Raw genomic sequence first — 113,854 nt, forward strand, 5'->3', positions numbered from 1 at the left:
GCCGCCGGTAGTAATAGGCGTCGGGGTCGTGGATGCCGCTGGTCATGACCCCCGGCGTCTGCGGCCCCGTGCCGGGGTACGGGTCGGCGGTGTCCCCGCGCCGCCACCCGCCGGCGCCCTGGCCCCGGCTGTCCATGGCGAAGACGGCGTACCCGAAGCTCGGCCACAGCAGCCAGTCGATCGGCAGCCCGCGCCCGCCGCCGTACCCCTGGTACTCCACCACGCACGGCACCGGCCCCGTGGTGTGGCGCGGCAGCAGCAGCCAGCCCTTGATGGGGTGGCCGGCGAACCCGGCGAACGTCACGTCGTACACCTCGGCCACGGTCAGGCCGGTGGGGACGGGGGTGAAGTCGGGGGCCAGGTCGTGGGCGCGGGCCTCGGCCAGCGTCCGCCGCCAGAAGGCGTCGAAGTCGGCGGGCTCGGCCCGCTCGGGCAGGTACGCGCGCAGCTGGGGCAGGGGCATGTCGACGAACACGAGCGCTCCTCGGACGGAAGCAGGGGACCAGATGCCCATCAACGGTACGCGGGGCAGCGTCGTTCAGGACGGTTCGGTCGGTCCGGAGGTGGAGCCCGCGGAGCTCCGGCTGAGCCAGCCGCGCAGCCGTTCGAGCAGACGGTCCACGTCCACCGGCTTGGGCACGTAGTCGGACGCGCCGGAGGCGATGGACTTCTCCCGATCGCCCCGCATGACCTTGGCGGTCAGCGCGATGATCGGCAGATCAGCGAACTGGGGCATCCGGCGGATAGCCGAGGTCGTCGCCCATCCATCCATCCCGGTCATCATGATGTCCATCAGGACGAGGGCGACATCCTCGTTTCTCTCGAGCTGCTCGATGCTCTCCCGCCCGTTCTCCGCGTAGACGACGGTCGAGCCGTGCCGCTCCAGCACGCTGGTCAACGCGAACACGTTTCGGATGTCGTCGTCCACGATCAGGATCTTGGCGCCGTTCAGCGGGTCATCACCTTGCCATCGGGTGGGCAGCTCGACGGGCGGCTCCGCCAAGCGGGGCAGCGGCAGCCCCAGTGGCGGCTCGGGCACGGCCGGCTCTGCGGCCGGCGGGGGGACGGGCTGCCTGCGTGTCGGGGCCGGGTCGGTCGCGGCCAGCGGGCCGGTATAGGAGGCGGGCAGGTAGAGCGTGAACGTGCTGCCCTTGCCCAGCTCGCTGTCCACGTGGATCTCGCCGCCGAGCAGCCTGGCGATGTCGCGGCAGATGGCCAGGCCCAGGCCCGTGCCGCCGTACTTCCTGCTCGTCGTGCCGTCGGCCTGCCTGAACGCCTCGAAGATGACCCCGAACTTGTCGGGCGGGATGCCGATGCCGGTGTCGATCACCTGGAACGCCAGCAGGTCGGTAGAGTCGTGCAGGCTGTCGTCGTCGAAACCGATCCCCGGCGGAGCCATCGACACCCGCAGCCGCACCTCACCGCGGGGGGTGAACTTCACCGCGTTGGACAGCAGGCCGCGCAGCACCTGCTGCAGCCGCTGCTCGTCGGCCCGCAGCTCCTGCGGCACCTCCGGCTCGACGTCCACGCCGAACGACAGCCCCTTGGCCTGCGCCGGCGATGCGAACAGGGCCTCCATCAGCTCCACCGTCTTCGGCAACGCCATCCGGTCCGGGTGAATTCTGAGCTGACCCGCCTCGAGGTCGGACAGGTCGAGCAGGTCGTTGATGAGCTGCAGCAGCGCCGAGCCGGAGCCGTGAATCGTTCGGGCGTACTCCACCTGCTGCGCGGACAGGTTGCCCTCGGCGTTCTCGGTCAGCAGCCTGGCCAGTATGAGCAGGCCGTTGAGCGGTGTGCGGAGCTCGTGCGACATCCTGGCGAGGAACTGCGACTTGAAGCGGATGGACACGGCGAGCTGCTCCGCGCGCTCCTCCAGCGTGCGGCGGGCCTGCTCGATCTGGAAGTTCTGGATCTCGATCGCGCGGTTCTGCTTGGCCAGCAGCGTCGCCTTGTCCTCCAGCTCGGTGTTGGCGCGACGCAGCTCGTCCTGCGCCCGCAGGGCTTCGATCTTGAGCTTGATGTCCTTCTCGCTACGTTCGACGAACGACACGATCGCGGGCGGGATGTCATCCGGGCGCTCGACCAGCCACTGCTGGGCCTCGGCCATCCGTACGTCGGAGAGCAGGTCGCCCTCCGCGGAACGCTCCTCCATCAGTATCAGCCAGCGCTGGAACTGCGCGTCGGCGTCGACCCAGTCCCGCAGACGTTTCCATTCCCTGATCAGGGCCTCGTGCGCGATCTCCGAGGTGTCCGGCCCTTCCGGTGCCAGCACCACCAGCCGGTTGGACGGGCCGGCGAGGGCTTCGGCGATCTTCCAGCCGTCGCCGAGATGCTCACGCCGCGCAACGACCCTGACCGCGCTCGCCGCGCCGCCTCTCGCGCGCACCATGGCCAGCAGGACCCGCCTGATGTTGCCCTCGTCGAACTCGGCGCAGAGCTTGCGATACACCTCCTCCGCATGCCGGTTCAGTGCTCCCGCGACTCCACCAAGCTCGTGGTAGTGGTCGAAGGTCAGCTGGCGTTTGGTCTGCATCGCCCACAGCTCGGTCAGCGTGAACTCGAGGAGCGGCAGTCCGCCTCTGCTCCTGCTGGCCTCCGTGGCGATGAGGTGGGCCAGCCCTGGTGAGTACGTCACCCCTTCGACGGTGGACGGCTCCACGATTACCCGGGTGAGTGCCGGTTCGTCCAACGGAGAGACGTTCAGTTGCCGGTCCTGCAGCCTCAGCCCCATTCCCGGTAGCTCAAGGATCGCGGGCAGGAAGTCGGCCCTCAACGTGCAGACCAGCCGTACGGCGGAGGGCGGGCCGCCGCCGACGGGAGGAAGCAACTGACGCAGAAAGTCCAGGCCCTCGCCGTTGTTCTGGTCGGCGGCGAAGAGCTCCTCCATCTGGTCGCAGATGACGGCCACCGGTCTGTTCACCATGAGGGCCATCTTCTCCGCGACGTTCGTCAGGCCGTACTGCCGCACCTGGTCGGAGCAGGCGTTCAGGTCGGCCAGAGAGAGTGCCCGGCCTGTCCGGACCAGGCTCAGCAGCGCGTGGGCCGCGGCGTCGAACGGTGAACGCCCCGGCCTGAACGACGTCACCCCCCAGCCCTCCGCGTGCAGCGCGGGTTCGAGGCCTGCGGCCACCAGGGAGGACTTGCCCACGCCTGAGGGCCCGACCACCAGGATCAGCGGGCTGGCCTGCACCATGGACCGGAGCCGGGCGATCTCGTCCTCCCTCCCGACGAAGATCCCGGCGCGTGCGTCCTCCGCGGTGAACGCACGTAACCCCCGGTACGGGCAGGGCGGCACGGAGCTGTTGGAGAGCGCCTCGGGCCAGGCGGCCGCCATGTGCGAGACGGGAACGGCGTAGGCGTCACCCGCTCTGCCGTCGCGGGAAGCGACGACGAGCATGCCGACGACCACGTCGCCCCACTCGTCCTCCATGATCACCGGGCTGCCGCTGTATCCCGGCTGCGCCCGCAGCGCCGACTCGCCCTTCACATCGAGCTGCAGCAGGCCGCCGGCGACCGCGCCGCGGAAGGTGCACGTCGTCCACCCTCCGTTGGCCCTGGAGGGGGAGCTGGGATAGCCGAACATGGTGATGTCGGCCTGCGGCGGTCCCTTACCGCTCGCCAGCCGCGCGGGACCGGCTCCCCGAGGCAAGGTGTCGCCCCCGACGAGCACTAGCCCGGCGACGTCCCGCCCGCGCGGCTCGGCCGTCGACGGCGGGCTCCACGACACGACCTTGCAGCTTCTCAGCGGTGCGCCATCGGCGTCACCGAGAAGAGGGAAGTCGATGTGGATCCGAGTATTCCGGGCCGGCCGGTCGGCCACGGTCTTGTCCCGCCCCATGGCCGCGTTGACGACGTGGGCGCAGGTCACGATCTCCCGTTCGCCCACGACGAAGCCGACGCCCACGGCCTCCTCGTCTCCGCCGCGGCGGATGCGGGCCACGAATCCACGCCGCGATACGCTCCCCATCGCTCAGGACCGCTTCCACACCGCGCGGACCACGAAGTTGACTTCGGTGGTGCCCTTGGCGACGACGACCGTGGACTCCGCGCTGATCTTCAGCCCGAATTCGATCTCGATCTCGCTGGGCGCGGATTCACGGACGGTGTCGACTATCCGGGACACGGCGGGCTTGAGGCTGCGTAAGGCAATGTCCAGGGACGTGCGTGCCCGCGCGACGACCCCGTCACCGGCGGCAAGGTCAAGATCGGGTCCCGCGAGATCGCCATCGACCTCGAAGACGACGACGTCGCCATCAGCGAGCTCGACGGGTACGGCCAACAGTCGATCCATGTCCGGCTCCCCAGAATGACCCGAGCGGCGAAGAGGCACGACAGGGTCCTGGTGCGATTGTCGGCATCGGCCGCGGTCCATGGCAAGGAGACCATCGAACCTCCTCCAGGCGACGACGGTCTCTGCGTCCGTCCTGAACCGGGAAAGCGGCGAGCGCCCGAGCCCTGCATCGTGCCAAACCCGCATCTCCACACCTCAGCGGCGGGCCAGTAAGAAGCCCGTGAAACTTACATGACTCCGAGTTGTCACTTACCCGTTTAAGTGATGTGATTCCGCACATCAGGCGGCGAGAGATCGGATGGCTCCCCATGCGACGTACCACGGCGGCATGCACCACGGTCCTGCTCGCGCTCGTGAGCGCGGCCTGCGCCACGAGCGGCCGGCCTCAGACCCAGCAGGCGGCGACCGACGCCCCCGCGACCCTGTCCTTCTGGTCCACGGGCGGCGACGACGAGACCGCGATCTTTCAGAAGGCGGCCGACCTCTACCACCAGCAGCACCCGAACGTGACGATCAAGGTGCAGACCCTGTCGTGGGACGACGCGTACGCCAAGCTCCTGGCGGCGGCCACCAGCCGCAGCGGCCCCGACGTCATCTCCGGCGGCATGACCTGGACCATCCAGTTCGGCGCCAGGGGCGCCATGGTGGACCTGCGCGAGCACGGCCTGGACTCGCTCAAGGCGCAGGCCCAGCCCGCGCAGTGGGAGTCGGCGGTCTCCCCCGACGGCTCGGTGTACGGGGTGCCGCTGGACATGTCCACCCTGGCCCTCTACTATCGCACGGACCTGCTGGAGCAGGCCGGGCTGGACGCGCCGCCGAAGACGTGGGAGGAGCTGACGGCGGCCATCGGCAAGCTGAAGGCCGCGGGGGTGGCCAAGCCGTACAGCCAGGACTGGGGCAACCTCGACTGGATCGGCTACTTCAACTACCTCTACCAGGCCGGCGGCACGTTCTACACGCCCGACTGCAAGCCCTCGCTGGACACCCCGCAGGCTGAACGGGCGCTGGCGTACTGGGTGGACCTCTACCGCGAGCACGGGGCGCCGACCGCCAGTGTGGAGGCCTCCGACGCGCTCGACACCGGCACAGCGCTGGTGGTGGGCGGCAACTGGATCGCCAAGGGCATGGACGTCAACAAGCCGAAGCTGAAGGGCAAGTGGGCGATGACCACGCTGCCTGCCGGGCCGGCGGGGCCGACGACGTTCATCGGCGGGCGCGCGATCGGCGTGACGTCCTTCAGCCGGCACGCCAAGACGGGCGCGGACTTCGTCAGGTTCATGTACAGCGACGAGGCCATCGCCGCGATCGTGGAGGAGGCCAGGAAACGCAACCTGCCCTACATCCCGCCGCGCCCCGACAAGGTGGTGGCCGCCTCGTCGTTCACGCCCGAGCAGGCCCAGGTGTTCGAGCAGGCGTTCAGCACCGGCAAGGCCGCGCCCGGCTGCCCCGGCTGGGACGAGAGCGCGCCCGACGTCTCCAAGCAGCTCCAGTCGGCCATCCTCGGCAAGGCGGACGTCAGGACGGCGCTGGCGGAGGCCGCCAAGGTCATGCGGGCCAACGCCGGATAGCGGGGGCCCACCATGGCGATCCCCCTGCGCGGCAGGCTGCGCCGCTACGGCACCTCGTACGCGATGCTGCTGCCCTTCCTCGCGCTGTTCGCGGCGTTCCTGATCTGGCCGCTGGCCAACTCGCTCTACCTGAGCTTCACCACGTTCGACGGGATCAACCCGGCCACCTTCACCGGCCTGGACAACTTCCGGCGGCTGACGGCCGACGACCGGTTCCTGCACGCGATCGGCAACACCAGCCTGTACGTGGTGGCCTCCGTCCTGCTGGGCACCCTGCTGTCCCTGGGGCTGGCGCTGGCCTTCGACGGCCCGGGCTGGTCGCACCGGATCATGCGCACGGTGTTCTTCCTGCCCTCGGTGACCTCCTCCATCGCGCTCATGCTGATGTGGAAGTGGGTCCTGTTCCCCAGCGACGTGGGCCTGGCCAACACGATCGTGAGCTGGTTCGGCGGCGGGGCGGTCGCCTGGCTGGCCACGCCGGGGCTGACCATCCCGATTCTCGTGCTGATGTCGGTGTGGGGCGGCATGGGTTACGGCATGATCCTGTACGTCGCCGGCCTCGGCTCCATCCCCCGGGAGTACTATGAGGCGGCCGAGATCGACGGCGCCTCGGCCTGGCGGCGCTTCCGGCACATCACGCTGCCGCTGCTGCGCCCGGTCACCACCTACGTCGTGGTGACCGGCCTGATCGGCGCGTTCCAGGTGTTCGAGGCGGTCTACATCGTCTTCCGCGGCACCAACAGCGTCGGCGGCGTGCTCGACTCCGGCCTGATGATCGTGCCCTACCTCTACGACCAGGGCTTCACCCACTTCAAGCTGGGCTACGCCTCGGCGATCGCCTGGGTGCTCTTCCTGATCATCTTCGTGCTCAGCCTCGTCAACCTGCGCCTGGGCCGCGCGATGAAGGAGCTGTGATGGCCGTCGCCCCGGTGGAGACGATCACCCGGGCGGCCCCGGGGCGCGGCGGGGGCACCCCCTCCGGCCGCCGGCGCTCCGGGACCGGCGGCCGGCTGCTGCGCCTGCCGTTCTACCTGCTGTCGCTGACCATGGTGGTGCCGTTCTACTGGCTGCTCATCACGGTCTTCAAGCCGCCGTCCGAGCTGGCCAGGACGCCGCCGTCGTTCGTGCCGCACTCGCCCACCGTGGCGAACTTCTACGACGCCCAGTGGTCGCCGGAGCGGATCAACCCGGGCCATCTGCAGGGCATCTTCCAGCGGTTCCAGGTGGACTTCGGGTTCTGGCGGTTCCTGGGTAACAGCCTGTTCATCACCGCCGTCACCACCGTCGGGTCGCTACTGATCTGCTCGCTGGCCGCGTACGTGCTCGCCAAGCACGACATCAAGGGCCGCAGGGCCATCTTCCTGATGGTCATCGCCTCGATGATGGTGCCCTGGCAGACCACGCTCATCCCCAACTACGTGATCATGCGGAACTTGGGCTGGCTCGACAGTTACGCCGCCTACATCATGCCGGCGCTGGCCAAGGCGTTCGTGCTGTTCTTCCTGGTGCAGTTCCTGCAGTCGCTGCCGGACGAGCTGATCCAGGCCGCCAGGGTGGACGGCGCCGGGGAGTGGCGGATCTGGTGGCAGATCGTGCTGCCGCTACTGAGACCGGCCCTCGCCGCAATGTCGATCTTCATCGTGCTGGCGGAGTGGAACAACTTCCTGTGGCCGCTCATCATCGTGCAGAGCGACGAGATGGCGAACCTGCCGGTGGCGCTGGCCCGGCTCAACTCCTACTACGCGGGCCCCGACCACCAGGGCGCGATCATGGCGGGTGGGCTGCTGGCCTCGGTGCCGACGATCGTCTTCTTCCTGCTCTTCCAGCGCTACTTCGTACGCGGCATCGCGCTCAGCGGGCTCAAGGGCTGAGAACGGCGCTGCCCGCCGCACCGGGAAGGTGCGGCGGGCAGCCAGGAGAAACAGCCGGTCAGCGCTCGAAGCGGCGGCCGGAGGAGTTGCGGCGGAAGCCGCCGTTGCCGCGCTCGTCGGAGCGGCCGGCACCGGAACGGTAGCCGTCACGCGCCGGACGCTCGCCGGCGCGGAAACCGTCACGCGCCGGACGGTCACCGGAACGGTAGCCGTCACGGGCCGGGCGGTCGTCGGGGCGGAAGCCACGGTCGCGGTCACCCGAGAACGGGCGGCCACGGTCGGAGTTGTAGCGCGGGCCCCGGTCGCCACCGCGGTCGTCCTGGCGGAACGGGCGGTCGTCGGAGCGGTAGCCACCGCGCCCCTGGCCGTCACGCCGGCGGTCGTCGCCGAACGTGCGCGGCTCCTGGGAACGCCCGAACGTGCGCGGCTCCTGCGTGCGGCCGAACGGCCGCTCGCCCTCGCCGTGCCTGCGCGGCCGGCGGTCGTCCCCGGCGGCACCGCCGCCGGCGAACGGACGCTCGCCGTCCTCGTGGCGGCGCGGACGCCGGTCCTCGCCGGAACCGCCGAACGGACGCTGGCCGTCCTCGTGGCGGCGCGGACGCCGGTCCTCGCCGGAACCGCCGAACGGGCGGTCGCCGTCGTCGTGGCGGCGCGGGCGGCGCTCGCCGTCGAAGTCACGGCGGCCACGGCGGCCGCGGCGCTCGGAGACGCCGCCCTCGCGGCGGGGCCGCAGCGGCTTGCGCACGTCCGGCTCCCACACGGGGATGGCCTCGCCGCTCGGCGTGCGGGCCCCGGTCACCTCGGCGACCCTGGGGTGGCCGGGCGTGGCCTTCAAGCGGAACGGGTGGATCCCGGCGCGGCGGGTCAGCGCGTCGGTCGAGCGGCGCTCGTTCGGCAGCACCAGCGTGACGACCGTGCCCTTCTCGCCGGCGCGGGCGGTGCGGCCGCCGCGGTGCAGGTAGCTCTTGTGGTCCTGCGGCGGGTCGACGTGCAGCACCAGGCTGATGTTGTCGACGTGGATGCCGCGGGCCGCGACGTCGGTGCAGACCAGCACGTTGACCGAGCCCTCGCGGAACTCCGACAGGATGCGGGTGCGCTGGTTCTGGCGCTTGCCGCCGTGCAGGCCGCCCGCCTTGACGCCGACCCGGGCCAGCTGCTTGCACAGCCGGTCCACGCCGTGCTGGGTGCGCACGAAGATGATGGTGCGGCCCTCACGGTTGGCGATCTCGGCGATCACGTCGAACTTGTCGTCGCGGGTCACCTGCATCACGTGGTGCTCCATGGTGTCGACCGGCGAGGTCGCGGGCGCCACGGAGTGCGTGATCGGGTCCTTGAGGAAGCGCTGCACCAGCTTGTCGACGTCGCCGTCGAGCGTGGCCGAGAACAGCAGCCGCTGGCCGTCGGCCGGCGTCTGCGCGAGCAGGTCGGTGACGACGGGGAAGAAGCCGAGGTCGCACATGTGGTCGGCCTCGTCGAGCACGCTCACCTCGACGTCGCCCAGCGAGCACTCGCCCTGCCGGATCAGGTCGCCCAGGCGGCCAGGGGTGGCGATGACGACGTCCACGCCACGGCGCAGCGCCTCGATCTGCTTGCCCATGGACATGCCGCCGACGACGACCTTCATGCGCAGGCCGAGGCCGCGCCCGAGGGGCTCGAGGGCGTCGTGCACCTGGAGGGCCAGCTCACGGGTGGGCACGAGGATCATGGCGCGCGGCCGGCCGGAGGCGGGCTTCACCCCGGCGATGCGGGCCATGGTCGGCAGGCCGAACGCGAGCGTCTTGCCGGAGCCGGTCTGGCCGCGGCCGAGCACGTCGTGGCCGGCGAGCACGTCGGGGATCGTCGCGCTCTGGATGGGGAACGGGCTGTCGAAGCCCAGCTTGGCCAGCCCGGTGACGAGCGGCTTCGGCAGGCCGAGCAGCTCGAACTCGGACGGGCCCGGCTCGGCGGCGGGGATGTTCTCCACGGCAGTGGAGGCGTCGCCGAGCGAGGGCATGACAGCGTCAAGCATGGTCACGAAAGTCGTGCCTTTCCGTCGAAGTGGCGCGTCACTTCTGCGAAAGGACGAGCCAGGGCGTACGGCCCCGGGGGCCGTACCAGATTCCAGGGCACCCGCCGCTATGAGGGCGGGGTGAAGATGAGGGGGGACACACCCGGGGCACCGGCCGCAGGCGATGCGAGACGCGTGATGAGACGTCAGGTGTTCCTGTAACTCAACGCCGGGGATGTTATCGGATATTCCCCGGCTATGGGTCCGGACTTTCCGAAACCCGCATTGCATGCTAAACCCCTGACGCTTGACCGTCAGGGGTGACAGCAGAAAGATCAGACGTTGAAGCCTAGCATACGGAGCTGCTCACGCCCCTCGTCGGTGATCTTGTCAGGGCCCCACGGCGGCAGCCAGACCCAGTTGATCTTCACATCGGAGACCATGCCGTCCAGCGCGGAGTGCGCCTGGTCCTCGATCACGTCGGTCAGCGGGCAGGCCGCGCTGGTCAGCGTCATGTCGATGGTGCACACGGGCTGCCCGCCGTCGGCGGGGTCCAGGTTCAGCCCGTAGACCAGGCCCAGGTCCACGACGTTGATGCCGAGCTCGGGGTCCACGACGTCCTTGAGCGCCTCCATGACCTCCTCGACGGTGGTGTCACCGTCGTAGCCGGTCGGCGTCTCGGTGGGCTTGCTCATTGCCCAGCACTCCTCACAACAGCGTCCTTGTAGGCCATCCACGAAAGCAACGCACATTTAACGCGCGCCGGGAACTTGGCCACGCCCGCGAACGCGACAGCGTCGCCGAGGACGTCCTCGTCGGCCTCCACCTGTCCCCTGCCCTGCATCAGCCGGGTGAACTCGTCGACCACCGAGAGCGTCTCGTCCACCGTGGAACCGGTGGCCAGCTCGTGCAGCACCGAGGCGGCGGCCTGGCTGATCGAGCAGCCCTGCCCCTCGTAGGACACGTCCAGGATCTTGCCGGCGTCGCCCACCTTGACCCTGAGCGTGATCTCGTCGCCGCACGTCGGGTTCACGTGGTGAACCTCGGCGTCGTACGGCTCACGCAGCCCCCGCCCCTGCGGGTGCTTGTAGTGCTCCAGGATCAGCTCCTGGTACATCGACTCGCCGATCATGGCTATGCGAACACCTTCTGAACGTGATGCAGGCCGCGAACCAGGGCATCGATCTCGCCCGTGGTGTTGTACAGGTAGAACGACGCCCGCGTGGTCGCGGGTATTCCGAACCGCAGGTGCAGCGGCCGGGCGCAGTGGTGCCCGACGCGTACGGCCACGCCGAACTGGTCGTCCAGGATCTGCCCCACGTCGTGCGGATGTATGCCCTCCAGCGTGAAGGACACGGTGCCGCCGCGCTGCTCCAGCGTCTCGGGGCCGATGACGCGCAGCGTGGGCACCTCGCGCAGGGCCTGCAGCGCGTACGCCGTCAGCTCCCGCTCGTGGGCCTCGATGGCGTCGAGCCCGACCTCGGTCAGGTAGTCGACCGCCGCGCCGAGCCCGATGGCCTCGACGATCGGCGGCGTGCCCGCCTCGAACTTGTGCGGGATCGGCGCGTACGTCGAGCGGTCCATCCAGACCGCCTCGATCATCTCGCCGCCGCCCAGGAACGGGGGCATGGCCTCCAGCAGCTCGGCCCGGCCCCACAGCACGCCGATGCCGGAGGGGCCGACCATCTTGTGGCCGGTGAAGGCCACGAAGTCGGCGCCCAGCTCCGTCACGTCCACCGGGTGGTGCGGCACGGACTGGGAGGCGTCGAGCGCGATGAGCGCCCCGACCTCGTGCGCCCGCGCGGCGATCGCGGCCACCGGGTTGACCGTGCCCAGCACGTTCGACTGGTGGGCGATCGAGACGATCTTCGTCCGCTCGGTGATGAGGGCGGGGTCGTAGTCGAGCCGCCCCTCGTCGGTGACGCCGAACCACTTCAGGCTCGCGCCGGTGCGCTGCGCGAGCAGCTGCCACGGCACGATGTTGGAGTGGTGCTCCATCTCGGAGATGACGATCTCGTCGCCGGGGCCGAGGGTGAAGCGGGGGTCGCTGTTGGCCGGGTTGCCGAAGCTGTAGGCCAGCAGGTTGAGCGCCTCGGAGGCGTTCTTGGTGAAGATCACCTCGTCGCGCGACGGCGCCCCGACGAAGCCCGCGATCTTGTCGCGGGCGCTCTCGTAGGCGTCGGTCGACTCGGCGCCGAGCACGTGCATGGCGCGCCCGACGTTGCTGTAGTGCAGCGCCAGGTGCTCCCGCATGGTCTCGATGACCTGGTTGGGCTTCTGTGAGGAGTTGCCCGAGTCGAGATAGACGAGCGGTCGCCCGTCGGGCAGCTCGCGGGAGAAGACCGGGAAGTCCTTCCTGATCTTCTCCACATCGAAGCTGGTGGAAGTCATGCAGATGCCTTCGTGTACTGCTCGTAGCCCTCGGCCTCGAGCTTCTCGGCCAGTTCGGGGCCGCCCTCCTCGACGATCCGGCCGGCGGCGAAGACGTGCACGTAGTCCGGCTTCACGTAACGCAGGATGCGGGTGTAGTGGGTGATCAGCAGCACGCCGGTCTCGCCGGTGGCGCGGAAGCGGTTGATGCCCTCGGAGACCACGCGCAGGGCGTCGACGTCGAGGCCGGAGTCGGTCTCGTCGAGCACCGCGATCTTCGGCTTCAGCAGCTCCATCTGGAGGATCTCGTGGCGCTTCTTCTCGCCGCCGGAGAAGCCCTCGTTCAGGTTGCGCTGGGCGAAGGCGGGGTCGATGGACAGCGCGTCCATGCCGGCCTTCAGGTCCTTGGCGAACTCGCGCAGCTTCGGCGCCTCACCGCGCACGGCGGTGACGGCCGAGCGCAGGAAGTTGGACACCGAGACGCCGGGCACCTCGACCGGGTACTGCATGGCCAGGAACAGGCCGGCGCGGGCGCGCTCGTCGACGGACAGCTCAAGCAGGTCCACGCCGTCGAGCAGCACCTGGCCGCCGGTGATCGTGTACTTCGGGTGGCCGGCGATGGCGTAGGCGAGCGTGGACTTGCCCGAGCCGTTGGGGCCCATGATGGCGTGGGTCTGCCCGGCCTTCACGGTCAGGTTGACGCCGCGCAGGATTTCCTTGTCCTCGACGGCGACCTGGAGGTCACGGATCTCAAGGGTGGACATGTGCTTAGGACTCCTTCGAGAGCGAGACGAGGACGTCATCGCCGTCGATCTTCACTGTGTAGACGTTCACGGGTTGGGTGGCGGGCGGCCCGGTGGGCTTGCCGGTGTGGATGTCGAAGCACGAGCCGTGCAGCCAGCACTCCAGGGTGCCGTCGTACACCTCGCCCTCGCTGAGCTTGACCTCGGCGTGGGAGCAGACGTCGTGCAGGGCGAAGACCTCCTCGCCCTTGCGGACCAGCGCCACCGGCGTCTCGCCCGAGCCGACCTCGACGCCGATGACACCCCCGTCGGGGATGTCCGCGACCTTGCACACCTTCTCGAACGAACTCATCGGCTCAGTTCAGCCTCCAGCGCGTTCATGACGCGCTCGCGGATCTCCTCGATCTGGATCTTCTCGACGAGCTGGCCGAGGAAGCCCCGCACGACCAGGCGGCGCGCCTCGTCGTAGGGGATGCCGCGGGCCTGGAGGTAGAAGATGTGCTCGTCGTCGAGGCGGCCGGAGGCGGAGGCGTGCCCCGCTCCCGCGACCTCGCCGGTGAGGATCTCCAGGTTGGGCACCGAGTCGGCGCGGGCGCCGTCGGTGAGGATGAGGTTGCGGTTGAGCTCGTAGGTGTCGGTGCCCTCGGCCTCGACCCTGATGATCACGTCGCCGATCCAGACGGCGTGCGCCTGCTCGCCCTGCAGCGCGCCGCGGTAGTCGACGTTGCTCTTGCAGTTGGGCTGCGAGTGGTCGACCAGCAGGCGGTGCTCCAGGTGCTGCCCGGCGTCCACGAAGTAGACGCCCGACATGTCGGCGTCGCCGCCCGGGGCGGTGTAGGTGACGCTGGGCGACAGGCGTACCAGGTCGCCGCCGAGCGTCACCACGAAGCTGCGGTAGGTGGCGTCCTTGGCCAGGCGCGCGTGGTGGTGGGAGACGTGGACCGCGTCGTCGGCCCAGTCCTGCAGGCTGACGACCTTGAGGTTGGCCCCGTCGCCGACGACGAACTCGATGTTGTCGGCGTAGACGGCGCTGCCCTTGTGGTCGAGCACGATCACGGCCTCGGCCATCGGCTCCACCTGGACCACGATGTGGCCGTAGGTGGCGCCGTCGCCCTCGCCCGTCAGCGTGAGCACGGTCGGCTTGGAGGTGACGGCCTCGCGCGGCACCGTGATCACGGTGGCCTTCTCGAAGCTGTTCCAGGCCTGGGCGCTCACCCGGTCGGTCGGCATGAACGACTTGCCCACGCGGGCGTCGTCGCGGCCGACCGTCTCGACGGTGACCTCGGGGGCGGCGTCGACGTCCACGCGGACGTGGCCGACCGGGTCGGCCTTGCCGTTGTGCAGGCCCTTGAGGCGGGACAGCGGCGTGAAGCGCCACGCCTCCTCCCGCCCGGTCGGGACCTCGAAGTCGCCCAGGTCGTAGGACGCCTTCTCGTGCAGGGTCGACAGGGGCTTCTCGTTCAGGCCCATCAGCCGACGGCTCCTTCCATCTGCAGCTCGATCAGCCGGTTGAGCTCGAGCGCGTACTCCATGGGCAGCTCACGCGCGATCGGCTCCACGAAGCCGCGCACGATCATCGCCATCGCCTCGTCCTCGTCGAGCCCGCGGCTCATGAGGTAGAACAGCTGGTCCTCGCTGACCTTGGAGACCGTGGCCTCGTGGCCCATCGAGACGTCGTCCTCGCGGACGTCGACGTACGGGTAGGTGTCGGAGCGGCTGATCTGGTCGACCAGCAGGGCGTCGCACTTGACGGTGCTGGCGCTGCCGTGGGCGCCCTCCTCGATCTGCACCAGACCGCGGTAGGAGGTGCGGCCGCCGCCGCGCGCCACCGACTTGGAGATGACGCTGGAGCTGGTGTTGGGCGCCAGGTGCACCATCTTGGAGCCGGCGTCCTGGTGCTGGCCCTCGCCGGCGAACGCGACGCTCAGCGTCTCGCCCTTGGCGTGCTCGCCCATCAGGTAGACGGCCGGGTACTTCATCGTGACCTTGGAGCCGATGTTGCCGTCGATCCACTCCATGGTGGCGCCCTCGTAGGCGACGGCGCGCTTGGTCACCAGGTTGTAGACGTTGTTCGACCAGTTCTGGATGGTCGTGTAACGGCAGCGGGCGTTCTTCTTCACGATGATCTCGACGACCGCGCTGTGCAGCGAGTCGGAGGAGTAGATCGGCGCGGTGCAGCCCTCGACGTAGTGCACGTAGCTGTTCTCGTCGACGATGATCAGGGTCCGCTCGAACTGGCCCATGTTCTCGGTGTTGATCCGGAAGTAGGCCTGCAGCGGGATCTCGACCTCGACGTTCGGCGGCACGTAGATGAAGGAGCCACCGGACCACACGGCGGTGTTGAGCGCGGCGAACTTGTTGTCGCCCACCGGGATCACCGAGCCGAAGTACTCCTTGAAGAGCTCCTCGTGCTCCTTCAGGCCCGTGTCGGTGTCGACGAAGATGACACCCTTCTCCTCGAGGTCCTCACGGATCTTGTGATAGACGACCTCGGACTCGTACTGGGCCGCGACACCGGCGATGAGGCGCTGCTTCTCCGCCTCGGGGATGCCGAGCTTGTCGTAGGTGTTCTTGATGTCGGCGGGCAGCTCGTCCCAGGAGGCGGCCTGCTTCTCCGTCGAGCGCACGAAGTACTTGATGTTGTCGAAGTCGATGCCGGTGAGGTCGGAGCCCCAGGTGGGCAGCGGCTTCTTGTCGAACAGGCGGAGGCCCTTCAGGCGAAGGTCGAGCATCCACTCCGGCTCGCTCTTGAGCGCGGAGATGTTGCGGACGACCTCCTCGGACAGGCCGCGCTTGGCCGCCGCGCCCGCGGCATCCGGGTCGGCCCAGCCGAACTTGTAATTCCCGAGGCCTTCCAGCTCCGGGCGGTCGGTGACAGTCACCTTCCGGTCTCCTTGCTCTTGTCTCTATGTGCGGAATCGGCCAAAGACTGCGGGGTCACGTGCGTCGTGCACACCCCGTCGCCGTGGGCGATCGTGGCCAGGCGCTGCACCGGAGTGCCGAGCAGCTGCGCGAACGCCTCCGTCTCGGCCTCACACAGCTGCGGGAACTCCGCCGCCGCGTGTGCCACCGGGCAGTGGTGCTGGCAGAGCTGGTCGCCGCCCGACTTGGCCTTGCTGGCCGAGGCGGCATACCCCTCTGCCGACAGCGCCTGCGCCAGCACCTGCACGCGCTGGTCCGCTGGCACCGTCGCCATGACGGGCTCCAGCCGCTTGAGCAGGCTGGCCACCTGCTCGCGGGCGAAGTCTGCCACGGCTTCTCGCCCCATACGCTCGGCCAGGAAACGCAGCGCGCTCCCGGCCAGGTCGTCGTAGGCGTGCTCGAAAGCACTGCGCCCCGCGTCGGTGATCGCGAACAGCTTGGCCGGCCGTCCGCGCCCGCGCTGACCGCGCGGACGCACCGTGCGAGGCTCGATCATCCCGTCGGCCAGCAGCGCGTCGAGGTGACGCCGGACGGCGGCGGGCGTGAGCCCGAGCCGCTCGCCGAGGGCCGCGGCCGCGACGGGACCATGCTCCAGAATCAGCCTGGCCACGCGGGCGCGGGTGCCGCGCTCACCACCGGGCTCCATCAAGGGCATGTTTTTCACAACATCAGTGTGCCGTAATTCCTTCCCGCTTCACAAACGGATCTGAGCAGGGGCGGGAATGGAATTTGTCACGCAGGGTAGCCTTACCTAACTTGCGCCCGGCGGCCCAGGATCGTGAACGTCAGGGCCGAGCAGATGAAGAGCCCGAGCATGACACAGGCCATGGGCACCGCGGAACCGGTTCCCGCAAGTCCGACCAGCGGGGCGGCGGCCGCGCCGAGCGCGAACTGCAGCACCCCGGTCAGCGCCGAGGCGCTGCCCGCCACCTGCGCGGGCTGCGAGCCCAGCGCCAGCGCGCCGGTGCCGGGCAGGACGAGGCCCTGCCCCAGCATGATGACGACCAGCCCGCCGACGATCCCCCACAGGCCCAGGTCGGCCAGCGCGGCGGTCATCAGCAGCGCCGCGCCCAGCAGGGCGACGCCGAGCCCGGCGCGCACGAGCAGCTCGGGCCGCACCCGGCCCGACAGCCGGCCGCCGAGCTGGGAGGTGGCGATCAGCGCGAAGGCGTTCATGCCGAAGATGAGCGAGTACTGCTGCGGCGTGGCGCCGTACACCTCCTGGAGCACGAACGGCGAGCCGGAGATGTAGCCGAACATGGCCGCGAACGACAGGCCGCCGGTCAGCGCGAAGCCCATGAACGTGCGGTCGCGCAGGAGGTGCCAGAAGGTGCCGACGGTGTGCCTGAGCCCGCCGCTCTCGCGCGCCTCGGCGGGCAGCGTCTCGCGCACGCCCGCCACCACGGCCAGCAGCAGCACGATCCCGGCGATGCTGAGCGCCACGAACACGCCGCGCCACGAGGTGAAGGCGAGCAGCTGCGCGCCGGCGATGGGGGCCAGGATCGGCGCCAGGCCGCTGACGAGCATCAGCGTGGCGAAGATGCGGGCGATGGCGGGGCCGTCGTACAGGTCGCGGACCACGGCTCGGACGATGACCAGCGCCGCGCCGCCCAGCATGCCCTGCAACAGGCGGAAGAAGATCAGCATCGGCACCGAGGGCGCGAACGCGCACAGCAGCGAGGCCACCATGAACCCGGCCACGCCGATCATCAGCGGCACCCGGCGCCCGCGCACGTCGCTCGTCGGGCCGGCGATCACCTGGCCGAGCGACACGCCGATGAGGCACGCGGTGAGCGTGAGCTGGACCTGCGCCTCCCCGCTGAGCATCTCGGAGGTGATGGCGGGCAGGGCGGGGAGGTACATGTCGATGGACAGCGGCCCGATCGCCGACAGGGCGCCGAGGATCAGCAGCAGCACGCCGCGGCGGCTCTTCCGGCTCTCATGGACGACTGCGGCGGGCGTGGCTACTTCTGCCACGGACATGCGTGTACCCCTCTCCCTCGTAGGCCGGCGGCCCACGAGGGCCGAGTGGTTGAACCCGGTTTCGGTCCTCCGAATTCCCAATCATCAGATATTTCCTGAAACTTCGTCCGATGGGCTACCGGACCCGGCGAATGCGGTCATGCTTACCTGCGGCCCGGACCGCGTGCGGGAGTCCCTAAACTCGTGGCCATGGATTCCCCAGCCGTCGAGATCGTCGACCTGGTCAAACGCTACGGCGGCAGCACCGCCGTCGACGGCCTCACCTTCCGCGCCGAGCGCGGCGCCGTCACCGCGGTCCTCGGTCCCAACGGCGCGGGCAAGACGTCCACGGTGGAGATCTGCGAGGGGTTCCGCAAGGCCGACGCGGGCACGGTCAAGGTTCTGGGCCTGGCGCCCGCGCTGCCGGAGCTGCGCGCGCGGGTGGGGGTCATGCTGCAGGCGGGCGGCGTGCCGCCGGCGATGCGCTGCGCGGAGTGGCTGCGGCTGGTCTCGCGCTTCTACGCGCACCCGCTCGACGCGGGCGCGCTGCTGGAGCGGCTGGGGCTGACGGATCACGTACGCACCCCGTACCGGCGGCTGTCGGGCGGGCAGCAGCAGCGGCTGTCACTGGCGGCGGCCGTCGTCGGGCGGCCCGAGCTGGTCTTCCTCGACGAGCCGACGGCCGGCCTCGACCCGCAGGCCAGGCACGCCTGCTGGGAGCTGGTGGGCGAGCTGCGCGCGGCCGGGGTGTCGGTGGTGCTGACCACCCACCACATGGACGAGGCCGAGCGGCTGGCCGACCACGTCGTGATCATCGACAGGGGGCGCGTGGTGGCCGAGGGCAGCCCCGCCTCCCTCACCGGGGCCGAGCGGCAGCTGCGGTTCAGGGCGCGGCCGGGGCTGGCGCTGGAGGAGCTGCTCAACGCGCTTCCCACGGGCAGCGCGGCCAAGGAGTCGCCGGCGGGCCACTACATCATCGAGGGCCTGGTGGGGCCCGAGCTGCTGGCCACGGTGACGGCCTGGTGCGCGGCCGAGGGCGTCACGGCCGACGACCTGCGCATCGAGCGCCGTACCCTCGAAGACGTCTTTCTGGAGCTGACCGGCAGGGAGCTGCGATGACCGCCCTCGACCCCGGCCCTGCCCGCGGAGGAGCCCGATGACCGCGCTCGACCTCAGCCCCGCTCCGGGCGCGGCGCCGTTCCCGCGCATGGTGCTGGCGCAGGCCGGCGCCGAGATCAGGGCCATGCTGCGCAACGGCGAGCAGCTCCTGCTCACGCTCGTCATCCCGGTGCTGCTGCTGACCGGGTTCTCGCTGGCGCCGCTGATCGACGTCGGCGCCGGGCGGCGGGTCGACTTCCTGACGCCGGGCGTGCTGGCGCTGGCCGTGATGTCCACGGCCTTCACCGGGCAGGCCATCGCCACCGGCTTCGAGCGCCGCTACGGCGTGCTCAAGCGGCTGGGCGCGACCCCGCTGTCCAGGAGCGGGCTCATGCTGGCCAAGACGGCGGCGGTCGCCGCCGTGGAGGTCATCCAGGCCGTGGTCATCGTGGCCGTGGGGCTGGCGCTGGGGTGGCGGCCGCAGGGCTCGTTCCTGAGCGCGGTGCTGCTGGTCGTGCTGGGCACCGCGGCCTTCAGCGGGCTGGGGCTGCTGATGGCGGGCACGCTGCGCGCCGAGGCGACGCTGGCGGCGGCCAACCTGGTGTACCTGGTGCTGCTGGGGGTGGGCGGGGTGATGTTCCCGCTGAGCAAGTTCCCCGAAGGGGTGCGGCCGGTGCTGGAGGCGCTGCCCATCTCCGCGCTGACCGGCGGCCTGCGCGCGGTGCTCACCGAGGGCGCGGCGCTCCCGCTGGTCCCGGTGGTCGTGCTCGTGGCCTGGGCGGTGCTGTCGCTGGGGCTGGTCTCGCGCACGTTCCGCTGGGAGTGAGCCTCCGCGGAGGTGTCAGCCGGGCTGGGGCGGTTCCGCGCGCAGCGCGCCGTAACGGTGCCGGGTGAGGGCCGCCACCGCCGTCAGGGGGATGGCCGCGCCGGCCGCGAGCCCGAACAGCAGCCCGTAGCGGCCGTCCTGCGCCAGCGGCCCCGCCGCCCAGGAGGAGACCGCGCTGCCCACGAACAGCGCGCAGGCGAAGAAGGCGATCGTGGTCCCCCTGGCCTCGGGCACCACCGAGGTGGCCCAGGTCTGCAGCGAGGAGTGCAGGAACGACCAGCCGCCGCCCAGCAGCAGCGCCGTGACGGCCACGGCGGGCACGCTGACCTGCACGGTCACGACCGCGAACCCGGCGCAGAGCTGCGCGCCGCCGACGAGCATCAGCACGGGCGCGGGCCAGCGCCCCGACAGGCGCTTGACGAGCTTGGCGAAGACCCACAGCCCCAGCCCGTACGCGGTGATCGACAACCCGGCCACGGCGGCGGCCAGCCCGGTGTGCTGCAGCGCCGGGGCCAGGAACGGCATGGCGCCCAGCATGATGGCCCCCTCGGTGAAGGCCAGCGCGAACACCAGCAGCGCCCAGCGCTGCCCCAGCACGGCCCTCAGGTGCCCCAGGACGCCGTGCCCGGCGTTCGGGTGCCGGGGCGGCTCGGGCAGCGTGCGCAGCGCCAGCGCGCAGGCCAGGGCGCAGGCGGCGGGCACGGTGAAGGCCACCCGCCAGTCCACCAGGCCCGCGACGACCCCGCCCAGCCCCGTGGCCAGCGCCGTGCCGAGCGCGGCGGCGGCCATGAGGTCGGTGAGCGCGCGCTGGCGCACCGCGGGCTGGACGGTGTCGCCCACGTACGTCAGCCCCGTGGGGATCACCGCGCCGAAACAGGCCCCTGTCACGACCCTGGCCACGACGAGCGCCCACAGCACGGGCATCAGCGCCGAGGCCGCGCCCGCCAGCGCCGCGCCGAACAGCGCCCATCGCATCACGCGCACGCGGCCGAACCGGTCGGACAGCAGGCCCCACAGCGGCTGGGTCAGCCCGTACGCCAGGTAGTAGCCGCTGGCGGCGGCGATCGAGGCCGACAGCGAGACGCCCAGGTCGGCGGCGATGAGCACGAGCATGGGGCTCACGGCGAAGCGGTCGAAGCTGCTGACGAACCCGGACACGGACAGGGCGAGCGGAGGTCGGGCGAGGCTCACGGGGAGTGCGGGGGCTTCCATACGTCCATGGTGGATTTGTCCGAATAAATGATCCAGTCGGCAGTAGTACCACCTTAGGGCGGGAATATCGGACGCGTTGAGTAGGCTCTGACGGTTGCTCACCCTGATCCGTCCAAGGAGTCCCGTGACCGCCTTCGCCCTCGACGACCCCATCGACCGGGGTCCCGGTCTGCCCCGGCCGGGCAATCTGCTCCGCAGTGCGGCCGACTCCATCCCGCCCTCGACGCTCGTGCTGCTGGGCATCCTCTCGGTGCAGCTCGGCGCCGGGTTCGCCAAGGAGTTGTTCGCGACGCTGCCGCCGAGCGCGGTGGTGTTCCTGCGCATCGCCGCCGGGGCGCTCATCATGGGCGCGGTCGCGCGGCCCAGGCTGCGCGGGATGAGCTGGCGGGACTGGGCGGTCGGGGCCGGCTTCGGCCTGACGCTCGCCGTGATGAACCTGACCTTCTACGAGGCGCTGGCGCGGCTGCCGATGGGGATCGCGGTGGCGATCGAGTTCCTCGGGCCCCTGGGGGTGGCGGTGGCCGCCTCCCGGCGGCGGATCGACCTGGTGTGGGTCGGGCTGGCCGCGATGGGCGTGGTGCTGCTGGCCCCGTGGGGCGAGTCGGCGACGGTGAGCTGGGCGGGCATCGGGTTCGCGATGGTGGCCGGGGCCTGCTGGGCGGCCTACATCCTGCTGTCGGCGGCGGCCGGGCAGCGCTTCCCCGGCACGACCGGGCTGTCCTTCGCGATGATCGTCTCCGCGGTGGTGATCCTGCCCATCGGCGTCACGACGGGCGGGGCGGACCTGCTGCAGCCTGAGCTGCTGCTCATCGGGCTCGGGGTGGGGCTGCTGTCGTCGGTGATCCCGTACTCGCTGGAGCTGCAGGCGCTGCGGCGGATGCCCAAGCACGTGTTCGGCATCCTGATGAGCCTGGAGCCCGCCGTGGCGGCGCTGATCGGGGTGCTGCTGCTGAGCGAGATCCTGCACGTCCAGCAGTGGGCGGCGATCGTGTGCATCGTGGCCGCCAGCCTGGGCTCCACCCGCACCAGGCGGGGCTGATCCGAGGGAGTGCTGAGATGAGGGCCGCCGCGCGCCCGTGGGATGGGGTCTCGGGCGCGCGGCGGGGGGCTCGGCTCGGTGGGCGGGGTGTGCCGAGCCCATGGAGGTCAGCGGAGTGCGGGTGTCCGCTTGACCAGGCATGTGCCGGAAATCGCCGGCCCGTCATGGGCCGGGGACGCGGGACCGCCGGCGCTCGCGCTGGGCGTCGCCCGGCTGGTCCGCATCGAGATTACCGCCATCGGGGAGTGCTCGATCCCCGAATGTCAGAACTTACGCCGAGTGCTCGGCCCAAATCCCGCGAACGTGACCGATGTGCTCCGTCATCAGGTGCCTGACGGCGTCGCTGTCGCCGTTCTTGAGCGCGTCCAGGAGCTGCAGGTGCTCCCTGGCGGAGTCGCCCAGCGTGCCCCGCTCGGAGAGCTGGGACAGGCCGTAGAGCCTGGCCCTGTTGCGCAGGTCGCGCACCACCGACACCAGGTGCGCGTTGCCGCACAGCGTCAGCAGCTCGACGTGGAAGCGCAGGTCGGCGTCCACGTACGCGAGCAGGTCGCCCCGCTCGCTGGCTGAGACGATCTCCTCGGCGACGGGCCGCAGCCGCTCGAACTCCGCGGCCCGCGAGCTGTCGGCCAGCCTGGCCACCGTGGGCACCTCGATCAGCTGGCGGATCTCGGTCAGCTCGTCGAGGTCGCGGTCGGACAGCTCGGTGACCCGGAAGCCCTTGTTCCGCACGGCCTCGACCAGGCCCTCCTTGGCCAGGTCGAGCATGGCCTCGCGCACGGGCGTGGCCGAGACGCCGAACTGGGCGGCCAGCACCGGAGCCGAGTAGACCACCCCCGGCCGCATCTCACCGGTGATCAGCGCGGCACGCAGCGCGTGCGCCACCTGCTCGCGCAGGCTCTGCCGCTCCCCCACCATCGGCAGGTCGAGCCGGTCCTCGGCAGCCATCGGCCCATCCCTTTCCTCGTCCACCCTCATGCCTGTGCCCTCGCGCCCGGGCCCTCGTCCGCGGCCTCGTAGGCGGCAGCCGCGACCACGAGGTCCTCCCACGCCATGCCCGTGCTCTTGAACACGCGCGGCCCCGGACCGGCGACCACCCTTCCGGCGGTCAGGTCGGCGAGGTTACCGGCGAGATGATGAGAGGTGATCGTACCCTGACGGATCGGCACGACGATGTCGCCCGCCTCCTCCAGAGCGGCCGCCCTGGCCTCGACGACCACGGTGGCGCGGGCGATCAGGTCGCCGTCGAGCTCACGGGCGCCGGGCTCGTGCGAGCCGACCGCGACGACGGTGACGCCGTCGCGGGCGAGCTTACCGGGGAACAGGGGGTGCCTGGCCGTGGTGCAGCACGCGATCAGATCCGCCCGCCCCACCGCCTCGGCGACCTCCGCCGCCACTGTCTCCGCGGCCTCCGTAGCCGGCGCGCCGGGCCGGGGACCGGGCGGCTCGGACGGTGGCGCGCCGCCGGCCAGGGCGCGGGCGCTCAGCCCGCATTCGCGGCACCAGGCCGCCAGCGCCTCGGCCCGGCGCCGGTCGCGCGCGACCACGGTGACGTCCTCCACCGGCCGCACCTCCCGCAGGGCGAGCACGTGCCCGTACGCCTGCGGCCCGCTCCCGAACACGACCAGCCGCCGCGCACCGGGCTCGGCGAGGTGCCGCACGGCCAGCGCGGACACGGCGGGCGTGCGCAGCGAGGTGAGCGCGATCCCGTCCAGCGCCGCCAGCGGGGCCAGGGTGTCGCCGTCGAACAGCAGGTACGTGCCCTGGATGCGGGGCAGCCCCCGCTCCGGGTTGGCCGGCGCGATGCTGACGGCCTTGACGCCCGCGTACCGCCGGGTGGCGGCGGGCATGAGCAGCAGCTGCCCGGCGGGCAGGTCCACGATCGGCCGGCGCGGGGTCGCCTCGGGGTCGAGCCCGGCCCGCAGCGCCTCCTCCAGCACGTCCACGGCCCTGCCCATGGGCACCAGCCGCTCCACGGCGGCGGCGTCGAGGTACGGCAGCCCGCTCATCGCAGCGTGAACCCGGTCGGGAACGGGTCGCCGGGGTCGAGCTCGAAGACGTGCCGCCCGGTCCGGTAGGCCATGCCGTCGACCTCCACGATCACGCCCTCGTCCACCGCCTCCCGCACCCGGGCGGCGAACACGCTGCCCACGACGCTCTCGTGCACCAGCTCGGCCGTCTTGCCGGCGTCGTGCAGCAGCGCCATCCTGGCGGCGGTGCCCGAGCCGCACGGCGAGCGGTCCACCTCGCCGTCGGCGAACACGGTGACGTTGCGCTGCCGCCTGACGCCGTCCAGCTCGGGCAGCTCGTCGTAGAAGATCACGCCGTACACGCCGGACAGCCGCTCCTCGGACGGGTGCCGGGCGGCGGGATGCCCGGCCAGCCCGGCCTTGATCCGGCGGGCGTGCTCGACGAACGCGGTCACGTGCCGGGGCTCGACCGTCAGGCCGAGGTCGGCGGCGCGTACCGACGCGTAGATGGCGCCGCCGTAGGAGACGTCGGCGCGCACGCCTTCGACGGGCACGTCACGGGCGATCACGTACGAGGGCACGTTGACGAAGGTGACGCCCTCGATCCGCCCCGCCGACAGCCGCACCCGGGCCGTGACGCGGCCCGACGGCACGTCCACGACCACGTCCGTCACCCCGTCGGGGGCGGCCTCGACCAGCCCCTCGCGCACCGCGTGCACGCCCAGCGCGATCGTGCCGTGGCCGCAGGCGGTGGAGAAGCCGTCCTTGTGCCAGAACAGCGCCCCGAACCGCGCCCCCGGGTCGTCCGGCGGCACCAGGAAACAGCCGTACATGTCGGCGTGCCCGCGCGGCTCGTTGCACAGCAGCCGCCGCACGTCGTCGAGCTCGGCCATCGCGGTGCTGCGGCGGTCGAGCACGGTGGAGCCGGGGATGTCGGGCACCCCGCCCGTCACGACCCTGAACGGCTCCCCCGCCGTGTGGTAGTCGACCGTCGTCAGCATCAGAGCTCGAACCCCGCGGGGAACGGGTCGCGCGGGTCGAGGAAGTACTGCGCGGTGCCGGTGATCCAGGCCCGCCCGGTGATGGACGGCAGCACCGCCGGCCGCCCGCCCACCGTGCTCTCCTCCAGCAGCCGCCCGATGAAGCGGGTGCCGATGAACGACTCGTTGGTGAAGTCCTGCCCGAGCGGCAGCTCGCCCCTGGCGTGCAGCTGGGCCATGCGGGCGCTGGTGCCGGTGCCGCAGGGCGAGCGGTCGAACCAGCCGGGGTGGATGGCCATGGCGTGCCGCGAGTGGTGGGCGTCGGAGCCGGGCGCGGCGAAGTAGACGTGGTGGCAGCCGCGGATGCGGGAGTCCTCGCGGTGCACGGGCTCGTCGGCGGCGTTGATGGCCTCCATGGTGGCCAGGCCGGCCGCGATGATCTCGTGCTTGGCCTTGCGGTCGAAGGGCAGGCCGTAGTGGTCGAGGTCGACGACGGCGTAGAAGTTGCCGCCGTACGCGAGGTCGTACGGGATCTCCCCGAACCCCGGGACGGTCACCGTCGCGTCGAGCCGGTCGCAGTAGGACGGCACGTTGCGCAGCGTCACCGACATGGCCATGCCGTCCTCGACGGCCACGTCCACCTCGACGAGCCCGGCGGGCACCTCCAGGCGCACGGTCGTGACCGGCTCGACCACCTCGACCATGCCGGTCTCGACCAGCACCGTGGCCACGCCGATCGTGCCGTGCCCGCACATCGGCAGCAGCCCCGACACCTCGATGAACAGCACCCCGTAGTCGGCGTCCGGTCTGGTCGGCGGCTGCAGGATGGCGCCGCTCATGGCCGAGTGGCCGCGCGGCTCCGTCATCAGCAGGGTGCGGATGTGGTCGAGGTTGTCGCGGAAGTACACGCGCCGCTCGGCCATGCTGGCGCCGGGGATGACGCCGATGCCGCCGGTGATCACCCGGGTGGGCATGCCCTCCGTGTGGGAGTCGACGGCGTGGAATACCCGCTTGGTCCTCATCGCAGCCCCTCTGCCAGTGCCTTCTCGGTCGCCGAACGCACGATAGCGGCCTGCTCGTCCGTCAGCGGCTGCCTGGGCTGCCTGCACGGGCCGCCGTGCCGGCCTGCCACGTCCATGGACAGCTTGATGGCCTGGACGAACTCCGTCTTGGAGTCCCAGCGCAGCAGCGGGTGCAGGGCCCGGTACAGCGGCAGCGCCGTCTCCAGGTCGCCCGCCACGGCCGCCCGGTACAGGGCGGTGCTGGAGGCGGGCAGCGCGTTCGGGTACCCGGCGATCCAGCCGACCGCCCCGGCCACCGCCAGCTCCAGCAGCACGTCGTCGGAGCCGATCAGCAGGTCCAGCCCGGGTGCCAGCTCGGCGATCTCGTACGCCCTGCGCACGTCGCCGCTGAACTCCTTGATCGCCACGATCAGCCCCTCCTCGTGCAGCCTGGCCAGCAGCGCGGGGGTCAGGTCCACCTTGGTGTCGTAGGGGTTGTTGTAGGCCACGATCGGCACCCCGGCCTTGGCGACCTCGCGGTAGTGCGCCACGACGGCCCGCTCGTCGGCCCGGTAGGCGTTGGGCGGCAGCAGCAGGACCGAGCCGCAGCCCGCCTCGCCCGCCTGCTCGGCCCAGCGGCGCGACTCCGCGGCGCCGTACGCGCCCGCTCCGGCCATCACGTTGCCGCCGCCGACGGCCGCGACGGCGGTCTCGATCACCTTGGCCCGCTCCTGCGGGGTGAGCGTCTGGTACTCGCCGAGCGAGCCGTTCGGCACGACGCCGTCACAGCCGTTCGCGACCAGCCAGCGGCAGTGCTCCGCGTAGCCGTCGTAGTCGACCGAAAGGTCTTCGCGCAGGGGCAGCGCGGTGGCGACCATGACGCCCTGCCAGGGCTTGCTGCGGTGTTCCATCGGGTGGTCCTCCATGAGGTCGGGGGGTTGCTCAGTGAGCGGGGTCGTCGTCGGGGTTGCCGTCGGGGCCGCCCTCGGGATTCGTCAGTGACGCCAGGGTGCCGAGGGTGACGGGCTGGGCGATCGGGCGGCGGGGAGGCTGGGGGCGCTCCCCTGCCAGGCAGGAGACGGCGTAGCCGCAGACGCGGCCCTGGCACCAGCCCATGCCGGGGCGGGCCAGCAGCTTGATCGCGCGCGCGTCCGTGGCGCCCAGTGCCTGCGCCTCACGTACGCGGGCCAGCGGCACCTCCTCGCACCGGCACACGAGCGTGTCGTCGCGCAGCCAGCTCTGCCAGCCGGGCTTGACGGGGTAGGCGCGCTGCAGCGCCTCCCCGAACGCCCGCCAGCGCTCCCGCCGGCGCGCGAACAACGGCGGCACGACCGCCGCCGCGCTCCCCTCGACCGGCACGCCTCCGGCCCGGCCATCGGCCTCCGGCTCCGCCTCGGCTCCTGTCGCCGAGCCCTGGCCGGTCCCTGTCGCGCCGCGCGCATCGGCCGTGGGCGCGGTGCGGGCGTCGGCGACGATGGCGCGGCCGGCGAGGCGGCCCTCCAGCTCGGCCAGCCGCCACCCGCCCACCCCGACGGGCTCACCGGCCGCCCACACCCCAGGCACGGACGTGCGGAGGGTGGCGTCCACGGCCAGCACCGGGCTCCCGTCCACGTCGTGCCGCGTCAGGCAGCCGAGCTGCGTCCCCAGCTCGATCTGCGGCACGAACCCATACCCCACGGCCACGCTGTCGCACTCGACGACCCGGGTGGCCGTTACGTTCCAGTCCTTGTCGAGGCGGCCGACGGTGACGGCCTCCACCTCGCGTTCCCCGTGCGCCGCGACCACCGCGTGCCGGGCCCGGTACGGCACCCGGTGCCGCGCCAGGGCCGCCGCGTACCCCGCCGCCTCCCCGGCCTTGCCCAGGGCCAGCACGGGGTGCCTGGCCAGCCCGAGCCCGCCGTTGGCCTCGTACACGCCGAGCACCCGCGCCCCCGCGCCCGCCAGACCGGCGGCGACGGGCAGCAGGAACGGCCCGGTGCCGGACACCACGATCCGCCGCCCCGCCACGACCCCGCCGCCCTTGAGCAGCGCCTGGGCTCCACCGGCGGTGAGCACGCCCGGCAGGTCCCAGCCGGGGAAGGGCAGCGGCCGGTCATGGGCACCGGTCGCGATCAGCAGCCGCCGCGCCCGCAGCACCACGGCCCGCTCGCCCTGCGCCGCGCGTCGCTCGCCCTGCGCCGTGACTTGATCGCCCTGCGCCGTGACTTGCTCGCCCTGCGCCGTGACTTGCTCGCCCGACGCCGTAACCCGCTCACCCAGCACCGTAACCCGCGCGTCCGGCGCCATGGCGTCCCTGGTCACGCAGTGCACCAGCAGGTCGCCGTCCGGCTCGCGGGACACCGCCCACACCTGATGCCGCAGCAACACCTCGCCCCGCGCGTCGAGCGCGCGCGCCTGCCGCAGAAACCGCTCAAGCCCCGGCGCGCGCCCGGGAACGGCAGGATGCCGGAAGTACTGGCCACCGAGCCGGAGCCCGGAGTCCACCAGCGCCACCCGCAACCCGCCCAGCGCCGCAGTGAGCGCGCCCGCCACGCCGGCGGGCCCGCCGCCGACCACCACGAGGTCGTACGTCATGCCGTCGTCACCTCGTCCCCCGGCTCGGCCTCCAGCAGGCACGCCCGTTCGGGCGGCCGGCCGTTCACCGAGATCAGGCAGTCGAAGCAGACCCCGATCCCGCAGAACAGCCCGCGCGGCCGCCCGCCGAAGCGGGTGGTGCGCCAGGACCGCACCCCGGCCGCGTGCAGGGCCGCGCCGATGGTCTGCCCCGGCACGACCGGCACGGAACGGCCGTCGACGGTGATGTGGAAGGTCATGCGGCCTCCTCGGGGGACGGCGTGGGGAACCGGTCGGGACGGAAGGGATGCAGGTCGAGGTCGGGCTGCTGCCCGGTGAGCACCTGGGCGAGCAGGTGCCCGGTCGCCGGGGCGAGCCCGATGCCAGCCCCTTCGTGACCGCACGCGTGGTACAGCCCTGGCACGCGCGGATCGGCCCCGATGACGGGCAGGTGATCGGGACAGTACGGCCGGAACCCGCAGTAGGACCGGATGGCCCGCACCTCGCGCAGCGCGGGGAAGAGCGCGACCGCCTGCCCGGCCAGCCGCGCCAGCACGGGCACCGACGTCGTCCTGTCGAAGCCCACGCGCTCCCTGCTGGCCCCGATGAGCACGGTCCCGGCGGGCGTGCCCTCCACCACGGCCGAGGTCTCCAGGCCGGCGGAGTCGCTGGCCACGTTCGTCACGTAGGCGGCGGTGTAGACCTTGTGCCTGATGAGCGGCTCGCCGAGCGGCTCGGTGACGAGGATGAAGCCGCGCCTGGGCAGCACCGGGAGGTGCGCGCCCGCCAGTGCGGCGACCTCGCCGCCCCAGGTGCCGGCCGCGTTGACGACCGCGTCGCCGAGCACGTCGCCGCCGGTGGTGCGCACGCCCGTCACCCGGTCCCCCGAGCGCAGGACGCCGGTCACGGTGACGCCGAGCCGCAGCCGCAGCGTGCCGTGGCCGAAGCTCTCGGCGCCGTGCCGGAGCAGATCGGCGGCGGCGAGCATGGGCTGCACCTGGGCGTCCTGGGGGTAGAAGACGCCGCCTGCCAGGCCGTCGGCCAGGTGCGGCTCGTAGTCGCGCAGCCGCGCGGCCGGCACCGTGGTGTGCTCGACGTCCTGCTTGCCCGCCAGCTCGGTGAGCTGCCGCTGGACCTCCTCGGTCTCGGCGACGACCAGCCCGCCCTTGGGCTCGAACTCGAACCCGCCGTGCTCCGCCAGCGAGCGCCACAGCCGGTTGGACAGCACGGCCAGCTCCAGCTCGGGCCCCGGCTCCTTGTCGGAGACCAGGACGTTGCCCTCGCCCGAGCCCGTCGTGCCGCCGGCCACCGGGCCGCGGTCGATCACGGTCACGTCGAGGCCCGCGCGCGCCGCGTAGTAGGCGCAGGCCGCCCCCACCACTCCCGCGCCGACGACGATCACGTCGGACATCTCCACCTCCCTTCAGTAATATGTCACATACCTTGTCACCTTGAGAAGCCCACGGGAAGCCTGTTCCCGGTGGCGGGACCGGCCAGTGTGGCCCCTACCATCGATGACGTGAAGCAATCCACGGACAACCCCCACCTTCTCGCGCGTTTCATCCGGTCGCTCTGGGCGCCGACCACGCGCTCGATGCGCGTATGGGCGATGGCGTCCGTGGTGGTCAACGCGGGCATCACGGTCACCGGCGCGGGCGTGCGCGTCACCGCCTCCGGGCTCGGCTGCCCGACCTGGCCCAGGTGCACGCCCGACAGCTTCATCCCGGTCGCGCACCCCGAGGTCTCGCCGCTGAACATGGCGGTCGAGTTCGGCAACCGGCTGCTCACCTTCCTGGTGCTGGCCGTGGGCATCGCCTGCTGGGTGGCCGCCATGCGGATGCGCCCGCGCCGCGCCTCGCTGATCCGCCTGGCCTGGCTGCAGCCGATCGGGATCATCGCGCAGGCGTTGTGGGGCGGGCTGGTGGTCAACACGATGCTCAACCCGTTCACCGTCGGCATGCACTACCTCATCTCCAGCGGCCTGATCGCCGCCTGCTGGCTGTTGTACGCGCGCGCGGGCGAGGGCGACGGGCCCGTGCGCGCCATCACCCACCGCGACGTGCGCAGGCTCGGCCACGCGCTGCTGGCGGCCGTGTTCGTGCTGCTGGTGGTCGGGGTCGTGGTCAGCGGTACGGGGCCGCACTCGGGCGATGAGATGGCCTCGCGCTTCGACCTCGACATCGAGACCGTGGCCAGGCTGCATGCCGACATCGCCTACGTGGTGGTCGGGCTCACCTTCGCGCTGCTGTTCGCGCTGCACGTGAGCAGGGCCCCGCGCGCCGCCCGGCGGGCCGCGCTGGCCCTGTTCGGCGTGGAGCTGCTGCAGGGCGTGATCGGCTACACGCAGTGGTTCCTGGCCGTGCCCGCCGTGCTGGTGCTGCTGCACGTGCTGGGCTCGACGCTGGTCTGGATCGCCGCGCTGCGGGTGAGCACCTCGCTGCGTTCCCGCGACCCCGAGCCCGGCGCCGTCAGCCACTCCTCCACCGAAGCAGCCGCCGTCGTCTGAGCGGATATGCCAGGGTATGTGGTGTTAGATTCACCACTCCCCCGGCCTGGAATGGGGTGTGCTTTGCGGGGAGAAGTCCACCTCTCGCGAAAGGCGCTGCGCCGCTCGTACCAGGGGCTGGTGCTCGTCAGCGTGCTCGCGCTGGCGCCCATGACGTGGGCCTGGCTCGGCAGCTCGGGGCACCGGGCGATGGCCGAGGACCCGGGCTGGGTGCGGCGGGTGCCGGAGACGCAGGCCGCGCTGGTGCTCGGCGCCGGGCTGTTCGCGGGGCACCCCTCACCGATGCTGGCCCGCAGGCTCGACATCGCGGCCGAGCTGTACCTGGCGGGCAAGGTGCGGGCGCTGCTGCTGTCGGGCGACAACAGCCGCAAGGAGTACGACGAGCCCACGGCCATGCGCGACTACCTGCGCGCCAAGGGAGTGCCCGACGCGGTGATGGTGCTGGACTACGCCGGGTTCGACACGTGGGACTCGTGCGTGCGGGCGCGCAAGGTGTTCGGCGCGAAGCGGGTGACGGTGGTGACCCAGGAGTTCCACATCCCCAGGGCCGTGACGCTGTGCAGGACGGCGGGGCTGGAGGCGTTCGGCGCCGGTGACGACTCGGCCAGGCGCTGGGCCTCGACCACGTACGCCTACGCCGCCCGCGAGCTGTTCGCCACCGCCAAGGCCTTCGCCGACGCCATGATCCTGAAGTCGGACCCGGTCTACCCGGGCCCGCGCGAGGTCTCGCTCACCCGCATCCTGTCTCAGCCGGGCGCGCCGGGCGCGTAGCCGGGCGGCGGTGACCCCCTGGCCACCGACCTGGCGTGCAGCTCCGGCACCGGGAAGTCGGCGCGGGCGGTGCTCATGCACTCCAGCAGCGCCCGCTGCTCGTCGTGGAAGGTGTGCTCGTCGACCATGTGGCGGGCCGCCCGCTCGTGCAGCAGGCCCAGCTCGGTGGCGGCGAGCTGGTAGTCGCGCATCGCCCGCAGCCCCGGCTTGCCGCCGTGGGCGCGCGCCCACTGCCTGGCCTGCCTGCGCCGGGAGAAGGCCGAGAGCATGAAGATGTCGGCCTGGGTGACCAGCTTGGTCGGCTCGTACGCCGGCAGGTAGCGCTGGATGAGCGCCACGATGCGCCGCCGGTCCCTGAACACCACCCCGATCAGCACCACCAGCACCACCAGCAGCGTCAGGTAGGCCACCACCAGCCCGGGGAAGCCGCCGTAGGAGGCCAGCCCGTTCCACAGGCCGTGCAGGATCATCGCCGCCGTCCAGCCCGCCAGCACGTACGTGGTGCGCTCGGGCCCCTGGCGCTGGGCCGCGTACGCGACGGCGACCCCGATCATCGAGCTGAACAGCGGATGCGCCAGCGGCGACAGGATGCCGCGCAGCACCACGGTGACGGCCAGCCCCTTGACCCCCGAGGTGGACAGCGCGCCCAGGTAGTAGCTGACGTTCTCGCTCATGGCGAAGCCGAGGCCGACCATGCTGGCGTAGATGATGCCGTCGGTCGGCCCGTCGAGCTCGGCCCTGCGGAAGCGCAGCAGGCCCAGCAGCACCAGGCCCTTCATCGTCTCCTCCACCACCGGCGCGCCGAACGTGGCCGCGAGGTTGCGCGCGCTGGCCTCCGACAGCTTGGCGGTGTCGATGATGTAGTGCAGGTTGAGCGAGTTGATCACGCCGGCCACGAGCACCGCGATGCCCGCGCCCCAGGCGAAGGCGAAGATCAGGTTGCTGCGCGGCTCCGGCTCCATCCGGTCCAGCGCCAGCACGGCCGCCAGCAGCAGCGGCACCGGCGCGAGCGCCAGCGCGAGCGCGATGAAGAACTGCACCGGCGCGCCGTTGAACACGTCGAAGGAGAAGGAGACCAGGGCGCAGATGCCGGTGAGGACCAGCCCGATGATCAACGCGAACGACGGGCGGTCCTTCAACACCCAGCGTGGATCACGGGTCGCCATACGGTGACTTTAACGGATCAGAGTGCCGGGGTCCGTGCGGGTCCACGCACTGCCGGTCCAGGCCGGGGCTGCCGTGATCGACCTGGCGCGTGGTGCGGCCGATCGTGTACCGCTCGTGCGGCAGGTCGGCGAGCCGGGTGCGCAGCCGGTGGCAGCCGGCGCCGCGCGCCACGATCACGTGCGCCGACAAGGGTCGGGTAGCCACTCGTCACCGTCCGGACATGGAGGTCGTGCGCCTCACGCTCGGCGGCCGGGAAAGCCGGGCGCGACAACGGCGGGGCCTGTCTCTCAGGCCAGCAGCGGGTCGATCGCCACCGCGAGGAACAGCAGCGCCAGGTAGGCGTTCGACCAGTGGAAGAAGCGCATCGGCCGCAGGTCCACCCCGCTCTTGCCGGCGTTGAGCCTGGCCAGCAGGCGGTGCGCCTCCACCAGGCACATCACGCCGAGCAGGGCGGCCACGATCGGGTAGAACAGCGTCGTGCCCGCCACCGGCCACAGCGCCAGCGAGCACAGCACGGTGGCCCAGGTGTAGGCGATGGACTCCAGGATGACCCGCCGCTCGGTGGCCACCACGGGCAGCATCGGCACCTTGGCCGCCGCGTAGTCCTCCTTGTAGCGCATGGCCAGCGTCCAGGTGTGCGGCGGCGTCCAGAAGAACACCACGCCGAACAGCACCAGCGGCGCCCAGTCGAGCCGCTCGGTGATGCCCGCCCAGCCGATCATCACCGGCATGCAGCCCGCGATGCCGCCCCACACGATGTTCTGGGCCGTGCGCCGCTTGAGCACCAGCGAGTACACCAGTACGTAGAACAGGATCGCGCCGAGCGACAACATCGAGGCCAGCCAGTTGGTGGTCACCCACAGGCCGACCGTGGAGACGACGCCCAGCACGAGGCCGAAGACCAGCGCGGCGCGCGGCGAGACCTGGTGCCTGGCCAGCGGCCTGCGCCGGGTGCGGCGCATCTTCTGGTCGATGTCGCGGTCGATGTAGCAGTTGAGCGCGTTGGCGCTGCCTGCCGACAGGGTGCCGAACACCATGACCCAGATCGACTCCCACAGCGGCGGCAGGCCGCCCGCTGCGAGGAACATCACCGGCAGTGTCGTGATCAGCAGCAGCTCGATGACCCGCGGCTTGGTGAGCGCGATGTAGGCCTTTACGATCATGCCGATCGAGCGCGGCGCCTTCACCTCGGGTGAGGGGGCCGTCGCCTGCCTGTTGGTCAGCACCGTCAAGGCGCTTCCAGCCTGTCGGAAGTCAACGCGTAACCTCTGATAAGAGCGGATCCATGGGCGGGCGCCGGTGGCGCCCCTGCGAACAAACAAACTGTAGTCGCAGGGGCGGCCGGTCCGGCCAATGGGGGGCTTGCGCCGTACATGGACACGCGAGAGTGGAATGGGAATCGATCGCCAGCTCCACCCGGTTAGGGTTCCGTGTAGGCGCGGGCAGCGCAACCTGCGGCGAGCCGCCGCAGGCGGGACAGCCGACCGGTACGACCAATGACAACTAGATTCCGGAGATCGAGCACTTGAGCACCGAACTCGTGCCAGCCCTTGAATGGACCGACCTGGACAAGCAGGCGGTCGATGTCGTTCGAGCCCTGGCGATGGACGCAGTGGAGAAGGCGGGCTCGGGTCACCCCGGCACCGCCATGAGCCTGGCCCCCGCCGCATACCTGCTCTTCCAGCGTGTGATGCGCCACGACCCGACCGATCCGAACTGGCTCGGGCGCGACCGTTTCGTGCTGTCGTGCGGGCACAGCAGCCTGACGCTCTACATCCAGCTCTACCTTTCCGGCTACGGCCTGACGCTCGACGACCTCAGGCGCCTGCGGCAGTGGGACAGCCTGACGCCGGGTCACCCCGAGCACGGCCACACGGCCGGTGTCGAGACCACGACGGGCCCGCTGGGCCAGGGCATCGCCAACGCCGTCGGCATGGCCATGGCGGCCCGCCGCGAGCGCGGCCTGTTCGACCCCGAGTCCGCCGACGGCGCCTCGCCGTTCGACCACAACATCTGGTGCTTCGTCAGCGACGGCGACATCGAGGAGGGCATCAGCCACGAGGCCAGCTCCATCGCCGGCCACCAGAAGCTGGGCAACCTCGTCGTCGTCTACGACGACAACCACATCTCCATCGAGGACGACACGCAGATCGCCCTGTCGGAGGACGTGGTCAAGCGCTACGAGGCCTACGGCTGGCACACCCAGAGCGTCGACTGGACCGAGTCCGGCGAGTACGTCGAGGACGTCCAGGCCCTCTACGACGCCCTGATGGCGGCCAAGGCGGAGACCGGCCGGCCGTCGTTCATCCGGCTGCGCACGATCATCGGCTACCCCGCGCCCAACAAGCAGAACACCGGCAAGATCCACGGCTCCGCCCTGGGCGAGGCCGAGGTGGCCGCCACCAAGCAGGTGCTGGGCATGGACCCGGCCAAGACCTTCGACGTGCCGGCCGCGGTGCTGGAGCACGCCCGCGCCGTCGCCCAGCGTGGCCGCGCCGACCACGCCGAGTGGGAGAAGTCGTACGCCGAGTGGCGCCTGGCCAACGCCGAGCGCGCCGCCGAGCTCGACCGCATCTCCCGCCGCGAGCTGCCGGCCGGCTGGGCCAGCGCGCTGCCGTCGTTCGAGCAGGGCGCCTCGATCGCCACGCGCAAGGCGTCCGGCGAGGTGCTCAACGCGCTCGCGCCGGTGCTGCCCGAGCTGTGGGGCGGCTCGGCCGACCTGGCCGAGTCCAACCTCACCACGATGAAGGGCGAGCCGTCCTTCATCCCCGAGGAGTTCCAGACCAAGGACTTCCCCGGCAACCGCTACGGCCGCACGCTGCACTTCGGCATCCGCGAGCACGCCATGGGCGCGATCCTCAACGGCATCGCGCTGCACGGCGGCACCCGCCCGTACGGCGGCACGTTCCTGGTCTTCTCCGACTACATGCGGCCCGCGGTGCGGCTGGCCGCGCTGATGAAGCTGCCGGTCACGTACGTGTGGACGCACGACTCCATCGGCCTCGGCGAGGACGGCCCCACCCACCAGCCGATCGAGCACCTGTGGGCGCTGCGCGCGATCCCCGGCCTCGACGTGGTGCGCCCGGCCGACGCCAACGAGACGGCCTACGCCTGGAAGACCGTCCTGGAGCACACCGACCGTCCCGCCGCCCTGGCGCTGACCCGGCAGAACCTGCCGGTCGTCGAGGGCACCAGCGCCGAGGGCGTGGCCCGCGGCGGCTACGTGCTGCGCGAGGCGTCCGACGGCCAGCCGAAGGTCATCCTCATCGCGACGGGCAGCGAGGTCGAGATCGCGCTGAACGGGCGCGAGCTGCTGGAGGCGCAGGGCATCCCCACGCGGGTGGTCTCCATGCCGTGTGTCGAGTGGTTCAACGGGCAGGACTCCGCATACAGGCAGACGGTTCTGCCCTCGTCGATCCGGGCGCGGGTGGCGGTCGAGGCGGGCATCGCGCTCGGCTGGCACGAGTACGTCGGTGAGTGCGGTGAGGTCGTGAGCCTCGAACACTTCGGTGCTTCTGCCCCGTACAAGACTTTGTACGAGCAGTTCGGGCTGACGGCCGACCGCGTGGCGGCGGCGGCCAAGGCGAGCCTGGCCAAGCTGGGTCAGGACAAGGGCGAGACGACGGGAAACTGAAGAAGAGATGAGCGAGATCCTCAAGAAGCTGTCCGGCCAGGGCGTTGCCATCTGGCTCGACGACATCAGCCGTGAGCGCCTGCGCAGCGGCAACCTGGAGCAGCTGATCCGCGAGAAGAACGTGGTCGGGGTCACCTCCAACCCGACGATCTTCGCCAACGCGCTCAGCAAGGGCGACGCCTACGACGCCCAGCTGCACGACCTGGCCGTACGCGGCGTCGAGGTGGGCGAGGCCGTACGCGCCCTGACCGCCTACGACATCCGCTGGGCCGCCGACGTGCTGCGCCCCGTCTACGACGCCAGCGGCGGCGTGGACGGCCGCGTGTCGCTGGAGGTGGACCCGCGGCTGGCCCGCGAGAGCGAGAAGACGATCGCCGAGGCGCGTGCGCTGTGGTGGCTGGTCGACAGGCCCAACCTGATGATCAAGATCCCGGCGACGGTCGAGGGCCTGCCCGCGATCACGCAGGCGCTGTCGGAGGGCATCAGCGTCAACGTCACGCTGATCTTCTCCCTCGAGCGCTACCGCGCGGTCATGGACGCCTGGCTCGCCGGCCTGGAGGCCGCGCAGGCCAAGGGCCTGAACCTGGCCTCGATCGAGTCGGTGGCCTCGTTCTTCGTCAGCCGCGTCGACACCGAGATCGACAAGCGCCTGGAGCAGCTCGGCAAGCCGGAGCTGAAGGGCAAGGCGGGCATCGCCAACGCGCGCCTGGCGTACGCGGCGTTCGAGGAGGTCATGAACTCCGAGCGGTGGCAGCGCCTGCGCGCGGCCGGCGCCCGCCCGCAGCGCCCGCTGTGGGCCTCGACCGGCGTGAAGAACCCCGAGTACTCCGACACCATGTACGTCGACCAGCTCGTCGCCCCCGGCACCGTGAACACGATGCCGGAGAAGACGCTCGACGCCACGGCCGACCACGCCAACGTCACCGGCGACACCGTCCGCCCGTTCTACGAGCAGGCCTGGAACACCATGGCCGCGCTCAAGGACGCCGGCGTCGACTACGACGACGTGGTGAAGGTCCTGGAGGACGAGGGCGTGGAGAAGTTCGAGGCGTCCTGGAACGAGCTGCTCGAGAGCGTCACCAAGAACCTGGTTCCGTGATGGAGGTGTCCTACCGCGAGGAGGGGGTGGCCTCGGCCGCCTCCTCCGTCGCGGGGCGCCTCGTCGCCGACGGCGTGCCCGCGCGGCTCGCCGGCGGCGACCCCACGTTGTGGGGTGAGGACGCCGAGGCGGAGGCGGCGGTCAGGCTCGGCTGGCTGACCCTGCCCCGCTCCTCCCGCGAGCTGCTGCCCGCCCTGGGCGAGCTCGCGGCGAGGGCCCGTGCCGAGGGCCTGACGAACGTGGTCCTGGCCGGGATGGGCGGCTCGTCGCTGGCGGCGGAGGTCATCTGCGCCACCCACGACGTGCCGCTCACCGTGCTCGACACGACCGACCCCGGGCAGGTCCGCCGCGCGCTGGCCGAGGACCTGACGGCCACGGTCGTGGTGGTGGCCGGCAAGAGCGGGTCCACCGTGGAGACCGACTGCCATCTGCGGATCTACGAGCGGCTCTTCGCCGACGCGGGCCTCGACCCCGCGCGCCGCATCGTGGTCGTCACCGACCCCGGCTCGCCGCTGGAGCAGCGCGCCGCCGACGGCGGCTACCAGCTCGTCCTCGGGCCGCCGGACGTGGGCGGGCGCTACTCGGCGCTGTCGGCGTTCGGGCTGGTGCCCGCCGCGCTGGCGGGGGCCGACGTGGCGCGGCTGCTCGACGAGGCCGACGAGGTGCTGCCGCTGCTGTCGCGCGACACCGGCAACCCCGGGCTCGACCTGGGGGCGGCGCTCGGCGGCGCGGCGCTCGCCGGGCGCGACAAGATGCTGCTGGAGGACCAGCTCTCGCCCATCTTCGGGCTGCCCGACTGGATCGAGCAGCTCGTCGCCGAATCCACCGGCAAGCAGGGCAGGGGCATCCTGCCGGTCGTCGGCGCCGACCCCAACAGGTCGGGTGACGAGCTGGTCGTGGCGATCGAGTCCGACGTCGGCGACGTGCGCGTGGACGGGCCGCTCGGCGCGCAGTTCCTGGTCTGGGAGTACGCCACCGCCGTCGCCGGGCTGCTGCTGGAGATCGATCCGTTCGACCAGCCGAACGTGGCCGAGTCGAAGGAGAACACCGCCGCCCTGCTGGCCCTGCCCGACCTGCCGACCGGCGCGCCCGCGTTCGTCGACGGACCTGTCGAGGTGTACGGCGCGGCGGCGACGGCCAAGGACCTGCCGGGGCTGTTCGGCGAGCTGCTGCACGCCGTCCCCGGCGACGGCTACCTGGCGATCATGGCTTATCTGGACCGGCTGGCCGCCTTCGACGCGCCGATGCCCGACGGGGCCGACTTCGAGCAGATGACCGACGCGTGGATGATGGCCGATCCGCTGACGTTGCGGACGCTGCTCGCGCTGCGCACCGACCGGCCGGTGACCTTCGGCTGGGGGCCGCGGTTCCTGCACTCCACCGGGCAGTATCACAAGGGCGGGCCGCAGAACGGCGTGTTCCTGCAGATCACGGGGGCGGTGACCGAGGACGTCACCGTGCCCGGCAGGCCGTACACCCTGGGCAGGCTGCAACTGGCCCAGGCACTGGGGGACCTCGGGGCGCTGGAGACCCGCGGACGCCCGGCCGTACGCCTGCATTTGACCGACCGCGCGGCGGGTGTCGCGCGTTTGCTCGAGGCCGCACAGGAGGCTTGAGATGACAGACCCGGCAGCACCCGCGGAGGAGGCCGTCACCGTGGCGGCGGCCGTCGCGGGCACCGCCACCACCGAGGCTGTGGCAGCCGCCAACCCGCTGCGCGACCCGCGTGACAAGCGGTTGCCCCGGGTGGCGGGACCGTGCGTGATGGTGTTGTTCGGCGTGACGGGTGACCTGGCCAAGCGCAAGCTGCTACCGGCGATTTACGACCTGGGCAACCGGGGGCTGCTGCCGCCCGGCTTCTCGCTGGTCGGCTTCGCCCGGCGCGATTGGAAAGACCAGGATTTCGCCCAGTTGACGCACGACGCCGTCAAGGCGCATGCCCGGACACCCTTCCGTGAGGAGGTCTGGAAGCAGATCCGCGAGGGCATCCATTTCGTTCCCGGCGAGTTCTCGGACGACGGGGCGTTCGACGCGCTGGCCATGGCGTTGGCAGAGATCGACGAGACCCGCGGCACGGGCGGAAACTACGCTTTCTACCTGTCGGTGCCGCCGAAGTTCTTCCCCGTGGTGGTGGAGCAGCTCAAGCGCACCGGGCTGTCCGACGCGCCCGACGGCTCGTGGCGGCGGGTGGTGATCGAGAAGCCGTTCGGGCACGACCTGCAGTCGGCCCACGAGCTGAACGAGATCACCACCTCGGCCTTCCCGGAGAGCTCGATCTTCCGGATCGACCACTACCTGGGCAAGGAGACCGTCCAGAACATCATGGCGCTGAGGTTCGCCAACAACCTCTACGAGCCGATCTGGAACCGCAGCTTCGTCGACCACGTACAGATCACGATGGCCGAGGACATCGGCATCGGCGGCCGGGCCGGCTACTACGACGGCATCGGCGCCGCCCGCGACGTGATCCAGAACCACCTGCTCCAGCTCCTCGCGCTCGTCGCGATGGAGGACCCGACCTCCTTCGAGGCCAACTCGCTGCGGCGGGAGAAGGAGAAGGTGCTCAAGGCCGTGCGGCTGCCCGCGAACCTGGGCCTGAACACCGCGCGCGGCCAGTACTCCGCGGGCTGGCAGGGCGGCGAGAAGGTCGTCGGCTACCTCCAGGAGGAGGGCATCTCGCAGGAGTCCACCACCGAGACCTACGCCGCCATCAAGCTGGAGATCGCCAACCGGCGCTGGGCCGGCGTGCCGTTCTACCTGCGCACCGGCAAGCGCCTGGGCCGCCGCGTCACCGAGGTGGCCGTGGTGTTCCAGCGGGCGCCGCACCTGCCGTTCAGCAAGGACGACACCGAGATCCTCGGCCAGAACGCGCTGGTCGTCCGGGTCCAGCCGGACGAGGGCATCACCGTGCGGTTCGGCTCGAAGGTGCCGGGGACGGCGATGGAGGTGCGTGACGTCTCCATGGACTTCGCCTACGGCGAGTCGTTCCTGGAGTCGTCGCCGGAGGCGTACGAGCGGCTGCTGCTCGACGTGATGATCGGCGATCCGCCGCTCTTCCCGCACCAGCGGGAGGTGGAGCTGTCGTGGAACATCCTCGACCCGATCGAGGAGTTCTGGGCCACGCAGGGGCAGCCGGAGCCGTACGAGTCCGGTTCGTGGGGGCCCGAGTCGGCCGACGCGATGATGGCCCGCGACGGCCGCGTGTGGAGGAGGCTCTAGATGACCACGTTCATGCTCACGGACACCACAGCCGGCAAGATCGCCGCCCAGCTCACCCACCTGCGTCACCAGATGGGCGCGCCCGCCATCGGCATGGTGCTCACGCTCGTCGTGGTCAGCGAGGAGCGCCACCAGTACGACGCGCTGCGCGCCGCCACCGAGGCGGCCCGCGAGCACCCTTCGCGCATCATCATCGTGATCAAGCGTGAGCCGGAGGAGGCCATCAGGCTCGACGCCGAGCTGCGCATCGGCGAGAACACGCCCGGCGAGGTCGTCGTCCTGCGCCTGTACGGCGAGCTGACCGAGCACGCCGACTCCGTGGTCAGCCCGCTGCTGCTGCCCGACACGCCGGTGGTGGCGTGGTGGCCGGGCGCGGCCCCCGACGCGCCCGCCAAGGACGCGATCGGCGCCCTGGCCCAGCGGCGCATCACCGACGCCAAGGGCTTCGACGACGGCGGCGTCAAGTCGCTGGTCACCCGGGCCAAGGGGTACGCGCGCGGCGACACCGACCTGGCCTGGGCCCGGCTGACCCCGTGGCGCAGCCTGCTGGCCGCCGCGTTCGACCAGCCGGTGGGCAAGGTGCGCAAGGGCACCGTGGAGGCCTCGGCCGGCCATCCGAGCGCGCCGCTGCTGGCCGCCTGGCTGTCGGAGCGGCTCGGCGCCCCGATCAGGGTCGTCGACTCCCCCGGCCCCGGCCTGACCGCCGTACGCCTGCAGCTCGGCGACGGCGAACTCGCCGTCGTCAGGACCGACGCCCGCCTGGCCACGCTCTCCCGCCCGGGCCAGCCCGACAGGAACGTGGCCCTGGCCAGGCGGCAGACCTCCGAGCTGATGGCGGAGGAGCTGCGCAGGCTCGACACCGACGAGATCTACGAGGCCGCGGTCAAGCGGTTCGCGAGGACGTACAAGGGATGACGGCAGTACAAGGGGAGACGACCATGAGCGTTCCCGGCATCGTCGTTCACCGCGACGCCGACGTCCTGGCCAAGGCCGTCGCCGCGCGGATCATCACCCGGCTGGTCGACGTGCAGTCGGCCAAGGGCTCGGCGTCGCTCGTCCTGACGGGCGGCACCGTCGGCATCGCCACGCTGGCGGCCATCGCCGCCACCCCGGCCAGGGACGCCGTCGACTGGCGGCGCCTGGACATCTGGTGGGGCGACGAACGCTTCGTGCCCTCGGGTGACAAGGAACGCAACGAGACCGGCGCCCGCGACGCCCTGCTCGACCACGTGGACGTGGACCCCGCCCGGGTGCACGTCATGCGCGGCCCCGACTCGGGCATGACGGCCGAGGAGTCGGCCGACGCGTACGCCGCCGAGCTGCGCGCCGCCGCCCGCCCCGAGGACCACGGGCCGGTGCCCAGCTTCGACGTGATGCTGCTCGGCATGGGCCCCGACTCCCACGTCGCCTCCCTGTTCCCCGGCATGCCCGCCCTCTACGACACCCGCCCGGTGGTGGCGGTCCACGGCTCCCCCAAGCCGCCGCCCACCCGCATCTCCCTGACCCTGCCCACCATCCAGGCCTCCCGCGAGGTGTGGGTCGTGGCGGCCGGCGAGGAGAAGTCGGGCGCGGTGCGGCTCGCGCTGTCGTCGTCCGGGCACGTGCAGGTGCCTGCCGCGGGGGCGCGGGGGCGGGGGCGGACGTTGTTCCTGCTGGATCGGGCGGCGGCCAGTAAGATTCCGCCGGGGTTGGGGCGGATGGCTTCGCCGTGAGTGGTTAGGGCGGTGCAGGGGCGCCGAGGGTGCAGGTGAAGAGCTCGGCGTAGCGGCGTTGGGCGATCTGCATGAGTTGGGTCAGGTCGTGGTTCTGGTCGCGGGTGGGGTTCCGCTTGACGGTGATGCCGATGAGCGAGTTGTTCGAGCCGCAGCGGAACCACGCCTCCACCGTCCGGTACGGGTACGTGCGGATGTCGATGTCGCTGATCAGCCCCGTGCCGAGCTCCTCGGGAAGGGCGGCCGGATTGTGCTTCTTTCCGAACGCCATGTAGCGCTCGATGGCCCCGCGTGTGGCCGACACGTCATAGCTGGTGATCAGGAGGCTCTGAGCGGTGTTCGAGATGACGCAGGCATAACTGTCAGGGTGTCGCTTGTCGTCACCTGCCTGGTATGGCCCGGCGTAGCCGGTCAGCTCGGTCACAGCGGCCTGCGGGACGAAGTAGCAGAGGTAAGGCGGACGATCGGCGACCGGTCCGCGCACCGGCGCCGGAGCCGCCTTCGAAGCTTGTGGCGGTTCGGCCTGCGTGCATCCAGTGATGAGCGCGAAGACGCCTGCGGCGCTCAGCCAGGCCGCTCGGAGCTTATCCATCGCTGCTCGTTCCGGCCCTGACGTTTTTCTGGAAGGTAGTCGCTCCGGTGTCGGCGGACTGTCGCGCCTCCCCGAAGTCGGCCGGCACCGTGCTGTTGTCGGCCAGCCAGCGTGAGAAGCCGTCATACTCGTCTCTGCTCATCAGAATCGGATCCTTCACCCTCGGCGGGTCGCCGATCACGAAACGTTCGTTGAGATCGTCTCGCCGGTAGGCACCGTGAGCGACGGCGGATGAGGCGAGCATCTGTTTCACCAGCTCTTGGGCGGCTATGTCATCCGAAGCGGCGTCGCTGTAAGCCTCCTTGGTCTTGCCTCCCGCGTGCCCGCTCTGCTTGACCAGCCAGTCCCCGGCCTTGACATAGCCGTCTCTGATGAAGCTCTCGTAGATTCCATCCGCCGCATTGATTCCCAACTTGCCGACCTGCTGCGCAAAGGGGACGGGAACGAGACCGACCCCCTCCTTGACCAGCTTCCGCAACGCCTCGTCCGCCGCATCCGCCTCCCTGCCCCACCCGACCAGAGCCGTCCGCCGAGCCTCCGAGAGATGCCCGAGCGCCGCGGAGTCAAGCGCGATCGCATTGTCCGTGAAGTCCTTGTCACGCGTCGCCAGCCCAAGGTCGATCCCACCTCGCAGATGAGCGAGCTGCGCGTGCAGCAGAGCCTGATACGCCTGATCGTCGATCGCCACGTCGAGCAGGACCCGATCGAGGTCGGTCGGGTTGAACCGTGCGGTGGCCCGTCCGTCGACCTCGCCCGTGAGCTGATCGTCGGGCAGCCGCGGATGCCGCTGGAAATGCGCGAACACCATGTCCTCGGTGTGCTCGGCGAGGATGCGCGCCATGTTGTCGCGGGCGCCGGAGAGCCGATCCAGCTCGGACGCGTCCTTGATCCCGATGTTCCCCGCGTCGTCGATCGACAGGTGCGACCCGACGACGTCCGAGTAGATCTGCGTCGCCATGACGGCCAGCCGCTTGGAGTCGGCGTCCGACCCCTTCATCGCCGCCTCCATGGCCTCCCCCAGCGATTCGCCGCGATCGCCCATCTCCCACTGCGGGCGCCGGTCCCTCAACAGGTACGTCAGCAGGTCCCTGGAACCGATGAGCGCCTGGGCGCGCTCCCTCGACGAACCTGCGACGGTCAGCAGCGCGGCGACCGGATCGACGACCCCGATGTCGCCGGACCCGGAGAACGGCCGGGTGTCCAGGGGAGCCGGCAGGTCGTACGCGTCCAGGTCGCGCGCCAGCGGCCACTCGCCGTGCTGCTTGAGGAAGTCGCGGTCCCACCGGATCAGGTCGTGGCCGATCGTGGTCATGAACGATGTGCTGAAGGCCTCCGCCGGCGCCGCCGCGAGGATCTGGCCGAGCGCCCCGTACCCGTGGATCGTCAGCTGCCCGCGCATGCCCGGGACCGGGATCTCCGCCCGGCCCTGCCTCTTCAGCTCCTCCTGGAAGCGCCGGGTGACGTGCGCGTCCTTGCTCGGGTCCGTCGCTGTGGCGAGGGCCTTGCCGAGCATGGACAGCACCTCGCGGTTGCGCCGCCGGAGCGCCTGCGCCGAACCGTCGCCGGCGTCGAGTGCCATGCGTACCTGCGCGCCCATGGCGGCGGGCAACATGACCAGCCCCCACGCTCCCAGCTGCTCGATCAAGGCCGTGGCGAACCGCGGGTCGGACATCCGCCCGTGGTAGGCGAGCAGACGCTCCGTCGCGTCCGCGTCCCCGCGGGCGGCGGCCTGCATCAGCGAGGCCGCCAGGCCCGCCTCCGCGCGTACGCCGGCCGGGATCAGTCGTGACTCGTCGATCCGCGTCAGGCCGGGACGCACGACTGCGCCGGGCAGCCGGTTGCCGAACACGTCCACGTCGATCTTCTCGGCCTCGTACGCCAGATCACGCCGCCGGTAGAGGTCGGGTGCCTGATCGGTGAGCCATTGCCCGACCCGGCCGATCGCGGCCACGCCTGGATGGGCGAGTTCGACCTCGTTGAGAATCGCCCCGATTCGTGCCGCACAATCCGTCAGGCCTTTTCCTGCGTTTTGTACACCATGCCCGAGTTGATGGATTTCGCTGGGGTCAAGGGACGAAAAGGACATCAGTCGCCCGGCCTTATCACGGTCGTCCGCGCGATCGCCTCATGAAGATGGTCGATGATTCCGCGCAGGCCCCGCCACAGCTCCGCGCGCTGATGTGCGAGATCACCGGCGAACGTGTCGGCGGCCGATCCCGTCCAGGTGTGCCCGCTCGAGAGCTGCAGCAACGGCCGGTCCAGGCAGTGCCAGTGCTGATCCGACAATTCCTGAGCGCGGCGCAACGCCTCCGTCAACTCGGCACGAGTAGCCACGAAGAACCTCCCAGCCGAGCCGTACGGAAAAACGCGTCCGCCGCGGGCGGATTTTCGTTCCGGTTCACTTTGCCACGGCGTCGATCCGGCGTCACGCCGCTCCGTGAAAACCGGGAGAACGGAGTGCCACCTCCCTACGCGGACGGCATTCCATTTCCCTGTATTCCCGGCTTCCCGGCCGCGACGAGCGCGTCGATCTCCGCCAGCAGCTCCCGCTTCCGCCCCTCCCCCAAGTACGAGGCCCGCACCCCGTTCCGCGCGAACTCGGCCAGCTCCTCCTCCCCGAACCCGAACACCCGATGCGCCACCCGATACTCCTCCGCCAGCGTGGTGGCGAACATGGGCGGGTCGTCGCTGTTCAGAGTCACGTACAGCCCCTCCTCCAGCATCCGGGGCAGCGGATGGTCCTCGATCCTGCCCACCTGGCCGGTGCACACGTTGGAGGTGGGGCAGACGTCCAGGGGGAGCTGGGTGTCGCGGAGGTGGGCCACCAGGCGGGGGTCGGGCAGGCAGTTGATGCCGTGGCCGATGCGTTCGGCGCCGTAGCCGTCGATGACCTCCCAGATCGTCTCGGGGCCGGTCATCTCGCCGCCGTGCGGGACGCTGTGGAGGCCGGCGGCGCGGGCGGCGGAGAAGGCGGCGCGGTAGGCGTCGCGGTACTTGACGCGTTCCTGTTCTATGCCGCCGATGCCGAAACCTACCAGGGCGGCGGGAGGTTCCTGGAGGGCGTGGTCCAGGGTGATCCTGGCCGCCTCCTCGCCGTACTCGCCCGGGATGTCGAAGATGTAGGCCAGCTCGACGCCGTGGTCGGTCAGTGCGCGGCGGGCGGCGTGGTCGAGGGCCTCGGTGACCTCACGCATGGGCATGCCGACCAGGTGGTGGGCGTACGGGGTGACCTGCAGCTCCACGTAGCGGGCGCCCTGGGGGGCGAGGTCGCGGGCCAGGCCGAGGACGAGGGTGGCGACGTCCGCCGGCTCGCGGACGAGGGCGTTGACGGCCCGGTAGACGCGGGCGAAGTGCGGGAAGTCGACGAAGCGGTAGAAGGCGCGCAGTTCCTCCTCCGTGGTGGGCACCTGGCTGCCCGGGTGGCGGCGTGACAGCTCCAGCACGGTCGTGACCGAGGCGGAGCCGATGAGGTGGACGTGCAGCTCGACCTTGGGGAGGGCGTCGATGAAGGCGTCGATGGTGGTCATGCCGACGACCTTAGGGGTGACATTTCGCGAAAAAATAGGGTTTGTGATGGAATCTCACGCGAGATTGTCAGGTTCCGAGGCTGGGCTAGGCTGGGCCGGTGACCAACGCCGAAGCGTACGACCGCGGCTTCGCCCACCTCAGCTCGCACACCGTCGGCCCGCTGCTGGCCGTGGCACGCCGCAGCCGCGGCCGGCGCCTGCTCGACGTGGGCTGCGGCACCGGCGTGGTGACGGCGGCGGCGCTCGCGCTGGGAGCCGAGGTCACGGCCGTCGACCAGGATCCGGTCATGCTGGAGCTGCTCGCCCGGCGGCATCCGTACGCGACCATCCGCCGGGCGGCACTGCCCGAGCTGCCGTTCGAGGACGAGCGGTTCGACTGCGTGGCGGGAAACTTCGTGATCAACCACGTGGCCGACGCCGGCGCGGCGCTGCGCGAGCTGCACCGCGTGTTGCGGCCGGGCGGGAGTGTCGCGCTGAGCTGGTGGAAGTCCGACGAGATGACGGCCACGAGCGTGTTCAGCGAGGCCATCGCCGCCGCCGGGGTGCCCTACGAGCCGCCGGTCAGGCCCTTCGGCGCGCACGACACGCCGCCGCTGTTCCTCGCGCTGCTGGAGGGGGCGGGGTTCAGGGAGGGGGCCGTGGAGGCCGTCCGGTGGCGCCACCAGGTGGATCTGGGGGCGTGGTGGACGGATGTGGTGGGGGCGGGCGGGCCGAGGTTCGGGATGGTGGGCCGCCAGCCGCCGGAGGTGGCGGAGCGGATCAGGGCCGAGTATCTGCGGCTCGCGGCCCCGTACGCCGAGGAGGGGTTCCCCGTCTGCGCCTACCTGGCGCAGGCCGTCAAGTGATCCGGCTCAGGCCCTGAAGTGACCCGGCTCAGGCCGACCCGGCGCACGCCCGTGAGAGTGACCCGGCTCAGGCCGACCAGGCGGTGATCAGCGGCATGAGCACGCCGTCCACCGACTCCGTCACGAACGCCTCGTCGAACACCGGCCCCGTGAAGATCATCCGGTGCCACACCAGCGCCTCCGCCACCCCGGACAACCGCCCGGCGTCCACCGGCGCGCCCAGCTCGCCCCGCGCCACGGCCCGCTCGATCAGCGCCTCCACGTCGCTGGCGTCACGCACCGGCAGGTGCGCGCGCAGCGTGCGGGCAAGCTCCTGGTCCGACACCAGCGTCGAGGACAGCCCGATGACCAGCGCGTGCTTGCGCTCCACCGCCTCGCACAGGCCACCGAAGATCGAGGCCACGTCGCCCCGCAGCGACCCGGTGTCCTGGCCGCGCGGCACGCCGGTGTCGAGGCGGCGGCAGATCACGTCCACGACCAGCTCGGGCTTGCCCGCCCAGCGCCGGTAGATGGTGGCCTTGCTGGCCCTGGCCCGCTTGGCGATCTGGTCGACGGTCATGCGGTCGTAACCGACCTCGGACAGCAGCTCCACGGTGGCGTCGAGAATGGCCCTGTCGCGGTCAGGGCTGAGTGGAGCCACGTGCACGTCCTTCAGCGAACTCCTCGAATCGTACGCCGGTCAGCTCTGCGGACACCTCCCACAGCCGCGCAGCGAGCTCCTCGGAGCGGGCCGCCTGGGAGGGGCTCAGCCGCTTGGCCCTGGGCCCGAAGTACTCGCCTCCGCGCACGTCGGGCGAGGTCGCCGCGTACAGGGAGGGCACGGCGCCGGCGGCGGCGGGCTTCAGCAGCAACCGGACGAGCGGCTGGAGCGGCCCCACCTTCACGATGTTCGTGGCGGTGGTGCCGGGGTGGGTGGCGACGCTCTTCACATCCACGCCCGCGCGGTCGGCCCGCCGCTGCAGCTCCAGCGCGAACAGCAGGTTGGCGAGCTTGGAGCGCGCGTAGGCGGACATGCGCCCGTAGCCGCGCTCCAGGCCGAGGTCGTCGAAGTCGAGCCTGCCGGCGGCGTGCGCGTCGCTGGTCACGGTCACCACCCGCGCGCCGGGCCGGGCGAGCAGGAGCGGCAGGAGCAGCCCGGTGAGCGCGAAGTGCCCCAGGTGATTGGTGCCGAACTGCATCTCGAAGCCGTCCTTGGTCTCCCGCCTGGGGATCAGGCCGACGCCGGCGTTGTTCACCAGCAGGTCCAGCCTGGTCACGCCGGCGGCGAACCGCCGCACCGAGGCGAGGTCGGCCAGGTCGAGCAGGCCGAGCTCGACCTGCCCGCCGGGCACTTCACTCAGGATCCGCCGGACCGCCTCAGCGCCCCTGCCGGGGTCGCGGGCGGCCACGACGACGTGGGCGCCGTGGCGAGCCAGCTCCAGCGCGGTGGGCAGGCCGATGCCGCTGCTCGCGCCCGTCACGACGGCGCTGGTGCTGGTCAGGTCGGGCATGGAGGCGGGGGTCCAGGTCGTCATCGCCACTCCCGGCGTACGAAACCGTTTCGTACACCGTAACATCACCGCAGCGCCGGCCGGAGGTCCTCCTCCCCCTCCACCAGGCCGTGCTCGGTCAGCTCCCAGAAGTGGCGCCGGTCGGGCCGGGCGAGCTGCCACAACGCCTTGTACGCCGCCACGCTCATCAGCGCCCAGTACAGCGGGACGGTGAGCATCGCCCGCACGGCCGGGAAGAGCCCGCGTTCCAGGCACCCGGCCATCATGCAGTAGATCATCAGCGAGTTGCCGATCACCATGGCCGCGGCGCCGCAGTAGAGCGAGAGCGGGGGGAAGAGCGCCTGCACGTACCGGGTGCCGGTGCACAGGTAGAGCAGCGTCAGCCCCCAGAAGAACGGGTTGACCAGCGTGGTGAGCGTGGACAGGCCCATCGTCAGGTGGAAGGCGAGCGTCTGCTTCGTGCCCAGTTGCCGCCACAGCAGCACCGGGTGCCTGGTGTGCACGAGCCAGGTCTGCAGGTACCCCTTGATCCAGCGGCTGCGCTGGCGGATCCAGTTGCCCAGGCGGCTGTTGGCCTCCTCCTCGGTGACCGAGACCATCATGCGCACGTCCCAGCCCCGGCGGGCGATGCGGATGCCCAGGTCGGCGTCCTCGGTCACGTTGTACGGATCCCAGCCGCCCAGGGCGAGCAGCGCGTCGGTGCGGAAGTGGTTGGAGGTGCCGCCCAGCGGGATCGGCAGCCGGTGGCGGTCGAGCCCGCGCAGCATGAGGCTGAAGTGGGTGGCGTACTCGGCGGCGAAGCACCGGGTCAGCCAGTTCGTCCAGGGGTTCCAGTACTGCAGCTCGGCCTGCACGCAGACGACCCTGCCGGGCAGCGCGCGGAAGGCGAGCACGGCCTTGCGGAGCTGGTCGGGGGCGGGCCGGTCCTCGGCGTCGTAGACGACCACGAACTCGCCGCGCGCCCGGGCCAGCCCGATGTTGCACGCCTTCGGCTTGGTACGCGGCGCGGACGGCGGCACCAGCACCACCTCGAACGGCGCGCTCAGCTCGGGCAGCGCCGCGCGGGTCTCGTCGTCGTCCGCCTCGATCAGCAGCAGGATCTGCAGCGACTCGGCCGGGTAGTCGAGGCTCGCCAGGCGCTCCAGCAGGGACGGCAGCACCGCCGCCTCACGGTACAGCGGCACCAGCACGGTGTAGGCCGGCAGCGTCTCGGCCGACAGCCGGTGCAGGTCCGCCTCGTCCAGGTCGATGACCGGCGCCTCCCACGCCCCCAGCACGACGACCGTCTTGAAGCCGAGCACGACGAGGTAGACCGCGGTGGCCAGGGCGACGGCGGCCTGGCACCACCACAGCGGCGACGGCCCCCACCCGAACGCCAGGTGCGCGGCCAGCGCGACGGCGATCACCGCCGGGACCGCGACGGCGCAGACCGCCTGGCCCCGGCTGAGCAGGTGCCGGGCGCTCAGGTCCGCGTCGAGGACGCCGATGCCCGCCTGTCCCGCGCGCTCGCGATGTGGCGTGCTCATCACACTCGCCTCCGGTAGATGTGCTGGGCGGCGTCGCGGTAGACCAGCGTGTAGTCATCTGTCAGCGAGGCGCGCTCGCGCAGCGCCTGCCAGGTCCTGTCCTCTTTCCCCGGTGCGGTACGCGCGTAGATCCACTGGATTCCGCGACCGGCCGGGTCCTCCAGCGCCGGGCGCCAGAGGCGGAAGCTGCCCTCGTAGACGATCCGCCCCAGCGGGATGCGCGACTCGAAGGCGACGATCTCGTTGCCGTGGTTCTCCATGAGCACGAGCCCGCCGTCGTAGTGGCGCCGCCACCAGTCCCACGCCCGCGCTGCCACGCGCCCCTCGTGGCCCGCGTCCCAGTGCATCGGCTCGGCCAGCGTCGCGGTGCCGGGCACCGCCAGGACCGTGCCCATCATCGCGCAGGCGCCCACGGCCGGCACCCAGCGGCGCCGCGGCGGGATCAGCGACACCAGGTAGGCGGCGAAGAGCGCGGCGGCCAGCGCCATCACCAGGGCGAAGCGCACGTTGTACAGGCCGCCGCCGTGCACCTCGGGCACGTGCAGCGGGCGCTGCCCCAGGTACAGGGCCAGGACGAAGAACGGCAGGAAGACCAGCAGCGTGTACGGGGCGACCGCCTCCACCCCGAGCCGTCGCCGCCAGGCGTACACCAGCGTGCCCGCCGCGCCCGCGAGCGGCGTGAGCAGGCCGAGCGCGTGCGTCATGGCGTAGAGGTAGGTGCTCAGGGCGACGGCGGGCGCGCCGATGTTCGGATCGCCGGACGCGACCCACAGCGCCGGCTTGGCGTACTCGCCGGAGTGCCAGTACAGCCAGTCGTCGAAGATCAGCCAGGCCCAGGCCACCCAACCGGCGATCCCGGCGAACGCCACCACCCCGAAGAAGATCAGGTGCGCCTCCAGCCGGGCGAGCCCGCGCCAGCGCCGGAAGGAGACGAACCCCACCACCACCGTCATCGCCACCGCCAGCACCCAGCCCTCGTAGCGGGTCAGCGTGGCCAGCAGCGTCGCCGCCGAGGCCAGCGAGAGCTGCGTGTAGCGGCCGGTGCGGCACCACTGCGCCAGGTGGTGCACCGCCGCGGCGATGCAGGCGAACAGCAGCAGCTCCGTCATCGGGGTGCTCTGCAGGTAGAGCAGGTTGGGGTTGAGGGCGAGCAGCCCGGCCGCCGTCAGCCCGGCCGCCCTGCGGCGCACCGCGTCGGTGCCCGCCATCCCGGCGGCGATCAGGTACGCGTACCGCACGGTCACCACGTACGAGACCATCGAGATCAGCGACCCCGCCAGCCCCGAGTAGAACAGCCCGTCGTGCCAGACGGCGGGCAGGGCCAGCAGGTGCGGCAGCGGCGGCCAGACGCCGCCGAGCTGGGCCAGCCCGGGGGTCGGGCTGTCGATCACCCGGCGGGCGATGAGCAGGTGCGAGCCGCTGTCCTTGTAGGCCAGCACGGTGCCCAGGTCCAGGTGGTACAGGCAGGCGATGATCGACAGCGCCACGCTCACCAGCGTGACCACGGCGAGCACCGGGTCGCGCGGCATGCGCCAGGCGGGGCGGCGGCGCCCGCGGTCGAAGCGCAGGCCCGCCCTGGCTCGCGAGACCGCCCTCGGCACCGGGGCGCGGCCCTGCGGTGACAGGGGCAGCTCGACGATCCTGACGTCCCCCCGCCCGGCCGCCGCCAGGGGCGTGGCCAGCGCGGCCCCGCCGTGCTCGCGCTCCTCCAGCAGCCACCTGTCGAGCAGCCGGTAGGAGCAGGCGCCGCCGCGCGCGCGGCCCCGTGGCAGCAGGCGTTCCCAGGCGGCCCAGCTCAGCACGGTGGCGCGGCGGGAGCGCGAGCGGGTCCGTCCCGGCGTGCCGACCACCGCGTCGGCCCGCTCCTCGCGTTGCACGCGCAGCAGCACGGGCAGGTCGGCGGCGTCGATCCGGTCGCCGGGCCCGACGAGCACGAGCCGCCGCATGTCGGTGCGTTCCAGCGCGGCCAGGACCCCGGCGCGCTCGGCCTCGGGCGAGTCAGGCTCGCCGTCGTGCGGCACGGTGAGGACGCGGTCGGGATAGCGCGAGGCCAGCGCGTCCAGGGCGCCGGGCGCGCCGCCCGGCCGGCCGACGATGACGATCCGGTGCTCCAGGCCCGCTTCGGCGAGCGTCGCGAGCAGCGCCTCCACCTCGTGTTCGAGGTCGTCGGGACGGGGGCGCGCAGGGAAGACGACGGCGACCGAGTCGTTCTTCCCCACCGGGTTCAGCCCTGGCGGATGCTCCTGGGACGGCATGCGGTGCTCACCGCCCCGGCGCCGCGCAGGCGGCCGATGGCGTACGGAAATATCCGAAATCAGCGCATCCGCTGGCCCACCCGCCGCCTCGCAGAACGCGCACATCCGTACAAGTCATGTTTCTCCAACGATGCGATCCGACAAGGCCACGGGTCGCCAGAATTCACGGGGTCAGGAGATTTGCCCGTACCGTCCAACCCGACACCGATTATCACTGTTGCCGCAGCTCAGAGCCTTGATCCCACTCCCAAAAGCCTGGCAAAGAGTCATATCGACCACACACGATGGGAAATATCCGATATTTCGAAGAAGTCACCGCGACCGCGACACACCCTGCCGATAAGCCGAGGAATTCTCGCGACCGCCGTTAGCATGACTTCGCGATATTCGCGAGGTTCACGTCGCCGGGCGTCAACCGGCTATTCATGACAAAAAAGGACCCATCATGAGGTTGTGCACCACTGCTCGCGCCGCCGCGAGCTGCGCCGTCACGGCGATCGCCCTCACCACGCTCTCCGCACCGCCCGCGGCGGCGGACACGCGCCCCTGGTACGGCGGCGACGTCGTGGAGATCCAGACCCACGCCGACAAGTGCTTCGACGTCGCGGGCATCAGCGCCGAGGACCGGACCCCGATCATCCAGTACGGCTGCGACGACGAGACCCACCAGCGCTTCCGGCTGCGCCGGCTGCCCGACGGCTCGGTGGCCATCCAGACCTTCGCCGGCAAGTGCCTCGACGTCGAGCACGGCAGCTCCGCCGACGGCGCGCGGCTCGTCCAGTTCCGCTGCCACGCCGAGCCCAACCAGCGCTTCCGGTTCACGCCGACCAGCCGCGGCCGGTTCATCATCCGCACCGCCGCCGGCAAGTGCCTGGACGTGCGCGACGGCAGCCTCGGCGACCAGGCCCCCATCGTCGCCTACAGCTGCCACGGCAACGTGAACCAGAGCTTCTACCTCGTTCCCGTCCGGCCGTGGTCCGGCATGTGAGCAACGCGCCGGCCCGCCGGCGGCTGCAGGCGCGGCACGGTGCGCCTGCAGCCGCGCCGGTCAGCGTGGACATCGTCATCCCCGTGCTCAACGAGGAGCGCGCGCTGCCGGGGTGCGTCCGGACGCTGGCCGCCTACCTCGGCGGCTTCCCGCTGCCGTGGCGCATCACGATCGTCGACAACGGCAGCACCGACGGCACCTGGCGGGCCGCCGCCGCGCTGGCCGCCGAGCTGGAGCAGGTGCACGCCCGCCGGCTCGACATCCGCGGCCGGGGCGCGGCGCTGCGGGCGGCCTGGCAGGACAGCCCCGCCGACATCGTGGCCTACATGGACGTGGACCTGTCCACCGACCTCGACGCCCTGTTCCCGCTGGTGGCCTCGGTGGCCAGCGGCCACTCCGAGATCGCCATCGGCACCAGGCTGGCGCCCGGCGCGCGCACGCGCCGCTCGCTGCGCCGCGAGGTCGTATCGCGCGGCTACAACGCCCTGCTCCGGCATGGTTTCGGGGTCAGGTTCAGCGACGCGCAGTGCGGCTTCAAGGCGGCCAGGACGGACGTGGTCAGGCCGCTGCTGGGCAAGGTCGAGGACGACGCCTGGTTCTTCGACACCGAGCTGCTGCTGCTGGCCGAGCACAACGGGCTGCGCGTGCACGAGGTGCCCGTGGACTGGATCGAGGACACCGACTCGCGCGTGCGCGTCGTCAGGACGGCCATCGACGACCTGAAGGGGCTGGCCAGGGTCGCCTGGGCGATCTCCAGGGGGCGCGCGGGGGTGGAGGTGGCGCGGCCCGAGCCGGCGCCCTGGCATCCCGACGCGATGGTCGCCCGGCCGCGCGAGGCCACGTTCGTGTCCTTCGCCGTGGTCAGCGGGGTCTCCTGCGCCCTGTACGCGCTGGTCTACCTGAGCCTGCGCGAGATCTGGTCGCCCGCCGCGACGAACCTCGGCGCCGTCGCCCTGACCTTCCTGGTGAGCGGCGCGGTGCCGCGCCGGTGGACGGTCGCCCGGCTGCGGCGCGCCGCCGTGCGCGTGCGCTCCGCGGCGCGTTTCTCCATGGTGTACGCCCTCACCACGGCCGCCGCGCTGGCGGTGCCGGCAGCCGCCGGCCGGGCGGTGGAGGTGGGGGCGGTGCTGGCCGCGTACGGGCCGCTCGCGCTGTCCCGCTGGATCGCCGGGAGCAGGCGGACCCGGCAGCGCTCCTGGACGCCGCGCCGCCGCCGGCGCTCGGTGCGCCGCCACCTGATGGCACCACACCGCCGCTGCCCGCGCTCACCCGTCTAACGCGTCCAGCGCGTCCAGCGCGTCTTGCTGGCGGGCCCTTCAGGACTTGAGCCCGTCCAGGCGCTCCAGCCGCTGCCGGGCGTGGCGCTCCTCGCGCTGCGTCACCTCCAGCCGCTGCCGCGCCTCGTCCAGCTTCTTGCGGGCCTTGGCCAGCTTCTTCTCCAGCCGCGCCACCTTCTCCGCCCGCTCGTCGTGCTCTCCCCTGGCGGCGCCCAGCTCCTGCAGCCACTCCTGATGCGCCGCCTGCGCCTCCTGCCGTTCGCGGGCCTTGGCTGCCTCGGCCTCCTCACGGGCGCGCGCCTGCGCGGCCTCCTGCTCGGCGCTCTTCTTCCTGCGCGTGGCAGGCGCGCGCGTGATGGGCGCGGGCGCGAAGCCGCTGTACTGCAGCGGCTTGACCAGCCGCCCCTGGCGCACCTCGGCGGCCGCCCCCTCGTCCACCAGCGCCGCGTCCAGCGTCTGGTCCACCTCGGTGCCGGCCGCCGCCGACAGGTCGGTCTCCTGCCTGGCCAGCCGCCCCACCTTCGCGCTCACCTCGCCTCTGCGCTGGGTCAGCTCCGCCAGCGCGTCGGCGTCCTGCTCCTGCCAGGCCGCGCGCAGCCGCTCCCCGACGTCGAGGAGCTCGGCCAGCTCGGCGGGGTGCTCGCGGGCGAGCCGGTTCACCGCCCAGGCGGACACCGTCGGCTTGCGCAGCCGCGCGATCTCCCGCGAGAGGCGGGCGTCGCCCGCGTCCTTGGCCGCACGGGCCTCGGCCGTGCGTGCGGCGGTGAACTCGGACGGCGTCAGCGCGTAGAGCCGGTCCGCCACCTCGTCAAGATCCACACAGGACAAATACCCCACATGCGCGGTTTCCTAGCGCATAGTGGAGGCAGCACCAGCCGATCGGAGGCCTCCGGTGTTCGAACGCTTCACCGACCGCGCGCGCAGGGTCGTCGTCCTCGCCCAGGAGGAGGCGCGGATGATGAGTCACCACTACATCGGCACGGAGCACGTGTTACTCGGCCTCATCCACGAGGGTGAGGGGCTCGCCGCACTGGTGCTCGACAGTTGTGGCGTGGAGCTCGACCACGTACGCGCCTTCGTCGAGCGCGAGGTGGGCCGCGACGGGGCCGCGCCCGCCGGCACCCGGCAGTCCGCCGCCAAGGCGTCGGCGGGGCACATCCCGTTCACGCCGCGCGCCAAGAAGGTCCTGGAGCTGTCGCTGCGCGAGGCGCTGCAGCTGCGCCACAACTACATCGGCACCGAGCACATCCTGCTCGGGCTGCTCAGGGAGGGCGAGGGCCTGGCCGCCCAGGCGCTCGTGGACGCGGGCGCTGACCTGACCGACGTGCGCCAGCGCGTGCTCGACCGCGTGGGCCGCGGCTCCAAGGAACGCCCGAGCGAGATGTTCTTCGCCGGCGGCTCCATGCTGAGCGAGCGGCTCACCCAGATCCAGGAGAGCCTTGAGCGCATCGAGCGGCACCTGGGCATCGAGCGGCAGGACCCGCCCCGCAAGACCGGCCAGGGCCAGGGCCAGGGCCAGGGTGAGGGCGAGGGCGAGGACGAGGCCCTAGGCTGACACCATCGTGCCGACCGGCAGCCTGGCCTCGATCACGCCCGGGTCCTCGCTGTAGCCGAGCGTGGCGCCCAGCGCGAGCAGCAGCCGGCGCATGCGCGCGTTGTCACTCAGCATGGTGGCCCTGACCTCGGCGTACCCGAGGTCGCGGGCCGCCCGCACCAGCATCCTGGCCATTGCCGTGCCCAGACCGCGCCCCTGCCAGCGGTCCTCGACCAGGAAGGCCATCTCGGCGGTGCCGGGGTCGTTGGTGAACATCAGGTTGGCCATGCCGACGACCTGCCCGTCGTGCCCGGCGACCAGCGAGCATCCCCTGTTCCTGTCGCAGAGCTTGTCGAACGTGCGCGGCGGCAGCGCCGGCATCGAGGTGAAGTAGCGGAACCTGCGCGACTCAGGCGAGCACCTGTCGTGCAGGTCGCGCACGGCCTCGCGGTAGATCGAGGTGAGCGGGCGGACGGTGACCTCGGCCCCGTCGGCGAGCTTGACCGCCCGGTCCGCGGTGCCGCTCTGCTCGGCCGCGGGCTGGGCGAGCCGGGCGAAGGAGGCGGCCCTGGCCGCCTCGGTCAGCGTGAACGGCAGCTCTGCGCGGCGCAGCCGGACCGCCCTGCGCGGCGCGACCGGCACGACGAGCTGGGTGGGGTCGGGAAGATCACTCACGGCCTCACCATAGACCCAGCGCGCGTCGTCCGCGCGCAGCAGCTCGGCGAGCAGCTCGGGCAGCCGCCAGGGCATCGTGCGCAGCCTGGAGGCCAGCAGCAGCGCCCTGGTGGGCTCGTCGGTCAGCTCGTGGGCGGTGGCGGGCACCACCGTGACGTTGCGGCCCCCGGCTGCTTCGAGGGCCTCGCGCACGGTCTCGGGGTGGGCCGGGATGTCGGCGACGAACTCGTCGACGGTGCCGTCGGTGTCGGACTGTACGCTCAGGCCGAGGATGTTCCCGCCCCTGTGGGCCAGGGCCGCTGCCAGGGAGGCCAGCCGGCCGGGTCGCTCGTCCACCGTCGTGCGGATGCGCAAGAATCCCATGCACCGAGCATGCCCGACGGCTGTTACGCGGCCGCTAACGACGTGTTTCATTGCGTATTTCGTCGCAAGATGCGCCGACTTATCCGGATATAGGAGGATATGTCGCCATGAGCGTGCGTGTTCCTTTGTCGTCCGAGTACGTGAACGGCGACGTGTCCTTCTGGTACCGGTCCGCCGGACTGCCCGCCCCCGGCCCCAGGCTCGACGGCGACCTCCAGGCCGACGTGGCCATCGTCGGCGCCGGCTACACGGGCCTGTGGACCGCGTACTACCTCAAGCGCGCCCGCCCGTCCATGAACGTGGTGCTGCTGGAGCAGGAGTTCGCCGGGTTCGGCGCGTCGGGGCGCAACGGCGGCTGGCTGACCGGCGACCTGGCGGGCTCGCACGAGCGCTACGGCGCGGGCGCCAGGCGGCTGCAGCGCGAGATGTACGCCTCGATCGACGAGGTGATCCAGGTCTGCCGGACGGAGTCCATCGACTGCGACCTGGTCAAGGGCGGCGTGCTGAACGTGGCACGCACCCCGGCCCAGGCCGCCCGGCTGCGCCAGAGCGTGTCCTCCGCCCGCGCCTGGGGCATCGAGGAGGCCGATCTGCGCCTGGTGGACCCCGCGGACCACGTACGCGTCGCCGGAGCCCTGGAGGGCTTCTGGAGCCCCCACTGCGCGCGCATCCAGCCGGCGAAGCTGGCCCAGGGGCTGGCCAGGGCCGTACGCGAACTGGGCGTGCCCATCTACGAGCGCACCCCGGTGACCGAGATCTCCCCGCACCGCGCCGTCACCCCGTACGGCACGGTCTCGGCCGGCCACGTGATCCGGGCGACGGAGGGCTTCACGGCCCGCCTGCCGAGCCTGCGCCGCCAGTGGCTGCCGATGAACAGCTCCATGATCGTCACCGAGCCCCTCCCCGCGTCGTTCTGGGACGAGGTCGGCTGGCAGGGCGCCGAGCTGCTCGGCGACATGGCGCACTACTACATGTACGCCCAGCGCACCGCCGACGACCGCATCGCCTTCGGCGGGCGCGGCCGGCCCTACCTGTACGGCTCGCGCGTGGACGCCCGCGGCCACACCCACGAGTGGACGGTCGAGGCCCTGTGGCGGCTGCTGACCGAGTTCTTCCCCGCTGCGCGCTCCTCCTCGATCGCGCACGCCTGGTCCGGCGTGCTCGGCGTGCCGCGCGACTGGTGCTCCACCGTGCACGTGGACCGGGCCACGGGCCTCGGCTGGGCGGGCGGCTACACCGGACACGGCGTGACCACCACCAATCTGGCCGGCCGCACGCTACGTGACCTGATACTGGGCGAGGAGACGGAGCTGACGTCGCTGCCGTGGGTGGGCCGCCGGGTGCGCTCCTGGGAGCCGGAGCCGCTGCGGTGGCTGGGCGTGCACACGATGTACCGCCTGTACCGGGTGGCCGACCACCGGGAGCGGACGATGCCGCGCACCTCGGTGCTGGCCCGCTTCGCCGACCTGATCACCGGACACTAGAAAGGGACACCCCCCATGGACATCCTCTTCCGAGGCGGGCGCGTCTTCACCCCGCAGGGCGTGGCGGCGACGGCCGTGCTGGTGCGCGACGGCGTCATCGCCGCCGTCGGCCCGGAGCGGGAGCTGGCGCGGCAGCCGCACGAGACGGTGGATCTGGACGGCGCTCTGCTGACGCCCGGTTTCACCGACGCGCACCTGCATCCGGTTCAGGCCGGGCTCGAACGCGCCAAGTGCGATTTGTCAGAGATATTCGGACTTGACGCTTACCTGGAAAAGATCGCCGACTATGCCGCAAACAATCTTGATAAAGAGTGGATCGACGGCGGCGGCTGGGACATGTCAGCATTCCCGGGTGGCCTTCCGCATCGCGAACAGATCGACTTCCTCGACCGTCCCGTCTATCTGATCCAGCGCGACCACCACGCCGCCTGGGTCAACACCGCCGCTCTCGCCAGGGCCGGCATCACCCGCGACACCCCCGACCCGGCCGACGGCCGCATCGAGCGCGACGCCGCGGGCGAGCCCACCGGGGTCCTGCACGAGGGCGCCATGGACCTCGTCGGCCTGCTGACCCCCCGCCCGACCGCCCAGGACCTCCAGGACGCGCTGGCGGACGCGGAGCGGCACCTGTTCTCGCTGGGCATCACGGGCTGGCAGGACGCCATCGTGGGCTCCTACGCGGGCTCCGACGACCAGCTCCCCACCTACGTGGAGGCGGCCCGCTCCGGGCGGCTGCGGGCCCGCGTGGTGGGCGCGCTGTGGTGGGACCGCACGCGCGGCGCCGAGCAGGTCGAGGACCTGCTGGCCCGCCGGGCCTCCGCCGAGGGGCTCACCCGGTTCCGCGCCGGCTCGGTCAAGATCATGCAGGACGGCATCACGGAGAACTTCACGGCCGCGACGCTGGAGCCGTACTGCCTGTGCGGCGGCACCGGGCTGTCGTACGTGGACCCGGCCAAGCTCAAGGAGTACGTCGCCGAGCTGGACCGGCACGGCTTCCAGGTGCACTTCCACGCCATCGGCGAGCGCGCGGTGCGCGAGGCGCTCGACAGCTTCGAGGGCACGGACCCGGCCAACCGGCACCACATCGCCCACCTGCAGATCATCGAGCCGTCCGACGTGCCGCGCTTCGCCGCGCTCGGCGTCACGGCCAACCTGCAGCCGCTGTGGGCCACGCACCACGCCCAGATGGACGAGCTGACGCTGCCCTACCTCGGCGAGCCGCGCTCGTCATGGCAGTACCCGTTCGCCGACCTGCTGGCGCACGGCACCCGGTTCTGCGCGGGCAGCGACTGGCCCGTCTCGAACGCCGACCCGCTGCAGGGCATGCACGTGGCCGTCAACCGCACCGAGCCGGGCGGCTCGGTGCACGCCGGCTACCCGACCGCGCAGACGCCGTTCCTGCCCGGCCAGCGCATCGACCTGGCCACCGCGATGACCGCGTACACGGCGGGGTCGGCCTGGATCAACCGCTCACCCGCCGGCATCATCGAGCCGGGCCGCCCGGCCGACCTGGTGGTGCTCGACCGCGACCCGTTCGAGCTGCCGCCGGCCGAGATCTGGACCACGCGGGTGCGGATGACGTTCGTGGACGGCGAGCCCGTCTTCGAGCGGCGCTGAGCACCCGCCGGCGCACCGCGGGGACCTGGCGCGCGCACTGCGGGGACCGGGCGCGCGCACCGGGCGGGCCGGACACCACGAAGGGCCCCGGAAGTGACTTCCGGGGCCCTTCGTGATCGCCTGTACTACCAGGGGGACTTGTTGTTGCGCAGGCGCTCCAGTGCCTCCTCGAGGATCGCCTTGCCGTCCTTGTCGCTCCTGCGCTCCTTCACGTAAGCCAGGTGCGTCTTGTACGGCTCGTTCTTCGGCGGGGCAGGCGGCGCCGACTCGTCCTGTCCGGCAGGGAGGCCGCAACGGGGACAGTCCCACGTCTCGGGGACCGCCGCGTCACTGGCGAAACTGGGGCGCGTCTCGTGCATGTTGGCGCACCAGAACGAGACCCGCACTCTCGGAGCCGCCTCGCCGCGCTCGGCCTCCCCCATCGGGCCGGCGCCGACTCGGCTGCCACGGATCGCGTTGCCACTACCCACGGATGAACTCCTCGCTCGATCGCCCCGCGTACAGACACGGGGGGAGAATCACTGTCACGCGTTGACTTGTTGCTCAGGGCCTCATGAGCAGGCCGAGAGCGATGATGCAGACGAACCAGATCGTGCCCGTGATCACGGTCAGCCGGTCGAGGTTGCGCTCCACCACCGAGGAACCACCGAAGTTCGACGAGAAACCGCCGCCGAACATGTCAGACAGGCCACCACCCTTGCCCTTGTGGAGCAGGACGAGCAGGATCATGAGAAGGCTCGCCAGGATGAGGGCGATGGAGATTCCGATTTCCACGGTATGCCTGTTCCTTCAATGCTCTGTTACGCGTGACGATTCAGACTTGCCTCTTGAGGGTACGACCTGATGTCAAGTCGCACCCCCGGAACGGCTCAGTTAGCCGGGCATATCGGAGAATCGACAGATCTTCGCGAACTCATCGGCGTCGATGCTGGCGCCTCCCACGAGGGCGCCATCGACATCCGGCTGAGCCATGATCCCCTTGATATTGCCTGACTTGACCGAGCCACCGTAAAGGATACGGACCCCAGAGGCCACTTCGGCGTCGTAGAGCTCAGCGAGTCTCACCCGCAACGCTCCACACGCCTCCTGGGCGTCCTCCGGGGTGGCCACCTCGCCGGTGCCGATCGCCCACACCGGCTCGTAGGCCACCACTATCGATTTTGCCTGCTCGGCGCTGATTTTGCGCAGCGCGCCGTCGAGTTGGGCGAGACAGTGCGCGATGTGGCCCCCCGCTTGACGCACCGCGAGCTGCTCGCCCACGCACAGGATGGGCGCCAGCGAGTGCCGGTAGGCGGCCTGCACCTTGGCGTTGATCAGGTCCTCGTCCTCGCCGTGGTACTGCCGGCGCTCGGAGTGCCCGATCGTCACGTACGTGCAGCCCAGCTTGGCCAGCATGGCGCCCGACACCTCACCGGTGTAGGCGCCGGCGTCGTGCTGGGACAGGTCCTGGGCGCCGTAGACGATCCTGAGCTTGTCGCCGTCGACCAGGGTCTGGACGCTGCGCAGGTCGGTGAAGGGCGGCAGGACGGCGACCTCGACCTTGTCGAAGTCCTTGTCGTTGAGCGCGAAGGCCAGCTTCTGGACCAGCTTGATGGCCTCGAAGTGGTTGAGGTTCATCTTCCAGTTGCCGGCGATGAGCGGCTTGCGCTGGGTCAACTAGTCCTCCAGAGCCGCGAGTCCGGGAAGGGTCTTGCCCTCAAGGTATTCGAGACTGGCCCCGCCGCCGGTGGAGATGTGCGAGAACCCGTCCTCGGGCAGCCCGAGCTTGCGCACCGCCGCCGCCGAGTCGCCCCCGCCCACCACGGTGAAGGCCTCGGAGCCGATCAGCGCCTCGGCCACCGCCCTGGTGCCGCCGGAGAACGCGTCGAACTCGAACACGCCCATCGGCCCGTTCCAGAACACGGTGCGGGCGTCGGCCAGCTTGGCGGCGAACAGCTCGCGGGTCTTCGGCCCGATGTCCAGGCCCTCCCGGTCGGCCGGGATGGCGGTGGCCTCCACCACGTCGTGCTCGGCGTCGGCGGCGAAGGTGACCGCCGCCAGCACGTCCACGGGCAGCACGAGCTCCACCCCGCGCTGCCCGGCCTCCTCCAGGAAGCCGCGCACCTGGTCGAGCTGGTCCTCCTGGAGCAGGGACTTCCCGACCTCGTGGCCCTGCGCCTTGAGGAACGTGTACGCCATGCCGCCGCCGATCAGCAGCCGGTCGACCTTGGTCAGCAGGTTGGCGATGACGCCGAGCTTGTCGGAGACCTTGGCGCCGCCCAGCACGACCACGTAGGGCCGCTCGGTGTCCTCGGTCAGCTTCCGCAGCACCTCGACCTCGGCCACCACGAGCCCGCCCGCCGCGTGCGGCAGCAGCCCGGGCACGTCGTAGACGCTGGCGTGCTTGCGGTGCACCGCGCCGAAGCCGTCGCCGACGTACAGCTCGGCCAGCCCGGCCAGCTTCGCCGCGAACTCGCCCCGCACGGCGTCGTCCTTGGACTCCTCGCCCGGCTCGTAGCGGAGGTTCTCCAGCAGGGCCACCTGGCCGTCCTGGAGGGCCTCCACCGTGCTCCGGGCACTGTCGCCGACCACGTCGGTGGCGAAGGCCACGTCCTGGCCGAGCAGCTCGCCGAGGCGCGCCGCCACGGGCCGCAGCGAGTACTTCGGGTTGACCTGGCCCTTGGGCCTGCCCAGGTGGGCGCAGACGACGACCCGCGCGCCGCGCTCCACCAGGGTCTTGATGGTCGGCACCGACGCGCGGATGCGGCCGTCGTCGGTGATCGTCTCCCCGTCGAGGGGGACGTTGAGGTCGGCGCGCACGAGCACGCGCCGCCCCTTCACGTCGAGATCGTCGAGCGTGCGCATGCTCATGCTCCCGTTCAGCCGGACGCTCAGAGGCCGCGGCCCACGAGCTCGATCAGGTCGGCGAGCCGGTTGGAGTAGCCCCACTCGTTGTCGTACCAGCCGACGACCTTGACCTGGTTGCCGATCACCTTGGTGAGCCCGGCGTCGAAGATGCAGGACGCGGGGTCGGTCACGATGTCGGAGGAGACGATCTCGTCCTCGGTGTAGCTGAGGATGCCCTTGAGCGGGCCCTCGGCGGCGGCCTTGACCGCGGCGTTGACCTCCTCGACGGTGACGTCGCGGCTGACGTCGACGGTCAGGTCGGTGGCCGAGCCGGTGGGGATCGGCACACGCATGGCGAAGCCGTCGAGCTTGCCCTTCAGCTCGGGCAGCACCAGGCCGATGGCCTTGGCGGCGCCGGTGGAGGTGGGCACCACGTTGAGCGCGGCGGCGCGGGCGCGGCGCAGGTCCTTGTGCGGGCCGTCCTGGAGATTCTGGTCCTGCGTGTAGGCGTGGATGGTGGTCATCAGACCCTTCTCGATCGTGAAGGTGTCGTGGATGACCTTGGCCATCGGCGCCAGGCAGTTGGTGGTGCACGAGGCGTTGGAGATGATCGTGTGCTGGGCCGGGTCGTAGGCGCCGTCGTTGACGCCCATCACGATGGTGACGTCCTCGTTCTTGGCCGGCGCGGAGATGATGACCTTCTTCGCGCCGTTGTCGGCGTGCACCTTGGCCTTGGTCGCGTCGGTGAACAGGCCGGTGGACTCCACCACGATGTCCACGCCGAGGTCGCCCCAGGGCAGCTTGCCCGGGTCGCGCTCCGCGAAGGCCTTGATCGCCTTGCCGTCGACCGTGATCTCGTCGCTGGTGGCCTTCACCTCGTACGGCAGGCGGCCCAGGATGCTGTCGTACTTCAGCAGGTGCGCGAGCGTCGCGTTGTCGGTCAGGTCGTTGACCGCGACGATCTCGATGTCCTTGCCGCTGGCAGCGACGGCGCGCCAGAAGTTGCGACCGATGCGGCCGAAGCCGTTGACGCCTACGCGGATGCTCACGGGAACCGATCTCCTCGAACAGATGGCGGGCTGAAACCTCAACCACGAACCTTATCGGACCCAAATTGGTTTAGACCACTGCAGGTCCCACGGTGTGAATCACCGTTCTGGCGGCACGTTTTGCGAGGTTCGAGTAAAGTGCCCGACTCGTCGGAGTAAATTCGTGCATTCTCTGGGGGCTGAGATGTCACATAAGCGGTCCGGCCTACTCTCGGGGCTGATCGTGGGGCTGCTCGCCGCGCTCCTGTGCGCGGCGGGCCTGGGGGCGGCCATCCTGTTCCAGCAGCGCCTGCCCAGCGCCGTCATGTCGTTCGGCGGCGGGCTGCCCGTCTCGCTGGCGCTGTCGCTGCTGATCGCCGTCGTGGTGGCGCTCGCGATCGGCGCCGTCCGCCCGCGCAGCCTCACCCTGCTCCCCGTCGCCGCCCTGTACGCGGGCGGCGCCGTGGCGGCCGGCCAGGTGACGGGCAAGGCCGTCATGGACGGCGCCGCCCTGCGCACCCCCGGCCGCCCCTCCGTCGAGGTGGGGGACGTCACGCTGGAGAACTTCAACGCGGGCCTGGGGGACGCCCTGTCGTTGTACCGGGGCGCGCTGACGGAGACCTGGGCGGCCTGGCTGTGCATCGCCGTGGCGGCCCTGGCGGCCCTCGCCCTGGTCACCCTGCGCGTCGTCCGCGTCCGCCGCGCCCAGCGCGCCGAGGCGGCCACGCGGGCGGAGGCGGAGGCGGAGCAGGAGCCGGAGTACCGGGCTCCCTTCGAGCCCGCCCAGCAACCCGCCCCCAAGCCCTCAGCCGACCTCTTCACCCCCCGCGACCCGGCCAGGGACTGACCGCCCAGGCGGGCCGCCGACCCGATTCACCACGCCCACGGTCCACCGTGCGCGCGTCACGGCGCCCCGCCGCCTCCACCGGAGGAGCGTCCCCCTGGACAGGGCCCGGCCACGTGCGGCGGGTGGGCCCTCGTGGGCTTGCCGTAACGTCACATCATGGGGAGAGCATGTCGACGGTGAGATTCGCCTCGGTGTTGGGGATGCCCAGATCGGACGCCCGCTTGTCGGCCATCGCCAGCAGCCGCCGGATGCGCCCCGCGATGGCATCCTTGGTCAGCGGCGGGTCGGCGATCTGCCCCAGCTCCTCCAGCGACGCCTGCTTGTGCTCCACCCGCAGCCGCCCCGCCACCACGAGGTGGTCCGGCGCCTCGTCGCCGAGGATCTCCAGCGCCCGCTGCACCCGCGCGCCCGCCGCCACCGCCGCCCGCGCCGAGCGCCGCAGGTTGGCGTCGTCGAAGTTGGCCAGCCGGTTCGCGGTGGCGCGCACCTCGCGGCGCATCCGCCGCTCCTCCCAGGCCAGCACGCTGTCGTGTGCGCCGAGCCGGGTGAGCAGCGCGCTGATCGCGTCGCCGTCGCGCACCACGACCCGGTCCACGCCGCGCACCTCGCGCGCCTTGGCGTGGATCTTCAGCCGCCGCGCCGACCCCACCAGCGCCAGCGCCGCCTCGGGCCCTGGGCAGGTCACCTCCAGCGACATGGAGCGCCCCGGCTCCGTCAGCGAGCCGTGCGCCAGGAAGGCGCCGCGCCAGGCCGCCTCCGCGTCGCAGGAGGCTCCCGCCACCACCTGCCGGGGCAGGCCGCGCACCGGGCGGCCGTGGTTGTCGATCAGACCCGTCTGCCGGGCCAGCGCCTCACCGTCGCGGTAGACGCGCACCACGTAGCGCGAGCCCTTGCGCAGCCCGGCGGGCGCCAGCACGAGCACCTCCGCCTTGTGGCCGAACACCTCTCCGATGTCCTTGATCAGCCGCCGTGCGGTGGCGTTGGTGTCGAGCTCGGCCTCGATCACGATCCGCCCGCCCACCAGGTGCAGACCGCTCGCGAACCGCAACAACGTCGAGACCTCCGCCTTCCGGCAGCACGGCTTGAGCACCGGCAGACGGCTCAGCTCGTCTTTCACCACACCTGTCATCGCCATGCGTTAGTCCTCTCCCCCATTCAGACCGGCTCCTTCGAGTCTCTCGCACCTTCGCGCCACGCCGACCAGGATCAACGCTTCGAGAGGAAAATCTCGTCCAGGACGGAGGCAAGACGTCGTGGGTCATGCCTCGGCGAGCCGTCCGCGGCGGCGACGTCGGCCATGACGAGCCGGGCGCCGAGCGCGGCGGCGGCCTTCTCCAGCGCGTCGGGATCGTCCACGATCCCGGTGTCGGCGAGCACGACGTCGATCGACAGCTCGGGGGCGTGCTGCCGGAGCACCTCCAGATGCTGCTGGGGGGAGAAGTCGTCGGTCTCGCCCGCCTGCGGGGCGAGGTTGAGCGTGACGAGCCGCCTGGCCTTGGTCGCATGCAGCGCCCTGGCCAGCTCGGGCACCTTCAGGTGCGGCAGCACGCTGGTGAACCACGACCCGGGCCCGAACACGACCCAGTCGGCCTCCACCACCGCCGCGACCGCCTCCGGCCGCGCCGGCGGGTCCTCCGGCACCAGCGAGATGGCCTGCACCCGCCCGGGGGTCAGGGCGCACGCCACCTGCCCGCGTACGGTGGAGATGACGCCGTCGAGCTCCACCTCCGCCACGATGTCGAGCGGCACCGAGGCCATCGGCAGCACGCGGCCGTGCGCGCCCAGCAGCCGCCCGACCCAGTCGAGCCCGGCCACGGGGTCGCCGAGCAGCTCCCACAGCGCGACGATGAGCAGGTTGCCGACGGCGTGCCCGTGCAGCTCGCCCTCGCTGCGGAAGCGGTGCTGGACGACCTCGCTCCAGGTGCTGCCCCACTCGTCGTCGCCGCACAGCGCGGCCAGCGCCATGCGCAGGTCACCCGGCGGCAGGACGCCCAGCTCGCGCCGCAGGCGCCCGCTGGACCCGCCGTCGTCGGCGACGGTGACCACGGCGGTCAACCGGTCGGTGACCATCCGTAATGCCGAAAGGGACGCGTACAGCCCGTGCCCGCCACCCAGCGCCACCACGGATGGCCCGAACCCCGAATACCGCGGCTGCCCGTCACGCGCCTCCCCGGCCTCCGGCACCCCGGCCACTCCTGCCCGCGCCTCCGGCACGCCGGTCTTCCCGCCACGCGCCCGTACGGCTTCGGGCGCGTCACCTTGCTCACCGTGTCGGGCGGGACGCGGCGCAGCTTCCGGACGGCCCTCTACCGGATCCGGCAGAGCAGCTTCGACGCCTTCATCGGTCACTCCCGCCCCACATCCCGGTGGCTCACCTGGACCTCCATCCCGCGGTCACGCAGCCGGGCGGCCACCTGCTCGGCCATGGCCACGCTGCGGTGCTTGCCACCCGTGCAGCCGACCGCCAGCGTCGCGTAGCTCTTGCCCTCGCGCGTGTATCCGGCCGCGACCACCTCCAGGACCTCCTCGTACGCGTCGAGGAACTCCTTGGCACCCGGCTGCCCGAGCACGTAGTCGCTGACCGCGGGGTCGAGCCCGTTCATCGGCCGCAGCTCGGGCACCCAGTGCGGGTTGGGCAGGAACCGGCAGTCGACCACGAGGTCGGCGTCGACCGGCAGGCCGTACTTGAACCCGAAGGACACGACGTTGAGCCGCAGCCCCGGCCGGTCCTCGCCGCCGAAGTAGGCGACGATCTTGTTGCGCAGGTCGTGCACGTTGTGCGTGGAGGTGTCGATCACCAGGTCGGCGTTGGCCCGCACCTCGCGCAGGATCCCCCGCTCGCGGGCGATGCCGTCGACCAGCCGCCCCTCGCCCTGCAGGGGGTGCGGCCTGCGCACGTTCTCGAACCTGCGCACCAGCTCCTCGTCGCTGGCCTCCAGGAACACGACGCGCACGCGCACGCCGCGCCCTTCCAGCTCCTCGATGGCCGCGTTGAGGTCGGTGGTGAAGGCCAGGCTGCGCACGTCGACCACGGCCGCGACCTTGTCGGCGGCCAGCTTGACCTTGCCGGCCTCCTCCGCCATGGCGAACAGCAGCCCGGGCGGCAGGTTGTCGATGACGAACCAGCCCAGGTCTTCTAGGGCCTTGGCCGCGGTGCTGCGCCCCGCCCCGGACATGCCGGTGACGATGACGAACGCGGGCTCGGTGCTCATCGCCCCACCTCGTGGGCGCGGACGACACCCTGGCATCCTGGCGAGATCAAGGTGACTCTCCCTTCAGCGTCGACACGATGACCTCGGCGATGGACGGGCCGATGCCGGGAACCTCGCAGATTTCGGCGGCAGTGGCCTCGCGTAGCTTCTTCACGGAGCCGAAGTGCTTGAGCAGCGCCTGCCTGCGCGCCGGCCCGAGGCCGGGCACGCCGTCGAGCGCGCTCTCCTTCACCGTCTTGGACCTCTTGGAACGATGGTAGGTGATGGCGAACCTGTGTGCTTCGTCGCGGACCCGTTGCAACAGGTAGAGACCCTCACTTGAACGAGGCATGATCACCGGCTGGTCGTCGCCGGGCAGCCACACCTCCTCCAGCCGCTTGGCCAGCCCGCACACCGACACCTCGTCGATGCCGAGCTCGTCGAGCGCTCGCTGCGCCGCCGCCGCCTGCGGGCCCGCGCCGTCGACCACGACCAGGTTGGGCGGGTAGGCGAACTTGCGCGGCCGGCCCGTCTCGGGGTCGATCGGCCCGTGCCCGTCGTCGTCGTCGGCGGCCAGCTCTCCCGTGGCGGAGCGCTCCTCCAGGTAGCGGCGGAACCGGCGCATGATCACCTCGTGGATCGAGGCGACGTCGCCCTCCTTGGTCTTGACGGCGAAGCGCCGGTACTCGCTCTTGCGCGCCAGGCCGTCCTCGAAGACCACCATGGACGCCACCACATTCTCGCCCTGGAGGTGGGAGACGTCGTAGCACTCGATGCGCAGCGGCGCCTGGTCGAGGTCGAGCGCGTCGGCGATCTCCTGCAGCGCCTTGCTGCGGGTGGTCAGGTCGCTGGCGCGGCGGATCTTGTGCTGGGCGAGCGACTCCTTGGCGTTGCGCTCGACGGTCTCCATCAGCGAGCGCTTGTCGCCGCGCTGCGGCACCCGCACCTCGACCCGGGCGCGGCGCTGCTCGGTCAGCAGCTCGGCGACCGCCTCGCTGTCGGGCGGCAGCGCGGGCACCAGCACCTCGCGGGGCATGGCGTCGGGGCTGGCCTCGGCGTACATCTGCAGCAGGAACTGCTCGACCAGCTCGCCGGGCGAGCTCTCCTCGACCTTGTCGACCACCCAGCCGCGCTGCCCGCGGATGCGGCCGCCGCGCACGTAGAAGACCTGGACGGCGGCTTCGAGCGGGTCCTCGGCCAGCGCGATCACGTCGGCGTCGGTGCCCTCGCCGAGCACCACGGCCTGCTTCTCCAGCGCGCGCTGCAGCGCCTGGATGTCGTCGCGCAGCCGCGCCGCCCGTTCGTACTCCTGCTCGGCGGCGGCCTCGCGCATCTCCTTCTCCAGCCGCTTGATGAAGCGGCCGGTGTTGCCCGCCATGAAGTCGCAGAAGTCCTCGGCCAGCGCGCGGTGCTCGTCGGGCGTGACCCGGCCGACGCACGGCGCCGAGCACTTGTCGATGTAGCCGAGCAGGCACGGCCGGCCGATCTGCCCGGCTCGCTTGAACACCCCGCTGCTGCACGTGCGCACGGGGAAGACCCGCAGCAGCAGGTCGACGGTCTCGCGGATGGCCCAGGCGTGGGAGTACGGGCCGAAGTAGCGGGTGCCCTTGCGCTTGGCGCCGCGCATCACCTGCACCCGCGGGAAGTCGTCGCCCATGGTGACCGCGAGGTAGGGGTAGGACTTGTCGTCGCGGTACTTGACGTTGAAGCGGGGGTCGAACTCCTTGATCCAGGAGTATTCGAGCTGCAGCGCCTCGACCTCGGTGCCGACCACCGTCCAGTCGACGTCGGCGGCCGTGGTGAGCATGGTCTGGGTGCGCGGGTGCAGGGCGGAGAAGTCGGCGAAGTAGGAGTTGAGCCGCTGGCGCAGGCTCTTGGCCTTGCCGACGTAGATCACCCGGCCGTGCGCGTCCCTGAACCGATAGACCCCGGGGGACTCGGGGATGGAGCCCGGCTTGGGCCGGAAACTCAAGGTGCTACCCGTCGATCTCGCCACGCATGTCAGCCTAGTAGCCCTTACCGACAAGGTTGCCCGCCGTACGCCTCGCGCAGGTACGGCGGGCGCGACCCCGGTTAGGCCAGCATGATCTCGTCGTTCTCGACCTTGATCTGCTGAGCGGCCAGCGGCTTCTCCGCCGGCCCCGCCGTGACGGAGCCGTCGGTGATGGCGAACTTGCTGTTGTGACACGGGCACACGATCGCGTCGCCCTCGACGCTGCCGACCGGGCAGCCCTTGTGCGTGCAGAGCGCGCTGAACGCCTTGAACTCCCCGGCCGTGGGCTGCGTCACCACGACCTTCTGCTCCTTGAAGATCGTGCCGCCGCCGACGGGGATGTCGGCGGTCTTGGCCAGCGCGCCACCTGCCTGCGGTGCGCTGGACGCTGACGTGCTCGCGCCGGGCTGCGGCGCGCTCGATTCCGTAGCGGTTCCCGCCGTCGTCGCGGTGTCCGTACCGCCGCTGCACGCGGTGATCGCAAGCGCCAGGCCACCCGCTCCGACGCTTGCGAACACCGCCCTGCGGCTCTGAAGGTCATCTGCCATGCAGCTCACCCAAGCGAACCAAGGTGAGAAATTCATGAGACCTTTCTCAGGCGAGTCTGATCTTCTCGCCGTCGACCTCGATCTGCTTCTCCTCGAGGGGTTCGGTCGCGGGCCCGTTCGCCACGGAGCCGTCCGTGATGCTGAACGCGCTGCCGTGGCAGGGGCAGTTGATGGTGTCGGCGACCTCGTCGACCGTGCAGCCCTGGTGCGTGCAGACCGCGCTGAACGCCTTGTACTCCCCCGCCGTCGGCTGCGTCACCACGATCTTCTGGTTCTTGAAGACCTTCCCGCCGCCCTCGGGGATGTCACTGGTGTTCGCCAGCGCCTTCGGCTTGGCCTCGCTCTTCTTCTTCGGCGCCTCGGACGACGGCTCATCGGCGGCAGGTGGCTCGACGTCGGCTTCTGTCGTCGGCGAGCCGTAGCTGGCACAGGCCGTCAGAACCGCAGCCAGCCCAGCGCTGCCTGCGCCGAGCATCACCGTCCGGCGCGTCGTTTCCGTCATGGTGCGTCCTCCCAGATTGGCTTTCACTTCAGGTACGGCCAGCGCCCTGGCGCCGGTTCAGCGTGCCCGAGGCCAATCCCGGTGACTACGCACATTTACCCGTTCACGCGACCACGATCCCGTCGCCTTCGACCTTCACCACGAAGGACGCCAGCGGCGCGGTCGCGGGACCCTTGAGTGCCTTGCCACTGTCGGTGGCGAACTCGCTGCCGTGGCAGGCGCACCTGATCACGTTGTCCCTGGGCGTGGAGACCTGGCAGCCCTTGTGCGTGCACGCCGAGCTGAACGCCTTGAAGACGCCCTGCGTGGGCTGCGTCACCACGACCCGCAGGTCCTCGATCAGCTTGCCGCCGCCCACCGGCACGTCGGCGGTCTTCGCCAGGACCCTGCCCTTGAGGTTCGGCTTGGCCTCGGCGCCCCCGGATCCGCACGCGCTCAGCGCCAGCCCGCATGCGGCGACGCCGGTCGCGCCCAGCATCTCCCGACGTCCCAGCCCGGTTTCCGACATGGCTCCGCCCCCGATCGTGTGCTTCCTGTGTGCCCGCACCCCGTGTCGCCTTTGCCCCCCGGAGATGCGGCCGTTACCAGGGTATTGACGCACCCCCTTGGTCCGGTCAGCGGGTGGTGGGCCCGTGGCCGGCGTGCGGCCGCGCACTGCGGCCACGACTGCCCCGGCCGAACGCCCGCCCACCCGTACGCGACGGGCAGGCGGGCGGACACCCGCTCAGTGCGCGAGGATCTTGCGCAGGAAGCGCCCCGTGTGGCTCTCGTCCACCAGCGCGACCTCCTCCGGTGTCCCGCTGGCCACCAAGGTGCCACCCCGGGACCCGCCCTCGGGCCCCATGTCGATGATCCAGTCGGCGGTCTTGATCACATCGAGGTTGTGCTCGATGACGATCACCGTGTTCCCGCCGTCCACCAGCCGCCCGAGCACCCCGAGCAGCCGCCGGATGTCCTCGAAGTGCAGCCCGGTGGTGGGCTCGTCGAGGACGTAGATGGTCCGCCCGGTCTGCCGCCGCTGCAGCTCGGAGGCGAGCTTGACCCGCTGCGCCTCACCGCCGGACAGCGTGGTGGCCGGCTGCCCCAGCCGCACGTACCCCAGGCCGACGTCGTTGAGTGTCTGCAGGTGCCGCTTGATCGCGGGGATCGCGTCGAAGAAGCCCAGGGCCTCCTCGATCGGCATGTCGAGCACCTCTGCGATGGTCTTGCCCTTGTAGTGGACCTCCAGCGTCTCCCGGTTGTAGCGGGCGCCGTGGCAGACCTCGCAGGGGACGTAGACGTCCGGCAGGAAGTTCATCTCGATCTTGATGGTGCCGTCGCCCGCGCACGCCTCGCAGCGCCCGCCCTTGACGTTGAAGCTGAAGCGCCCGGGCTGGTAGCCGCGCACCTTCGCCTCCGTCGTGGCGGCGAACAGCTTGCGCACGTGGTCGAAGACCCCGGTGTAGGTGGCCGGGTTGGAGCGCGGCGTGCGCCCGATCGGCGACTGGTCCACGTGCACGACCTTGTCGACCTGGTCCATGCCGTTGATCCGCGAGTGCCGCCCCGGCACGGTGCGGGCGCCGTTGAGCTCCTTGGCCAGCGCGTTGTAGAGGATGTCGTTGACCAGCGTCGACTTCCCGGACCCCGACACCCCGGTGACGGCCGTGAACACGCCCAGCGGGAACTCGATGTCCACGCCCTGGAGGTTGTGCTCGCGCGCGCCCTTCACCGTGATCTGCCGCTTCTTGTCGCGCTTGCGGCGCTTGGCGGGGATCGGGATGCTCCTGCGGCCCGACAGGTACGCCCCCGTCATCGACTCCTCGCTGGCGAGGAGGTCCTGGACGGTGCCCGAGACCACGACCTGGCCGCCGTGCTCGCCCGCGCCGGGGCCGATGTCGACGACCCAGTCGGCCGCCGCGATCGTGTCCTCGTCGTGCTCGACGACGATGAGCGTGTTGCCCATGTCGCGCAGCCTGATGAGCGTGTCGAGCAGGCGCATGTTGTCGCGCTGGTGCAGGCCGATGGACGGCTCGTCCAGCACGTACAGGACGCCGACCAGGCCGGAGCCGATCTGCGTGGCCAGCCGGATGCGCTGGGCCTCGCCGCCCGCCAGGGTGGCGGCGGCGCGGTCCATGGTCAGATAGTCGAGGCCGACGTCGAGCAGGAAGCCCATGCGGGCGTTGATCTCCTTGACCACCCGCTCGGCGATCTGCATGTCGCGGTCGGACAGCTTGAGCGCGGCCAGGAACTTGGCGCACTCGCCGATCGACATGCCCGACACCTCGGCGATCGACTTGCCCGACACGGTCACCGCGAGGCTGACCGGCTTGAGCCTGGCCCCCTTGCAGGCCGGGCACGGGATCTCGCGCATGTAGCCTTCGAACCGCTCGCGCGCGGCGTCGCTCTCGGCCTCGGCGTGCCGGCGCTGCACCCACGGGATGACGCCGTCGTAGGTGGTGTAGTAGGAGCGCTGGCGGCCGAAGCGGTTGCTGTAGCGGACGTGCACCTGCTCGTCGTGGCCGTACAGCAGCGACTTCTGCGCCTTCTTCGGCAGCCGCTCCCACGGCGTCTCGAGCGTGAAGCCCATCGCGTGGCCCAGCGCCTCGATCAGCCGGGAGAAGTACTCGCTGGTGTGGCCGCCGGACCACGGGTGCAGCGCGCCCTCGCCGAGCTCGCGCTCGGGGTCGGGCACCACCAGGTCGGGGTCCACCTCCATCTTCGTGCCCAGGCCCGTGCACTCGGGGCAGGCGCCGAACGGCGAGTTGAAGGAGAACGAGCGCGGCTCCATCTCCTCGAACGACAGGTCGTCGTAAGGACAGTAGAGGTGCTCGGAGTAGAACCGCTCGCGGCCCGGGTCGTCCTCCGGCAGGTCGACGAACTCGAGCGTGATCGTGCCACCCGACAGCTGCAGCGCGGTCTCGACCGAGTCGGTGAGCCGGCGCCGCGCCGACTCCTTGACCGACAGGCGGTCGACGATGACCTCGATGTCGTGCTTCTCGTACTTCTTCAGCGTCGGCGGCTCCTCCAGCCGCACCACGGTGCCGTCGACCCGAGCCCGGGCGAAGCCCTTGGTCTGCAACTCGCGGAACAGCTCGAGATACTCGCCCTTGCGCTGCCTGATCACCGGCGCGAGCACCTGGAAGCGGGTGCCCTCCTCCAGCTCCATCACGCGGTCGACGATCTGCTGCGGCGTCTGCCGGGCGATCGGCCGCTCGCACACCGGGCAGTGCGGCTTTCCGATGCGCGCCCACAGCAGCCGCAGGTAGTCGTAGACCTCGGTGATGGTGCCGACGGTCGAGCGGGGGTTCTTGCTGGTGGCCTTCTGGTCGATGGAGACGGCGGGCGACAGGCCCTCGATGAAGTCGACGTCGGGCTTGTCCATCTGCCCGAGGAACTGGCGGGCGTACGCCGACAGGGATTCGACGTAGCGCCGCTGGCCCTCAGCGAAGATCGTGTCGAAGGCCAGGCTCGACTTGCCCGAGCCGGACAGGCCGGTGAAGACGATCAGCGAGTCTCGCGGCAGGTCGAGCGAGACGTCCTTGAGGTTGTGTTCTCGTGCACCACGCACGATGAGGCGGTCTGCCACGGCGATCCCGGAAGTCGAAAGGCGGATAGGTCCACGGGGGATGGTAGACGGCGGCTCCGACAATTTCGGCGGCCCGCTTCGCGGCCTCCGAAAATCCGTCCCTCACAGGTTACGGCCAACTCCCCCACAGAACGGAGCCCTTCAACATTCAACCTCCTGACCTGCGGCTTTATGCCCGCCCTGCACAGCCACCCTAGATGAGAAAATCCGTGGACATGACCGTCCTTCCTGCGCTGCAGGCCGAGCTCGCCGCCGCGACGAACCAGCTGCTGGCCACGGCCGCGTCGCTCTCCGACGCCGACGTGGCCGCCCCCTCTCTCCTGCCCGGCTGGACCAGGGGACACGTCCTCGCCCACCTCGCCAGGAACGCCGACTCCCACATCAACCTGCTCACCTGGGCGAGGACCGGCGTCCGCACCCCGCAGTATCCCTCCCACGAGGCCAGGTCCGCCGAGATCGAGGCCGCCGCGGCCCGCCCGGCGGCCCGCCTCCTGGCCGACGTCGAGGACGGGGCCGCCCGCTTCGCCGCCGCCGTCCGCGACCTTCCCGAGCACGCCTGGACGGCCACGGTGGAGGGGATGCGCCCGCCGCCCCACCCCGCCTGGTACGTGCTCGTCCGCCGCCTGCGCGAGGTCGGCTTCCACCACGTGGACCTGGCCGCCGGGTACGGCCCCGCCGACTGGCCGGCCTCGTTCGTACGCAGGGAGCTGCACGACTGCCTGCGCACCTGGCCACCGGGACACGGCGCGATCGGCCAGATCGTCCTCATGGACCGCGACGCGGGCGGCCAGGTCCCGGGCCGGGCCGCGGGCGGCGGGGCGACGGCCGAGGTGTGGCCCGGGCTCGGTCACGGCCCCGCCGTCACCGCCACGCCACGAGACCTGCTTGCCTGGCTCACCGGCAGGTCCGGGGGTCAGGGCGTTAGTCTGTTGCCCGCGGGGCAGTCGCATGTGCCAGGTCCCGGGGGCGCCGATCTTCCAGAGCCGCCACCGTGGCTGACGATGACGGCCCCCGCTGATCTACCCGCGACGCCCCCGAAGGACTACCCATGACCTACACAGGTGACGTCCAGGTCGGCGGCCCCGCCGACGTGCGCGAGCTGCCCGCGCTGACGATCTGCAAGCTCGCCGTCGGCCCGTACGACAACAACGCCTATCTGCTGCGCTGCATCGAGACCGGCGAGAGCCTGCTCATCGACGCTGCCGCCGACTCCGACCGGCTGCTCGCCCTCATGAACGACCAGCCGGTCGCCACGATCGTCACCACCCATCAGCACGGCGACCACTGGCAGGCGCTGGAGCAGGTCGCCAAGGTGACCGGCGCGCAGCTGGTCGCCCATCCGCTCGACGCGCCCGCCCTGCCCGTGCCCGTGGACCGCACGGTCGAGCACGGCGACACGATCACGGTCGGCGCGATCGGTCTGGAGGTCATCCACCTGCGGGGGCACACGCCCGGTTCGATCGCGCTGCTGTACGACGGCGGCCCGGCGGGCCGGCACCTGTTCACCGGCGACTCCCTGTTCCCCGGCGGCGTCGGCAACACCCAGCAGGACCCGGAGCGCTTCAACCGGCTCTACACCGACGTGGTGGAGCGGATCTTCGATCGCCTGCCCGACGAGACCTGGGTCTACCCGGGCCACGGCAAGGACACCACGCTCGGCGTGGAGCGTCCCGCGCTGCCGGACTGGAAGGCCAGAGGCTGGTAGAAGGCGCCGGACCGCCGGCACCTGTGGTCGCAGTCCGGGCAGCTCACGAGCGGGCCGCCGGCACACCCATGGTCAGATCCGGCGGCCTATGAACGGGCCGCCAGCACCCGTACGATCCGGTCGGCCGCCAGGGCGGGATCGTCGGTCACCCCGACGAGCTCGCCCCACGACCAGCGGTAGAACCAGCCCTCGGAGAGCGGCACGCAGTCGACGGTCTCGGCCAGCATGAACGTGTCGGGGTGGCAGACGCGCAACGCGGGCGGATGCGACCGCAGCAGGGCGGTCAGCCCGCGTTGCTCCAGCTCCGTGGCCAGCTTCCCGAGGTGGTACGTACGCGTGTGCTCACGCGGCATGGCCGACATGGCTCCATCAAAGCCGAAATATGACGAAAAATCCCGTCACTTACGGATCGGTTAGCCTTTGTAGTGCCCGATGCGCTCGGCTTCCTTGCGCTGCTCACGCTTGTAGAACAGCACCCGCAAGGGAATGGCGGCCACGAGCGCGATCTGCATGGTCGCGCCGATCTTGATGGGCAGGTCACCGCCCGAGGGCCAGGCCACCCAGAACGTCAGGAACGCCACGTTCACCATGATCCACCCGAGGACGACCGCGGCGAGCTGCCCCTTCGGCTTGGGGTACTCGATGCGGCTGACCATCAGCCAGGCCACGCCGAGCACGGCCAGCAGCGACCAGACGCTCGGCTGGAACAGCAGCACGATGGAGATCACGGTCATCGCGCCCATCGGGATGGGCAGCCCCATGAAGTCGCCGCTCTTGGTCTTGACGCAGGCGAACCTGGCCAGGCGCACGACCCCGGCGACGAGCACGGCCGCGGCCGCGGCCAGCACCGCCATGAACGGCACCTGCTGGGTGAACCCGCCCCAGATCACGACCATGAACGCGGGCGCGAACCCGAAGCTGATGACGTCGGCGAGGTTGTCGAGCTCGGCACCCATCGCCGAGGCGCGGAAGCGCCGCGCCACGAGCCCGTCGAACAGGTCGCACGTCGCACCGATGAGCAGCAGCACGATGGCGGTCGCGAAGTAGCTGGGCGCGGGCGTGAACCGCCCGCCGTCGACCTGGAGCTGCTGGATGGCGGAGTAGGCCAGCACGCACACCGCGAGGAACCCGCAGACGGCGTTGCCGAGCGAGAGCGAGTCGGCGGCGGACAGGCGGAACGCCTTGCCGACCGGGCCACGAGGCTCTTCCTCTTCCGCCTGCCAGCTACCGGCGTCAGCCGCGGTCAATTCTGGTCACCCCCGCAACCGTCTTCTGCCCCACGGACACCGCGGGAACGATCCCTTCGGGCAGGTAGATGTCGACCCGCGAGCCGAACCGGATGAGCCCGATCCGCTCCGCCTGCTCGACCTTGGCCCCGGCGCTCAGGTACGGCACGATCCGGCGCGCGACTGCGCCCGCGATCTGCACCATCTCGATGTCGCCCAGCGTGGTCTCGAAATGCCACACCACGCGCTCGTTCTGGTCACTGTCCTTGTTGAACGCCGGCAGGAACCCACCTGCCACATGCTGCACGGAGGTGACATTTCCCGCAAGGGGGGCACGGTTGACGTGCACGTTCAGCGGGCTCATGAAGATCGCGACCCGGGTGCGGCCGTCGGGCCACGGGTCGATGCTCTGCACCACGCCGTCGGCGGGCGACAGCACACGACCGTCGCCCGGCGTGCGGTCAGGGTCGCGGAAGAACCAGAGCATGCCCCCGGTGAGCGCGCTCAGCGGCACCGCCGCGAGCGCCCATCGCCGGTCCCGGCGCGTCAGCAGAGCGGTGGCGGCCGCCGCGGCCGCCGTCGGGAGGAGCCACGGGGAGACCCCGCGCGCGAGCCTCATGCGGCTCGGCTTAGCAGAATCGTCTGACACGTACAACCTTTGGTGGTGACTGGACTGGGCGCTTTGCCGTGATGTTACAGAACCCACAACTATTACACGGCACAACTACACAAGCAAAGCGCCTCGAAGCCCATTTCGCTAGACCTGCTCCGGATGCGGCTCCTCGCCCTTGCGCGCGTCGATGCGAGCCTTGACCAGGCTCGCCACTGTGGTGACGACCATGGTGGCGCCGATGACCGAGAGCGACACCCAGATGGGAATTTCGGGCGCCCAGGAGACATGGCTGGCGTGCAACGCCTCCAATACGAGCTTAACCCCGATGAACCCCAGGATGAACGCCAAACCGTAGCTGATGTAGACGAGCCGCTGCAGCAGCCCGCCCAGCAGGAAGTAGAGCTGACGCAGCCCCATCAGGGCGAACGCGTTGGCGGTGAAGACGATGAAGGGGTCCTTCGTGAGCCCGAAGATCGCCGGAATCGAGTCGAGCGCGAACAGCAGGTCGGTGCTGCCGATGGCGACCATCACGATGAGCATCGGCGTCACCATGCGCCTGCCGTCGATCTTGACGGTGACCTTGGAGCCGACGTAGCCCTCGGTGGTCGGGAAGGCCCGGCGCACCCACCGCAGCACGACGTTCTCGTTGAACTCCTCCTGGTCACCCTTGAGGTGCTGACGGACGATGTTGATCGCCGTGTAGACCAGGAAGGCGCCGAAGACGTAGAACAGCCAGCTGAACCGCTCGAGCGCGGCGGCGCCGAGCGCGATGAAGATGCCGCGCATCACGAGCGCCAGCAGGATGCCGACGAGCAGCACCTTGTGCTGGTACGCCCGTGGAACGGCGAACCGGCTCATGATGATGAAGAAGACGAAGAGGTTGTCGACGCTCAGGCTGTATTCGGTGATGTAACCCGCGAAGAACTCTCCGGCTCTGTCACCTCCGGAGGTGAACCAGAGGAGCACGCCGAACGCCACGGCGGCGGCGACGTAGAAGGTGACCCAGTATCCGGCCTGCCGCATGGAGAACTCACGTGCTTCTCCGCGGTCGACGATCCACAAGTCAACAGCAAGGACGACGAGGAGACCGCCGATGACGGCGATCCAGGCCCACAAAGGTTCAGTCACTCAGACCCTCCGGCAAGCATGCTTCAGCGCCGGAGGTCTCTCCCGCCCGCACGAACCGCGGACCGGCAGCCCCGGGGGCCCCGTGGAGCGGGGCTGCACCGTGATGACGAGGCTGTCGCGAAGGGATACTCCCCTCCCTAACCCAGGCAGTATATGAGAACGCCAGGAGCGCGCGTAATCATCCTCCTGGCCTTACGCCCGGTACACCCCGAGCGCACTCGCCACGGCCTCGTCCTCGCCGGGCATCTCCCGCCCCCGCCGCTCGGCCGCCTCCGCCAGCGTCCGCGCAGCTCCGGGCGTCTCCAGCAGCTCCCGTACGGCCGCACGGAACCGCTCCACGTCCCCGTACGGCACCAGGATCCCGGCGTCCCCGAGAATCTCAGGAATCCCGCCGACGTCGGAGGCGATGGCCGGGGTCCCGGTCATGAGCGCCTCCCTGAGCGTGAGCGGCTGCCCCTCCCACCGGCTCGGCATCAGCAGCACCTCGGCGGCCCCGAGCAGGTCGGGCACGTCGTCCCTGTTGCCCAGCAGCACCACGGGCAGCCCCTCGGCGTCGATCCTGCGCTGCAGCTCCCCCCGCAACGGCCCTTCCCCCGCCACCACGAACAACGGCCCGCCACCACTTTCCCGCGCCGCCCCCGCCGGCCTTCCAGCGCCCCCCAGCGCCCCCGCCGGCCCTCCAGCGCCCCCCAGCGCCTCCACCGGCCCTGCAGCGCTCCCCCGCGTCCCCGCCGCGCCGTCCTCGCTGCCCCTCGCCGCCCCCGCCACGGCATCCTCACCGAACTTCAGCGCCTCCGCCGCGCCGTCCTCGCCACCCAGCACCCCCGCCGCGCCGTCCTCGCCACCCCGCCAAGGCCCGGCCGCCACGTCGAGCAGCGTCTCCAGCCCCTTCTGCTGAGCCAGCCTGGCCACGGTGAGCACGATGGGCCGATCCCCGGCCCCCAGCTCGTCCCTGACCTCCTGAGCCGTCCGCGTCGCCGGCCGCGGCGCCGGCGCCGCGATCAACGCCGCCCGCACGTCCCGGGCCCCCAGCCGCCGCATCCGCTCGCCCAGATCCGGCGAGACGGTCAGCACCTGCCCGGCTCGCCGCGCCACGATCCGCTCCAGCACCCCGTACACGACCCCCACGAACCCACCGGCCGTCAGCGCGTTGTGCAGCGTCACCACCGGCCCCCGCCGCCCGAGCGCCGCCAGCGCCCCGGCCCGCAGCCCGTGCGCGTGCACCACGTCGGCGCCCCTGGTCAGCCGCCGGATCGCCAGCACCGCCCGCAGGTCGTTCACGGGATCGGGCCGATCGGAGACGGGCACCTCCACGAACCTCGCCCCCGCCTCGCCGAACGAGAACTGCTCCTCGACGCTCCCCGGCCCGGCCACCAGCACCTGATGCCCCCGCCGGACGAGCCCGGCCACCAGCATCAGCACATGCCGCCCGGTGCCACCGGACGTGGTGCCCAGCACGAAAGCCACCCGCACGCCCCGATCCCTCCTCATCCCATCACCGCCGGCTCAGCCGTCGCCGCCGCGCCGCCGCAGCAGCCCGGTCAGCGCGTCGGTGTCGGGCCGGTCCGCCAGGGCGACGACGGCCCCGCCGACGACCAGCGCCACGACCGCGCCGAGCACGGCGGCTCCCACGTTCGCCCACACGCCGCTCACCCCGAGCAGCGCCACCACCCCGGCCCCCGCCAGGTACCCCAGCAGCCCGCCGCCGACCGCCGCCGCCCCGGCCCTGAGGAGCCCGGCCACGGCCGCCCGCCCGCGCGCCGCCACGACGGACCGCAGGAGCAGCCCGCCGCCCACGCTCATGCCGACGCTCATCCCCAGCGCCATCCCGCCGATCTCCCACCCGTCGGGCAGCACCAGCACGAAGACGATCTGGGCGACGATCACCACGCCCCATCCGGCCACGGTGCCGACGGCGACCGCGCGCCCCCGGCCGGCCGCGTACAGGACGCGACTCAGGTGCGCGATGAGCCCGTACCCGATCAGCCCGGGCGTGAACAGCGCGATCGCCGCCGCCAGCTCACCGGGCGGCACCTCGCTCTTGTCCGCCAGGAACACCACTGCGCCGGGCCCGGACGCGGCGGCCAGCACGCCGGCCGCCAGCCCCGACACCAGCACCACGGCCCGGGTCGTGCGCGCCGACAGCGCCGCGAACGCCTCCGGATCGCCCGCCTGCGCCGACAGCCGGGGGAACGCGCTGGTGGCGATGGGCACGGCCAGCACCGCGTACGGCACCAGGTAGATCGCCCAGGCGTAGTTGTAGACGGCGATGGCCCCGTTGCCGATGGCGTGGTTCGACAGCACCAGCACCACGATCATGGCCGCCTGCTGGGCGAGCAGCGCCGCGATGCCCGCCAGCGCGAGCCTGCGCACCTGCCCGGCCACCCCGTCGGGGAACCGTAAGGTGGGCCGCCACCGCAGCCCCAGCCGCGCCACGGGCCCGAGCACGGCCAGCACCAGCGACAGCACCCCCAGGCTGGTGCCCACCGACAGCGCCAGCTCGGCGGGGCCCGGCAGCGCCCCCGGGTCGCTGGTGCCGCCGCTGAGCGGCACGAACAGCAGGTAGGCGACGATGACCACGATGCTGGACACCAGGGGCGCGACCGCCGGCCCGGTGAAGCGCTTGTGCGACTGCAGCACGCCGTAGAGCACGACGGCCACGCCGTACAGCGGGATCTGCGGGGCGAAGACGACGAGCATCCGGGTGGCGACCGCGCTCACGTCGCCGACGTCGCAGCCGTCCACGGCGCCGCCGAAGAACAAGCCCGTGATCGGCCCCGCGAAGACGGCCAGCAGCACGCCGACGGGCACGAGCACGACCAGCACCCAGGTCAGCAGCGCCGAGCCGATCCGCCCCGCCCGCTCGCGCGAGCCCCGGCCGGCCGCGCCGGCCAGCATGGGAACGACCAAGCCCGCCAGCGCTCCCCCGGCCACCACCTCGAAGATGATGTTGGGGATCTGGTTGGCCGTCATGTACGCCGTGGACAGGCAGTTGGTGCCGACGGTGCCGGCGAAGGCGTACTGCTTGGCGAAGCCGATGACGCGCGCCAGCACGGTGATCGCCCCGATGAGCATCGCACCGCCCGCGACGCCCCGCGCCGTCACCGCACCCACCACCCTGCCTCCCTCAGCCATCCACGCTCACGCAGACATCCTGGCAGGCCGGGGCGACAATCGCGGACCTCGGTCACACGGGGTCGACCGGGCGGCGGCCGAGCATGTCGATGCCGTTGAGCACGCGGTTGCCCGCGATGACCTTGGTGAAGCTGACCTTCTCCGCCGCCGCCGTCAGCGCCACGACGGTGCCCAGCAGGGCGTAGCGGCCGGGCCTGCCCAGCCGGGTGACGGCGGCCAGGCCGAGCAGGGCGCCGAGGGCGTTGGCGCCGGCGTCGCCGAGCATCGCGCGCTCGCCGAGGTCCTCGGGCAGCAGCGCCGCGGCGGCGCCGAGCGGGGCTGCGGCCAGCGCGGCCGTGGCGGGCGAGTCGCTCAGCAGCGCGGCGGCCAGCAGCGGCCCGCCGGTCAGCAGGCCGACCTTGATGGCCCGGCCGGGGCGCAGGTCGAAGAGGTTGGCGAGGTTGGCGGTGGCGGCGATGGTGGCGCCGTTCAGAAGGGTGTCGGCGGGGCCGTCGGAGACGAGGGCGGCGGCGGCCAGGCCACCGGCGCCGATGCCGAGGATCTTGACGGCGCCGCTGGTGACCTCGCCGCGGGCCAGCGCGCTGAGGTGCCCCTTGAAGCCCTTGGAGGAGGTGGTGCCGTACAGGTCGTCGTAGGCGCCGACCGCGGCGCTGCCGGCACCCGCGAGCAGGGCCGCCGCGCGTACCCGCGGCGGCAGGCCGGGCGTGAGCGCGGCGGCGGTGCTTGCGCCCGCGGCGAACGCGGGGCCTTCGAGCAGCGTGATGGGCTCGCCCCGGTGGTTCTTCCTGGTCCAGCGGCCGCTCAGGTCGGCGGGCCGGTTGCGGGTGAACGCCGTGTAGGCGGCGCGGGCGGCCACGGCGCCGATCGCGGCGCCGGCGATGGCGTACAGCAGGCCACGGGCCCGGCTGGCAGGCATGTCAGCTCCCTGACGTGGTGGTGGGGGACGGAGTCGCGGACGTCACCGCCGGGACGGGGGCCGAGGCTCCCTTGCCCACGCCGTATTGGCCGGCGCGCCCGGACAGCTGCTCCCGGAGAGAGTAGACGATCGCGACGCGCCCCACGGGCATGTCGGCGGTATCGACCGTGGACACGCGCTTGGAGACCTCGCCCTCGTCGCGCACGGCGGTGATCGCGTCACCGGCCGGCGCGGCGGCGTCGGCCGTGCCGGCCAGCACCGCGCCCTGGCTGCCGACGTCGAGCCCGTCGGCGACGGAGACGATGGCGCCCGCCTGGGCCTCGGCGTTCTCCCCCTCGTATGCCTTCTCCGGCGCGAACATCACCACGAGCGTGGCCCGCTTGACCGGATCGCCCTCGGCGGTGAGCAGCCCGCCCGCCTCGAACGTGCTGAGCACGTCGGCGGTGGCCGGGTTCGGCGTGCCGCCCTGGGCCTGGTCGGTGGTGACCAGGGTGGCCGCGAGCAGCGCGGCGGCCCGGTCCCAGCTCGTGGCGGTGGCGGGGAAGACCATGTTGACCGGCTTGAGCTGGTTGACCAGGCCGTCGAGCACGCCCTTGGTCTTGGGGTCGAAGAACTTCTCGCTCAGCGCGACGCGGCCGGAGATCTCCGCGCCGGCCTGGTCGAGCACCTGCTCCGAGGCCTCGCGCACGGCGTTGCTGGAGCCCGGCGACTCGACCAGCAGCACCCGCTGGCCGGCCAGGTCGCCGGCCACCAGGTCGCCCGTGGCGGAGATGATGAACTGGTCGTTGCCCGCCTCGCGCCCGCGCAGGGTGTCGATCTGCGCGCGCAGCTCGTCGTTGGACGCGGTGAGCCCCGCGGTCACCTCCTCGATGGACTTGACCGCCGGCCCCTGCAGCAGCGTGGTGCCCAGCACGATCCCCACCGCGAGGGCCAGGAAGATCGCGACGATGGAGACGAGGTGGTAGCGAAAATCGATCACGAGAAGAGTCCGACCAGCCAGAAGATGAATGCGTTCCAGAGGTCTTGCAGGCCGTTCAGCCAGGTGCGGCCGAGGGGCGAGAGGCCCAGCGCGACCCCCATGGTGATCAGCGCGGTGATCACGAGCAGGAGAAGTTGGGAGGTGGTGATGCGGCTGCGGTAGAGCCTGCTGACGCCCTTGGCGTCGATGAGCTTGCTGCCGATGATCAGCCTGGTGAGGAAGGTGCTGGCCATGCCGGAGCGGCCCTTGTCGAGGAACTCCTCCAGCGTGCCGTGCGTGCCGACCGCGACGATGAGCTCGGCGCCCTTGTCGTCGGCCAGCAGCATCGCGATGTCCTCGCTGGTGCCGGTGGCGGGGAAGATGACGGCTTCGCGGCCGAGCTGGTGCACACGCTCCAGGCCGGGCGCCCTGCCGTCGCGATAGGCGTGCACGACCAGCTCGGCGCCGCAGGTGAGGGCCTTGGTGGAGACCGAGTCGAAGTCGCCGACGATCACGTCGGGCAGGTAACCGGCCTCCAGCAGCGCGTCGGCCCCGCCGTCCACGCCGACGAGGACGGGACGGTACTCGCGGATGTACGGGCGCAGTGTGGCGATGTCTTCCTTGTAGTGATATCCGCGCACCACGATGAGGACATGTCTGCCCTCCATGGGGGTGCGGATCTCAGGCACGCCGACTCCGTCGATGAGAAGCTTGCCCTCACCGCGAACGTACTCCATCGTGTTGACGGCGAAAGCCTCGATCTGCACGGCGAGGCCGGCGCGCGCCTCGGCCATGGCCGCCTCGACGGTCTCCAGGGTCTGCGGCTCGCCCTTGCCGACCACGTCGTCGTCGAGGTAGACGACGCCCTCGCAGACACGGACGACGTCGCCGTCCTTGACCCGCTCGAACAGCTCCTGATTGGCGTTGTCGACGAACGGCACGCCGCTGTCCAGCAAAATCTGGGGCCCCAGGTTGGGGTAACGGCCGCTGATGCCGCTGGCGACGTTGACCACGGCCGCGGCGCCGCACGCGACGAGCGCCTCCGCGCTGACCCGGTCAACGTCGACGTGGTCGATAATCGCGATTTCCCCGGGCTGGAGGCGTTTGGTGAGCCTCTTGGTACGCCGGTCGATTCTCGCCACTGCCGTTACACCGGGAAGGCCCTCGACCTTCCTGCCGCGGAGGCCCGGCATTCTGCTTCCCGGAACCTTCATCAAGACCATCCTGCCAGAGCGAAACAGCGCGGAGGCCACGCATGGCGCGGCGTGTCCGCTATGTCACCCAGGATCACCTGTCTGCTGCCGCGAGCCCCAGCAGTTCTTCCGCGTGCGCCCGGCCCAGCTCGGAGTCCTCCAGACCGGCCAGCATGCGGGAGAGCTCGCGCACCCGTCCCTCATGGTTGAGCGTGACGACACCACTGCGCACGACGCTGCCGTCGCTCGCCTTCTCGACCACCAGATGCTGGTCGGCGAACGCCGCCACCTGTGGCAGATGTGTGACCACTATCACCTGCGCGGTGCGGGCCAGCCTGGCCAGCCTGCGCCCGATCTCGACCGCCGCCTTGCCGCCGACCCCCGCGTCGACCTCGTCGAAGACGAACGTCGGCACGGGGTCGGCGCCGGCGAAGACCACCTCGATCGCGAGCATCACCCGGCTCAGCTCACCGCCGGAGGCGCCCTTGTTGAGCGGCAGCGGCGGCGCGGCCGGATGCGCCGCCATCCGCAGCTCCACCTCGTCGCGCCCCTCGGGGCCGAACTCCTCGCTCTGGGTGAGCTGGACCACGACCCTGGCGTGCGGCATGGCCAGCGCGGTCAGCTCCTGCGTCACGGCCTGGCCGAACCGCTCGGCGGCGGCCTGGCGCACGTTGGTCAGCTCGGCGGCCAGCTCGGTGAGGCGGGCGGTCAGCTCGTCGTACTCGCGGGTCAGCTCGCCGATGCGCTCGTCGTCGCCCTCCAGCTCCGACAGGCGCGCGGCGGCCTGCTGCGCCCAGGCCAGCACGCCCGCGCTGTCCTCGGCGTACTTGCGGATCAGGCTGGACAGCACCGAGCGGCGCTCCTGGACGGCGGCCAGCCGCGCCGGGTCGGCCTCGATCGACTCCGCGTAGGCCGCCAGGTCGGTGGCCACGTCGGAGATCAGGTATCCGGCCTCGGCCAGCCGGTCGGCCACGCCGGCGAGCTGGGCGTCGAAGTCGCGCACCGCCTCGACGGCCGCCCGCGCCTCACCCAGCAGCGAGATCACGTCGTGCGGGCTGCCCGCGGCCTCCATCGGGTCGCCGAGCAGCGCCGTGTGCGCGCTCGTCGCGGCGCTGCGCAGGGCGTCGGCGTGCGAGAGCCGCTCCTCCTCGCTGCGCAGCTCGTGATCCTCGCCGGGCTTGGGGTCGACCTTCTCGACCTCCTCCAGGCCGAACCGCAGCAGGTCGGCCTCCTGCGCCCGCTCCCTGGCCCTGGTCGTCAGCTCCTCGAGCTGCGCGGCCACCTGCTTGTGCCGCTTGTACGCCTGCGAGTACGCCCGCAGCGGCTTGACCAGATCGTTGCCGGCATACCGGTCGAGCGCGGCCCGCTGCCTGGCCGGCTGCAGCAGCCGCTGCTGGTCCATCTGCCCGTGGACGGCCACCAGGTCGTCGGCGAGGTAGGTCAGCGTGCCCACGGGCACCGTGCGCCCGCCGAGCCACGCCCTGGACCTGCCCTCGGCCGAGACCGTGCGGGAGATGATCAGCTCGCCGTCCTCGGCCTCGCCGCCGATGTCCTCGACCTGCTGGGCCACGCGCCCGCCGGGCTCGATGACCAGCGTGCCCTCGACGCTCGCCCGGTCGGCGCCCGGCCGCACGCGCGAGGGGTCGGCCCGGCCGCCGAACAGCAGCCCGAGCCCGGTCACGACCATCGTCTTGCCCGCACCCGTCTCGCCGGTGACCACGTTGAAGCCAGGCGAAAGCTCGAGCACGGCCTCGTCGATGACGCCGAGCCCCTGGATGCGGACCTCCTCGACCCTTGGTCGCACTGCCCACTCCCGTTCACTGCCGTGTCTGACGCCGCTGCCTTCGACCGGTCGCTCGCAGGCGGCCTGTCATTGCCCACGTGATCCTACGCGCTCTCGTCTCCATTCACTCAGGGTCGCGCCCTTCCGCGCCACCCCTGGACAGGAAGCTCGAACTTGGCCACCAGCCGGTCGGTGAAGGGCGCGCCGGTGCTCTCCACGCCGTGCAGCCGCGCCAGGCGTACGGGCTCGGCGCCTCTGCGGACCTCGACCCGAGTCCCGGACGGGAGTTCGAATCTGCGCCTTCCATCACACCACAGAACGCCGCCAGGCGTGTCGGGCAGGATCTCGACGGCCAGTGTGGAGCGGGGCGAGACGACCAGCGGCTTGGCGAACAGCGCGTGCGCGCTGATGGGCACCATGAGCAGCGCCTCGACCTCGGGCCAGACGACGGGCCCGCCGGCGGAGAACGCGTACGCGGTGGAGCCGGTGGGCGTGGCGCAGATCACCCCGTCGCACCCCCACCTGGACAGCGGCCTGCCGTCGATCTCGGCGACCACCTCCAGCATGCGCTCCTGCTTCTCGACGGTGGCCTCGTTCAGCGCCCAGGTGTCGGCCAGGACGCGGCCGTTCTGCCTGGCGAGAACATCGACCGTCATCCGCTCCTCGACGTCGTAGCGGCCGGCCACGACGCTGTCGACCGCCGCCGCCAGATCGGCCACCTCGGCCTCGGCCAGGAACCCGACGTGCCCCAGGTTGACGCCCAGCAGCGGCGTGCCCGCCGGCCTGGCCATCTCTGCGGCGCGCAGCAGCGACCCGTCGCCGCCGAGCACGATCATCACCTCGGCGTCCTTGGCCGCGCCCGGGTCGGCGGGCACCGCGTCGGCCTTGTCGCAGCCGATCTCCGCGCACTCGGTGTCGAGCACCCTGACGGTGATGCCGGCGTCGACCAGCCGGTTGATGACCAGCCGGGCGCTGTCGATGGCGGCGCCGCGCCCGGTGTGCACGGCGACCAGCACGGTGCGATTCATTGCGGCCCTTCCGCGACGGCACGCTGGATCTCGGCGTCGAGGTCGGCGACCTGCGGCGCGCCCTCCCCCTTGCCCAGCCACAGCAGATACTCCACATTCCCCGACGGCCCCGGCAGCGGGCTGGCGGTCACGCCGCGCACGCTCAGCCCCAGCTCCAGCGCCTTGGCCGCGGCGTCGCGCACGGAGCGCGCGCGCAGCTCGGGATCCCGTACGACGCCGCCCGCCCCCACCAGGTCCTTGCCCACCTCGAACTGCGGTTTCACCAGCATCACGAAATCGGCCCTGGGCGCGGCGACCGCCGCCAGCGCGGGCAGCACCAGCCGCAGCGAGATGAACGACAGGTCGCCCACGATCAGCGTGGGCGGCTCGCCCACCATCTCGGGGGTCAGGTCGCGCACGTTGACGCGCTCCATGACCGTCACCCGCTCGTCGTTGCGCAGCGACCAGGCGAGCTGGCCGTAGCCGACGTCCACGGCCAGCACGTGGGCGACCCCCCGGCGCAGCAGCACGTCGGTGAACCCGCCCGTGGACGCGCCCGCGTCGAGGCAGCGGCGGCCCGCAACCTCCAGGGCGCCGAACGCGTCGAGCGCGCCGAGCAGCTTGTGCGCTCCGCGCGAAACGTAGTCGGGCCCGTCGTCGGAGGCGGCCACGACGATGGCGGAGGCGGTGTCGACCTGGGTGGCCGGCTTCTCGGCCCGCCGGCCGCCGACGCTGACCCGGCCGGCCTCGATGAGCTGCGCGGCCTGCTCGCGCGAGCGGGCCATGCCGCGGCGCACGAGCTCGCTGTCGAGGCGGATCCTGCGGCTCACCGGCCGGACTCTCCGGGCGCCGGGTCGTCCACCGCGGCCAGCGTGCCCTCCAGCTCGGAGAACGCCTCGTCGAAGACCGCGACGTGCTCGCTCACGGGCAGCTCGCCCAGCCGGCCGAGGCCGGCCACGATGGCGTCGACCCGCTCGTCACCGGTCTCCTCCGGCACCTCACTCATGACTCGACCGTAACGCCTCCCGCGAGCGCCCGGGACCTTGGCAGGCGTGTCACACGTTGAAGCACATACGGGGGTGCTACTGATGTGGAACGCTACCGTCCGCAAAAGGAAAGAAAGGATGCGCATCATGGCAAGCGTCGAGGAGTGCCGGGCGGCACTGGCCAAGCTCGTCGCGCAGTTCGACGAGATCGACGAGGCGGACCGTGCCAAGCACGTGGTCGAGCGCACGGTCAGCTGCCGGGTGTCCGACCTCGACGTGATCTTCTACGGCCGGCTGCACCACGGGGGGCTGGACCCGTTCACGCAGGAGCCGCCGGCGGACGGCAAGCCGGCCGACGTGAAGCTCACGATCGTCAGCGACGACCTGATCGCGCTGGTCGACGGGGAGCTGGATCTGGCACGGGCGCTGCTCGGGGGGCGGGTGAAGATCGACGCGAGCTTCGGCGACCTGCTCCGCCTGCGCCGGCTGATCTGACCGCCCGGCCGGGCGCCCCAGGGTCCTCGGCCGGGCCCTTGACGTACGTCGTCGTCCAAATATTTAATCGTTGCGTTAACTATTACGCGACGAATGAAACACTATGGGTCTGATCATCGACGCCCGGCGGCTGAGCCGCACCTTCGGCGAGCAGGTCGTCGCCGTGGACACCCTCACCCTCCAGATCCCTCCCGGCGAGATCTTCGGCCTCCTCGGCCCGAACGGCGCCGGCAAGACCACCACGATCAGGATGCTCGCCACGCTCCTGCCGCCCAGCGGGGGCACGGCACGGGTGTGCGGGTTCGACGTGGTGCGGGCCGCCTCGGAGGTGCGCGGCCGGATCGGGTACGTGATGCAGCAGGTCTCCCCGATGGGCCACTATCTGCTCACCGGCCGGGAGAAGGCCGAGATCGAGGCCGCCCTGTACCACGTGCCCAGACGGCGGCTGAAGGACAGGGTCGCCGAGGTGCTCGACCTCGTCGGGCTGACGCGGCACGCCGACCGGCTCGTCCAGGAGTACTCAGGCGGCATGCAGAAGCGCCTCGACCTCGCCTGCGGCCTGTTGCACCGGCCGGAGCTGCTGATCCTCGACGAGCCCACGCTCGGCCTGGACGTGCAGTCGCGCCACCACATCTGGGAGCACGTCCGCGCCCTCTGCGACGCCGGCATGTCCGTGCTCCTGGCCACCAACTACATGGACGAGGCCGACCGCCTCTGCGACCGGCTCACGATCATCGACGACGGCCGCCAGGTCGTCACCGGCACCCCGGCCGAGCTGAAGGCCGCGCTGGGGGCGCCGTCCCTGGACGAGGTGTTCCTGCGTCACACCGGGCACGAACTACGGGAGGAGCAGCGCTGATGTGGTCGCAGGAGGTGCTGGCGCTGTCGCGCCGCTGGCTGCTGATGACGCTGCGGGAACGCCTGAACCTGCTCTTCAGCGTCCTCCAGCCGGCCGTGTGGCTGATCTTCTTCGCCGGCGGCATGGGCGGCGCGGTGGACGCGCGGGTCGTGGGGACGGGCGACTACATCGCCTTCGCGGTGCCGGGGGTCATCGCGTTCACCGTGGTGGGCAACGGGGTGACGGCGGCCATGCCGCTGCTGTTCGACAAGGAGACGGGGTACCTCGACAAGCTGCTCAGCATGCCGATCAGGCGCAGCTCGCTGATCGTGTCGCGGTTCGTGTTCCAGGTGGGCATGAACTCGGCCCAGGTGCTGGTGATCCTGCTCGTCGCGTTCGCCCTCGGCGTGCGTCCCGCCTCGGGGCCGCTGGGGGTGCTCGCGATCCTACTGGTCACGGCGCTGCTCACGCTGGCGCTCACGGCGGCGGCGATGGCGCTGGCCTGCGCGGTGCCGTCACACGGGACGTTCTTCGCCATCACCGGCTTCGCGTCGTTGCCGCTGCTGTTCATGAGCAACGCGTTCGTGCCGCTGTCCGCCATGCCCGGGTGGATGGAGGTGGTGGCACGGGTGAATCCGCTCACGTACGCGATCGAGGCGATGCGGGTACTGGTGTTGCGGGGGTGGGGTGCTGGGGTGCCTGTGTCGCTGGGCGCGCTGGCGGTGGCCTCGGCCCTGCTCCTGGCGGTCGGCGCCTGGCAATTCACCCGCCAGACCAGCCACCGCATCACCTGACCGGCGCCCGGACTACCCCACCCGGTCGAGCACCGGCTTGACCGCGTCCTCCTCCACCCTGCCGTCACCGGCCACCGCCCAGGCCGCGTCGCAGGCGGCTCGCAACCCATCGATCCGGCTCCCCTCCCCCTCCAGCCGCAGCACGCCGTCCCGCCACTCGGCCCGCCACCCCCCGCAAACCCCATCACGCACCTCGGGATAAGGCTGCAGCAACGCCCCCAGATCCTCCCCCACATACGTGGGCCGATGCCGCGGCTCCGCCGTCAGCACATCGACCGCCGTCGCCACCCCGGTCAGCACCAGCAGACTCTCGACCCCCGCGTTGGAGGCCCCCTCGATATCGGTGTCGAGCCGGTCCCCCACCACCAGCGGCCGCCGCGCCCCGGTGCGGATCATCGACTCCCGGTGCAGCGGCGGATCAGGCTTACCGGCATAGATGGGCTCCACCCCGGTGGCATGCGCGATCACCCGCACCATGGCCCCGTTCCCGGGCAGCTCCCCGCGCCCGGTCGGCATCGTGCTGTCCCCGTTGGACGCCACGAACAACGCCCCCTGCCGCACCGCCAGCGCCCCCTCCGACAGCAGCCCGTACGACAATCCGGGCGCGATCCCCTGCACCACGGCGACAGGCGACTCGGCAGCCGTAGAGACGGGACGCAACCCGCGATCCCGTACCGCCAGCCGCAACCCGGACCCGCCGACCACGAGCACCTTCGCCCCGGCCGGCACCCGCTCCGCGATCAACCGGGCGGCCGCCTGCGCCGAGGTCACCACGTCCGCGGCCGAGGCGGGCGCACCCAGCTCACGCAGGTGCGCCGCGATGGCCGCCGGTGTACGCGAGGCGTTGTTGGTGACGTACGCCAGCCGCGCCCCGCGCCGCCGCGCCTCCTCCAACGCCTCCGGAGCCCCCGGCACCGCGCGGCTGCCCAAATAGACCACGCCGTCGAGGTCGAGCAGCAGGGTGTCATAGCCGTCGATCAGCACAACGCCTCTTCCCGTTTGACTCTCACGTTGCGTGAGACTTTAGCGTCGCCCTCGTACCCACCCAGAGAAAGGACGACCATGTCGGCGAACCTCAATCTCTCCGCCGAGGACCGCGCCGAACTCTTCGGCGACTTCGACCCGGACACGCACGCGGCCGAAGCGGAGCGACGCTGGGGCGGCACGCAGGCCTGGGCGGACGCGACGCGCCGCTCCTCCTCCTACACCAAGCAGGACTGGAAGCGCTTCATGGCGGAGGCCCGCGACATCGCCACCCGCCTCGCGGACGCCCTCCGCTCCGGCATCCCCGCGGACAGCGACCTGGCCATGGACCTGGCGGAGGAACACCGGGCCCACATCTCCCGCTGGTGCTACGAGTGCACGTACGAGATCCACCGGGGCCTCGGAGAGCTGTACGTCTCCGATCCCCGCTTCACCGGCTCCCTCGACGCCACCACCCCCGGCCTGGCGGCCTACCTCCACTCAGCCATCACCGCCAACGCCGACCGCCACAGCTCCTGAACCCCCACCCTCGGAGGCCGACGAGCACGCCGACCGGGTGATCGTCATCGCCAGGGGACCCCACGCCCCCGACACCCCCGACGACCCGGCAACCTCCCCAACCCGGGTCGTGCGGGCCTCAACCTCCGAGCCAACATCACCTCAGCCCCACCTCAGCCGTGCCCTCGGCCCACCCCGGCCCGACCCCAGCCGCGCCCACAGCCCAATCCCAGCCACCATGCGCGGCCACCATGCGCGGCCACCACATAACTGCAAATACCAACCTCACATCTCCCGACGAGCCCGCAACGTCGCACGCACACTCTTCAGAGCCGACACGTAATTCCGCTCGTCCGGCCGCATGGCGACGGCGATGGCCAGCGGCTCCTGCGCCCCTTCCACATCACCGGTCCGCCACAACGCCAACCCCAACCCGAAATAGGCATAATCCTCCGCCGGATTGGCGTCCACGATCTGCCGAAAGCTGGCCGCCGCCTCCGCGTACTGCCGCGAGTTGAACTGCGCCCGCGCCAGCGCCTCCAGGATGCTCCGCGACTCAGGCTCGGCCGCGGCGGCCCTCTCGAGCAACGCCGCCGCAGCCGCTGGGCTGCCCTCCTGCAGCAGCTTCACCCCGCGCTGATACCAGTCGTAGACACTGCCCTGGGGGACACCCGCGCTCTCCTCATGACCATTCCCATCCTGACCCATGCGTGAGGACTCCTTCATCGCTGTACGGTGACCCGGCTCCGACCTGCCTCGGACCGGACACGACTGCAACCCTGGGGCGACTTCTGGAAGGCGCAAGCATTTATGGGAGCATGCCCGGTATGGGGACTCCTGAACTGCCGGTACCCGCTGGACTGGTACTACGGCCTTTCCGAGGCGTGCGTTTCGCTGTCGAAGATCCCGCCAAGGTGACCTCCCCACCGTACGACCTGATCTCCGACGCCGACGTAGAGGTCCTGCTGGACTCTCACCCGAACAACGTCGTCCGCCTCATCCTTCCCTGCTCCTCCCGAAGCAACTCCTCACCCGAAACACCGCAGGCACAACAGGCCACCGCACCCGGCCAACCCGCCGACCCGGCCTCCCCCACCGCAGAAACACCTCTTCAACCCCGGTACGCCGTGGCCAGGGACACGCTCAAGGAGTGGCTCGACTCGGGTGTGCTCGTGCGGGACGACGTACCGGCGCTGTACGTCTACGAGCAGAGCGGCCCGAACGTCCTGCAACGCGGCCTGATCGGCGACGTGGGCCTGGCCGACCCGGGGCAGCGCATCATCCTGCCCCACGAGGACGTCTTCCCCGGCCCCATCGCCGACCGCCTCGCCCTCATGAGCACCACTCAGGCCAACCTCGAGCCCATCTTCCTCCTGTACGACGGCGGCGACGGCGGCGACGGCGACGGCGCAGCGACCCGCCTGGTGGACGAGGTGGCCTCCACCCGCCACCCCCTCGTCGCGGCGCACACGGAGGACGGCCTGACACACCGCCTCTGGGCGATCACCGCCCCCGAGGAGATCGCCGCGATCAACGCCGACCTCCACCACCGCCAAGCCCTGATCGCCGACGGCCATCACCGGTACGCGACCTACCGCGTCCTCCAACGCCAGGAACGCGCCACCCACCACGAGCTCCCCGATTACGACGACGCGGCGCTGGGCCCGTGGGACTTCGGCCTGGCCCTGCTCGTCGACTCCCACGCGTACCCGCCTGATCTCAAGGCCATCCACCGCGTCGTCCACGGCCTCCCCCTGAACGAGGCGGTGGCCAGAGCAAAGGGCTCGTGGCAGGTGCACGACTACAAGGACCTGGCGGCCGGCCTGGCCGCGCTCGAAAGGGCCGCGGAGCCCGCGTTCCTGCTCGCCGGCGAGGACGGCTCGCACCTGCTCACCGACCCGGACCCGGTACAGCTCGCCCGCGCCATGCCTCCGGACCGTTCCGAACGCTGGAACTCCTTGAACACCTCCGTACTCAGCGAGTTCGTCCTGCCCGTGGTGTGGGGCATGCGCGACAACGATCAAACCGTACGCATCGTCCACCACGACACGGATGCCGCCGTGCGCCTGGCCATCCAGACCGGCGGCACGGCCGTGATCCTCAAGCCGCTCGCGGTCGACGATGTGCTGGCGATCGCCGCGGGCGGCGAACGGGTTCCTCGCAAATCCACCTCCTTCGGCCCGAAACCGAGAACCGGTCTGGTCCTACGCACGTTCGCCAACGGCTGAGGCAACCGCTGCTCGGGCAGGCGTCCGCACACACCGGCTCCTTCGGTCGACTCCTGCCCGAGCGCGCCCGTACCGCGCGCCTCCTTACCTCAGCCCGTTCCGCGCGCCCTCCGCCTCAGCGCGCATGCCCACCTGGGCACCGTCCCAGCGCGCATGCTTCACCCGGTGGCGGGCCCACGCGGCACCTACTGCAAGCGGCATCCGCCCCAGACACGCCTACCGCAACCGGCATCCGCCCCAGCACGTCGGCGCACCCGGGCCAGCATTCGGACGGCCAGCTCTTCGGTCGCGACGCCCTTCATCATCCGCACGTTCACACCGGCACGCGCCACCTCCCCTCACCAATCTCAGGTCCGGCCTGCGCCGGCGGAGATTGCCCATCGGCCGCACATCGGCCCCACCCCTCCGATGTCCCTTGATCCCGGTCGGCGTCCCTCAGGACCGACCATGCGCATCGCGGCGGCCGGCCGGGTCAGCCGGTGGGTGCCAGGTAGGGCACCTGCCGCGGGATCAGGGCAGCGAGGCGTGCGGGATCGGCGGGAGTGGTGACCGCCGGGGCGGCGGGCTCGAAGAGCTCGGGGTTTTCCGGGAGCTGGGGGTCCTCAGCAAGCTCGGCTTCGTATGGTTGGGCGGTGCTCACCTCTACCTCGTAGCGCCAGCTCTTGCCGGTCGAGGGACCGTAGACGCGGCAGCGGAAGGAGCCCGTCACCTCGATCGGGTCGCGGGGCTTCATCGCGCGGACGACGGCGGCCGCCTCCGGGTTGAACGTGATGCAGGGAACGCTGTCGCTCAGCGTGGCGCCGCGCCGGTGGCGGCGACGACGGACGATGATGCGCCACTTCGTCAGGGTGTCACCGCTCGGCAGGGAATGGTCCTCGGCCGGCGCTGACAGTCTGCCCACCAGCAAGACTTCGTTTCGGTCCACGGTGGTCCTCCTATCGGTGCTGTGCTCGGGATCACTCTCTACGATGAGGGGACGCCGGATCGGCTCGAACGTCGTTCTGGGGATAACGGCTGGAAGCTTGGGAGTGCCTGTGGACAACATCACCGCGCTCGGCGGCGACGTCTATGAGATCGACACCAAGATGGCCGGGTTCGCGGGCATCACCGCTGGTTATCTGATCCTCAGTGACCGGCCCTGCCTCGTGGAGACCGGCACTTCGACCTCGGCTCCTGTGGTGCGCGACGCGATCGCCTCGCTCGGCGTCGGCCCGGAGGACCTGGCCACGGTCGTGGTGACCCATATCCATCTCGATCACGCTGGTGGCGTCGGTGACATCGCCAGGTTCTTCCCGTCCGCGCAGGTCGTCGTGCACGAGAAGGGCGCCCGGCACCTCGCCGAACCGTCACGGCTCATGACCAGCGCGCGCATGGTGTGGGGCGATCGGCTCGACACGCTTTTCGGCGAGTTGTCCCCCACCGAGGCCGAACGCATCGTCGCCCTCGGCGACACCGGCGCCATCGACCTGGGCAACGGGCGCACGCTGAACAGCCACTACTCGCCCGGACACGCGAAACACCACGTGGGGCTGGTGGACTCCGCCACGGGTGATCTGTATGTCGGTGACGCGGCCGGAGTCTATCTGCCTGAGACGGGCGATCTGCGCCCGGCCACTCCGCCACCGGACTTCGACCTGAAGACCGCGCTCGACTCTATCGCGCTGTTCGAGGCGCTTGGGCCGCAGCGGTTGCTGTTCAGCCACTATGGGCCGGTTGAGGCCGTTCGAGAGACGCTTGAGCGATCTGCGGAGGAGCTTCAGGTCTGGGTTGATCTCACGCGGCAGGCCCGGTCGGAGGGCATGGACCTGGACCACGCCGTCGCCATGGTGAGGGAACGCACCAAGGAGCGCTACAGCGCGATGACAGCGGACGAGGCCACGGCTGAGCAGTTCGAGTTGTTGAGTGGTGCGCCGTCGAATGTGGCGGGGATCATGCACTGGTTGGACCGCGTCTCGCCCTGATCGGCGGGAGTGGCCGCACGCGGTGGTGGCGTGGGGCCGCAGTGGGGTGCGGTGCAGGTGCGGGTGCTGACGCGGGCGCTGGCGCGAGTGTGGGCGCTGGCGCGAGTGCGGGTGCTGGCGCGAGTGCGGGTGCTGACGCGGGCGCGGGTGCTGACGCGGGCGCGGGTGCTGACGCGGGCGCGGGTGCTGACGCGGGCGCGGGTGCTGACGCGGGCGCGGGTGCTGACGCGGGCGCTGGCGCGGGCGCGGGTGCGGTAAGCGGTGAAGGCACTGAGTCTGGTGCGCAGACCCATGAAGCGCTGAACGCGGTGCGCGCCCCCACCAAAACGCGAACCCGCCGCACTGGCCTCCCTCACCAGAGGAAGGCCCGTACGGCGGGCTGCGTGGACTGAGCGTCAGTCCTCGTTCTTCGGCTTCTCCGCAGGCGATTCAGCGTCCGCGTCCAGAACGTCACCGAAGTTCGGCTCGATGAACGCCGGCGTGATCCCAATCACCCCAGGCGCCTGCTCTCCCGCTTCCTTCACCTCAGCAGGCTCGGCGTCCTCCCCCGCCCCGGCGGCCTTCCCAGCCTCGCCAGCCTGCTCAGGCCTGGCAGGCTGCTCAGGCTTGGCAGGCTGCTCAGGCTCCGCAACCTCCTCCGGCAAAAGCACGACGTCCGAGTCGTCCTCGTCGTCGTCCTCGTCCTCGTCGTCCTCGTCATCCTCAGCGGAGGCCACGTCCGAAGCCTCGGCAGCCGAAGAGTCGCGCTCCTCCTCATCCGGCTCATCACCGATCTCGGATTCGCCCTCTTCCGACGATTCGTCCACCTCGTCAGAGATGGACTCGTCGTCATCCAGAAGATCCCCGGCCTCGGCGAGGGCGGCGTCATCGTCCGGCTCCTCGTCCGCGATGGCCGCGTCACCGGCCGCCGACACGCCGGCGTCGTCGAAGTCGTCCTCCTCGTCGAAGTCCTCTTCGACGTCCTCGATGACGGCTCCCGTCAGCTCGGCATACCGCTCGGCCGCGTCCGTCTCCCCGTCCTCGTCGAACGCCATCGCGCGCCCGAACCAGTCCGTGGCCGCGTCCTGATGCCCCGCGTCGGCCAGCGCGTCCGCGTAGGCGAACGCCAGCCGCGCCGACCACGGCTTGGGCTGCGGGTCGCGCAGCTCGGGCAGACGTTGCAGGGTGATCACGGCGGCGTCGTGCTGACCCAGGTCGCGGCGGGCGCCGGACTCGACGATGGTCAGCTCGATGCGACCGGCCCGGTCGAGGCGCTCGGCCTCGGGCGAACGTACGAGGTCGATGGCACGCTCCGGACGGCCCATGCCGCGCTCACAGTCGGCCATGACCGGCAGGTAAGCGTCCGACCCCGTCATCCGCCTGGCCGCCCGCAGGTCGCTCAGCGCCTCGGAGAAGTGCCCAGCGCGGTAGGCGACGATGCCCGCGGCCTCGCGTACGACACCGATGCGGGCCGCGAACCTGCGCGCCACCTTCGTGTGCTCGTGCGCCCGGTCGGCGTCGTCCTCCTCCAGCGCGCGCTCGGCGGCCACCAGGTGCCGGCCGACCAGGTCGGCGAGGTCACCAGGAAGCGAACGCAGCTCCTCCAGGACCTCCTTGTCGAGCTCGTCGACGGTGATGTCGGGCGCCACCTCGGGCAGCTTCTCGCGCTGCGGGGCCTCGGCGGCGTCCTCACGGTCGCTCCTGCCGTACCTCGCGCGAGACCCCGCGCCGGGACGCTCCTCGCGGCCTTCCCGGGAGAACGGGCGAGAGTCACGGTCACCGCGCTCACGGAAACCGCCCTCGCGCCTGTCACCGTAGCCGCCACGGTCGCCACGGTCGCCCTCTCGGCGCGGCCCACGGTCGTCGCGGAAGCCACCCTCACGGCGGCCACCACCACCGTAACCGCCCTCACGACGGTCACCGTAGCCACCGCTCCGACGGGGGCCACGGTCGGCGTAGCCGCCGCCCTCGCGCCGCTCACCGTAACCGCCTTCACGACGGAGACCGCGATCGTCACGGAACCCGCCCTCAGGCCGGGGGCCACGGTCCTCGCGGAATCCACCTTCACGGCGGGGCCCACGATCATCCCGGAAGCCACCCTCTCGGCGGGGCCCACGATCATCCCGGAACCCACCCTCACGGCGCGGCCCACGATCCTCACGGAACCCACCCTCACGGCGCGGCCCACGATCCTCACGGAACCCACCCTCACGGCGCGGCCCACGATCCTCACGGAAGCCACCCTCACGGCGCGGCCCACGATCCTCACGGAAGCCACCCTCACGACGGGGACCACGATCCTCACGGAAGCCACCCTCACGACGGGGACCACGATCCTCACGGAAGCCACCCTCACGACGGGGACCACGATCCTCACGGAAGCCACCCTCACGACGGGGACCACGATCCTCACGGAAGCCACCCTCACGACGAGGGCCGCCATCCCGGAATCCACCCTCACGGCGCGGCCCGAAGCCGCCGCCTTCGCGACGCGGCCGGAAATCGTCGCGGTCGCGGTAGGTACGACGCTCCTCGCCCTCACGGCGCGGCCCATCGCCCTCACGGCGAGGCCCGCGATCATCGCGGAACCCACCCTCACGGCGCGGCCCACGATCATCCCGGAACCCGCCCTCGCGACGCGGCCCGTAGCCACCTTCACGGCGGGGCCCGCGATCGTCGCGGAACCCACCTTCGCGGCGAGGCCCGCGATCGTCACGGAATCCACCCTCACGGCGCGGCCCACGGTCCTCGCGGAACCCACCCTCACGACGGCCACCACCGGCATAACCGCCCTCGCGACGGTCGCCGTAGCCACCCTCGCGGCGCGGCCCGCGATCGTCCCTGTCCCGATAGGTACGGCGGTCGTCACCCCGAGGTCCGCGATCGTCCCCTTCACGCCTGGGGCCGCGGTAGCCGCCCTCACGGCGGGGGTTGAAGTCGTCGCGGTCGCGGAACGGCCGGCGCTCGTCGCCTTCGCGGCGCCCGCCACGGTCGTCTCGTTGATCGTCGCGCCGCGGCCCGCGGTCACCGCGGTTGCTGGAGCGCGACCTGTCGTCGGAACGGAACGGACGGTCGCCGCCGGAGTCTCGCCCGCGAGAGCCGTAGCCGCCGCTCCTGCCGCCTCCGTCCGAGCGCCTGTCACCGTCGCCGCGCCCGCGCTGTCCGCCGTCCGATCCGTTATCTCTGTTCACTTCTGGTCCATTTCGTTGGCTCACCCAGCGGACTCACAACGACGGTCCACTGTGGCTGGTCGCCGCCCGCCCCGCGGGCCTTACGCGACGAAGGCCACCCGTGGGGGGTGGCCCGGTCTCCCCAGCCTAGCAAGCCATTGCACGTCCACGAGCCCGTCGCAACCGCGATATTGATTGGACCGCAAAACGTCGGGTCAGCGAGACTGCTCGCCATGTCACTACGCTTCCACGAGATCGCCGAATCCCGTCACCGCATCTTGAACCCGATAACGGACGACAAGCTCGACCTCCTCGGCGAAATCTGCCGTTTCGCGCCCGGCACCCGCATTCTGGACCTCGCGTGCGGCAAGGGCGAGCTCCTGTCCCGCTGGGCGGCCAGCTATGGCGTCCAGGGCGTCGGCGTCGACATCAGCCAGGTCTTTCTGGACGCCGCCAGGACCCGCGCCGACGAGCTCGGCGTGGCCGGCCAGGTCAAGTTCGTGGAAGCCGATGCCGCCGCCTACGAGGACACCGCTAAGTCGTACGACGTCGTGTCCTGCATCGGCGCGACCTGGATCGGCGGCGGCCTGGAAGGCACCTTGTCGCTCATGCGCCGCTGGTTGCGTCCGAACGGCATCGTGCTGGTCGGCGAGTGTTATTGGACGTCACCGCCCCCGGCCGAGGCGTGCACCTCGCTGGGGGTTGAGAAGGACGCGTTCACCTCGCTGATCGGTACGGCGGACCGCGCCGAGCACGCGGGCTTCGAACTGCTGGAGATGGTGCTGGCGAGCCCTGACAGCTGGGACAGGTATGTCGCCGGCCAATGGTGGACGATCAGTGACTGGCTGCGTGAGAATCCCGATGATCCGGACGTGCCGGCGATGCGTGACTTCCTGGCGCAGGCACGACGGTCTCATCTGGAGTATGGCCGGGACTACTTGGGCTGGGGCGTGTTCGTCCTGCGAGCGATGTAACCGGTCGTGCTGCCCGGTTGCCGACCAGGTGCCCGGGCACAACGCCTGAGCAAGCGCCTTGCCGCGAGCAAGCGCCGCGCCCGAGCGAATCGCCACTCCTCGGAACAAGCGCCACGCCCGGGGACACGCGCCAGCCCAGACGTGAACGCCAGGCCTGGACACAAGCGCACGCCCGGCGACAGCACAACAGGCGGCACAACACGCCGGAGACGGCGCTGGTCGTCTCCGCTCTGGAAACGCCACGCCCTTTCGTCGTCAGGGACCTGGCACGCAGAGAGGCCCGATGTGTCGGCGCCGAGACCCTGAGCCAGGAAGAAGCTCTGGCGCATCGACGCCGAGCCCCTGCGAACGAAGATGCCCTGGCGACGCATCGACACGGAGAGCCTGGAAGCGAAAACGGCTCGGCGCACCAAGGCCGAGGCGCTGGACGCGAAGCGACCCCCCGCTCGATGTCGAGGGCCCCTGGAAAAGCGAAGAGGCCCCGACGCTCAGCATCGGGGCCTCTTCAAACGATTGTCCGGCGGTGACCTACTCTCCCACACCCTCCCGAGTGCAGTACCATCGGCGCAGGGAAGCTTAACTTCCGGGTTCGGAATGTAACCGGGTGTTTCCTTCCCGCCATAACCGCCGTAACCCTGCGAAACAGCACTGGTTGCTGTCTCAGAATTGCCTAGTGGACGCGAGCAAGATGCTTTGTGGTCAAGTCCTCGGCCTATTAGTACCGGTCAGCTCCACACGTTACCGTGCTTCCACCTCCGGCCTATCAACCCGGTCGTCTACCGGGAGCCTTACCCACTCTCGTGGTGGGAGACCTCATCTCAAGGCGAGCTTCCCGCTTAGATGCTTTCAGCGGTTATCCCTTCCGAACGTAGCCAACCAGCCGTGCACCTGGCGGTACAACTGGCACACCAGAGGTTCGTCCGTCCCGGTCCTCTCGTACTAGGGACAGCCCCTTTTCAAGTCTCCTGCGCGCGCAGCGGATAGGGACCGAACTGTCTCGCGACGTTCTAAACCCAGCTCGCGTACCGCTTTAATGGGCGAACAGCCCAACCCTTGGGACCTACTCCAGCCCCAGGATGCGACGAGCCGACATCGAGGTGCCAAACCATCCCGTCGATATGGACTCTTGGGGAAGATCAGCCTGTTATCCCCGGGGTACCTTTTAGCCGTTGAGCGACACCGCTTCCACACGCCGATGCCGGATCACTAGTCCCAGCTTTCGCTCCTGCTCGACCCGTCAGTCTCACAGTCAAGCTCCCTTGTGCACTTACACTCGACACCTGATTGCCAACCAGGCTGAGGGAACCTTTGGGCGCCTCCGTTACCCTTTAGGAGGCAACCGCCCCAGTTAAACTACCCACCAGACACTGTCCCCGATCCGGATCACGGACCAGAGTTAGACGTTCAAAACGACCAGAGTGGTATTTCACCAATGACTCCACCCGAACTAGCGTCCGAGCTTCCCAGTCTCCCACCTATCCTACACAAGACGCTCCAAACGCCAATGTCAAGCTGTAGTGAAGGTCCCGGGGTCTTTCCGTCCTGCTGCGCGTAACGAGCATCTTTACTCGTAGTGCAATTTCGCCGGGTCTGCGGTTGAGACAGCGGGGAAGTCGTTACGCCATTCGTGCAGGTCGGAACTTACCCGACAAGGAATTTCGCTACCTTAGGATGGTTATAGTTACCACCGCCGTTTACCGGCGCTTAAGTTCTCACCTTCGCCCAGCAAGCTGAGCTAAGCGGTCCCCTTAACGTTCCGGCACCGGGCAGGCGTCAGTCCGTATACATCGTCTTACGACTTCGCACGGACCTGTGTTTTTAGTAAACAGTCGCTTCCCCCTGGCCACTGCGACCCCCACCAGCTCCGAGTGCAAGACTCATCACCAGCAGAGGTCCCCCTTCTCCCGAAGTTACGGGGGCAATTTGCCGAGTTCCTTAACCACAGTTCACCCGATCGCCTTAGTATTCTCTACCTGACCACCTGAGTCGGTTTAGGGTACGGGCCGCCACAACACTCACTAGAGGCTTTTCTCGGCAGCATAGGATCATCCACTTCACCACAATCGGCTCGGCATCACATCTCAGGATTAACGCGCGGCGGATTTGCCTACCGCACTCCCTACATGCTTACCCCAGGACAACCATCGCCTGGGCTGGACTACCTTCCTGCGTCACCCCATCGCTTACCTACTACCCAATCAGGTCGAGCGTTCGGCCTAACATCAGTCCCGAAGGACCGACTGACTTAAGGACTCTTAGTATCAAGGGGTTCAGTATGGGCGCATTGAAGCGGGTACGGGAATATCAACCCGTTGTCCATCGACTACGCCTGTCGGCCTCGCCTTAGGTCCCGACTTACCCTGGGCGGATTAGCCTGGCCCAGGAACCCTTGGTCATCCGGCGCGAGGGTTTCTCACCCTCGATTCGCTACTCATGCCTGCATTCTCACTCGCACAGCCTCCACAACTAGATCACTCTGCTGCTTCACCGGCTGCACGACGCTCCCCTACCCATCAACTCCACATGGGAGTCAATGCCACGACTTCGGCGGTGTACTTGAGCCCCGCTACATTGTCGGCGCAGAATCACTTGACCAGTGAGCTATTACGCACTCTTTCAAGGGTGGCTGCTTCTAAGCCAACCTCCTGGTTGTCTCTGCGACTCCACATCCTTTCCCACTTAGCACACGCTTAGGGGCCTTAGTCGGTGATCTGGGCTGTTTCCCTCTCGACTACGAACCTTATCGCCCGCAGTCTCACTGCCACGCTCTCACTTACCGGCATTCGGAGTTTGGCTGACGTCAGTAACCTTGTCGGGCCCATCGGCCATCCAGTGCTCTACCTCCGGCAAGAAACACGCGACGCTGCACCTAAATGCATTTCGGGGAGAACCAGCTATCACGGAGTTTGATTGGCCTTTCACCCCTACACACAGATCATCCCCCAGGTTTTCAACCCTGGTGGGTTCGGTCCTCCACCCAGTCTTACCTGAGCTTCAACCTGCCCATGCGTAGATCACTCCGCTTCGGGTCTACAGCATGCGACTCAAACGCCCTCTTCAGACTCGCTTTCGCTACGGCTCCCCCACACGGGTTAACCTCGCCACACACCATAACTCGCAGGCTCATTCTTCAAAAGGCACGCAGTCACATCACAGCCGATCCGAAAATCAGCTAAGCTCCTACGGCTTGTAGGCACACGGTTTCAGGTACTATTTCACGACCCCTCACCGGGGCACTTTTCACCTTTCCCTCACGGTACTCGTGCACTATCGGTCATCAGGGAGTATTTAGGCTTACCAGGTGGTCCTGGCAGATTCACACAGGATTCCTCGAGCCCCGTGCTACTTGGGATCCCCTCCAGCAGTCGACAAGGTTTCGCCTACCCGGCTCTCACGGTCTACGGCAGCCCTTCCCAGAGCTTTCAACTACCCCATCGATTTATCACTGCTCGAAGCAGCGGCAGCCACTTCAAGAAGGTCCCACGACCCCGGACATGCAACGCCTGCCGGCTATCACACACGCCCGGTTTAGCCTCATCCGCTTTCGCTCACCACTACTCACGGAATCACTGTTGTTTTCTCTTCCTACGGGTACTGAGATGTTTCACTTCCCCGCGTTACCACCAACCGCCCTATACATTCAGGCGGAGGCAACACCACATGACTGGTGCTAGGTTTCCCCATTCGGACATCCCCGGATCAACGTCTGGTTGGCGACTCCCCGAGGCTTAACGCAGCCTCCCACGTCCTTCATCGGCTCCTGATGCCAAGGCATCCACCGTGTGCCCTAAAAAACTTGGCCACAAAGATGCTCGCGTCCACTATGCAAATCTCAAACAACAAACAGCAAACCACCGCCACAAACACCTGCGTGCCTGCTTGAGTGGTCCTGTCCCAGAAGAACCGGTCGCCCGTTTCCTCAGGACCCAACAGTGTGTCCAACCAGCCGGCACCCCCAGACGACCCCGTTCCCACTCCCCTTACGAGGCGGTACTAGCGGCCCGGCGATGCCTGCCGGTTGAGTAGCCAGTGCTCCACTAGTGAGCTGTCACCCCACCACACATTCGGCGGTGATAGGTGAGAGTGCTCCTTAGAAAGGAGGTGATCCAGCCGCACCTTCCGGTACGGCTACCTTGTTACGACTTCGTCCCAATCGCCAGCCCCACCTTCGACCGCTCCCCCCCTTACGGGTTGGGCCACGGGCTTCGGGTGTTGCCGACTTTCGTGACGTGACGGGCGGTGTGTACAAGGCCCGGGAACGTATTCACCGCAGCATTGCTGATCTGCGATTACTAGCGACTCCGACTTCATGGGGTCGAGTTGCAGACCCCAATCCGAACTGAGACCGGCTTTTAGGGATTCGCTCCACCTCACGGTATCGCAACCCTCTGTACCGGCCATTGTAGCATGTTTGCAGCCCAAGACATAAGGGGCATGATGACTTGACGTCATCCCCACCTTCCTCCGAGTTGACCCCGGCAGTCCCCCATGAGTCCCCAGCACGCCGAAGCGCCTGCTGGCAACATGGAGCAAGGGTTGCGCTCGTTGCGGGACTTAACCCAACATCTCACGACACGAGCTGACGACAGCCATGCACCACCTGTCACCCAGTCCGAAGAGGGCTCTGTCTCCAGAGCTTTCCGGGTGATGTCAAACCTTGGTAAGGTTCTTCGCGTTGCGTCGAATTAAGCAACATGCTCCGCCGCTTGTGCGGGCCCCCGTCAATTCCTTTGAGTTTTAGCCTTGCGGCCGTACTCCCCAGGCGGGGCGCTTAATGCGTTAGCTCCGGCACGGAGATCGTGGAAGATCCCCACACCTAGCGCCCAACGTTTACAGCGTGGACTACCAGGGTATCTAATCCTGTTCGCTCCCCACGCTTTCGCTCCTCAGCGTCAGGTAAGGCCCAGCAAGCCGCCTTCGCCACCGGTGTTCCTCCTGATATCTGCGCATTTCACCGCTACACCAGGAATTCCACTTGCCCCTACCTACCTCTAGCCGGCCCGTATCCACCGCAGACCCGCAGTTAAGCTGCGGGCTTTCACGGCAGACGCGACCAGCCACCTACGAGCTCTTTACGCCCAATAATTCCGGACAACGCTTGCGCCCTACGTATTACCGCGGCTGCTGGCACGTAGTTAGCCGGCGCTTCTTCTGCAGGTACACGTCAACTTCGTCCCTGCTGAAAGAGGTTTACAACCCGAAGGCCGTCATCCCCCACGCGGCGTCGCTGCGTCAGGCTTCCGCCCATTGCGCAATATTCCCCACTGCTGCCTCCCGTAGGAGTCTGGGCCGTGTCTCAGTCCCAGTGTGGCCGGTCGCCCTCTCAGGCCGGCTACCCGTCGTCGCCTTGGTAGGCCACTACCCCACCAACAAGCTGATAGGCCGCGAGCCCATCCCCGACCGAAAAACTTTCCACCACCACCCGATGCCGGAGGCGGTCGTATCCGGTATTAGACCCAGTTTCCCGGGCTTATCCCAGAGTCAGGGGCAGGTTGCTCACGTGTTACTCACCCGTTCGCCGCTCGAGTACCCCGAAGGGCCTTTCCGCTCGACTTGCATGTGTTAAGCACGCCGCCAGCGTTCGTCCTGAGCCAGGATCAAACTCTCCAAACAATGTCTGGATTATTCATCCGAGCAAAATCCATCAAGAATCATGTCTTGACGAGGTGTTGCATGAAAATCATGCACTGGCTTTTAACACACTGTTGAGTTCTCAAGAAACGGACGCGTACTTCCCGCTCAGATCCAGAATCCTGGACCTCAGCGCGGAGGCGCTATCTCGCTCTTCTCAACTTTATCAGATCGTCGTGCTTCGTGTCAAATCCAGGGACTTGACTGGAAGTGGTTCGATCTTCCAAAGTTGTGCGCCCCGTTTCCGAGGCAACCCTCGTAACTTACCGTGGCATCCGGCTCGTGTCGAATCAACCGATTTTCCGGTGACCCGAGCACGCCCAGAAGCCGCCCATGCGGGAGCACGCCGAAGCGGCTCTGCCGGGTTGGCTCGTTTGTTTCAAGGGGCTTGCCCTGGGGCCCGTCCGCCTGACCGGCGTCCGGCTCACTCCCGGGGCGAAGTGAAAGATTAGGTCGCGATTCGCGCGACGTCAAATCGCCCCGCGTGGCTCCGCTGACTTGGCCTCCGGACCGAGGTCATGGGCGGTGTGCGGGTGCAGCGCGTCATCACAGCGCCGACGCGGGCTCCGGCTTTGGCCCCATCGCTCCGGCCCGGCCCGTCGACGGCGGCACGGCCCTGGTGACGGCCTCACCGCTCCGACCCGACCGCGGCCTCACAGCTGGGCCGTGGTCCCTGCGGCCGCCTCACAGCTGGGCCGTGGTCCCGGTGCCAGCCTCACAGCTCGGACGTTGCCCTGGCGATGGCGTCGTGGCAACGGCCCAGCAGTTCCCTCAGCGTCTGCTGTTCCTCGGCGCTGAACTCGTCCGCGATGGCCTGCTCGATCACCACGGCCCGCTCGTCCGCCACCTCCAGCGCCGCCTGCCCCGCCTCCGTCAGCCGGGTCTCCAGGACGTTGCGGTGCCACGGATGTGGCGAGCGCTCGATCAGGCCGCGCTCCTCCAGGTTCTTGAGCACGACGGTCATGGCCTGCGGTGTGACCAGGCACGTCCGGGCGAGCGCCGCGCCCGAGATGCCGGGGCTGGCGGCGAGGGCGAGCAGGGCAGCGTACTGCGGGACGGTCAGGCCGGCCGGGCGGACGGCGGCCTGTTTGGCGGTGATCAGAGCCTGCTCGGCGCGCTTGATGTCGAGACCGAGCCGTTCGTCAGCAGGCATGCCCATGCGACGGAGCGTACAACCTCAGATAAGCATTCCAGTCTTGATAGTTATCAAAGCTTTGATATTGTCCCGGAATCCAAGCTGTCCCAAGGCCCCGCGAGGGCTGAGAGAAGGTCGTACGTGATCCCGGAAAGCCACCTTGACCTGCTGACCCGTCCGCTGTTCGCGCACCTGGCGACGATCGCCCCCGACGGCACCCCCCACGTGAACCCGGTCTGGACGATCTGGGACGGCGAGCACCTGCGGTTCACCACCACGACGGATCGCCGCAAGTGCCGCAACGTGCGGCAGAACCCGAACGTCTCGGTCTCCATCAACGACCCCGAGCAGCCGTACCGTTATGTGGAGATCCGCGGTGTCGTCGAGCGAGTGGAGCCTGACCCGTCGGGTGACTTCTTCGACGTGCTGGCCGACCGCTACGGATTGACGTACGACCGGCCCGTCGGCGACGCCGAGCGGCGGGTGGTGATCGTTATGAAGCCGACACGCACCACTCAGCAGTGACGCGGAGGTGAGCCGGATGGGTTCGGCGGCGATCGGGGTGCGGGACCACTGCGGGTGGGCGGTGCTGGTGGCCGTGACCGGCGGGCACGAGCGGCCCGAGGTGCTGATGCGTGAGCGGGTCACGCTGCTCGACGATCCCGCCCTGCCCGACCAGCCCTATCACGCCGCCGTCGGGCTCGGCGCCGCCGCTGGGCTCGGCGCCGGCGCGGCCGGTGAGCTGATCGCGCTGGTCGAACGATCCGCCCGTACGGCCGCCGGCCGGGCCCTCGGCACGGCGGCCAGGGCCTTGGCCGAGGCCGGGCACCACGTGCGTGGCGTGGCGCTCGACCTGGGTGCGGTCGGGGCGGGGCGGATGGTGTTGCCCGGCGAGCTGGCCGAGGTGCTCGCCAAGCATCACTACCTGCACGGAGCCGAGGGTGAGCTTTACCACGAGGCGCTGGTGGAGGCGGCGGGCGGCGTGGGGCTGGCGGTGAGCCGGTACGACTTCAAACGGCTGCGCGAGACCGCCGCCCAGGTTCTCGGCCCCGAGGTGCCGGCACGGGTGGACGCTCTACGTGCGCGGGTCGGCACGCCGTGGACCCGTGATCACAAGGATGCCGCGCTGGGCGCTCTGCTGGTGCTCCACGCCCGCGAGTGATGCCCCTGTTGGTGCTCCACGCCCGCGAGTGACGCCCCTACTGGTGCTCGACGCATGCAAGTGGCCTCCCCTGCTGGTGCTCGACGCCGACAAGTGACATCCGCAATGCCCCGGTCGGAGGTCGGAGGTCTGATCAGCCGGATGTCGCTGATGCCCCTCTTGCGAGGTCAGGAGGCCTTTCGCGCAGTAACTTCATGGGCGGCCGAATGATCACATTAGCCATCTATCCGGCACATCGCGCGTATCCTGCCCCGGTGACCACTGCCGCCACACTCGCTCCTCCAGCCCGCCGCCCTGCCGAACGGCCGCACACCTCGCCTCCCTGGTGGATGGCGCTGGTGGGCGCGGTGGCCGGGTTCTCCGGGACGGGTTCCGCCACGCTCAACGGCGACGAACTCGCGACGATCAGTGCCGCTTCGCGTTCGTTGTCCGGGATGTTTGAGCTGGCCCGCCACATCGACGGGCACTTCCTGCCCTACTACCTGTTCATGCACTTCTGGGCGAAGGCCGGCACGTCGGAGCTGTGGCTGCGGCTGCCGTCGGCGGTGGCGATCGGGGTGGCGGCCTGGTTCCTGGTCGATCTGGGACGGCGGTTGCACAGCACGCGGGCCGGGGTGATCGCCGCCGGGATCTTCGCGATCCTGCCGTCCGTGTCCTATTACGGGGCGTTCGCCAGGTCGTACGCTTTCGCGGCGGCCGCGGTCGTGTTCTCGTTCTGGGCGCTGCACCGCGCTGTGGAGCGGCCGGGAGTGGTCCGGCGGTGGGTGCTGTACGGGGTGGCGGTGGCGCTCGTCTGCTCCACGCATCTGTTCGCGGTGCTCGTGCTGCCTGCTCAACTGCTGCTCCTGCGGCGGGCGGTGGCGGTGCGGATGCTGGCGGCGCTGGCCGTGGGGTGTGTGCCCGCCGCTGTGCTGGGGTTGATCGGGTACGGGGAGCGGCATGCGATCAGCTGGATTCCGGAGCGGGGGCCGGAGGTGTGGCTGAAGTTCCCGAAGATGGCCTCGGGTGCCACCGCGCTGGGGGTCGTGTTGTTCGCGATGGCGCTGGCCGGGGCGGTGGTGCTGTGGCGGACGGCGCGCAGGGCCGACCAAGCGAGCGCGACCGACCAAGCGAGCGCGACCGAGAAGGCGAGCGCGGCCGAGAAGGCGAGCGCGACCGAGAAGGCGAGCGCGGCCGAGAAGGCGAGCGCGGCCGAGAAGGCGAGCGCGGCCGAGAAGGCGAGCGCGGCCGACCAAGCGAGCGGAGTCGGCAGAGCGAGCGGAGTCGACAAGGCTAGTGGAACCGAAAAGGCGGGCGGGGCCGACAAGGTGTGGGCGCCGGTGCTGGCCGGGTGGCTGGTGCTGCCTCCGGTGCTGCTGCTCGCGGTGTCGTTGCTCGTGACCCCGGCCTACGTGGACCGCTACCTGTTCGTGACCGCTCCCGCACTGGCGCTGCTGGCCGGGCTGGCGGTGGCCGGACTGCCCCGGTTCCAGGGGGTGGCGGCGGTCCTGGTGGTGGCCGTCGGTTTCGGGTTGGCGTTCTCCGAGCACGCGGAGGTACGTGAGGAGAACGGGCGGTTCGAGAACATCCCGTGGGCGCTCCGGGTGATCAAGGCCGAGCCGGAGGACGCGATCGTCTACGGGCAGAGTCAGTTGCGTGCCGGGTTCGAGTACTACGCCGACTCGCTCATGCCGGTGGACGTGTTGCTGGCGGGCAGCGCGCCGGACCCCGATGGGTTCGGGTATCCGGAGGGGTCGGATGTCTCGGGCGCGCTGGAAGGGCGCGAGCGGGTTTGGGTCGTGTGGCGGGGGACGAAGCAGGCGGGGCTGAACAATGACTCCATCGCCAGGGTCGGGCAGGTGGAGCAGGCCGGGTTCGAGCTGAGCGTGGCCAAGCACTCGGGCGATCTGCCGGGGCTGACGGTGGCGTTGTTCACCCGCCGGTGAGCCGTGCGGGACGTCCACATGGAAACGGGCCCTTCGTAGCGCGAAGGGCCCGTTGTATGAGGTGAGGGACGTCAGCCGACCGTGACGCCGCCGATCGACTTCTTACCGCGCCGCAGCACCATGAACCGCCCGTGCAGCAGGTCATCGGCCCCCGGCACGTACGCCTCGTCGGTGATCTTCTGGTTGTTCAGGTAGGCGCCGCCCTCCTTGACCGCGCGCCGGGCCGCCGACTTCGACTCGACCAGCCCGCTGTCGGCGAGCAGGTCGACGAACGAGGCGCCGAGCGCGGGCACGGTGGCCTTGGGCACCTCGGCCAGCGCCGCTTCGAGGGTCGAGGCGGGCAGCTCCTCCAGGGCGCCCTGGCCGAACAGGGCCTTGGAGGCGGCGATGACCGCGTCCAGCTCCTCCCGGCCGTGCAGCAGCTCGGTGAGCTCCTCGGCCAGCGTGCGCTGGGCCTCGCGGGCGAAGGGCCGCTCGGCCACGGCCTTCTCCAGGACCTCGATCTCCTCGCGCGAGCGGAACGTGAACACCTTGAGGTAGTGGATCACGTCACGGTCGTCGGAGTTGAGGAAGTACTGGTAGAACGCGTACGGCGAGGTCATGGCCGGGTCGAGCCAGAGCGCGCCGCCCGCCGTCTTGCCGAACTTGGTGCCGTCGGCCTTGGTGATCAGCGGCAGCGTCATCGCGTGGACGTGCGCGCCCTCGACGCGGCGGATCAGGTCGGCCCCGGCGGTGATGTTGCCCCACTGGTCGCTGCCGCCGATCTGCAGCGTGCAGTTGTGCCGCCGGTAGAGCTCCAGGTAGTCGTTGGACTGCAGGATCTGGTAGCTGAACTCGGTGTAGCTCAGCCCCTCTCCCGCCAGCCGCGCGGAGACCGACTCCCTGGCCAGCATGCGGTTGACCGGGAAGTGCTTGCCGATGTCGCGCAGGAAGGCGATGGCGCTCAGCTCGCCGGTCCAGTCGAGGTTGCTGACCAGGCGGGCCGCGTTCGGCCGGGACTCGTCGAAGTCGAGGAACCTGCCGACCTGGCCGCGCAGGCGCTCCACCCACTCGGCGACGATCTCGGTGGAGTTCAGCGAGCGCTCGGTGTTACGGCCGCTCGGGTCGCCGATCAGTCCGGTGGCGCCGCCGACCAGGCCGATCGGGTTGTGCCCGGCGAGCTGGAGGCGGCGCAGCGTCAGCAGCGGCACGAAGTGGCCGATGTGCAGGGACGGCGCGGTGGGGTCGAAGCCGGAATAGACCGTGATCGGTGCCTTCGCCATGGACGCGCGCAGCGCGTCGAGGTCGGTGGACTGGGCGATCAGGCCTCGCCACGCGAGGTCGTCAAGGATGTCGGTCACGGTGATCTGGCTTTCCTGTTCGGATGCGGATGCCTTTAGCCTGCCCGATCGGTGCGCATGCGCGCCACTTGGATACGCTGGGTGTCCATGTGGAGGGTCCGTCGCGAGCTGGCTGTTTTCAAGATCTTAGGGGCTCTGGTATGTGCCGGGCTCGCCGTTTACTGGTGGTTCGAGGGCGATTTCCGGGGTGTGGTCCTGGCCGTCCCCGCGGCCGTGCTGGTGGGCGCGATGGGGCTGCGTGACGTGCTCGTCCCCGTACGGCTGGCGGCCGACCCGAGCGGCATCACCGTGGTGCACGGGTACGCGGGCAAGCTGCACGTGCCGTGGGAGTCGATCTGGGACATCAAGGTGGACGTGCGCAGGCGCTGGGGGCTGCGCAGCGAGATGCTGGAGATCGACACCGGCGACAACCTGCACATCTTCAGCCCTCACGACCTGGGCACCTCCCCCACGGAGGTGGCTGCGGCGCTGCGGCGGCGCGGGGTGTGAGCACGGTAGGGCGAGACGGTGCCGTCGCCGTCGATCCAGAACCGCCAGGGCGTGTCCTTGGCCGTCGAGACGCCGGTGCGCGGGCCTGACCTGATCAGGTCCGGGTCGGCGGGCCGGCCTTCGAGGATGGCGGCCGACTGGTGAGGTCTGCCGGCGGGTGAGCCCTCGATGACGGCGTCGAGGCCGTTGTGCTCGCGGAGCAGGCCGAGGGCGACCGCCAGCCGTGCGGGGCCGCGCGCCAGGTCACGGTCGGCGATGTGCTTGCCGACCGGCCGAGCGTCACCGGCCAGGGCGGCCTCGCCGGCCAACCGGGCGTCACCGGTCCCGGACGAGGCGGGTGGCCGGGCGTCACCCGTCCCGGACGAGGTGGGCTTGCCCGAGCGGCGCGCCCGAGCCTCCGACACACCCGCGACCACCTCCCCCGCCCGCA

The 113,854-nt window shown here is 70.6% G+C and carries 103 protein-coding genes, 3 rRNA genes and 1 pseudogene (2 of these 107 only partly in view); 36 read left to right on the forward strand and 71 right to left on the reverse strand.

Features of this window, described 5'->3' with window-relative positions; translation table 11 throughout:
- The 3 genes from LCN96_RS35915 to LCN96_RS35925 form a co-directional block, all read right to left on the reverse strand.
- On the reverse strand, window positions 1–475 hold the start of the coding sequence (locus LCN96_RS35915) for an acetylxylan esterase (RefSeq protein ID WP_311132003.1). It extends 488 nt beyond the left edge of the window; the window shows 475 of its 963 coding nt (coding positions 1–475); its start codon is at window positions 473–475; the stop codon falls past the left edge of the window.
- A gap of 63 nt (window positions 476–538) precedes the next feature.
- Complete coding sequence (locus LCN96_RS35920; protein ID WP_225266874.1) at window positions 539–3,940, reverse strand: nSTAND1 domain-containing NTPase; 3,402 nt, start codon at window positions 3,938–3,940, stop codon at window positions 539–541.
- A 30-nt stretch (window positions 3,941–3,970) separates the two neighbouring features.
- Entirely contained in the window at window positions 3,971–4,291 is a 321-nt protein-coding gene (locus LCN96_RS35925; protein WP_225266875.1) for a CU044_2847 family protein, read from the reverse strand.
- A 308-nt stretch (window positions 4,292–4,599) separates the two neighbouring features.
- Between LCN96_RS35925 and LCN96_RS35930 the strand changes: the two genes are divergently transcribed.
- From LCN96_RS35930 to LCN96_RS35940, 3 genes are read left to right on the forward strand one after another with little or no spacing between them, the layout of a single operon-like run.
- The gene (locus tag LCN96_RS35930; protein WP_225266876.1) at window positions 4,600–5,859 is read left to right on the forward strand and encodes an extracellular solute-binding protein; all 1,260 of its coding nucleotides are present in this window, start codon (window positions 4,600–4,602) and stop codon (window positions 5,857–5,859) included.
- Window positions 5,860–5,871: 12 nt separating this feature from the next.
- Window positions 5,872–6,774 carry a carbohydrate ABC transporter permease gene (locus LCN96_RS35935; protein WP_225266877.1) on the forward strand — a complete coding sequence of 301 codons (903 nt, stop codon included), beginning with the start codon at window positions 5,872–5,874 and terminating at the stop codon, window positions 6,772–6,774.
- Window positions 6,774–7,730 (forward strand): carbohydrate ABC transporter permease, encoded by a 957-nt coding sequence (locus LCN96_RS35940; RefSeq protein ID WP_225266878.1) that lies wholly within the window; start codon window positions 6,774–6,776, stop codon window positions 7,728–7,730. Before LCN96_RS35935 ends, LCN96_RS35940 begins: the two co-directional genes overlap by 1 nt.
- Before the next feature lie 58 nt (window positions 7,731–7,788).
- Here LCN96_RS35940 and LCN96_RS35945 read toward each other — a convergent pair whose 3' ends face one another.
- The 10 genes from LCN96_RS35945 to LCN96_RS35990 all read right to left on the reverse strand — a co-directional run bounded on the left by LCN96_RS35945 (window position 7,789) and on the right by LCN96_RS35990 (window position 17,669).
- Entirely contained in the window at window positions 7,789–9,738 is a 1,950-nt protein-coding gene (locus LCN96_RS35945; RefSeq protein WP_225266879.1) for a DEAD/DEAH box helicase, read from the reverse strand.
- Between the two features lie 314 nt (window positions 9,739–10,052).
- The gene (locus tag LCN96_RS35950) at window positions 10,053–10,412 is read right to left on the reverse strand and encodes a metal-sulfur cluster assembly factor (RefSeq protein WP_225266880.1); all 360 of its coding nucleotides are present in this window, start codon (window positions 10,410–10,412) and stop codon (window positions 10,053–10,055) included.
- Window positions 10,409–10,849 carry a Fe-S cluster assembly sulfur transfer protein SufU gene (gene sufU, locus LCN96_RS35955; protein ID WP_185103397.1) on the reverse strand — a complete coding sequence of 147 codons (441 nt, stop codon included), beginning with the start codon at window positions 10,847–10,849 and terminating at the stop codon, window positions 10,409–10,411. Before sufU ends, LCN96_RS35950 begins: the two co-directional genes overlap by 4 nt.
- 2 nt (window positions 10,850–10,851) lie before the next feature.
- Window positions 10,852–12,108: a cysteine desulfurase gene (locus tag LCN96_RS35960; protein WP_225266881.1), complete on the reverse strand. Its 1,257-nt coding sequence runs from the start codon at window positions 12,106–12,108 to the stop codon at window positions 10,852–10,854.
- Window positions 12,105–12,851: a Fe-S cluster assembly ATPase SufC gene (gene sufC / locus LCN96_RS35965; RefSeq protein WP_225266882.1), complete on the reverse strand. Its 747-nt coding sequence runs from the start codon at window positions 12,849–12,851 to the stop codon at window positions 12,105–12,107. The genes LCN96_RS35960 and sufC overlap by 4 nt, the downstream gene beginning before the upstream one ends.
- Window positions 12,852–12,855: 4 nt before the next feature.
- Window positions 12,856–13,182, reverse strand: a complete 327-nt coding sequence (locus tag LCN96_RS35970; RefSeq protein WP_225266883.1) for a non-heme iron oxygenase ferredoxin subunit — start codon at window positions 13,180–13,182, stop codon at window positions 12,856–12,858.
- Entirely contained in the window at window positions 13,179–14,300 is a 1,122-nt protein-coding gene (sufD, locus tag LCN96_RS35975) for a Fe-S cluster assembly protein SufD (protein ID WP_225266884.1), read from the reverse strand. The genes LCN96_RS35970 and sufD overlap by 4 nt, the downstream gene beginning before the upstream one ends.
- Complete coding sequence (gene sufB / locus LCN96_RS35980; RefSeq protein ID WP_225266885.1) at window positions 14,300–15,712, reverse strand: Fe-S cluster assembly protein SufB; 1,413 nt, start codon at window positions 15,710–15,712, stop codon at window positions 14,300–14,302. Before sufB ends, sufD begins: the two co-directional genes overlap by 1 nt.
- Entirely contained in the window at window positions 15,709–16,407 is a 699-nt protein-coding gene (locus LCN96_RS35985; protein ID WP_225276134.1) for a helix-turn-helix transcriptional regulator, read from the reverse strand. The genes sufB and LCN96_RS35985 overlap by 4 nt, the downstream gene beginning before the upstream one ends.
- 92 nt (window positions 16,408–16,499) lie before the next feature.
- Window positions 16,500–17,669 (reverse strand): multidrug effflux MFS transporter, encoded by a 1,170-nt coding sequence (locus LCN96_RS35990; RefSeq protein WP_225266886.1) that lies wholly within the window; start codon window positions 17,667–17,669, stop codon window positions 16,500–16,502.
- Window positions 17,670–17,924: 255 nt separating this feature from the next.
- On the opposite strand from LCN96_RS35990, the gene LCN96_RS35995 reads away from it, so the two are divergent.
- Entirely contained in the window at window positions 17,925–18,833 is a 909-nt protein-coding gene (locus LCN96_RS35995; RefSeq protein ID WP_225266887.1) for an ABC transporter ATP-binding protein, read from the forward strand.
- A gap of 37 nt (window positions 18,834–18,870) precedes the next feature.
- Entirely contained in the window at window positions 18,871–19,638 is a 768-nt protein-coding gene (locus LCN96_RS36000; RefSeq protein WP_225266888.1) for an ABC transporter permease, read from the forward strand.
- A gap of 15 nt (window positions 19,639–19,653) precedes the next feature.
- On the opposite strand, the gene LCN96_RS36005 is transcribed toward LCN96_RS36000, so the two are convergent.
- A complete protein-coding gene (locus tag LCN96_RS36005; protein WP_225266889.1) occupies window positions 19,654–20,850 on the reverse strand; it encodes an MFS transporter in 1,197 nt (398 codons plus the stop codon).
- 124 nt (window positions 20,851–20,974) lie between these two features.
- Between LCN96_RS36005 and LCN96_RS36010 the strand changes: the two genes are divergently transcribed.
- Window positions 20,975–21,889, forward strand: a complete 915-nt coding sequence (locus LCN96_RS36010; protein ID WP_225266890.1) for an EamA family transporter — start codon at window positions 20,975–20,977, stop codon at window positions 21,887–21,889.
- Window positions 21,890–22,159: 270 nt separating this feature from the next.
- Here LCN96_RS36010 and LCN96_RS36015 read toward each other — a convergent pair whose 3' ends face one another.
- Genes LCN96_RS36015 through LCN96_RS36050 form a run of 8 tightly spaced genes read right to left on the reverse strand, consistent with a single transcriptional unit; the run spans window position 22,160 to window position 29,801 of the window.
- Window positions 22,160–22,834, reverse strand: a complete 675-nt coding sequence (locus LCN96_RS36015) for a GntR family transcriptional regulator (protein WP_225266891.1) — start codon at window positions 22,832–22,834, stop codon at window positions 22,160–22,162.
- A 26-nt stretch (window positions 22,835–22,860) separates the two neighbouring features.
- On the reverse strand, window positions 22,861–23,895 hold the full coding sequence (locus tag LCN96_RS36020; RefSeq protein WP_225266892.1) for an ornithine cyclodeaminase family protein: 1,035 nt from the start codon (window positions 23,893–23,895) through the stop codon (window positions 22,861–22,863).
- Window positions 23,892–24,857 carry a proline racemase family protein gene (locus tag LCN96_RS36025; RefSeq protein ID WP_225266893.1) on the reverse strand — a complete coding sequence of 322 codons (966 nt, stop codon included), beginning with the start codon at window positions 24,855–24,857 and terminating at the stop codon, window positions 23,892–23,894. Before LCN96_RS36025 ends, LCN96_RS36020 begins: the two co-directional genes overlap by 4 nt.
- Window positions 24,857–25,858 carry a proline racemase family protein gene (locus LCN96_RS36030; protein ID WP_225266894.1) on the reverse strand — a complete coding sequence of 334 codons (1,002 nt, stop codon included), beginning with the start codon at window positions 25,856–25,858 and terminating at the stop codon, window positions 24,857–24,859. Before LCN96_RS36030 ends, LCN96_RS36025 begins: the two co-directional genes overlap by 1 nt.
- Window positions 25,855–26,748: a dihydrodipicolinate synthase family protein gene (locus LCN96_RS36035; RefSeq protein ID WP_225266895.1), complete on the reverse strand. Its 894-nt coding sequence runs from the start codon at window positions 26,746–26,748 to the stop codon at window positions 25,855–25,857. The genes LCN96_RS36030 and LCN96_RS36035 overlap by 4 nt, the downstream gene beginning before the upstream one ends.
- Window positions 26,749–26,779: 31 nt before the next feature.
- Window positions 26,780–28,411: an FAD-dependent oxidoreductase gene (locus LCN96_RS36040; RefSeq protein WP_225266896.1), complete on the reverse strand. Its 1,632-nt coding sequence runs from the start codon at window positions 28,409–28,411 to the stop codon at window positions 26,780–26,782.
- Window positions 28,408–28,650: a (2Fe-2S)-binding protein gene (locus LCN96_RS36045; RefSeq protein ID WP_185103381.1), complete on the reverse strand. Its 243-nt coding sequence runs from the start codon at window positions 28,648–28,650 to the stop codon at window positions 28,408–28,410. The genes LCN96_RS36040 and LCN96_RS36045 overlap by 4 nt, the downstream gene beginning before the upstream one ends.
- Window positions 28,647–29,801, reverse strand: a complete 1,155-nt coding sequence (locus LCN96_RS36050; RefSeq protein WP_225266897.1) for an NAD(P)/FAD-dependent oxidoreductase — start codon at window positions 29,799–29,801, stop codon at window positions 28,647–28,649. The genes LCN96_RS36045 and LCN96_RS36050 overlap by 4 nt, the downstream gene beginning before the upstream one ends.
- Window positions 29,802–29,909: 108 nt before the next feature.
- On the opposite strand from LCN96_RS36050, the gene LCN96_RS36055 reads away from it, so the two are divergent.
- Both LCN96_RS36055 and LCN96_RS36060 read left to right on the forward strand, forming a co-directional pair.
- Window positions 29,910–30,896, forward strand: a complete 987-nt coding sequence (locus LCN96_RS36055) for a COX15/CtaA family protein (RefSeq protein WP_225266898.1) — start codon at window positions 29,910–29,912, stop codon at window positions 30,894–30,896.
- Between the two features lie 63 nt (window positions 30,897–30,959).
- Window positions 30,960–31,667 (forward strand): SanA/YdcF family protein, encoded by a 708-nt coding sequence (locus tag LCN96_RS36060; protein WP_225266899.1) that lies wholly within the window; start codon window positions 30,960–30,962, stop codon window positions 31,665–31,667.
- Here LCN96_RS36060 and LCN96_RS36065 read toward each other — a convergent pair.
- The 3 genes from LCN96_RS36065 to LCN96_RS36075 form a co-directional block, all read right to left on the reverse strand.
- Complete coding sequence (locus LCN96_RS36065; protein WP_225266900.1) at window positions 31,643–32,833, reverse strand: PrsW family intramembrane metalloprotease; 1,191 nt, start codon at window positions 32,831–32,833, stop codon at window positions 31,643–31,645. The two genes, LCN96_RS36060 and LCN96_RS36065, sit on opposite strands and share 25 nt — an antisense overlap.
- On the reverse strand, window positions 32,820–33,038 hold the full coding sequence (locus LCN96_RS36070; RefSeq protein ID WP_225266901.1) for a hypothetical protein: 219 nt from the start codon (window positions 33,036–33,038) through the stop codon (window positions 32,820–32,822). Before LCN96_RS36070 ends, LCN96_RS36065 begins: the two co-directional genes overlap by 14 nt.
- An 83-nt stretch (window positions 33,039–33,121) precedes the next feature.
- The gene (locus LCN96_RS36075) at window positions 33,122–34,066 is read right to left on the reverse strand and encodes a heme o synthase (RefSeq protein ID WP_225266902.1); all 945 of its coding nucleotides are present in this window, start codon (window positions 34,064–34,066) and stop codon (window positions 33,122–33,124) included.
- A gap of 371 nt (window positions 34,067–34,437) precedes the next feature.
- Here LCN96_RS36075 and tkt point away from each other — a divergent pair, with 371 nt between their 5' ends.
- Genes tkt through pgl form a run of 6 tightly spaced genes read left to right on the forward strand, consistent with a single transcriptional unit; the run spans window position 34,438 to window position 42,498 of the window.
- Window positions 34,438–36,468, forward strand: a complete 2,031-nt coding sequence (gene tkt / locus LCN96_RS36080; protein WP_397351997.1) for a transketolase — start codon at window positions 34,438–34,440, stop codon at window positions 36,466–36,468.
- A gap of 7 nt (window positions 36,469–36,475) precedes the next feature.
- Window positions 36,476–37,567 carry a transaldolase gene (gene tal / locus LCN96_RS36085; RefSeq protein ID WP_225266904.1) on the forward strand — a complete coding sequence of 364 codons (1,092 nt, stop codon included), beginning with the start codon at window positions 36,476–36,478 and terminating at the stop codon, window positions 37,565–37,567.
- On the forward strand, window positions 37,567–39,183 hold the full coding sequence (locus LCN96_RS36090) for a glucose-6-phosphate isomerase (protein WP_225276135.1): 1,617 nt from the start codon (window positions 37,567–37,569) through the stop codon (window positions 39,181–39,183). Before tal ends, LCN96_RS36090 begins: the two co-directional genes overlap by 1 nt.
- 1 nt (window position 39,184) lies before the next feature.
- Window positions 39,185–40,786: a glucose-6-phosphate dehydrogenase gene (zwf, locus tag LCN96_RS36095; RefSeq protein WP_225266905.1), complete on the forward strand. Its 1,602-nt coding sequence runs from the start codon at window positions 39,185–39,187 to the stop codon at window positions 40,784–40,786.
- On the forward strand, window positions 40,787–41,701 hold the full coding sequence (gene opcA / locus LCN96_RS36100; protein ID WP_225266906.1) for a glucose-6-phosphate dehydrogenase assembly protein OpcA: 915 nt from the start codon (window positions 40,787–40,789) through the stop codon (window positions 41,699–41,701).
- 23 nt (window positions 41,702–41,724) lie between these two features.
- Window positions 41,725–42,498 (forward strand): 6-phosphogluconolactonase, encoded by a 774-nt coding sequence (pgl, locus tag LCN96_RS36105; RefSeq protein WP_225266907.1) that lies wholly within the window; start codon window positions 41,725–41,727, stop codon window positions 42,496–42,498.
- Between the two features lie 4 nt (window positions 42,499–42,502).
- Here the strand turns inward: pgl and LCN96_RS36110 are convergent, their stop codons facing one another.
- From LCN96_RS36110 to add, 4 genes are all read right to left on the reverse strand, one after another.
- Window positions 42,503–42,922, reverse strand: coding sequence for a hypothetical protein (locus LCN96_RS36110; RefSeq protein ID WP_225266908.1), 420 nt, complete (start codon window positions 42,920–42,922; stop codon window positions 42,503–42,505).
- A 160-nt stretch (window positions 42,923–43,082) separates the two neighbouring features.
- On the reverse strand, window positions 43,083–45,041 hold the full coding sequence (locus LCN96_RS36115; RefSeq protein WP_225266909.1) for a hypothetical protein: 1,959 nt from the start codon (window positions 45,039–45,041) through the stop codon (window positions 43,083–43,085).
- Between the two features lie 134 nt (window positions 45,042–45,175).
- Window positions 45,176–45,424: a hypothetical protein gene (locus LCN96_RS36120; RefSeq protein WP_225266910.1), complete on the reverse strand. Its 249-nt coding sequence runs from the start codon at window positions 45,422–45,424 to the stop codon at window positions 45,176–45,178.
- A 134-nt stretch (window positions 45,425–45,558) separates the two neighbouring features.
- Window positions 45,559–46,617, reverse strand: a complete 1,059-nt coding sequence (gene add, locus LCN96_RS36125) for an adenosine deaminase (RefSeq protein ID WP_225266911.1) — start codon at window positions 46,615–46,617, stop codon at window positions 45,559–45,561.
- Between the two features lie 98 nt (window positions 46,618–46,715).
- Between add and LCN96_RS56860 the strand changes: the two genes are divergently transcribed.
- Window positions 46,716–47,462, forward strand: a complete 747-nt coding sequence (locus LCN96_RS56860) for a class I SAM-dependent methyltransferase (RefSeq protein ID WP_263657366.1) — start codon at window positions 46,716–46,718, stop codon at window positions 47,460–47,462.
- Window positions 47,463–47,529: 67 nt separating this feature from the next.
- Here the strand turns inward: LCN96_RS56860 and LCN96_RS36140 are convergent, their stop codons facing one another.
- Genes LCN96_RS36140 through LCN96_RS36155 form a run of 4 tightly spaced genes read right to left on the reverse strand, consistent with a single transcriptional unit; the run spans window position 47,530 to window position 52,733 of the window.
- Window positions 47,530–48,102: a TetR/AcrR family transcriptional regulator gene (locus tag LCN96_RS36140; RefSeq protein WP_225266912.1), complete on the reverse strand. Its 573-nt coding sequence runs from the start codon at window positions 48,100–48,102 to the stop codon at window positions 47,530–47,532.
- Entirely contained in the window at window positions 48,083–48,976 is an 894-nt protein-coding gene (locus tag LCN96_RS36145; RefSeq protein WP_225266913.1) for an oxidoreductase, read from the reverse strand. Before LCN96_RS36145 ends, LCN96_RS36140 begins: the two co-directional genes overlap by 20 nt.
- 41 nt (window positions 48,977–49,017) lie before the next feature.
- A complete protein-coding gene (locus tag LCN96_RS36150) occupies window positions 49,018–50,478 on the reverse strand; it encodes a glycosyltransferase (protein ID WP_225266914.1) in 1,461 nt (486 codons plus the stop codon).
- A complete protein-coding gene (locus LCN96_RS36155; protein ID WP_225266915.1) occupies window positions 50,478–52,733 on the reverse strand; it encodes a glycosyltransferase family 39 protein in 2,256 nt (751 codons plus the stop codon). Before LCN96_RS36155 ends, LCN96_RS36150 begins: the two co-directional genes overlap by 1 nt.
- A 445-nt stretch (window positions 52,734–53,178) precedes the next feature.
- Between LCN96_RS36155 and LCN96_RS36160 the strand changes: the two genes are divergently transcribed.
- Both LCN96_RS36160 and LCN96_RS36165 read left to right on the forward strand, forming a co-directional pair.
- Window positions 53,179–53,721 (forward strand): RICIN domain-containing protein, encoded by a 543-nt coding sequence (locus LCN96_RS36160; RefSeq protein ID WP_225266916.1) that lies wholly within the window; start codon window positions 53,179–53,181, stop codon window positions 53,719–53,721.
- Complete coding sequence (locus LCN96_RS36165) at window positions 53,718–54,998, forward strand: glycosyltransferase (protein ID WP_225266917.1); 1,281 nt, start codon at window positions 53,718–53,720, stop codon at window positions 54,996–54,998. The genes LCN96_RS36160 and LCN96_RS36165 overlap by 4 nt, the downstream gene beginning before the upstream one ends.
- Before the next feature lie 39 nt (window positions 54,999–55,037).
- Here LCN96_RS36165 and LCN96_RS36170 read toward each other — a convergent pair whose 3' ends face one another.
- On the reverse strand, window positions 55,038–55,817 hold the full coding sequence (locus LCN96_RS36170; protein WP_225266918.1) for a hypothetical protein: 780 nt from the start codon (window positions 55,815–55,817) through the stop codon (window positions 55,038–55,040).
- 73 nt (window positions 55,818–55,890) lie between these two features.
- Between LCN96_RS36170 and LCN96_RS36175 the strand changes: the two are divergent.
- Window positions 55,891–56,340: pseudogene (locus LCN96_RS36175) on the forward strand (Clp protease N-terminal domain-containing protein); the annotation flags it as partial.
- Between the two features lie 204 nt (window positions 56,341–56,544).
- Here the strand turns inward: LCN96_RS36175 and LCN96_RS36180 are convergent.
- Window positions 56,545–57,570, reverse strand: a complete 1,026-nt coding sequence (locus LCN96_RS36180; protein WP_225266919.1) for a GNAT family N-acetyltransferase — start codon at window positions 57,568–57,570, stop codon at window positions 56,545–56,547.
- Window positions 57,571–57,677: 107 nt separating this feature from the next.
- Here LCN96_RS36180 and LCN96_RS36185 point away from each other — a divergent pair, with 107 nt between their 5' ends.
- The gene (locus LCN96_RS36185; RefSeq protein WP_225266920.1) at window positions 57,678–59,054 is read left to right on the forward strand and encodes an NAD(P)/FAD-dependent oxidoreductase; all 1,377 of its coding nucleotides are present in this window, start codon (window positions 57,678–57,680) and stop codon (window positions 59,052–59,054) included.
- A 15-nt stretch (window positions 59,055–59,069) separates the two neighbouring features.
- Entirely contained in the window at window positions 59,070–60,671 is a 1,602-nt protein-coding gene (locus LCN96_RS36190; protein ID WP_225266921.1) for an amidohydrolase, read from the forward strand.
- A 125-nt stretch (window positions 60,672–60,796) separates the two neighbouring features.
- Here LCN96_RS36190 and LCN96_RS36195 read toward each other — a convergent pair whose 3' ends face one another.
- From LCN96_RS36195 to gap, 5 genes are all read right to left on the reverse strand, one after another.
- Window positions 60,797–61,141: an RNA polymerase-binding protein RbpA gene (locus tag LCN96_RS36195; protein ID WP_185103360.1), complete on the reverse strand. Its 345-nt coding sequence runs from the start codon at window positions 61,139–61,141 to the stop codon at window positions 60,797–60,799.
- A 73-nt stretch (window positions 61,142–61,214) separates the two neighbouring features.
- Window positions 61,215–61,445 (reverse strand): preprotein translocase subunit SecG, encoded by a 231-nt coding sequence (secG, locus tag LCN96_RS36200; RefSeq protein ID WP_080037067.1) that lies wholly within the window; start codon window positions 61,443–61,445, stop codon window positions 61,215–61,217.
- Between the two features lie 99 nt (window positions 61,446–61,544).
- A complete protein-coding gene (tpiA, locus tag LCN96_RS36205) occupies window positions 61,545–62,327 on the reverse strand; it encodes a triose-phosphate isomerase (RefSeq protein WP_225266922.1) in 783 nt (260 codons plus the stop codon).
- On the reverse strand, window positions 62,328–63,515 hold the full coding sequence (locus LCN96_RS36210) for a phosphoglycerate kinase (protein ID WP_311132005.1): 1,188 nt from the start codon (window positions 63,513–63,515) through the stop codon (window positions 62,328–62,330).
- Window positions 63,516–63,541: 26 nt separating this feature from the next.
- On the reverse strand, window positions 63,542–64,546 hold the full coding sequence (gene gap, locus LCN96_RS36215) for a type I glyceraldehyde-3-phosphate dehydrogenase (protein WP_225266924.1): 1,005 nt from the start codon (window positions 64,544–64,546) through the stop codon (window positions 63,542–63,544).
- Window positions 64,547–64,730: 184 nt separating this feature from the next.
- Between gap and LCN96_RS36220 the strand changes: the two genes are divergently transcribed.
- Entirely contained in the window at window positions 64,731–65,372 is a 642-nt protein-coding gene (locus LCN96_RS36220; RefSeq protein WP_225266925.1) for a hypothetical protein, read from the forward strand.
- A 154-nt stretch (window positions 65,373–65,526) separates the two neighbouring features.
- On the opposite strand, the gene whiA is transcribed toward LCN96_RS36220, so the two are convergent.
- The 8 genes from whiA to uvrA form a co-directional block, all read right to left on the reverse strand.
- Complete coding sequence (gene whiA, locus LCN96_RS36225) at window positions 65,527–66,507, reverse strand: DNA-binding protein WhiA (protein ID WP_225266926.1); 981 nt, start codon at window positions 66,505–66,507, stop codon at window positions 65,527–65,529.
- 71 nt (window positions 66,508–66,578) lie between these two features.
- Window positions 66,579–67,496 carry a gluconeogenesis factor YvcK family protein gene (locus LCN96_RS36230; protein ID WP_225276136.1) on the reverse strand — a complete coding sequence of 306 codons (918 nt, stop codon included), beginning with the start codon at window positions 67,494–67,496 and terminating at the stop codon, window positions 66,579–66,581.
- Between the two features lie 221 nt (window positions 67,497–67,717).
- Window positions 67,718–68,584, reverse strand: a complete 867-nt coding sequence (rapZ, locus tag LCN96_RS36235; RefSeq protein WP_225266927.1) for an RNase adapter RapZ — start codon at window positions 68,582–68,584, stop codon at window positions 67,718–67,720.
- A gap of 46 nt (window positions 68,585–68,630) precedes the next feature.
- Window positions 68,631–70,535, reverse strand: a complete 1,905-nt coding sequence (gene uvrC / locus LCN96_RS36240; RefSeq protein ID WP_404823988.1) for an excinuclease ABC subunit UvrC — start codon at window positions 70,533–70,535, stop codon at window positions 68,631–68,633.
- Between the two features lie 101 nt (window positions 70,536–70,636).
- Window positions 70,637–71,104 carry a Rieske (2Fe-2S) protein gene (locus LCN96_RS36245; RefSeq protein ID WP_225266929.1) on the reverse strand — a complete coding sequence of 156 codons (468 nt, stop codon included), beginning with the start codon at window positions 71,102–71,104 and terminating at the stop codon, window positions 70,637–70,639.
- A 46-nt stretch (window positions 71,105–71,150) separates the two neighbouring features.
- Window positions 71,151–71,633 carry a Rieske (2Fe-2S) protein gene (locus LCN96_RS36250; RefSeq protein WP_318528326.1) on the reverse strand — a complete coding sequence of 161 codons (483 nt, stop codon included), beginning with the start codon at window positions 71,631–71,633 and terminating at the stop codon, window positions 71,151–71,153.
- 76 nt (window positions 71,634–71,709) lie between these two features.
- Window positions 71,710–72,114 (reverse strand): Rieske (2Fe-2S) protein, encoded by a 405-nt coding sequence (locus tag LCN96_RS36255; protein WP_225266930.1) that lies wholly within the window; start codon window positions 72,112–72,114, stop codon window positions 71,710–71,712.
- 216 nt (window positions 72,115–72,330) lie between these two features.
- Entirely contained in the window at window positions 72,331–75,171 is a 2,841-nt protein-coding gene (gene uvrA, locus LCN96_RS36260) for an excinuclease ABC subunit UvrA (RefSeq protein WP_225266931.1), read from the reverse strand.
- A 215-nt stretch (window positions 75,172–75,386) separates the two neighbouring features.
- Between uvrA and LCN96_RS36265 the strand changes: the two genes are divergently transcribed.
- Window positions 75,387–76,223, forward strand: coding sequence for a maleylpyruvate isomerase family mycothiol-dependent enzyme (locus LCN96_RS36265; protein WP_225276138.1), 837 nt, complete (start codon window positions 75,387–75,389; stop codon window positions 76,221–76,223).
- Window positions 76,220–76,876 (forward strand): MBL fold metallo-hydrolase, encoded by a 657-nt coding sequence (locus LCN96_RS36270; RefSeq protein WP_225266932.1) that lies wholly within the window; start codon window positions 76,220–76,222, stop codon window positions 76,874–76,876. The genes LCN96_RS36265 and LCN96_RS36270 overlap by 4 nt, the downstream gene beginning before the upstream one ends.
- Window positions 76,877–76,962: 86 nt before the next feature.
- Here the strand turns inward: LCN96_RS36270 and LCN96_RS36275 are convergent, their stop codons facing one another.
- The 13 genes from LCN96_RS36275 to LCN96_RS36335 form a co-directional block, all read right to left on the reverse strand.
- Window positions 76,963–77,229: a hypothetical protein gene (locus LCN96_RS36275; RefSeq protein ID WP_225266933.1), complete on the reverse strand. Its 267-nt coding sequence runs from the start codon at window positions 77,227–77,229 to the stop codon at window positions 76,963–76,965.
- A 60-nt stretch (window positions 77,230–77,289) separates the two neighbouring features.
- Window positions 77,290–78,123, reverse strand: coding sequence for a CDP-diacylglycerol--serine O-phosphatidyltransferase (pssA, locus tag LCN96_RS36280; RefSeq protein ID WP_225266934.1), 834 nt, complete (start codon window positions 78,121–78,123; stop codon window positions 77,290–77,292).
- Window positions 78,110–78,721 carry a phosphatidylserine decarboxylase gene (locus LCN96_RS36285; RefSeq protein ID WP_225266935.1) on the reverse strand — a complete coding sequence of 204 codons (612 nt, stop codon included), beginning with the start codon at window positions 78,719–78,721 and terminating at the stop codon, window positions 78,110–78,112. The genes pssA and LCN96_RS36285 overlap by 14 nt, the downstream gene beginning before the upstream one ends.
- A gap of 138 nt (window positions 78,722–78,859) precedes the next feature.
- Window positions 78,860–79,843: a TerC family protein gene (locus LCN96_RS36290; protein WP_225266936.1), complete on the reverse strand. Its 984-nt coding sequence runs from the start codon at window positions 79,841–79,843 to the stop codon at window positions 78,860–78,862.
- Window positions 79,844–80,035: 192 nt separating this feature from the next.
- Window positions 80,036–81,316 carry a glycosyltransferase family 4 protein gene (locus LCN96_RS36295; protein ID WP_225266937.1) on the reverse strand — a complete coding sequence of 427 codons (1,281 nt, stop codon included), beginning with the start codon at window positions 81,314–81,316 and terminating at the stop codon, window positions 80,036–80,038.
- A 33-nt stretch (window positions 81,317–81,349) separates the two neighbouring features.
- Complete coding sequence (murJ, locus tag LCN96_RS36300) at window positions 81,350–82,960, reverse strand: murein biosynthesis integral membrane protein MurJ (protein ID WP_225266938.1); 1,611 nt, start codon at window positions 82,958–82,960, stop codon at window positions 81,350–81,352.
- A gap of 70 nt (window positions 82,961–83,030) precedes the next feature.
- A complete protein-coding gene (locus LCN96_RS36305; RefSeq protein ID WP_225266939.1) occupies window positions 83,031–83,894 on the reverse strand; it encodes a hypothetical protein in 864 nt (287 codons plus the stop codon).
- A 1-nt stretch (window position 83,895) separates the two neighbouring features.
- A complete protein-coding gene (locus tag LCN96_RS36310) occupies window positions 83,896–84,873 on the reverse strand; it encodes a copper transporter (RefSeq protein ID WP_225266940.1) in 978 nt (325 codons plus the stop codon).
- Window positions 84,870–86,066, reverse strand: a complete 1,197-nt coding sequence (steA, locus tag LCN96_RS36315) for a putative cytokinetic ring protein SteA (protein ID WP_225266941.1) — start codon at window positions 86,064–86,066, stop codon at window positions 84,870–84,872. The genes LCN96_RS36310 and steA overlap by 4 nt, the downstream gene beginning before the upstream one ends.
- Before the next feature lie 73 nt (window positions 86,067–86,139).
- The gene (recN, locus tag LCN96_RS36320; RefSeq protein WP_225266942.1) at window positions 86,140–87,849 is read right to left on the reverse strand and encodes a DNA repair protein RecN; all 1,710 of its coding nucleotides are present in this window, start codon (window positions 87,847–87,849) and stop codon (window positions 86,140–86,142) included.
- A gap of 107 nt (window positions 87,850–87,956) precedes the next feature.
- Complete coding sequence (locus LCN96_RS36325; protein WP_225266943.1) at window positions 87,957–88,856, reverse strand: NAD kinase; 900 nt, start codon at window positions 88,854–88,856, stop codon at window positions 87,957–87,959.
- A complete protein-coding gene (locus tag LCN96_RS36330; protein ID WP_225266944.1) occupies window positions 88,853–89,665 on the reverse strand; it encodes a TlyA family RNA methyltransferase in 813 nt (270 codons plus the stop codon). Before LCN96_RS36330 ends, LCN96_RS36325 begins: the two co-directional genes overlap by 4 nt.
- Complete coding sequence (locus tag LCN96_RS36335) at window positions 89,662–89,841, reverse strand: hypothetical protein (protein ID WP_225266945.1); 180 nt, start codon at window positions 89,839–89,841, stop codon at window positions 89,662–89,664. The genes LCN96_RS36330 and LCN96_RS36335 overlap by 4 nt, the downstream gene beginning before the upstream one ends.
- A 127-nt stretch (window positions 89,842–89,968) precedes the next feature.
- Here LCN96_RS36335 and LCN96_RS36340 point away from each other — a divergent pair, with 127 nt between their 5' ends.
- From LCN96_RS36340 to LCN96_RS36350, 3 genes are all read left to right on the forward strand, one after another.
- On the forward strand, window positions 89,969–90,316 hold the full coding sequence (locus LCN96_RS36340; protein WP_225266946.1) for an SCP2 sterol-binding domain-containing protein: 348 nt from the start codon (window positions 89,969–89,971) through the stop codon (window positions 90,314–90,316).
- A gap of 103 nt (window positions 90,317–90,419) precedes the next feature.
- The gene (locus LCN96_RS36345; protein ID WP_225266947.1) at window positions 90,420–91,175 is read left to right on the forward strand and encodes an ABC transporter ATP-binding protein; all 756 of its coding nucleotides are present in this window, start codon (window positions 90,420–90,422) and stop codon (window positions 91,173–91,175) included.
- On the forward strand, window positions 91,175–91,948 hold the full coding sequence (locus LCN96_RS36350; protein ID WP_225266948.1) for an ABC transporter permease: 774 nt from the start codon (window positions 91,175–91,177) through the stop codon (window positions 91,946–91,948). Before LCN96_RS36345 ends, LCN96_RS36350 begins: the two co-directional genes overlap by 1 nt.
- Before the next feature lie 12 nt (window positions 91,949–91,960).
- On the opposite strand, the gene LCN96_RS36355 is transcribed toward LCN96_RS36350, so the two are convergent.
- A complete protein-coding gene (locus LCN96_RS36355; protein WP_225266949.1) occupies window positions 91,961–92,932 on the reverse strand; it encodes an HAD-IIA family hydrolase in 972 nt (323 codons plus the stop codon).
- 78 nt (window positions 92,933–93,010) lie between these two features.
- Here LCN96_RS36355 and LCN96_RS36360 point away from each other — a divergent pair, with 78 nt between their 5' ends.
- A complete protein-coding gene (locus LCN96_RS36360; RefSeq protein WP_225266950.1) occupies window positions 93,011–93,451 on the forward strand; it encodes a TipAS antibiotic-recognition domain-containing protein in 441 nt (146 codons plus the stop codon).
- Between the two features lie 264 nt (window positions 93,452–93,715).
- Here the strand turns inward: LCN96_RS36360 and LCN96_RS36365 are convergent, their stop codons facing one another.
- Window positions 93,716–94,156 (reverse strand): tetratricopeptide repeat protein, encoded by a 441-nt coding sequence (locus LCN96_RS36365; protein ID WP_397351776.1) that lies wholly within the window; start codon window positions 94,154–94,156, stop codon window positions 93,716–93,718.
- Between the two features lie 101 nt (window positions 94,157–94,257).
- Here LCN96_RS36365 and LCN96_RS36370 point away from each other — a divergent pair, with 101 nt between their 5' ends.
- Entirely contained in the window at window positions 94,258–95,658 is a 1,401-nt protein-coding gene (locus tag LCN96_RS36370; protein ID WP_318528327.1) for a DUF1015 domain-containing protein, read from the forward strand.
- A 472-nt stretch (window positions 95,659–96,130) separates the two neighbouring features.
- Here LCN96_RS36370 and LCN96_RS36375 read toward each other — a convergent pair whose 3' ends face one another.
- A complete protein-coding gene (locus LCN96_RS36375) occupies window positions 96,131–96,583 on the reverse strand; it encodes a single-stranded DNA-binding protein (RefSeq protein WP_225266952.1) in 453 nt (150 codons plus the stop codon).
- A 109-nt stretch (window positions 96,584–96,692) separates the two neighbouring features.
- On the opposite strand from LCN96_RS36375, the gene LCN96_RS36380 reads away from it, so the two are divergent.
- Window positions 96,693–97,619, forward strand: coding sequence for an MBL fold metallo-hydrolase (locus tag LCN96_RS36380; protein ID WP_225266953.1), 927 nt, complete (start codon window positions 96,693–96,695; stop codon window positions 97,617–97,619).
- Between the two features lie 30 nt (window positions 97,620–97,649).
- Window positions 97,650–97,877 carry a hypothetical protein gene (locus LCN96_RS36385; RefSeq protein WP_225266954.1) on the forward strand — a complete coding sequence of 76 codons (228 nt, stop codon included), beginning with the start codon at window positions 97,650–97,652 and terminating at the stop codon, window positions 97,875–97,877.
- A 137-nt stretch (window positions 97,878–98,014) separates the two neighbouring features.
- On the opposite strand, the gene LCN96_RS36390 is transcribed toward LCN96_RS36385, so the two are convergent.
- Complete coding sequence (locus LCN96_RS36390; RefSeq protein WP_225266955.1) at window positions 98,015–99,247, reverse strand: hypothetical protein; 1,233 nt, start codon at window positions 99,245–99,247, stop codon at window positions 98,015–98,017.
- Here LCN96_RS36390 and LCN96_RS36395 point away from each other — a divergent pair.
- Window positions 99,152–100,963 carry a hypothetical protein gene (locus tag LCN96_RS36395; protein WP_225266956.1) on the forward strand — a complete coding sequence of 604 codons (1,812 nt, stop codon included), beginning with the start codon at window positions 99,152–99,154 and terminating at the stop codon, window positions 100,961–100,963. The genes LCN96_RS36390 and LCN96_RS36395 overlap by 96 nt on opposite strands.
- 38 nt (window positions 100,964–101,001) lie before the next feature.
- Window positions 101,002–101,742 (forward strand): SAM-dependent methyltransferase, encoded by a 741-nt coding sequence (locus tag LCN96_RS36400; protein WP_225266957.1) that lies wholly within the window; start codon window positions 101,002–101,004, stop codon window positions 101,740–101,742.
- A 515-nt stretch (window positions 101,743–102,257) separates the two neighbouring features.
- Here the strand turns inward: LCN96_RS36400 and rrf are convergent.
- From rrf to LCN96_RS36420, 4 genes are all read right to left on the reverse strand, one after another.
- Window positions 102,258–102,374: ribosomal RNA gene (gene rrf, locus LCN96_RS36405) — 5S ribosomal RNA — on the reverse strand.
- A 63-nt stretch (window positions 102,375–102,437) separates the two neighbouring features.
- Window positions 102,438–105,544, reverse strand: a 23S ribosomal RNA gene (locus LCN96_RS36410).
- 292 nt (window positions 105,545–105,836) lie between these two features.
- Window positions 105,837–107,355, reverse strand: a 16S ribosomal RNA gene (locus tag LCN96_RS36415).
- Together the 16S, 23S and 5S rRNA genes form the textbook arrangement of a ribosomal RNA operon.
- 733 nt (window positions 107,356–108,088) lie before the next feature.
- The gene (locus LCN96_RS36420; protein WP_225266958.1) at window positions 108,089–108,532 is read right to left on the reverse strand and encodes a MarR family winged helix-turn-helix transcriptional regulator; all 444 of its coding nucleotides are present in this window, start codon (window positions 108,530–108,532) and stop codon (window positions 108,089–108,091) included.
- Window positions 108,533–108,649: 117 nt separating this feature from the next.
- Between LCN96_RS36420 and LCN96_RS36425 the strand changes: the two genes are divergently transcribed.
- The 3 genes from LCN96_RS36425 (at window position 108,650) to LCN96_RS36435 (ending at window position 111,595) form a co-directional block, all read left to right on the forward strand.
- On the forward strand, window positions 108,650–109,033 hold the full coding sequence (locus tag LCN96_RS36425; protein ID WP_225266959.1) for a PPOX class F420-dependent oxidoreductase: 384 nt from the start codon (window positions 108,650–108,652) through the stop codon (window positions 109,031–109,033).
- A 16-nt stretch (window positions 109,034–109,049) separates the two neighbouring features.
- The gene (locus LCN96_RS36430) at window positions 109,050–109,670 is read left to right on the forward strand and encodes a hypothetical protein (protein WP_225266960.1); all 621 of its coding nucleotides are present in this window, start codon (window positions 109,050–109,052) and stop codon (window positions 109,668–109,670) included.
- Window positions 109,671–109,924: 254 nt separating this feature from the next.
- A complete protein-coding gene (locus tag LCN96_RS36435; protein WP_225266961.1) occupies window positions 109,925–111,595 on the forward strand; it encodes a glycosyltransferase family 39 protein in 1,671 nt (556 codons plus the stop codon).
- Between the two features lie 71 nt (window positions 111,596–111,666).
- On the opposite strand, the gene tyrS is transcribed toward LCN96_RS36435, so the two are convergent.
- Window positions 111,667–112,935: a tyrosine--tRNA ligase gene (tyrS, locus tag LCN96_RS36440; protein ID WP_225266962.1), complete on the reverse strand. Its 1,269-nt coding sequence runs from the start codon at window positions 112,933–112,935 to the stop codon at window positions 111,667–111,669.
- Window positions 112,936–113,022: 87 nt separating this feature from the next.
- Here tyrS and LCN96_RS36445 point away from each other — a divergent pair, with 87 nt between their 5' ends.
- The gene (locus LCN96_RS36445; protein ID WP_225266963.1) at window positions 113,023–113,424 is read left to right on the forward strand and encodes a PH domain-containing protein; all 402 of its coding nucleotides are present in this window, start codon (window positions 113,023–113,025) and stop codon (window positions 113,422–113,424) included.
- Here the strand turns inward: LCN96_RS36445 and LCN96_RS36450 are convergent.
- Window positions 113,364–113,854: the 3' portion of a DNA-3-methyladenine glycosylase gene (locus LCN96_RS36450; RefSeq protein ID WP_225266964.1), read on the reverse strand. It continues 331 nt past the right edge of the window; 491 of the gene's 822 nt are visible here — the last part of the coding sequence; the start codon falls outside the window, past its right edge — the gene reads right to left on this strand; it ends in the stop codon at window positions 113,364–113,366. The two genes, LCN96_RS36445 and LCN96_RS36450, sit on opposite strands and share 61 nt — an antisense overlap.

The sequence above is a fragment of the Nonomuraea gerenzanensis genome, from assembly GCF_020215645.1.
GTDB lineage: Bacteria > Actinomycetota > Actinomycetes > Streptosporangiales > Streptosporangiaceae > Nonomuraea > Nonomuraea gerenzanensis.

Excerpts from the sequence above, each read along its gene's own strand:
- LCN96_RS36160 (WP_225266916.1), top strand. The coding sequence starts at position 53,179 with ATGAGGTTGTGCACCACTGCTCGCGCCGCCGCGAGCTGCGCCGTCACG.
- LCN96_RS36365 (WP_397351776.1), bottom strand. The coding sequence starts at position 94,156 with ATGAAGGAGTCCTCACGCATGGGTCAGGATGGGAATGGTCATGAGGAG.
- LCN96_RS35945 (WP_225266879.1), bottom strand. The coding sequence starts at position 9,738 with ATGCTTGACGCTGTCATGCCCTCGCTCGGCGACGCCTCCACTGCCGTG.
- LCN96_RS36335 (WP_225266945.1), bottom strand. The coding sequence starts at position 89,841 with ATGAGTGAGGTGCCGGAGGAGACCGGTGACGAGCGGGTCGACGCCATC.
- LCN96_RS36180 (WP_225266919.1), bottom strand. The coding sequence starts at position 57,570 with ATGGGATTCTTGCGCATCCGCACGACGGTGGACGAGCGACCCGGCCGG.
- tkt (WP_397351997.1), top strand. The coding sequence starts at position 34,438 with ATGGACGCAGTGGAGAAGGCGGGCTCGGGTCACCCCGGCACCGCCATG.
- whiA (WP_225266926.1), bottom strand. The coding sequence starts at position 66,507 with ATGGCGATGACAGGTGTGGTGAAAGACGAGCTGAGCCGTCTGCCGGTG.
- LCN96_RS36020 (WP_225266892.1), bottom strand. The coding sequence starts at position 23,895 with ATGAGCGGGCTGCCGTACCTCGACGCCGCCGCCGTGGAGCGGCTGGTG.
- zwf (WP_225266905.1), top strand. The coding sequence starts at position 39,185 with ATGACAGACCCGGCAGCACCCGCGGAGGAGGCCGTCACCGTGGCGGCG.
- LCN96_RS35995 (WP_225266887.1), top strand. The coding sequence starts at position 17,925 with ATGGATTCCCCAGCCGTCGAGATCGTCGACCTGGTCAAACGCTACGGC.
- steA (WP_225266941.1), bottom strand. The coding sequence starts at position 86,066 with ATGAAGGTTCCGGGAAGCAGAATGCCGGGCCTCCGCGGCAGGAAGGTC.
- tal (WP_225266904.1), top strand. The coding sequence starts at position 36,476 with ATGAGCGAGATCCTCAAGAAGCTGTCCGGCCAGGGCGTTGCCATCTGG.
- LCN96_RS36150 (WP_225266914.1), bottom strand. The coding sequence starts at position 50,478 with ATGAGCACGCCACATCGCGAGCGCGCGGGACAGGCGGGCATCGGCGTC.
- LCN96_RS36040 (WP_225266896.1), bottom strand. The coding sequence starts at position 28,411 with ATGACGTACGACCTCGTGGTGGTCGGCGGCGGGCCCGCCGGCGTGGCG.
- LCN96_RS36270 (WP_225266932.1), top strand. The coding sequence starts at position 76,220 with ATGACCTACACAGGTGACGTCCAGGTCGGCGGCCCCGCCGACGTGCGC.
- LCN96_RS36035 (WP_225266895.1), bottom strand. The coding sequence starts at position 26,748 with ATGGAACACCGCAGCAAGCCCTGGCAGGGCGTCATGGTCGCCACCGCG.
- LCN96_RS36420 (WP_225266958.1), bottom strand. The coding sequence starts at position 108,532 with ATGGGCATGCCTGCTGACGAACGGCTCGGTCTCGACATCAAGCGCGCC.
- LCN96_RS36275 (WP_225266933.1), bottom strand. The coding sequence starts at position 77,229 with ATGCCGCGTGAGCACACGCGTACGTACCACCTCGGGAAGCTGGCCACG.
- LCN96_RS36025 (WP_225266893.1), bottom strand. The coding sequence starts at position 24,857 with ATGCTGACGACGGTCGACTACCACACGGCGGGGGAGCCGTTCAGGGTC.
- LCN96_RS36065 (WP_225266900.1), bottom strand. The coding sequence starts at position 32,833 with ATGGCGACCCGTGATCCACGCTGGGTGTTGAAGGACCGCCCGTCGTTC.
- add (WP_225266911.1), bottom strand. The coding sequence starts at position 46,617 with ATGACCACCATCGACGCCTTCATCGACGCCCTCCCCAAGGTCGAGCTG.
- LCN96_RS36345 (WP_225266947.1), top strand. The coding sequence starts at position 90,420 with ATGGGTCTGATCATCGACGCCCGGCGGCTGAGCCGCACCTTCGGCGAG.
- LCN96_RS36430 (WP_225266960.1), top strand. The coding sequence starts at position 109,050 with ATGGGTTCGGCGGCGATCGGGGTGCGGGACCACTGCGGGTGGGCGGTG.
- LCN96_RS35925 (WP_225266875.1), bottom strand. The coding sequence starts at position 4,291 with ATGGATCGACTGTTGGCCGTACCCGTCGAGCTCGCTGATGGCGACGTC.
- LCN96_RS36045 (WP_185103381.1), bottom strand. The coding sequence starts at position 28,650 with ATGACCTTCCACATCACCGTCGACGGCCGTTCCGTGCCGGTCGTGCCG.
- LCN96_RS36245 (WP_225266929.1), bottom strand. The coding sequence starts at position 71,104 with ATGGCAGATGACCTTCAGAGCCGCAGGGCGGTGTTCGCAAGCGTCGGA.
- LCN96_RS36445 (WP_225266963.1), top strand. The coding sequence starts at position 113,023 with ATGTGGAGGGTCCGTCGCGAGCTGGCTGTTTTCAAGATCTTAGGGGCT.
- LCN96_RS36220 (WP_225266925.1), top strand. The coding sequence starts at position 64,731 with ATGTCACATAAGCGGTCCGGCCTACTCTCGGGGCTGATCGTGGGGCTG.
- LCN96_RS35935 (WP_225266877.1), top strand. The coding sequence starts at position 5,872 with ATGGCGATCCCCCTGCGCGGCAGGCTGCGCCGCTACGGCACCTCGTAC.
- LCN96_RS36030 (WP_225266894.1), bottom strand. The coding sequence starts at position 25,858 with ATGAGGACCAAGCGGGTATTCCACGCCGTCGACTCCCACACGGAGGGC.
- LCN96_RS35970 (WP_225266883.1), bottom strand. The coding sequence starts at position 13,182 with ATGAGTTCGTTCGAGAAGGTGTGCAAGGTCGCGGACATCCCCGACGGG.
- LCN96_RS36155 (WP_225266915.1), bottom strand. The coding sequence starts at position 52,733 with ATGCCGTCCCAGGAGCATCCGCCAGGGCTGAACCCGGTGGGGAAGAAC.
- sufU (WP_185103397.1), bottom strand. The coding sequence starts at position 10,849 with ATGATCGGCGAGTCGATGTACCAGGAGCTGATCCTGGAGCACTACAAG.
- LCN96_RS35985 (WP_225276134.1), bottom strand. The coding sequence starts at position 16,407 with ATGCCCTTGATGGAGCCCGGTGGTGAGCGCGGCACCCGCGCCCGCGTG.
- pgl (WP_225266907.1), top strand. The coding sequence starts at position 41,725 with ATGAGCGTTCCCGGCATCGTCGTTCACCGCGACGCCGACGTCCTGGCC.
- LCN96_RS36015 (WP_225266891.1), bottom strand. The coding sequence starts at position 22,834 with ATGGCTGCCGAGGACCGGCTCGACCTGCCGATGGTGGGGGAGCGGCAG.
- LCN96_RS36370 (WP_318528327.1), top strand. The coding sequence starts at position 94,258 with ATGGGGACTCCTGAACTGCCGGTACCCGCTGGACTGGTACTACGGCCT.
- LCN96_RS35960 (WP_225266881.1), bottom strand. The coding sequence starts at position 12,108 with ATGACTTCCACCAGCTTCGATGTGGAGAAGATCAGGAAGGACTTCCCG.
- LCN96_RS36000 (WP_225266888.1), top strand. The coding sequence starts at position 18,871 with ATGACCGCGCTCGACCTCAGCCCCGCTCCGGGCGCGGCGCCGTTCCCG.
- LCN96_RS35930 (WP_225266876.1), top strand. The coding sequence starts at position 4,600 with ATGCGACGTACCACGGCGGCATGCACCACGGTCCTGCTCGCGCTCGTG.
- LCN96_RS36145 (WP_225266913.1), bottom strand. The coding sequence starts at position 48,976 with ATGACGACCTGGACCCCCGCCTCCATGCCCGACCTGACCAGCACCAGC.
- LCN96_RS36305 (WP_225266939.1), bottom strand. The coding sequence starts at position 83,894 with ATGCCTGCCAGCCGGGCCCGTGGCCTGCTGTACGCCATCGCCGGCGCC.
- rapZ (WP_225266927.1), bottom strand. The coding sequence starts at position 68,584 with ATGAGCACCGAGCCCGCGTTCGTCATCGTCACCGGCATGTCCGGGGCG.
- sufD (WP_225266884.1), bottom strand. The coding sequence starts at position 14,300 with ATGGGCCTGAACGAGAAGCCCCTGTCGACCCTGCACGAGAAGGCGTCC.
- LCN96_RS36185 (WP_225266920.1), top strand. The coding sequence starts at position 57,678 with ATGAGCGTGCGTGTTCCTTTGTCGTCCGAGTACGTGAACGGCGACGTG.
- LCN96_RS36360 (WP_225266950.1), top strand. The coding sequence starts at position 93,011 with ATGTCGGCGAACCTCAATCTCTCCGCCGAGGACCGCGCCGAACTCTTC.
- LCN96_RS36210 (WP_311132005.1), bottom strand. The coding sequence starts at position 63,515 with ATGCGCACGCTCGACGATCTCGACGTGAAGGGGCGGCGCGTGCTCGTG.
- LCN96_RS36400 (WP_225266957.1), top strand. The coding sequence starts at position 101,002 with ATGTCACTACGCTTCCACGAGATCGCCGAATCCCGTCACCGCATCTTG.
- LCN96_RS36325 (WP_225266943.1), bottom strand. The coding sequence starts at position 88,856 with ATGAATCGCACCGTGCTGGTCGCCGTGCACACCGGGCGCGGCGCCGCC.
- LCN96_RS35950 (WP_225266880.1), bottom strand. The coding sequence starts at position 10,412 with ATGAGCAAGCCCACCGAGACGCCGACCGGCTACGACGGTGACACCACC.
- LCN96_RS36090 (WP_225276135.1), top strand. The coding sequence starts at position 37,567 with ATGGAGGTGTCCTACCGCGAGGAGGGGGTGGCCTCGGCCGCCTCCTCC.
- LCN96_RS36350 (WP_225266948.1), top strand. The coding sequence starts at position 91,175 with ATGTGGTCGCAGGAGGTGCTGGCGCTGTCGCGCCGCTGGCTGCTGATG.
- LCN96_RS36340 (WP_225266946.1), top strand. The coding sequence starts at position 89,969 with ATGGCAAGCGTCGAGGAGTGCCGGGCGGCACTGGCCAAGCTCGTCGCG.
- LCN96_RS36255 (WP_225266930.1), bottom strand. The coding sequence starts at position 72,114 with ATGTCGGAAACCGGGCTGGGACGTCGGGAGATGCTGGGCGCGACCGGC.
- LCN96_RS36050 (WP_225266897.1), bottom strand. The coding sequence starts at position 29,801 with ATGTCCGACGTGATCGTCGTCGGCGCGGGAGTGGTGGGGGCGGCCTGC.
- opcA (WP_225266906.1), top strand. The coding sequence starts at position 40,787 with ATGACCACGTTCATGCTCACGGACACCACAGCCGGCAAGATCGCCGCC.
- sufC (WP_225266882.1), bottom strand. The coding sequence starts at position 12,851 with ATGTCCACCCTTGAGATCCGTGACCTCCAGGTCGCCGTCGAGGACAAG.
- LCN96_RS36190 (WP_225266921.1), top strand. The coding sequence starts at position 59,070 with ATGGACATCCTCTTCCGAGGCGGGCGCGTCTTCACCCCGCAGGGCGTG.
- LCN96_RS35940 (WP_225266878.1), top strand. The coding sequence starts at position 6,774 with ATGGCCGTCGCCCCGGTGGAGACGATCACCCGGGCGGCCCCGGGGCGC.
- LCN96_RS36005 (WP_225266889.1), bottom strand. The coding sequence starts at position 20,850 with ATGGAAGCCCCCGCACTCCCCGTGAGCCTCGCCCGACCTCCGCTCGCC.
- LCN96_RS36285 (WP_225266935.1), bottom strand. The coding sequence starts at position 78,721 with ATGAGGCTCGCGCGCGGGGTCTCCCCGTGGCTCCTCCCGACGGCGGCC.
- LCN96_RS36265 (WP_225276138.1), top strand. The coding sequence starts at position 75,387 with ATGACCGTCCTTCCTGCGCTGCAGGCCGAGCTCGCCGCCGCGACGAAC.